Origin of the sequence: Entomomonas asaccharolytica (genome assembly GCF_016653615.1) — a bacterium.
GTDB lineage: Bacteria > Pseudomonadota > Gammaproteobacteria > Pseudomonadales > Pseudomonadaceae > Entomomonas > Entomomonas asaccharolytica.
On sequence record NZ_CP067393.1, the window covers coordinates 2,247,829 to 2,363,171 of the forward strand.

Annotated in this window: 112 protein-coding genes and 1 riboswitch (2 of these 113 only partly in view); of the genes, 40 read left to right on the forward strand and 72 right to left on the reverse strand. The window is 37.2% G+C overall.

The window, feature by feature from the left end:
• Positions 1-3,423, reverse strand: the 5' portion of a protein-coding gene (locus JHT90_RS10410; RefSeq protein WP_201090709.1) for a calcium-binding protein. It extends 729 nt beyond the left edge of the window; the window shows 3,423 of its 4,152 coding nt (coding positions 1-3,423); the start codon lies at positions 3,421-3,423; its stop codon lies beyond the left edge, outside the window.
• A 634-nt stretch (positions 3,424-4,057) separates the two neighbouring features.
• Here JHT90_RS10410 and JHT90_RS10415 point away from each other — a divergent pair.
• The 3 genes from JHT90_RS10415 to nhaA all read left to right on the forward strand — a co-directional run bounded on the left by JHT90_RS10415 (position 4,058) and on the right by nhaA (position 6,602).
• A complete protein-coding gene (locus JHT90_RS10415; RefSeq protein WP_201090710.1) occupies positions 4,058-4,339 on the forward strand; it encodes a hypothetical protein in 282 nt (93 codons plus the stop codon).
• A gap of 457 nt (positions 4,340-4,796) precedes the next feature.
• Positions 4,797-5,111, forward strand: coding sequence for a hypothetical protein (locus JHT90_RS10420; protein ID WP_201090711.1), 315 nt, complete (start codon positions 4,797-4,799; stop codon positions 5,109-5,111).
• Positions 5,112-5,264: 153 nt separating this feature from the next.
• Positions 5,265-6,602 (forward strand): Na+/H+ antiporter NhaA, encoded by a 1,338-nt coding sequence (gene nhaA / locus JHT90_RS10425; RefSeq protein WP_201090712.1) that lies wholly within the window; start codon positions 5,265-5,267, stop codon positions 6,600-6,602.
• A gap of 161 nt (positions 6,603-6,763) precedes the next feature.
• Here nhaA and JHT90_RS10430 read toward each other — a convergent pair whose 3' ends face one another.
• The 7 genes from JHT90_RS10430 to JHT90_RS10460 all read right to left on the reverse strand — a co-directional run bounded on the left by JHT90_RS10430 (position 6,764) and on the right by JHT90_RS10460 (position 18,051).
• Complete coding sequence (locus JHT90_RS10430; protein ID WP_201090713.1) at positions 6,764-7,039, reverse strand: hypothetical protein; 276 nt, start codon at positions 7,037-7,039, stop codon at positions 6,764-6,766.
• A 52-nt stretch (positions 7,040-7,091) separates the two neighbouring features.
• Positions 7,092-7,358 (reverse strand): hypothetical protein, encoded by a 267-nt coding sequence (locus JHT90_RS10435; RefSeq protein WP_201090714.1) that lies wholly within the window; start codon positions 7,356-7,358, stop codon positions 7,092-7,094.
• 38 nt (positions 7,359-7,396) lie between these two features.
• Positions 7,397-7,963 carry a hypothetical protein gene (locus tag JHT90_RS10440; protein ID WP_201090715.1) on the reverse strand — a complete coding sequence of 189 codons (567 nt, stop codon included), beginning with the start codon at positions 7,961-7,963 and terminating at the stop codon, positions 7,397-7,399.
• Between the two features lie 392 nt (positions 7,964-8,355).
• Positions 8,356-9,018 carry a monofunctional biosynthetic peptidoglycan transglycosylase gene (mtgA, locus tag JHT90_RS10445; protein WP_236253915.1) on the reverse strand — a complete coding sequence of 221 codons (663 nt, stop codon included), beginning with the start codon at positions 9,016-9,018 and terminating at the stop codon, positions 8,356-8,358.
• Between the two features lie 135 nt (positions 9,019-9,153).
• Positions 9,154-11,499 carry a peptidoglycan glycosyltransferase PbpC gene (pbpC, locus tag JHT90_RS10450; protein WP_379971675.1) on the reverse strand — a complete coding sequence of 782 codons (2,346 nt, stop codon included), beginning with the start codon at positions 11,497-11,499 and terminating at the stop codon, positions 9,154-9,156.
• Between the two features lie 56 nt (positions 11,500-11,555).
• Positions 11,556-16,478, reverse strand: coding sequence for an alpha-2-macroglobulin family protein (locus JHT90_RS10455; RefSeq protein ID WP_201090717.1), 4,923 nt, complete (start codon positions 16,476-16,478; stop codon positions 11,556-11,558).
• 253 nt (positions 16,479-16,731) lie between these two features.
• The gene (locus JHT90_RS10460) at positions 16,732-18,051 is read right to left on the reverse strand and encodes an MFS transporter (RefSeq protein WP_201090718.1); all 1,320 of its coding nucleotides are present in this window, start codon (positions 18,049-18,051) and stop codon (positions 16,732-16,734) included.
• 544 nt (positions 18,052-18,595) lie between these two features.
• Here JHT90_RS10460 and JHT90_RS10465 point away from each other — a divergent pair.
• On the forward strand, positions 18,596-19,210 hold the full coding sequence (locus JHT90_RS10465) for a LysE family transporter (protein WP_201090719.1): 615 nt from the start codon (positions 18,596-18,598) through the stop codon (positions 19,208-19,210).
• Between the two features lie 3 nt (positions 19,211-19,213).
• Complete coding sequence (locus tag JHT90_RS10470) at positions 19,214-19,537, forward strand: YnfA family protein (protein WP_201095839.1); 324 nt, start codon at positions 19,214-19,216, stop codon at positions 19,535-19,537.
• A 115-nt stretch (positions 19,538-19,652) separates the two neighbouring features.
• Here JHT90_RS10470 and JHT90_RS10475 read toward each other — a convergent pair whose 3' ends face one another.
• Positions 19,653-20,282, reverse strand: coding sequence for a hypothetical protein (locus tag JHT90_RS10475; protein WP_201090720.1), 630 nt, complete (start codon positions 20,280-20,282; stop codon positions 19,653-19,655).
• Positions 20,283-20,304: 22 nt separating this feature from the next.
• Positions 20,305-22,563, reverse strand: coding sequence for an ATP-dependent Clp protease ATP-binding subunit ClpA (gene clpA, locus JHT90_RS10480; RefSeq protein ID WP_201090721.1), 2,259 nt, complete (start codon positions 22,561-22,563; stop codon positions 20,305-20,307).
• Between the two features lie 297 nt (positions 22,564-22,860).
• Between clpA and JHT90_RS10485 the strand changes: the two genes are divergently transcribed.
• Entirely contained in the window at positions 22,861-24,081 is a 1,221-nt protein-coding gene (locus JHT90_RS10485; RefSeq protein ID WP_236253917.1) for an MFS transporter, read from the forward strand.
• A 34-nt stretch (positions 24,082-24,115) separates the two neighbouring features.
• Here the strand turns inward: JHT90_RS10485 and JHT90_RS10490 are convergent, their stop codons facing one another.
• The 8 genes from JHT90_RS10490 to JHT90_RS10525 all read right to left on the reverse strand — a co-directional run bounded on the left by JHT90_RS10490 (position 24,116) and on the right by JHT90_RS10525 (position 29,525).
• Entirely contained in the window at positions 24,116-24,550 is a 435-nt protein-coding gene (locus tag JHT90_RS10490) for a hypothetical protein (RefSeq protein ID WP_201090722.1), read from the reverse strand.
• Positions 24,551-24,750: 200 nt separating this feature from the next.
• Positions 24,751-26,082 carry a deoxyguanosinetriphosphate triphosphohydrolase gene (locus JHT90_RS10495; protein ID WP_201090723.1) on the reverse strand — a complete coding sequence of 444 codons (1,332 nt, stop codon included), beginning with the start codon at positions 26,080-26,082 and terminating at the stop codon, positions 24,751-24,753.
• Between the two features lie 104 nt (positions 26,083-26,186).
• On the reverse strand, positions 26,187-26,642 hold the full coding sequence (locus tag JHT90_RS10500; protein ID WP_201090724.1) for a hypothetical protein: 456 nt from the start codon (positions 26,640-26,642) through the stop codon (positions 26,187-26,189).
• A 301-nt stretch (positions 26,643-26,943) separates the two neighbouring features.
• Complete coding sequence (locus JHT90_RS10505; RefSeq protein WP_201090725.1) at positions 26,944-27,708, reverse strand: hypothetical protein; 765 nt, start codon at positions 27,706-27,708, stop codon at positions 26,944-26,946.
• A 377-nt stretch (positions 27,709-28,085) separates the two neighbouring features.
• Positions 28,086-28,427, reverse strand: a complete 342-nt coding sequence (locus JHT90_RS10510; protein ID WP_201090726.1) for a DUF883 family protein — start codon at positions 28,425-28,427, stop codon at positions 28,086-28,088.
• Positions 28,428-28,496: 69 nt separating this feature from the next.
• The gene (locus tag JHT90_RS10515; protein WP_201090727.1) at positions 28,497-28,799 is read right to left on the reverse strand and encodes a hypothetical protein; all 303 of its coding nucleotides are present in this window, start codon (positions 28,797-28,799) and stop codon (positions 28,497-28,499) included.
• Positions 28,796-29,173 carry a phage holin family protein gene (locus JHT90_RS10520; protein WP_201090728.1) on the reverse strand — a complete coding sequence of 126 codons (378 nt, stop codon included), beginning with the start codon at positions 29,171-29,173 and terminating at the stop codon, positions 28,796-28,798. Before JHT90_RS10520 ends, JHT90_RS10515 begins: the two co-directional genes overlap by 4 nt.
• Before the next feature lie 16 nt (positions 29,174-29,189).
• Positions 29,190-29,525 (reverse strand): DUF883 family protein, encoded by a 336-nt coding sequence (locus JHT90_RS10525; RefSeq protein WP_201090729.1) that lies wholly within the window; start codon positions 29,523-29,525, stop codon positions 29,190-29,192.
• 434 nt (positions 29,526-29,959) lie between these two features.
• Here JHT90_RS10525 and rpmB point away from each other — a divergent pair, with 434 nt between their 5' ends.
• On the forward strand, positions 29,960-30,196 hold the full coding sequence (rpmB, locus tag JHT90_RS10530; protein ID WP_201090730.1) for a 50S ribosomal protein L28: 237 nt from the start codon (positions 29,960-29,962) through the stop codon (positions 30,194-30,196).
• Positions 30,197-30,207: 11 nt separating this feature from the next.
• Entirely contained in the window at positions 30,208-30,363 is a 156-nt protein-coding gene (gene rpmG / locus JHT90_RS10535; RefSeq protein WP_003457707.1) for a 50S ribosomal protein L33, read from the forward strand.
• Between the two features lie 78 nt (positions 30,364-30,441).
• Here rpmG and JHT90_RS15325 read toward each other — a convergent pair whose 3' ends face one another.
• Positions 30,442-30,567 carry a hypothetical protein gene (locus JHT90_RS15325; RefSeq protein WP_269090262.1) on the reverse strand — a complete coding sequence of 42 codons (126 nt, stop codon included), beginning with the start codon at positions 30,565-30,567 and terminating at the stop codon, positions 30,442-30,444.
• A gap of 220 nt (positions 30,568-30,787) precedes the next feature.
• On the opposite strand from JHT90_RS15325, the gene JHT90_RS10540 reads away from it, so the two are divergent.
• Positions 30,788-31,543: an SDR family NAD(P)-dependent oxidoreductase gene (locus JHT90_RS10540; protein ID WP_201090731.1), complete on the forward strand. Its 756-nt coding sequence runs from the start codon at positions 30,788-30,790 to the stop codon at positions 31,541-31,543.
• A gap of 161 nt (positions 31,544-31,704) precedes the next feature.
• The gene (gene dacB / locus JHT90_RS10545) at positions 31,705-33,177 is read left to right on the forward strand and encodes a D-alanyl-D-alanine carboxypeptidase/D-alanyl-D-alanine endopeptidase (RefSeq protein ID WP_201090732.1); all 1,473 of its coding nucleotides are present in this window, start codon (positions 31,705-31,707) and stop codon (positions 33,175-33,177) included.
• 91 nt (positions 33,178-33,268) lie between these two features.
• On the opposite strand, the gene JHT90_RS10550 is transcribed toward dacB, so the two are convergent.
• A complete protein-coding gene (locus tag JHT90_RS10550; RefSeq protein ID WP_201090733.1) occupies positions 33,269-34,234 on the reverse strand; it encodes a magnesium transporter CorA family protein in 966 nt (321 codons plus the stop codon).
• 116 nt (positions 34,235-34,350) lie between these two features.
• Here JHT90_RS10550 and JHT90_RS10555 point away from each other — a divergent pair, with 116 nt between their 5' ends.
• Positions 34,351-36,534 (forward strand): heavy metal translocating P-type ATPase, encoded by a 2,184-nt coding sequence (locus tag JHT90_RS10555; RefSeq protein WP_201090734.1) that lies wholly within the window; start codon positions 34,351-34,353, stop codon positions 36,532-36,534.
• Between the two features lie 79 nt (positions 36,535-36,613).
• On the opposite strand, the gene JHT90_RS10560 is transcribed toward JHT90_RS10555, so the two are convergent.
• The 7 genes from JHT90_RS10560 to thiI form a co-directional block, all read right to left on the reverse strand.
• On the reverse strand, positions 36,614-37,531 hold the full coding sequence (locus JHT90_RS10560; protein WP_201090735.1) for a LysR family transcriptional regulator: 918 nt from the start codon (positions 37,529-37,531) through the stop codon (positions 36,614-36,616).
• Between the two features lie 459 nt (positions 37,532-37,990).
• Positions 37,991-38,098, reverse strand: a complete 108-nt coding sequence (locus JHT90_RS15330) for a hypothetical protein (protein WP_201090736.1) — start codon at positions 38,096-38,098, stop codon at positions 37,991-37,993.
• 193 nt (positions 38,099-38,291) lie between these two features.
• The gene (gene dsdA, locus JHT90_RS10575) at positions 38,292-39,641 is read right to left on the reverse strand and encodes a D-serine ammonia-lyase (RefSeq protein ID WP_201090737.1); all 1,350 of its coding nucleotides are present in this window, start codon (positions 39,639-39,641) and stop codon (positions 38,292-38,294) included.
• A gap of 13 nt (positions 39,642-39,654) precedes the next feature.
• Positions 39,655-40,995 carry a GntT/GntP/DsdX family permease gene (locus tag JHT90_RS10580; protein ID WP_201090738.1) on the reverse strand — a complete coding sequence of 447 codons (1,341 nt, stop codon included), beginning with the start codon at positions 40,993-40,995 and terminating at the stop codon, positions 39,655-39,657.
• Positions 40,996-41,264: 269 nt separating this feature from the next.
• Complete coding sequence (dsdC, locus tag JHT90_RS10585; RefSeq protein ID WP_201090739.1) at positions 41,265-42,269, reverse strand: DNA-binding transcriptional regulator DsdC; 1,005 nt, start codon at positions 42,267-42,269, stop codon at positions 41,265-41,267.
• A 159-nt stretch (positions 42,270-42,428) separates the two neighbouring features.
• The gene (gene typA, locus JHT90_RS10590) at positions 42,429-44,246 is read right to left on the reverse strand and encodes a translational GTPase TypA (protein WP_201090740.1); all 1,818 of its coding nucleotides are present in this window, start codon (positions 44,244-44,246) and stop codon (positions 42,429-42,431) included.
• 113 nt (positions 44,247-44,359) lie between these two features.
• The gene (gene thiI / locus JHT90_RS10595) at positions 44,360-45,811 is read right to left on the reverse strand and encodes a tRNA uracil 4-sulfurtransferase ThiI (protein ID WP_201090741.1); all 1,452 of its coding nucleotides are present in this window, start codon (positions 45,809-45,811) and stop codon (positions 44,360-44,362) included.
• Between the two features lie 135 nt (positions 45,812-45,946).
• On the opposite strand from thiI, the gene JHT90_RS10600 reads away from it, so the two are divergent.
• Positions 45,947-46,342 (forward strand): PA3611 family quorum-sensing-regulated virulence factor, encoded by a 396-nt coding sequence (locus JHT90_RS10600; RefSeq protein WP_201090742.1) that lies wholly within the window; start codon positions 45,947-45,949, stop codon positions 46,340-46,342.
• 3 nt (positions 46,343-46,345) lie between these two features.
• On the opposite strand, the gene JHT90_RS10605 is transcribed toward JHT90_RS10600, so the two are convergent.
• Positions 46,346-46,657: an NGG1p interacting factor NIF3 gene (locus JHT90_RS10605; protein WP_201090745.1), complete on the reverse strand. Its 312-nt coding sequence runs from the start codon at positions 46,655-46,657 to the stop codon at positions 46,346-46,348.
• Between the two features lie 163 nt (positions 46,658-46,820).
• Here JHT90_RS10605 and JHT90_RS10610 point away from each other — a divergent pair, with 163 nt between their 5' ends.
• Entirely contained in the window at positions 46,821-47,306 is a 486-nt protein-coding gene (locus tag JHT90_RS10610) for a GNAT family N-acetyltransferase (protein ID WP_201090746.1), read from the forward strand.
• Here JHT90_RS10610 and xseA read toward each other — a convergent pair.
• A complete protein-coding gene (gene xseA / locus JHT90_RS10615; RefSeq protein WP_201090747.1) occupies positions 47,303-48,685 on the reverse strand; it encodes an exodeoxyribonuclease VII large subunit in 1,383 nt (460 codons plus the stop codon). The genes JHT90_RS10610 and xseA overlap by 4 nt on opposite strands.
• 164 nt (positions 48,686-48,849) lie before the next feature.
• Positions 48,850-49,024, forward strand: a riboswitch (yybP-ykoY riboswitch).
• Between the two features lie 15 nt (positions 49,025-49,039).
• On the opposite strand from xseA, the gene JHT90_RS10620 reads away from it, so the two are divergent.
• Together JHT90_RS10620 and JHT90_RS10625 are read left to right on the forward strand one after the other, a co-directional pair.
• Positions 49,040-49,609, forward strand: a complete 570-nt coding sequence (locus JHT90_RS10620; protein ID WP_201090749.1) for a TMEM165/GDT1 family protein — start codon at positions 49,040-49,042, stop codon at positions 49,607-49,609.
• A 212-nt stretch (positions 49,610-49,821) separates the two neighbouring features.
• Positions 49,822-51,048 carry a serine hydrolase domain-containing protein gene (locus tag JHT90_RS10625; RefSeq protein ID WP_201090751.1) on the forward strand — a complete coding sequence of 409 codons (1,227 nt, stop codon included), beginning with the start codon at positions 49,822-49,824 and terminating at the stop codon, positions 51,046-51,048.
• A 57-nt stretch (positions 51,049-51,105) separates the two neighbouring features.
• Here JHT90_RS10625 and JHT90_RS10630 read toward each other — a convergent pair whose 3' ends face one another.
• From JHT90_RS10630 to JHT90_RS10640, 3 genes are all read right to left on the reverse strand, one after another.
• Entirely contained in the window at positions 51,106-51,924 is an 819-nt protein-coding gene (locus JHT90_RS10630) for a M48 family metallopeptidase (RefSeq protein ID WP_201090753.1), read from the reverse strand.
• 190 nt (positions 51,925-52,114) lie between these two features.
• A complete protein-coding gene (locus JHT90_RS10635; protein ID WP_201090755.1) occupies positions 52,115-52,324 on the reverse strand; it encodes a cold-shock protein in 210 nt (69 codons plus the stop codon).
• 325 nt (positions 52,325-52,649) lie between these two features.
• Positions 52,650-53,027, reverse strand: coding sequence for a hypothetical protein (locus JHT90_RS10640; protein ID WP_201090757.1), 378 nt, complete (start codon positions 53,025-53,027; stop codon positions 52,650-52,652).
• 267 nt (positions 53,028-53,294) lie between these two features.
• On the opposite strand from JHT90_RS10640, the gene JHT90_RS10645 reads away from it, so the two are divergent.
• Both JHT90_RS10645 and JHT90_RS10650 read left to right on the forward strand, forming a co-directional pair.
• On the forward strand, positions 53,295-54,329 hold the full coding sequence (locus JHT90_RS10645; RefSeq protein ID WP_201090759.1) for a quaternary amine ABC transporter ATP-binding protein: 1,035 nt from the start codon (positions 53,295-53,297) through the stop codon (positions 54,327-54,329).
• Entirely contained in the window at positions 54,319-55,350 is a 1,032-nt protein-coding gene (locus JHT90_RS10650) for an ABC transporter permease (RefSeq protein ID WP_201090761.1), read from the forward strand. The genes JHT90_RS10645 and JHT90_RS10650 overlap by 11 nt, the downstream gene beginning before the upstream one ends.
• Positions 55,351-55,420: 70 nt before the next feature.
• Here the strand turns inward: JHT90_RS10650 and JHT90_RS10655 are convergent, their stop codons facing one another.
• The 3 genes from JHT90_RS10655 to JHT90_RS10665 all read right to left on the reverse strand — a co-directional run bounded on the left by JHT90_RS10655 (position 55,421) and on the right by JHT90_RS10665 (position 57,334).
• Positions 55,421-56,494 carry an NAD(P)-dependent alcohol dehydrogenase gene (locus JHT90_RS10655; RefSeq protein ID WP_201090763.1) on the reverse strand — a complete coding sequence of 358 codons (1,074 nt, stop codon included), beginning with the start codon at positions 56,492-56,494 and terminating at the stop codon, positions 55,421-55,423.
• Between the two features lie 151 nt (positions 56,495-56,645).
• Entirely contained in the window at positions 56,646-56,975 is a 330-nt protein-coding gene (gene mdtI / locus JHT90_RS10660; protein ID WP_201090765.1) for a multidrug/spermidine efflux SMR transporter subunit MdtI, read from the reverse strand.
• A complete protein-coding gene (locus JHT90_RS10665) occupies positions 56,972-57,334 on the reverse strand; it encodes an SMR family transporter (RefSeq protein ID WP_201090767.1) in 363 nt (120 codons plus the stop codon). Before JHT90_RS10665 ends, mdtI begins: the two co-directional genes overlap by 4 nt.
• A gap of 378 nt (positions 57,335-57,712) precedes the next feature.
• On the opposite strand from JHT90_RS10665, the gene JHT90_RS10670 reads away from it, so the two are divergent.
• Positions 57,713-58,963: a mechanosensitive ion channel family protein gene (locus JHT90_RS10670; RefSeq protein WP_201090769.1), complete on the forward strand. Its 1,251-nt coding sequence runs from the start codon at positions 57,713-57,715 to the stop codon at positions 58,961-58,963.
• A 158-nt stretch (positions 58,964-59,121) separates the two neighbouring features.
• On the opposite strand, the gene ppnP is transcribed toward JHT90_RS10670, so the two are convergent.
• The 5 genes from ppnP to recQ form a co-directional block, all read right to left on the reverse strand.
• The gene (gene ppnP, locus JHT90_RS10675; protein ID WP_201090771.1) at positions 59,122-59,406 is read right to left on the reverse strand and encodes a pyrimidine/purine nucleoside phosphorylase; all 285 of its coding nucleotides are present in this window, start codon (positions 59,404-59,406) and stop codon (positions 59,122-59,124) included.
• 417 nt (positions 59,407-59,823) lie between these two features.
• Positions 59,824-60,696: a hypothetical protein gene (locus JHT90_RS10680; RefSeq protein WP_201090773.1), complete on the reverse strand. Its 873-nt coding sequence runs from the start codon at positions 60,694-60,696 to the stop codon at positions 59,824-59,826.
• 168 nt (positions 60,697-60,864) lie between these two features.
• Positions 60,865-61,350: a DUF2726 domain-containing protein gene (locus JHT90_RS10685; protein ID WP_201090774.1), complete on the reverse strand. Its 486-nt coding sequence runs from the start codon at positions 61,348-61,350 to the stop codon at positions 60,865-60,867.
• Positions 61,351-61,357: 7 nt separating this feature from the next.
• Complete coding sequence (locus tag JHT90_RS10690) at positions 61,358-62,068, reverse strand: tyrosine-protein phosphatase (protein WP_201090775.1); 711 nt, start codon at positions 62,066-62,068, stop codon at positions 61,358-61,360.
• An 8-nt stretch (positions 62,069-62,076) separates the two neighbouring features.
• The gene (recQ, locus tag JHT90_RS10695) at positions 62,077-64,194 is read right to left on the reverse strand and encodes a DNA helicase RecQ (RefSeq protein WP_201090776.1); all 2,118 of its coding nucleotides are present in this window, start codon (positions 64,192-64,194) and stop codon (positions 62,077-62,079) included.
• 141 nt (positions 64,195-64,335) lie between these two features.
• On the opposite strand from recQ, the gene JHT90_RS10700 reads away from it, so the two are divergent.
• The 9 genes from JHT90_RS10700 (at position 64,336) to JHT90_RS10740 (ending at position 74,648) form a co-directional block, all read left to right on the forward strand.
• Positions 64,336-64,920: a UPF0149 family protein gene (locus JHT90_RS10700; protein ID WP_201090777.1), complete on the forward strand. Its 585-nt coding sequence runs from the start codon at positions 64,336-64,338 to the stop codon at positions 64,918-64,920.
• Between the two features lie 146 nt (positions 64,921-65,066).
• A complete protein-coding gene (locus JHT90_RS10705; protein ID WP_201090778.1) occupies positions 65,067-66,026 on the forward strand; it encodes an AAA family ATPase in 960 nt (319 codons plus the stop codon).
• 3 nt (positions 66,027-66,029) lie between these two features.
• Entirely contained in the window at positions 66,030-66,989 is a 960-nt protein-coding gene (locus tag JHT90_RS10710; RefSeq protein ID WP_201090779.1) for a DUF58 domain-containing protein, read from the forward strand.
• Positions 66,990-67,002: 13 nt separating this feature from the next.
• Positions 67,003-67,500: a DUF4381 domain-containing protein gene (locus JHT90_RS10715; RefSeq protein WP_201090781.1), complete on the forward strand. Its 498-nt coding sequence runs from the start codon at positions 67,003-67,005 to the stop codon at positions 67,498-67,500.
• Positions 67,493-68,488: a VWA domain-containing protein gene (locus JHT90_RS10720; protein ID WP_201090783.1), complete on the forward strand. Its 996-nt coding sequence runs from the start codon at positions 67,493-67,495 to the stop codon at positions 68,486-68,488. Before JHT90_RS10715 ends, JHT90_RS10720 begins: the two co-directional genes overlap by 8 nt.
• Positions 68,485-70,335, forward strand: a complete 1,851-nt coding sequence (locus tag JHT90_RS10725) for a vWA domain-containing protein (RefSeq protein ID WP_201090785.1) — start codon at positions 68,485-68,487, stop codon at positions 70,333-70,335. Before JHT90_RS10720 ends, JHT90_RS10725 begins: the two co-directional genes overlap by 4 nt.
• 2 nt (positions 70,336-70,337) lie before the next feature.
• Complete coding sequence (locus tag JHT90_RS10730; RefSeq protein ID WP_201090787.1) at positions 70,338-71,951, forward strand: BatD family protein; 1,614 nt, start codon at positions 70,338-70,340, stop codon at positions 71,949-71,951.
• 255 nt (positions 71,952-72,206) lie between these two features.
• On the forward strand, positions 72,207-72,944 hold the full coding sequence (locus JHT90_RS10735; RefSeq protein WP_201095843.1) for a spermidine synthase: 738 nt from the start codon (positions 72,207-72,209) through the stop codon (positions 72,942-72,944).
• A gap of 90 nt (positions 72,945-73,034) precedes the next feature.
• Positions 73,035-74,648 (forward strand): hypothetical protein, encoded by a 1,614-nt coding sequence (locus JHT90_RS10740; RefSeq protein ID WP_201090789.1) that lies wholly within the window; start codon positions 73,035-73,037, stop codon positions 74,646-74,648.
• A 64-nt stretch (positions 74,649-74,712) separates the two neighbouring features.
• On the opposite strand, the gene JHT90_RS10745 is transcribed toward JHT90_RS10740, so the two are convergent.
• The 4 genes from JHT90_RS10745 to JHT90_RS10760 all read right to left on the reverse strand — a co-directional run bounded on the left by JHT90_RS10745 (position 74,713) and on the right by JHT90_RS10760 (position 78,583).
• Positions 74,713-75,129: a roadblock/LC7 domain-containing protein gene (locus tag JHT90_RS10745; protein ID WP_201090797.1), complete on the reverse strand. Its 417-nt coding sequence runs from the start codon at positions 75,127-75,129 to the stop codon at positions 74,713-74,715.
• 12 nt (positions 75,130-75,141) lie between these two features.
• Positions 75,142-75,669 carry a GTP-binding protein gene (locus tag JHT90_RS10750; RefSeq protein ID WP_201090799.1) on the reverse strand — a complete coding sequence of 176 codons (528 nt, stop codon included), beginning with the start codon at positions 75,667-75,669 and terminating at the stop codon, positions 75,142-75,144.
• A gap of 7 nt (positions 75,670-75,676) precedes the next feature.
• Entirely contained in the window at positions 75,677-77,269 is a 1,593-nt protein-coding gene (locus tag JHT90_RS10755; RefSeq protein WP_201090801.1) for a hypothetical protein, read from the reverse strand.
• Between the two features lie 183 nt (positions 77,270-77,452).
• Positions 77,453-78,583, reverse strand: a complete 1,131-nt coding sequence (locus JHT90_RS10760; protein WP_201090803.1) for a toxin-antitoxin system YwqK family antitoxin — start codon at positions 78,581-78,583, stop codon at positions 77,453-77,455.
• A 186-nt stretch (positions 78,584-78,769) separates the two neighbouring features.
• Between JHT90_RS10760 and JHT90_RS10765 the strand changes: the two genes are divergently transcribed.
• Entirely contained in the window at positions 78,770-79,243 is a 474-nt protein-coding gene (locus JHT90_RS10765; RefSeq protein WP_201090804.1) for a pilin, read from the forward strand.
• 36 nt (positions 79,244-79,279) lie between these two features.
• Positions 79,280-80,167 carry an esterase/lipase family protein gene (locus JHT90_RS10770; protein WP_201090805.1) on the forward strand — a complete coding sequence of 296 codons (888 nt, stop codon included), beginning with the start codon at positions 79,280-79,282 and terminating at the stop codon, positions 80,165-80,167.
• Between the two features lie 112 nt (positions 80,168-80,279).
• On the opposite strand, the gene clpS is transcribed toward JHT90_RS10770, so the two are convergent.
• The 17 genes from clpS to JHT90_RS10855 form a co-directional block, all read right to left on the reverse strand.
• Positions 80,280-80,645 carry an ATP-dependent Clp protease adapter ClpS gene (gene clpS, locus JHT90_RS10775; protein ID WP_201090806.1) on the reverse strand — a complete coding sequence of 122 codons (366 nt, stop codon included), beginning with the start codon at positions 80,643-80,645 and terminating at the stop codon, positions 80,280-80,282.
• A 75-nt stretch (positions 80,646-80,720) separates the two neighbouring features.
• A complete protein-coding gene (prmA, locus tag JHT90_RS10780; protein WP_201090808.1) occupies positions 80,721-81,596 on the reverse strand; it encodes a 50S ribosomal protein L11 methyltransferase in 876 nt (291 codons plus the stop codon).
• Between the two features lie 77 nt (positions 81,597-81,673).
• Complete coding sequence (gene accC / locus JHT90_RS10785) at positions 81,674-83,020, reverse strand: acetyl-CoA carboxylase biotin carboxylase subunit (RefSeq protein WP_201090810.1); 1,347 nt, start codon at positions 83,018-83,020, stop codon at positions 81,674-81,676.
• A gap of 16 nt (positions 83,021-83,036) precedes the next feature.
• A complete protein-coding gene (gene accB, locus JHT90_RS10790) occupies positions 83,037-83,498 on the reverse strand; it encodes an acetyl-CoA carboxylase biotin carboxyl carrier protein (protein WP_201090812.1) in 462 nt (153 codons plus the stop codon).
• A 17-nt stretch (positions 83,499-83,515) separates the two neighbouring features.
• Complete coding sequence (gene aroQ, locus JHT90_RS10795; RefSeq protein ID WP_201090814.1) at positions 83,516-83,962, reverse strand: type II 3-dehydroquinate dehydratase; 447 nt, start codon at positions 83,960-83,962, stop codon at positions 83,516-83,518.
• A gap of 238 nt (positions 83,963-84,200) precedes the next feature.
• Complete coding sequence (dsbD, locus tag JHT90_RS10800; RefSeq protein WP_201090817.1) at positions 84,201-86,009, reverse strand: protein-disulfide reductase DsbD; 1,809 nt, start codon at positions 86,007-86,009, stop codon at positions 84,201-84,203.
• 103 nt (positions 86,010-86,112) lie between these two features.
• Positions 86,113-87,009 (reverse strand): GTPase Era, encoded by an 897-nt coding sequence (era, locus tag JHT90_RS10805; protein WP_201090825.1) that lies wholly within the window; start codon positions 87,007-87,009, stop codon positions 86,113-86,115.
• On the reverse strand, positions 87,006-87,695 hold the full coding sequence (rnc, locus tag JHT90_RS10810) for a ribonuclease III (protein ID WP_201090828.1): 690 nt from the start codon (positions 87,693-87,695) through the stop codon (positions 87,006-87,008). The genes era and rnc overlap by 4 nt, the downstream gene beginning before the upstream one ends.
• A 3-nt stretch (positions 87,696-87,698) precedes the next feature.
• Positions 87,699-88,082: a DUF4845 domain-containing protein gene (locus JHT90_RS10815; RefSeq protein WP_201090829.1), complete on the reverse strand. Its 384-nt coding sequence runs from the start codon at positions 88,080-88,082 to the stop codon at positions 87,699-87,701.
• 17 nt (positions 88,083-88,099) lie between these two features.
• Positions 88,100-89,080 carry a signal peptidase I gene (gene lepB, locus JHT90_RS10820; RefSeq protein ID WP_201095845.1) on the reverse strand — a complete coding sequence of 327 codons (981 nt, stop codon included), beginning with the start codon at positions 89,078-89,080 and terminating at the stop codon, positions 88,100-88,102.
• 169 nt (positions 89,081-89,249) lie between these two features.
• Positions 89,250-91,049: a translation elongation factor 4 gene (gene lepA / locus JHT90_RS10825; protein ID WP_201090831.1), complete on the reverse strand. Its 1,800-nt coding sequence runs from the start codon at positions 91,047-91,049 to the stop codon at positions 89,250-89,252.
• Positions 91,050-91,225: 176 nt separating this feature from the next.
• Entirely contained in the window at positions 91,226-92,632 is a 1,407-nt protein-coding gene (locus JHT90_RS10830) for a DegQ family serine endoprotease (protein WP_201090833.1), read from the reverse strand.
• Positions 92,633-92,789: 157 nt separating this feature from the next.
• Positions 92,790-93,764 carry a MucB/RseB C-terminal domain-containing protein gene (locus JHT90_RS10835; protein ID WP_201090842.1) on the reverse strand — a complete coding sequence of 325 codons (975 nt, stop codon included), beginning with the start codon at positions 93,762-93,764 and terminating at the stop codon, positions 92,790-92,792.
• Between the two features lie 117 nt (positions 93,765-93,881).
• A complete protein-coding gene (locus JHT90_RS15335) occupies positions 93,882-94,421 on the reverse strand; it encodes a sigma-E factor negative regulatory protein (protein ID WP_201090844.1) in 540 nt (179 codons plus the stop codon).
• A gap of 46 nt (positions 94,422-94,467) precedes the next feature.
• Positions 94,468-95,046 carry an RNA polymerase sigma factor RpoE gene (rpoE, locus tag JHT90_RS10845; protein WP_201090846.1) on the reverse strand — a complete coding sequence of 193 codons (579 nt, stop codon included), beginning with the start codon at positions 95,044-95,046 and terminating at the stop codon, positions 94,468-94,470.
• Between the two features lie 138 nt (positions 95,047-95,184).
• On the reverse strand, positions 95,185-95,628 hold the full coding sequence (locus JHT90_RS10850; RefSeq protein WP_201090855.1) for a protein YgfX: 444 nt from the start codon (positions 95,626-95,628) through the stop codon (positions 95,185-95,187).
• A complete protein-coding gene (locus tag JHT90_RS10855; RefSeq protein WP_201090856.1) occupies positions 95,612-95,869 on the reverse strand; it encodes an FAD assembly factor SdhE in 258 nt (85 codons plus the stop codon). The genes JHT90_RS10850 and JHT90_RS10855 overlap by 17 nt, the downstream gene beginning before the upstream one ends.
• Positions 95,870-96,070: 201 nt before the next feature.
• On the opposite strand from JHT90_RS10855, the gene ygfZ reads away from it, so the two are divergent.
• Entirely contained in the window at positions 96,071-97,018 is a 948-nt protein-coding gene (gene ygfZ, locus JHT90_RS10860) for a CAF17-like 4Fe-4S cluster assembly/insertion protein YgfZ (RefSeq protein WP_201090858.1), read from the forward strand.
• A gap of 46 nt (positions 97,019-97,064) precedes the next feature.
• Here the strand turns inward: ygfZ and JHT90_RS10865 are convergent, their stop codons facing one another.
• From JHT90_RS10865 to JHT90_RS10895, 7 genes are all read right to left on the reverse strand, one after another.
• Positions 97,065-97,835 carry a penicillin-binding protein activator LpoB gene (locus tag JHT90_RS10865; protein WP_236253920.1) on the reverse strand — a complete coding sequence of 257 codons (771 nt, stop codon included), beginning with the start codon at positions 97,833-97,835 and terminating at the stop codon, positions 97,065-97,067.
• A 10-nt stretch (positions 97,836-97,845) separates the two neighbouring features.
• Positions 97,846-98,442, reverse strand: a complete 597-nt coding sequence (lpoB, locus tag JHT90_RS10870; protein ID WP_201090860.1) for a penicillin-binding protein activator LpoB — start codon at positions 98,440-98,442, stop codon at positions 97,846-97,848.
• 31 nt (positions 98,443-98,473) lie between these two features.
• Positions 98,474-98,833 (reverse strand): YcfL family protein, encoded by a 360-nt coding sequence (locus tag JHT90_RS10875; protein ID WP_201090861.1) that lies wholly within the window; start codon positions 98,831-98,833, stop codon positions 98,474-98,476.
• 54 nt (positions 98,834-98,887) lie between these two features.
• Positions 98,888-100,210, reverse strand: a complete 1,323-nt coding sequence (locus tag JHT90_RS10880) for a COG3014 family protein (protein ID WP_201090862.1) — start codon at positions 100,208-100,210, stop codon at positions 98,888-98,890.
• Between the two features lie 76 nt (positions 100,211-100,286).
• Entirely contained in the window at positions 100,287-100,775 is a 489-nt protein-coding gene (locus JHT90_RS10885; protein WP_201090864.1) for a C40 family peptidase, read from the reverse strand.
• Between the two features lie 133 nt (positions 100,776-100,908).
• Entirely contained in the window at positions 100,909-101,532 is a 624-nt protein-coding gene (locus JHT90_RS10890) for a C40 family peptidase (RefSeq protein ID WP_236253922.1), read from the reverse strand.
• A 235-nt stretch (positions 101,533-101,767) separates the two neighbouring features.
• On the reverse strand, positions 101,768-103,042 hold the full coding sequence (locus tag JHT90_RS10895) for a bifunctional O-acetylhomoserine aminocarboxypropyltransferase/cysteine synthase (RefSeq protein WP_201090866.1): 1,275 nt from the start codon (positions 103,040-103,042) through the stop codon (positions 101,768-101,770).
• Between the two features lie 192 nt (positions 103,043-103,234).
• Between JHT90_RS10895 and JHT90_RS10900 the strand changes: the two genes are divergently transcribed.
• Positions 103,235-104,245: an AI-2E family transporter gene (locus JHT90_RS10900; protein WP_201090874.1), complete on the forward strand. Its 1,011-nt coding sequence runs from the start codon at positions 103,235-103,237 to the stop codon at positions 104,243-104,245.
• Positions 104,246-104,286: 41 nt separating this feature from the next.
• Here JHT90_RS10900 and JHT90_RS10905 read toward each other — a convergent pair whose 3' ends face one another.
• The 4 genes from JHT90_RS10905 to JHT90_RS10920 are packed head-to-tail and all read right to left on the reverse strand — an operon-like array spanning position 104,287 to position 109,478.
• Entirely contained in the window at positions 104,287-105,627 is a 1,341-nt protein-coding gene (locus JHT90_RS10905; RefSeq protein WP_201090876.1) for a glutamine synthetase family protein, read from the reverse strand.
• A 20-nt stretch (positions 105,628-105,647) separates the two neighbouring features.
• A complete protein-coding gene (pepN, locus tag JHT90_RS10910; RefSeq protein WP_201090878.1) occupies positions 105,648-108,299 on the reverse strand; it encodes an aminopeptidase N in 2,652 nt (883 codons plus the stop codon).
• A gap of 58 nt (positions 108,300-108,357) precedes the next feature.
• A complete protein-coding gene (locus JHT90_RS10915; RefSeq protein WP_201095848.1) occupies positions 108,358-109,200 on the reverse strand; it encodes a DUF2797 domain-containing protein in 843 nt (280 codons plus the stop codon).
• A gap of 5 nt (positions 109,201-109,205) precedes the next feature.
• On the reverse strand, positions 109,206-109,478 hold the full coding sequence (locus JHT90_RS10920; RefSeq protein ID WP_201090880.1) for a YeaC family protein: 273 nt from the start codon (positions 109,476-109,478) through the stop codon (positions 109,206-109,208).
• A gap of 214 nt (positions 109,479-109,692) precedes the next feature.
• On the opposite strand from JHT90_RS10920, the gene JHT90_RS10925 reads away from it, so the two are divergent.
• The 9 genes from JHT90_RS10925 to efp form a co-directional block, all read left to right on the forward strand.
• Positions 109,693-110,979, forward strand: coding sequence for a citrate synthase (locus JHT90_RS10925; protein WP_201090885.1), 1,287 nt, complete (start codon positions 109,693-109,695; stop codon positions 110,977-110,979).
• A gap of 130 nt (positions 110,980-111,109) precedes the next feature.
• Entirely contained in the window at positions 111,110-111,493 is a 384-nt protein-coding gene (locus JHT90_RS10930; RefSeq protein WP_201090886.1) for a DUF423 domain-containing protein, read from the forward strand.
• A 15-nt stretch (positions 111,494-111,508) separates the two neighbouring features.
• Positions 111,509-111,709: a sulfur carrier protein ThiS gene (gene thiS, locus JHT90_RS10935; protein WP_201095849.1), complete on the forward strand. Its 201-nt coding sequence runs from the start codon at positions 111,509-111,511 to the stop codon at positions 111,707-111,709.
• An 18-nt stretch (positions 111,710-111,727) separates the two neighbouring features.
• Positions 111,728-112,522, forward strand: coding sequence for a thiazole synthase (locus JHT90_RS10940; RefSeq protein ID WP_201090888.1), 795 nt, complete (start codon positions 111,728-111,730; stop codon positions 112,520-112,522).
• Positions 112,523-112,826: 304 nt separating this feature from the next.
• A complete protein-coding gene (locus JHT90_RS10945) occupies positions 112,827-113,030 on the forward strand; it encodes a CsbD family protein (protein ID WP_201090890.1) in 204 nt (67 codons plus the stop codon).
• Between the two features lie 34 nt (positions 113,031-113,064).
• Entirely contained in the window at positions 113,065-113,229 is a 165-nt protein-coding gene (locus tag JHT90_RS10950; protein WP_201090892.1) for a DUF1328 domain-containing protein, read from the forward strand.
• A gap of 163 nt (positions 113,230-113,392) precedes the next feature.
• The gene (gene trmB / locus JHT90_RS10955) at positions 113,393-114,085 is read left to right on the forward strand and encodes a tRNA (guanosine(46)-N7)-methyltransferase TrmB (protein WP_201090894.1); all 693 of its coding nucleotides are present in this window, start codon (positions 113,393-113,395) and stop codon (positions 114,083-114,085) included.
• Positions 114,085-115,239, forward strand: coding sequence for an elongation factor P maturation arginine rhamnosyltransferase EarP (earP, locus tag JHT90_RS10960; protein WP_201090902.1), 1,155 nt, complete (start codon positions 114,085-114,087; stop codon positions 115,237-115,239). Before trmB ends, earP begins: the two co-directional genes overlap by 1 nt.
• 54 nt (positions 115,240-115,293) lie before the next feature.
• Positions 115,294-115,343 carry the 5' portion of an elongation factor P gene (gene efp / locus JHT90_RS10965; protein ID WP_201090904.1) on the forward strand. Its footprint extends 517 nt past the window's final position, so the window shows 50 of its 567 coding nt (coding positions 1-50); the start codon lies at positions 115,294-115,296; the stop codon falls past the right edge of the window.

Below are 115,343 nucleotides of genomic sequence, written 5' to 3' on the forward strand. Positions count from 1 at the left end.
TTTATCTTCGTCTGAACTACTACCACTATCATTAATAGTTACTAAACCATCACCTCGATGAATAATATAGGTATCATTACCATTACCTCCTTGTAAGAAGCTACTGCCAGGACCTGCTACTAAAATATCATCACCAGCTCCTCCATAAAGATAATCATCACCTTCACCTGCCTCTAAACGATCATTTCCATTTTCTCCATGTAAGGTATCATTGCCTGTTCCGCCAATAAGAATATCGTTTCCATCGCCACCATAGATAGTATTATTGCCACTTCGCGCCTCTACATAGTCATCACCACCATAGACACGAATAGTATCATTACCCTCACTGCCTATCACATGATCTGCTTTTTCACTAAAGGTATAAGTCCCTGCTTGCGGCAAGATAATGGGATTATTCGTTAATATATCTGCTGTAGTAAATACCACCCCATCAGCAAACTGATAACTTGCTATTTGATTATATAAAGATGTTCTATTTTGGAATGTTACTTTATCACCACTGGTGAAATTAATAACTAAGGTGTTATTATCTATTAATTCAACTAAGCCAATATCTGTTGAAGCTAAGTCCTCAAAGATCACTTTATCTTCATCTGAACTACTACCACTATCATTAATAGTTACTAAACCATCACCTCGATGAATAATATAGGTATCATTACCATTACCTCCTTGTAAGAAGCTACTGCCAGGACCTGCTACTAAAATATCATCACCAGCTCCTCCATAAAGATAATCATCACCTTCACCTGCCTCTAAACGATCATTTCCATTTTCTCCATGTAAGGTATCATTGCCTGTTCCGCCAATAAGAATATCGTTTCCATCGCCACCATAGATAGTATTATTGCCACTTCGCGCCTCTACATAGTCATCACCACCATAGACACGAATAGTATCATTACCCTCACTGCCTATCACATGATCTGCTTTTTCACTAAAGGTATAAGTCCCTGCTTGCGGCAAGATAATGGGATTATTCGTTAATATATCTGCTGTAGTAAATACCACCCCATCAGCAAACTGATAACTTGCTATTTGATTATATAAAGATGTTCTATTTTGGAATGTTACTTTATCACCACTGGTGAAATTAATAACTAAGGTGTTATTATCTATTAATTCAACTAAGCCAATATCTGTTGAAGCTAAGTCCTCAAAGATCACTTTATCTTCATCTGAACTACTACCACTATCATTAATAGTTACTAAACCATCACCTCGATGAATAATATAGGTATCATTACCAGCTCCTCCTTGTAAGAAGCTACTGCCAGGACCTGCTACTAAAATATCATCACCAGCTCCTCCATAAAGATAATCATCACCTTCACCTGCCTCTAAACGATCATTTCCATTTTCTCCATGTAAGGTATCATTGCCTGTTCCGCCAATAAGAATATCGTTTCCATCGCCACCATAGATAGTATTATTGCCACTTCGCGCCTCTACATAGTCATCACCACCATAGACACGAATAGTATCATTACCCTCACTGCCTATCACATGATCTGCTTTTTCACTAAAGGTATAAGTCCCTGCTTGCGGCAAGATAATGGGATTATTCGTTAATATATCTGCTGTAGTAAATACCACCCCATCAGCAAACTGATAACTTGCTATTTGATTATATAAAGATGTTCTATTTTGGAATGTTACTTTATCACCACTGGTGAAATTAATAACTAAGGTGTTATTATCTATTAATTCAACTAAGCCAATATCTGTTGAAGCTAAGTCCTCAAAGATCACTTTATCTTCATCTGAACTACTACCACTATCATTAATAGTTACTAAACCATCACCTCGATGAATAATATAGGTATCATTACCAGCTCCTCCTTGTAAGAAACTACTGCCAGGACCAGCCACTAAAATATCATCACCAGCTCCTCCATAAAGATAATCATCGCCTTCGCCTGCCTCTAAACGATCATCTCCAGCTTCACCATAGAGTTTATCGTCACCTGGCCCTCCAATAAGAATGTCATTACCTGCTCTTCCATAGATAGTATCATTACCCTCTTTTCCATCGATATAATCATTCTCATCTGTACCATAAAGCGTATCATTGCCACTAGTACCTATAATTTGATTCATCGGTTTTTCAAACAAGTTATAAATACCTGTTGAATTAGTATCAAATAAATTAATAGAATGTGACCACGATAAATCATCATTTCTGGTTTTAGATAACCAAACATTTTCTTGAGGAAGAATTTTTCCATCAGAACGTTTAACATTAACCAGTTCACGACTGCCTAAATAAGGATCAGCCATTTTGATATATACCAAGCCTTGAGTCGCAGGAAAAACTAATTTTATATCTTCCCCTTCCGCCTCTAAACTAGCACTTGCTGACTGGTCATTAACCTCAGAATCAATACCTTCAGACTCATATACACGTAATACATCACCATCTAACGCTAAGAAATCATTAATGCTATCTCTGCCAGCCAGATCAACCCTTACATCATGAACCAATGTATGAGTATTTACCTCTTTCAATAAAGAAGTAACTGCGCCACCTAACGTATCTGCATGAGTGAAAGTAGCACTGAATTCAGTAAATTTACCTGACAAAGTAGTAATCATACTCCAACGACCAACTTTCGATGTAAGAGGCTCAATATCCCCGAAATCTAATAATAAACTCTTACCAGCAGGCTGATTACCAACATAGCCACCAAGAATTAAAAAATCAATCAAAAGGTTTTGTTCGTTTTCAACAATCTTTGGTTGAGCAGATTCTATGGTTGTTTTATAAGAGCTTCCTGCGCCGCTATTTTTTACTCTTACGCCAAGAGTAAAAGGAATAGAAGGTTCTACTTCAGGCGTAAAGGGATCATCTGCATAAACATCAGATGGGAAAAAATAATCTAAAGACAACATAGGTTGTGGTTTAACTACTACATAATCAGGCGTAACATCTACTGTAGTAACCTGATCATTAAGCGTATAAGAAACCTGTGCCCCTATAAAATAAAGCGTATCTTCAAATTCTGCTGCGCCATAAGTAGGAATAATTAACCAATGAACTTCAGCATTGGATTTAGCCGCTACTTGACCATTACCATTAATATCACTTATACCTGATAATGAATTAACTCTATAAAAAAAAGTAGCCTCAGTTGCATTAGGATCTTCAGTAACAGAAACCAATTGATTATCTTTATCCATAAAAAATAATTCAATCTTCACATTCTCTAAAATATCACTACTAAGGCCATTACTAATTACCATTCGAGCATCAAATGCTTGTCTTTCAAATGATAATTTTTGTTCAATTACAATTTTAACTTCTGCACATTCGGCTTCCTGCGCCAATAGATACTTACTAGGAACTATGCAGAACAAAAAAAGCACTACAAGCATTATTTCTTGATAGTACCAATTGCTATATCTAGATAGTATTTTCATTTATTTTAACCTTTAAAGTTATAATTATTTGTATTGGGTTATCAAGAAGGATAACTAACTCCAATCATCCTCCCTCAGATAAACACGTTATAAATAAGTTGTTTGATAAATAAAGATAAACATTAACTAATCTCCTTTATTTGATTTGTAAAAATGGAGATTTCATAGTATGGGTAAACCTATTAATATTCTTTTTGCTTCACCCAGAAGAATTAAAAGTAATTTTAAAAATAAACAAAATACATTTTTTTAAACGTTAATATACCTAGTGATACCTTGGTAGCTATTTTATTTCTTATCTTATGTAACTTACCCCTGCCCTATTTTCATACTGGTTTACTTCCCTTATTTACTAATAAAAGTAAATAACAGATTGCTGTTAGAGCTAGGTAGTTTTACAATAAAAGGGCTATAGCAAAATCTATAGTATGGGATTAGCAGCCCATTAACTCGCGGCCACAACTGGTTTTCTAGTCTGTGGTAAGCATGGCTTTGCCTGTATTTTATGGCGGGCTGTGCATGGGACACCTTCGGGTGTGCCGATTCCGCGAGTTATCGGTCTGCTAACCTGTGCACAGTTCCGCCTCCCTAGCAAAATTTAAAAAGGGAGGCTAACAGAAAACAGGAGCAACCAATGACAATACAACCATTACCACCTCGTTTTATTCCTTTAAATAACGCCTCGCAAAGCACTAGTGATAATATTTTATATTACGATAACCATGCATCAATTTGTTCTATTTTTGAATGCTTAACAGGCCGTTTAGCTGCGGTACTAGGTTTACTTGAAGCATTACACGAATACAACAATCCCCCACCCTATGCCGTACAAAATATCACTATCGCTAGTACCTTACTGCTAAGTGATGCAAACAGCTTACTAAATGTAATGCAAACGCTTACCAAAGATAAATAAGCCTAGGTATTTATTACTAGTTTCTAAACAATGATTTTTTTAACAAAGAAAAGCGCCACACAAAGAAAACCTCTAGTTTATAAAGCGAGCTAATACTTTGTAAACTAGAGGCTAATGGCAAAAGATAGATATCTGTGCGATAAGCCCATATTTAGTATTAGGAATAGTCTTTCACTAGGGATAAACAAGATACTAAATACGGGTTGTATAAACTATAAACAAATACCTAGCATGAAGAAATTACCTAAAGGACTAATTTAATATAACTCTTAAGTATTAGTTATGAATAGTCCTATTTGTTAGCATTAAATATTTAACTTTCTGCCCCAAGCTTTATAGAAAATATATAAAAATAGTAATCTTTCTCTTGATCCGATAAAATTGGATAAATAATTTATTAATAAGAAATAAATCAACAAAATAAATTGACTCAATAGTATACAAGGATAAATTTATTATGAATTGCTATCAACATCACTCACAAAACGCTATAGGTATATGTAAATCCTGTGGTAAAGCTTTATGTTCGGAATGTGCTGTTGATCTTAACTTTGCTCTTACTTGTAAAGGTGCATGTGAAAAGAATGCAAAAGCTGCATTTACATTTCAAAAAAAAACAAAAAAACTTATTCCTCTACTATCTCTAATGTTGGGTATTACTTATATATTCTTTGGTTTTCATAGAAATAGTTTAATAAATATTGATACCATTGTAGGCTGCATATTCTTTATTGTTGGTATTTTTACGCTGTTAAATATTAAAAATAAGTAATTTATAAATTGAATCAATTACTCTTCCTATAAAAGTCTATAAAAATAGATTCATTCTTTTATTTGTTTTATAATTTCCAGTTGGGTGTTGCAACATTGGGTTGTATACAGGTTTTAAAACGATGGTCGGGCCGCCTCGCGAGGATTTATGCCTATGAAAAAACCTATCTTACCCAAAGCTCATGCTGCTACTATGCGCTCACTTTCTGCCATAGAAAAAGTATTACATATTGAGGCCGTTGGCGGCATTGTTTTATTTTTAGTTGCAATTATTGCTCTAATTTGGGCTAACTCCTCCATTGCTGATAGTTATCACGCACTTTGGCATACACCTCTAGGTTTTAGTTTTGGTTCGTTTACCTTTACACAATCACTGCACTTTTGGATAAATGATGCACTGATGACAGTTTTCTTCCTTGTGGTAGGAATGGAAATTAGAAAAGAAATACATGATGGCGCGCTTGCCAATTTCCGTCTTGCTACCCTCCCCATTGCCGCAGCAATTGGTGGCGTGGTAACCCCTGCAATTATTTACTTAGCATTAAATCATGCACCCATTCAACAGCAAGGTTGGGCAGTACCTACTGCTACAGATATTGCATTTGCTGTAGGCGCATTAGCATTATTGGGCAAATCTATTCCTGCTAATATCAGGGTATTCCTCCTCGCCCTTGCTATTATTGACGATATTGTAGCCGTCTTAATTATTGCCTTTTTCTATTCAGGTGGTTTAGATATTAATGGCTTATTTGTTGCCGCCCTTGGTATCTTCTCAGTACTATTATTCCAATGGCTTGGCTTACGCTCTGCCTATGCTTATATTATTCCAGGGGCAATTCTGTGGACTGGCCTATTAATGACTGGTGCCCACCCCACTCTCGCAGGGGTTGTATTAGGTTTAATGACGCCTGTAGTAAGCACGATTTCTAAAGAAAAGTATATAGAAACAGTGACCGATGCCATTAATACAATAAGAACCACCGATCAAGATGGCAAATTAACCATCTCCTATAATGAACTTCATAAAGTACAACGCGAACTATTACCACCTGTTACCCGTGTTAATATGGCATTACACCCTTGGGTAACCTATGCTGTGATGCCTTTATTTGCTTTAGCTAATGCAGGTATTACGGTAGATAGCCTTGATCTATCCGCTATCTCAGCACAACATGTAATGTTTGGCGTTATTGCTGCGCTCGTCGTAGGTAAACCAATTGGTGTACTACTATCCTGCTTTATTGTGGTTAAATTAGGGCTTTGCCACTTACCTAAAGGGGTTACTTGGAATGGTATATTATTAGCTGGTTTACTCGCTGGTATAGGTTTTACTATGTCAATCTTTATAGCAACCTTAGCCTTTACTGATGAAACCTTATTAGGCGCTGCCAAAGCAGGGGTATTACTGGCTTCTTTAATTTCTATTATTCTTGGTTTATCGTGGGGATATTTTTTAAAGAAACGCCTCGAACGCAAGCCATTGTCTAATTAATTATCAGTGAGTTATCCTCTAGGGTAGCCTAGAGGATATCTATAAAAAACTCTAAATAAACCAACTTTTTACACACACCTTTTTCTTTCAACTAAAAATTAGCAATTAGTTGAAACTGCCTTTTATGGTTTATATTTCTTTTAGCAAGGCTCCTGCCATGCTTACAACCAAAAAGCTTGCGAACGTACTAAAAACATAATAAATATAAACGCACCTATAAGCACACAATAAATCAAAATTTCATGGTCTAACAATGAAAATTTATGCTTTTTCATTTTACTCTGCTGAACTATTGTTGGTTGATCTATGTTTTGTTCTAATTGCTTGTTAAGGTGCAAATAAACACTATAGTCCACATTACAAGGAGGGCACGCTTTTAAAGGTGTTATATCGCTTATTTGACGAACATAGCCACATTTAGGGCAAGTCGTAATCATTATCTATTCCTTTTTTAATTTACTAGACAGTTATTTATTTTTTCAATTACCTTTATATCGCTTCTGCTGAAAAGCGAAGAAATAAAGTAAATAGATAAATAACTATCAATATCACATAGATTAAAAACTCATTGTCAGGTAATGAAAATTCATCAAATTTCCGTTTAAGTTTTCTAAAAAAACAAAATTGCTTTTGTTCCAATCGTTTTTGTAAATACCTATAGGATGCATAATCCGCTTGGCATTTAGGGCACTCAAATACTAATGCCGTATGTTCCGATTGAAGTGTATAACCACAGTGAGGACATGTTGTAATCATAATATTTTTCCCTCCATAGCTATTGGCCAAACAATTTGTTATCTAACAATACTTAATTCTCCTTGTGAGGTGATGCGAAAAATCTTTTGCATCGGTTTTGTTTCAGTTGTTCCTTGTTGTAAATTTGGTAAAGCATAGTTCGCTGTAAAATCAGCATCATATAAAGCAGGATGGGGATCGCTTATATAAGCTTTATACCTAACAGCTAGCTGAGAGTTATCTTCAATTACATGACAACTAACAACTTCATATTTAGTTATACTGCCAAAACAAAAATTTCCTAAACCACCAGATAACTTGGCTGAAGCAGGCATATACGCTGCACGCCCTAAATCTGTTAACACATACTGCTCAACACTAGGCGATACACCAATCTTTTCTACTTTAATCAAGCCCCCTTTTAATAGGTGCTGACAGTCCTCTCCACACTGCTGAACAGTTATTGGAAAAGTTGTTGTTACTCGACAAAGCGTATCTTTAGTTTGAGTTGGCTGTTGTTCTATAACATTCAAATTATTACTTACCATCGTATCTACTTCAGCAGACACATAACCACTTAAAGTACTTATCGTTAAAACAGGTATGGCAAAAGCTAAATAGCGCATTATTCTGTTCCTCTTGAACTTTATTATTTACACAACTGTTTGCCTTATCTTGTCTAATACTCCAACAAAACAAGTTATCGTTAGATTAATATTTAAACTATTACATGTCAAAATAATTTAGATTACATGTAATTTTATTAAGCTTTTGTTCATATTTTTTTAGCATTCTATAATCAAAAATAAAAATATTTATAAAACAATAACTTATAAATAATTATTGAAAAATTAATGGGTTATATAAGAAGAGTGTTCGCTAAAAGGACTATTTAAAAATTCAAGTCAGTGATGATGAAACGGATAAACTAACTAGAAAAACAGATAGTTATATCTGCTGATGGAATATAAATAAGATTGATGAAAGATAAAAACTACTATTTACAGTAAGTATGGTTTTATTGGGGGCAATCGTTACCACACCTTAATTTTTGTAAAAAAGCATTACCCCCTAAATTATCCATTTGTTTGCGGATAAATATGCCACGAGAATTTATATAGGTAGTGGGCTTAGCAGGGTTCCAATTTCTAGGATTAGGTAATACTGCCGCTAACAAACTAGCTTGTTCTTTAGTTAATTGTCTAGCTGTAGTATTGAAATAGTATTGCGCCGCAGCCTCTGCACCAAAAATACCATTTCCCCATTCTGCACTGTTTAAATAAACTTCAAGAATTCGTTGTTTTGACCAAAGCAGTTCAATCCAAGCGGTAAACCAAACCTCTACGCCTTTACGAAACCAACTACGACCAGACCATAAAAAGATATTTTTAGAAACTTGCTGACTAATGGTGCTTGCTCCTCTGAGATTTCCACCATCTGCATTATGCTTTAATGCTTGTTGGATTGCTTCCATATCAAAACCATGATGATATGGAAAATTTTGATCTTCTGAAGCAATAACCGCTAATTTTAAACTATCCGAAATCTCGTACCAACCTTTCCACTCTCTTTGGAATTTAAGACCATCACCTGCTTGCCAGCTTTCAATTTTACGCTCGACCATCAGCGAAGTACCAATTGGATTAATCCAACGCATACTTAATACAAGCAATACAGACATGACTAAGATTCCTATTACTGAAAAAACAGTAATCCAGAATAGTCTTTTAAAAAACTTGCGAATCCATTGTAGAATTTTTATTAATTTCGCCATATTTTCCAAAATAAGCTATTAAATAAGTAAAAGTATAACATTTTACTGAATAGAAAACTCAATGGTTGCTGTTTGGCCTAGTTCATCTAGTAGGGTTAATTGTTGCTTACCTGCTTTTATAAAGGCTCTATTAAAGGATTCATCAGGTGCAGTTTCCTCAATTAATTCGCCATTGAGAAACCACCAACGTTGCCCTGCGCCCCCTAATGAAGAAAGCTTTAATGTTAAAGGTTCTGTATTAATGGCAGGTAAGCGCAATCTATCCCCATCCCTTACGCCTACGATAAAAAGAGGCGCTGCTTTTACTGGCAGTAATGGTGGACAATCTTTATCAGCCTTAGGTAAGCGACGATTACGACGCTCGGTATAAATAAGCCAAGGTTCTAAAGGCGCAGGCCATAAATCAATACGCTTTTCAATCGCCCCATCACAATCAGCAGCCACCTGTAAGCCCTTACTATTAACCCAAATAGTTTGACTTATACCTGTGCCGAGTGGTTGGTCTGGGGCGAGTAAAGTAGGCGGTGTTAAACTGTCTAATGTCCAAGCAAAACGCTCTTTGCGACAATTGCTATCTTTAATAGACAATGGTTGTCCAGAAGGCCAACAAATAGCGGCTACTCCTACACTCGCTGGTTGATTACTTTCAGTAACCGCCAATGCTTTGCTTGCAGTTTGGTTAATAATCAGGTCATGTACTTGTAATAATAAAGGCGTTGCAGAAGCTACCCCAAACTGACCAGGCACAGGCGTTCCATCTGGTCTACCAATCCATACTCCCACTAAATAGCGAGGTCCTAAGCCAACCGCCCACGCATCTCGAAAGCCATAGCTAGTACCTGTTTTCCATGCTAAGACACTACGTTGCACTAACCTTGCTCGCTCATCTCGATCAGGCTCTGTTTGGCCTGCTAAAATACGCCTTACCACCCAAGCTGAACCTGCTGATAATAATGGTCTTTCTTCTAAAGCATCAGTCGGTTTAAAACGCAGTTGTGCAACCTTACCTTGACGTGCAAAAGCACTATAGCCCACCACTAAATCTTCTAACTTAGTACCTACACCCCCTAAAATAACCGATAAATTAGGTTCTGCCATAGGGGGTAAGGTTAAGCCAATTCCTGCGCCTTTTAATTCACCATAAAAACGTTTTGGCCCATAAGCTTCAAGTAACTGTACAGCAGGTAGGTTGAGTGACATGGACAAAGCTTCACTGGCGGATACAGGCCCTATAAAACCTGCCGAGAAATTACCTGGCTTATAATCTCCATAGCGTCTTGGCACATCCTGTAACAGTGACTCTGAATGAATCAATCCTGCATCCATCGCCATGGCATAGAGAAAAGGCTTTAAAGTAGAACCCGGTGAACGAATAGATGACACCATATCCACATGGCCAAAACGCTTATCATCGGTAATATCTATAGACCCCAGATAAGCCTTTACCTCCATAGTTTGATGATCGACCACCAAAATAGCCGCTGAGGTATATTCAGGTAAACGCACTTGCCAGTTTTTTAGCAGATCCTCTAAACGACGCTGCATACTGACATTGATGGTACTTTGGATAACAGATGTTTTACTGTCATTATATAAGCGTCTTGCTAATAGTGGCGCCATTTGCGGCTCTTGCCGATCTGTTAAAAAAATACTTTCTTGCTTTATTTCATCAATAACAGACTGCGGCCATTTTTTAAATTCGGCCAAACGGTTTAACACTTTATCTCTTGCTAGCTTAGCACGCTCAGGATAACGATCTGGTCTTAATCGACTAGGAGCTTGTGGCAATACCGCCAATAATGCAGCTTCTGCTCGGGTAAGCTGATCTGGCGGCTTGCCTAAGTAAGCCCAACTAGCAGCCGCCACCCCTTCAATTGTACCACCATAGGGAGCGCGATTAAGGTATAAAGTGAGTATTTGATCTTTGCTCAAGTGCCACTCTAACTGCATGGTACGGAAGATTTGTCTTACTTTTCCCCAGTAAGTCCGCGGATGTGGCTCGATTAGCCTAGCCACTTGCATTGATAAAGTGCTACCCCCTGAAATAATCTTACCACCCGTTAGGTTTTGCCAAAATGCACGCCCTAAGGCTACAGGATTGACACCGGGATGTTCATAAAACCAACGATCTTCATAGGTTAATAAGGCTTCAATATAGGCAGGTGATACTTGTTCTATAGTAATCGGATAACGCCACACACCATCTCTGTCAGCAAAACGCCATAAGGGTGTGCCATCGCTCGCTAATACAATACGGGCAATGCCATCTTCTGGCATAGGTAATGGAAATAGCTTATCAAGTACCCATAACAAACCAATGATAATAATCGGAATGGATACCCAAATTCGCCAATGCCTACCAATAAAACGCAAAATAGCCAACTTCACCTACTCTACAAAACAAAAGGCGTACTCAGTACGCCTTTTAATTAACTAGCTAATACCTAGTGAGGCTTCACAATCAATAATGCAGGTGCATCACTGGTAGCTTGCCAATTAGGACGATACATAGACTCTACAACAGCAGGAGGTACACGATACTCACCCGGTGTTACCGCACGTGCTAAATATAAGATATCGGTGGTTTGGTTAGAATAGTTATAACCTAAATCCAACTGTATTACATAGCGATCATCGCGGAACTCTTGATGGGCAATACGCGCTCTTTGCATAGATTTTAAAGATTCCTTAATAGTATCAGCAGCATCTTTTAAACTAGCCGATGCTTGTGCTAGATTTTGATTTTCCAACTCTAAACCTGCTGGTAATAAATCTACCAATAACGCATCAGTAATACGCTGTTTAGTGGCTAGTTTAATCCGTACAATTATCAAGTCACCACTTCTGACATTAATAAGATTTAGAGGTCTACCATTTAAATCTAAATACTCTTTAGAAATAAATAAACCATCATTAGTAGTAGCTTTTGGTGCTTGACTAGGATAACCCGTTACATTAACTGTTTGATATAACGGCACATCTGCTGTTTTATTGACTACTTTTAAGGTAGTAATCTTACGCATTTCCTCATCAGATAATTTTAAGCTCGGTTGCTTATCGGTAACTGTATACTTATTACCAGCTACCTCAACGTCTGCTTGCCAAGCCTTCTCTGGGGTTAATAGAATACGATAACCTGCTAAGAAAATTGCATTGCGCTCTTGAGTAGATAACCAACGTTTATTAGCAATATCTTGGCTTAAGGTAAACATACGGTTATATATAGCATCCGCACTACCCATTTGGTGTTCTTGCAGAATAGCAAGAATTAACGCATTATCACGCACCTCACTACCATAATCACCAATCCACCAATAGCTTCTTGAGTTATCGCGTGTTTTTACTAGCCCTTCTTTTAATGCTTGTTCCGCACGGGTATTGTCACCCATTAATTTCAACGCAGCCGATAACTGCACTAAAGAAAGACCAGAAGGTGCTTGACTACGACGATCATATAAAGCGCGTAATGCACCTAGTGGCGCTTGCTTAGAACGCGCTAATACATAACCTGCATAAGCTTGCGCAGCAAAACGAGTAGCCGTCACGTTATCAGTATAGTAAGGATCAATACTATTGTTATTTTGTACATAATTTAAAATACGTTTTACCGCATTTTGTAATGGTTCCTCAGGCACTGAGAAACCGCGCTCACGGGCACGCAATAAGAAATCAGTTACATAAATAGATAACCAATAGCCCTCTTCACTATCATTGCTCCATAATCCAAAACTACCGTTATGGCGCTGCATACCTAGCAAACGGCCAATCCCTATTTCAATAGCATTATGACGTTGCTCATCGGTTTGATCAGTCGTCACACTCAAACGTTTTAATAACTCAGTGGTTGAGTAAAGTGATGGATAAAGACCACTGGTAGTCTGCTCCGCACACCCATAAGGATAAGCATGTAATGATTGAATTTGTTTAGACAAATTCAATGGTGGTTGACTGGTTAATTGTAGCAAACCCTCTCTACCATCCATTTCCGTACCACTTAGTACTGCCGTTGGAATATTCCAAGGCGAGCTTTCTAAAACAGTTTGGAAGGTTTCTAAGGTTGCAGGATACGCAGGCCGTGTGCCTATACTCCACGTCCGCTTAATATCTGGCGCTGCTTTACCCTCAACAGTGATACCAGTTACGTTAACCGTTACCTTACCTACGCCCATACCAGATAAGGCTTTTACAGGTATAGTTAAGATTTTACGCTCGCCTTTTGCTACAGTAATTTGCTGAGGCTTACTATTAACTAAGGTAACAAATCCCTCTGAAGTTAAATTGACTGATAGCTTCTGTGGCTTTTCAGTTAAATTAGTAATATCTAACGCTAAGGTTGAACTATCACCACCTGCTAAGAAACGAGGCGTAGCAAGCTCTGCAATAACAGGCGCAGCCACTACTGTTTTAGCCTCTGCCATACCAAACGCATTATCAGTCCATGCTTGCCCCATTAACCTTAATTCGCCATTAAAGTCAGGAATGGCTAACGATACTTCAGCTTCACCATTGTCATTGACTGTGATTGGCTTGCTTTGTAATGCAACGATCATCACATTGGTATCTGGTTTCTTACCACCTTTAGCCAAGGCAGCATCACCACCAAATGACAAGGAAGCAATACGACCTTGCCCTGTTTCAATCAATTGACCATAAACATCTAGTTGATCTGCACCATACGCTTTACGACCAAAAATACCCGCAAATGGATCTGGTGTTTTATAGTTAGTGATATTTAAAACGCCCACATCCACCGCAGCCACTAACACAGTAGCATTCTTAATGGGATTACCTTGGCTATCTTTAGCTTTTACCTTAACCACTAAATTTTGCGAAGGCCCCATTTTTTCTGGCGCAACTAACTCAAGATTAACCTTACGTTGTTGGCGATCTAAAGGTAAATGTAACAGACCTACCGCACGTTTAGGGGTAGCACCAACTTTACGATCACCAGGGCGAACGATTAAAGTAGAAATATATAAATCGTGGCGTTGCCATTTGCTATCGATAGGAATCTCAAAGGTTTTACCAGTAGCAGGTACATCAATCGCTTGCCACCATAATAAACCATCTGAAGACTCAATCATTAAATAACCACTACCCGCCGCAGGTGGGGTAATCGTTATCTTCGCTTTATCACCCTCATTATAAGCGGGTTTATCAAGCGCAACTTTTACTTGATCTGGACGAACTGCTCCGCCCTCTTCGGTATTTTCCTGCCATGAATAACCCGCACGGAATTGATAATTAGAAATTAAGCCAGTGGCTGGATTTTCCACTTCTAAACGATAATAACCCCACTCCACAGGATAGGTTAATTTAGCAGTCGTACCTTTTGCGATACTAATTTGCTGCTCATCCATCATTAAATCTTTTTGATTATAATTGCTATTCCAGCCATCGCTGTCTGAATAGTACCAATAATAATCACGACGCTCACGAACAAAACGTACTTTTAAATCTTTAGCGGCTAACTTATCGCCTTGAGCATTGGCTAGCAATACCTCAAACTCAACCGTAGTATCATAATCCACCTCTTTATCTTTAAATAAAGGACGGATACCTACCAATTGCTTAGCAGGCCATACAGACTGAATTACACGACGTACAATAGGACGACCACCACTTTCTTGCAAACTGGCTTGGACAATTAACTGTAACGGTGATTTCACCTCTTTCCATTGGCTATCTAATCGAATAGTGCCTTTACCCTCTTTATCTAAAGGAAACTCACTAAAATCGATATTTTGTGATAAATACTTCTCATTTAAATCACCAAAATAGTAGCCTGGTAACTTAGCAACACCCTCTCTTAATGGGCGGACATACACCTGACCACTCAATAAGTTACCACTGGCAGGTGCGCCATAAAGATAGCGACCATTAACGCCCACATACATGCTATCTACTGGTGCTAAAGGTTGTTCACTTGCTTTTAATTCTAAGGCAAGGCGTTCTGGTAAAAAATCCTCAACATTAAAATTATAATCTTGAACTTTTTTATCACCAATTTTAACTAAGAAAGACCAACGGCCTGTTTTTGCATCACTTGATACTTTTAACTGATATTGATAAAAACCTTGTTGCGTGGCTTTCCATACAAAACTACGTACAACCGTACCATCGGGGCTACGCACCTCAACATTAACGGGCATATCCTTAACTTGATTGCCATCTTTATCACGTAATAACGCATTAAATAGTACAGTTTCACCAGGACGATATAAATCACGAGGACCAAACATAAAGAATTGGAAAGCAGCGTCTTCTGGACCTGTCACCGTGAATTCTGATAAATCTAGTGCCGATGTTTTTAAACGTAACATCGTAGTTTGGCCATTATGGGCGGCCAATACAATATCTGCATCACTGATATTGGCTAACTCAGCATACCCTTTTGTATTAGTAGCAGCGTCTTCAATAACATTACCTTTACTATCCAATACTTTGATATCAACACCAATAATAGCTTTACCCGTTTCCAATGACTGGGTAAAAACTGTTAAATTATCGCTGGATTTATAACGGTGTGCAGAAACACCGATATCAGAGATGGTAAATACCGTCGCAGGAAAACTGTATTTATATTCACCTGATTGACGTAATACCGCAAAATAAACACCTGGTTTTTGTAATTGCTTAATGCCTGCAATGGGTAACATCACTGTTTCACGACGGTTTTTATCAGCATTTAGCTTAAAACCACCTGTATAGGCTAAATCAGCCATTGCTAACAGCTCTTCGGCATTCCAATATTGTAAGCTACCACCTCTACCCCATTGGCTAAAGAATTGCGGTAACTTATCATCATGAATTTTAAAAAACTCTACCGTGGCCTGCTGAACATTCAAAGTAACCACAGGTAGGCCTTCAGCTAACCGAACAGGCAATAAAGAGCCTCGACTAGCAAAACCTAACATAGGTTTTAAATCTTTAGTGGTTAAGCGAGCAACATATTCTACAGGAATGCTTTTACCGTTAACGCCTCTTAAACCTGCATCAACTGTCAATACCAGTTTACGATTCGGCTCTAGGTTATTAAAGGTCAACTCTTGTTGATTTTTAGATAAAACCCAAGCACCATCAACCTTACCTGACTTCGTATCAATCAAATGTAATTTATCATTAAATTTTTGATTTGCTTTTAAAGGTACAGAAAAAGTAACAGAAAGCGTACTAGCACCATTGACTTGAATTTCTGAAACATCAATAACCTTTAACTCTTTACCTGCATAGCGTTTAGCCAATGTCGATTCATCAACTGCAGTTGAAGGCGGGCTCGTTGTTTGAGCCTGAGCAAAGTTATGAGATACTGTCCCAAACATCAAGGATATTAATAAAGGGACTGCTAGCCAATATTTTTTATTCATAAAAGCATCCTGCATTTCTGCAATTAAATAAAAAGTCAGTATTCAACCACTATATATTACTCAGTTATATCATAATTGATAAAAGTTAATTATTCCTTAACATTTTACTATTTAGCTATTAACAAAACGTTGCTTAACATAACAACACTACTTGAACTTCACTAACAATAGACAGCATAAACTCATACAGCTTTGTAATAGTCAATTTCTAATACAAAAAAATAGCCCCATTTTTGGGGCTATTTTTATAGCATTAGTTTTTATTATCTGTAAATTTACTACCCTGATCGCACAACCCTGAAACGATCACAAAAATAGCAGAGATAAATAAAATAATAATCACCCCAATGGTTGAATTATCTGGTGATACTTTTACCAACCAAAGCGCTAATAAAGGAGCTAAACCACCTAATGCACCACCTATCTCTCTGCCTGTACCAATGCCTGTAGAACGCACTTGGACAGGGAATTGTCTGCTTAAAAATGAGCCTTGTGCCGCAAACATCATGGGGGTTAAAAAGCCAGTGGTGATAATTAATGCAAAATAAATGTAATGCTCGTTAGCAGTATCTATTAACCACATAAAGGGTAAGATATATAACAAAGTAATAACCGCACCTGTAATCATCACTTTCTTACTGCTCCACTTGTCACACATCCAACCAAAACAAGGAATAGTAAATAAAGCCACTAAACTGGCAAGGGTAATGGATAATGAAGTTACATCCGCAGTAACGCCCTTATACTGATCTAAATAAGCTAATGAGAAAGTTTTAAAGGTATAACTTAACGCGTTATAACCCAATGCCAAGAAGAAAGCGACCAATAACCCCTTGATATGGAATTTAAAGATATCATGGAAAGGTGCTTTATCACGCTTATGCTCATGCACAATCTTATCGAAGTCTGGCGTCTCAGGTAAGCTACGTCTTACCCATAACCCTACGAAAACCAATACGAAACTTAGAATAAAAGGAATTCGCCAACCACCATTTAATAAGAACTCTTGACCGAACAAACTTAAGATAAAAACAGTCAATGACGAAAGCAATAAACCTAAATTTAAACCAATGGCAGGCCAAGCGCCTTGGCTACCTCTTTTCTTGGTGGAGGCATGTTCATACGAAGTAATAGCTGCGCCTGCTAACTCAGCACCAGCACCTAAACCTTGAATAAAACGAATAAAAACTAACGCAATAGGCGCCCAAACACCAATAGTATCATAGGTAGGAATAAGACCAATGATTGTGGTACAAACACCCATTAGAATAAAGGTAACCACCAACATTTTTTTACGACCAAAACGGTCACCATAACGACCAAATAACATTCCACCTACAGGTCTTGCAATAAAACCAATAGCAAAGGTAGCAAATGCTTTTAAGCTAGCACTTTTGGGATCAGCTGTATCAAAAAATACCTGCCCAAATACTAGCGCTGCCATGGTTGCATATAGGTAAAAGTCATACCACTCAAGCATAGAACCGACAATAGTAGCTGTCGCTACTTTGCGCAATCGTTTCTTCTCCTGTTCTGGAGTTTCAACACTTATATTATTGTTATTGTTTACCATCTTTGATTACCTCAAGTTGTTATTTTTTTAAAAATTGACTAATGAGTGAAAGTTATTGGTTGCAAAGCCTCCCCTATAGATTTTTAGTTAAAATAACACTGCTACATAAGAAAAAATTTATCTTACATAGTGTTTAAAAACTGTTTTTATTTAGCTAATACAGCAATAGACTTTAGCAAACAATCAACATGGCGCTTTTGGCCATAAAGATAAGCACTAATTACCTTATATATTCTTGTAGTGACATAATTAATTATTAATTGAATTAAATAAAACATAAATTACCTTTTTGCATTACTCACAATATTATTTTTTATATTTATCTTAAGTTAGCTATACTTCCATGCTAATAACTTATTGTAAACACCAACTTTAGTTTAGTTAGCAAGTATTTAGAAACCATCTGTACTGCTTTATAATTTTTATAGTTAACTAAATTTACTAGCTAATATTTATACTTTACCTGAAAATGCCTGATCTTCCAAAATTATTTTATTATTTAATAACCTAAGTATATATTAGCCCTTTTTTAAGCAGTCTTATTATGTCACTTACCTCCATCTTCTTCATCCATCTGTTAGCCCTCGCTAGTCCAGGCCCAGATTTTGTTTTTATTTCACAAATAGCCGCTAACTACAATAAAAAAAGTACTATCTTGGCTATCTTAGGTGTTTGCAGTGCAATTGCTATTTGGGCGCTATTAGCAATCAGTGGCTTGAATATTATCATTCAACACACGCCTATTATTTATAAAGTATTGTTGTTATTAGGTGGCAGTTATTTAATTTGGTTAGGTGTCTCTGCTATTAAAAGCAGCTTTAATAAAACGCAATTAATGGCTACTGAACATAGTAGGCAACATCGTTTTTTTATCAAAGGTTTTATGACTAACCTAGCTAATCCAAAAGCCCTAGCCTATTTTGGTAGTATTTTTTCAGTTGCCGTTGCTAATGCAACGCCTCATACGTTGTTATTAATGTTTATATTAATAGTAATGGAAAGCTTACTATGGTTTTATTTGGTGGCAACATTATTTTCTACCCGTTGGGTGGCGGACTGGTATCAAAAGCGGCTTAACAAAATTAATCTTATCTGTGGCCTAGCCTTTGTCCTTTTCGGGTTAGGATTAATTTATCGTCTGTTTTTTAATATTCTTTAAGGCATTTCCTTGAAAACACTGATCCTTTATTTGTTAACCGCGTTTGCAGAAATTATCGGCTGTTACTTGCCTTATGTATGGTTAAAACAAAATGGTTCAGCATGGTTATTAATTCCTGCGGCTATAAGTTTAGCTATTTTTGCATGGCTGCTAACATTACATGATGCTGCATCAGGCAGAGTGTATGCTGCCTATGGTGGTGTTTATATTAGTGTAGCTATTTTCTGGCTATGGGGAGTAGATGGCATAAAACCTTCACTATGGGATATTGTAGGTGTGTTAGTAGCTTTGGCTGGAATGGCTATTATTGCTTTTCAACCACGTTAATAGGCTGGGCATGTACATTTATTGTTTATAGAAATTATCTATTATTTACACAGCCACTGATAACACTCGTTCTTAAATCGCTATGCTTTAATTCACAAAGAGTTTTTTACAACCATTAATTGACCTGATAAGCCAAACCCTCTTGGGTAATTTTAATTAGTTGTACACCTTTACTGCCAGCTTGTGTTTGTATCTTGAGCTTTTGTAATCTTGGTAACTGCACCAAATAAACAGAAGTTGCACCTTGTTTTTGTAAAGGTTTACCAAATAATGATTCAACTAGATCAGGTTTTAGTTGTAAACGCATTTTATTAGAAAACGTAGGATAAGAAGCAGCAGTAATTAACGGACAATATTCAGTAGGTAAGGTATTGCCTAATTTCATGACTACTTCGGTGACAGGTTGAGTTAGGTCTGTTCCCTTAGTAACAAACCATAACTGATGAGAATACCTCGGTAAACTATAACATTGGTAGTAACCTTTACCATTATATAAAGGAATACCCGTTTTAAAAACATCAGTAATTTCTGTTAACGTAGTAGATCCTAAAACGATAACTGCACTATTTATCCTTAAATGACTAGGAATATAATCCGAATCAATCACAATAGCTTGCTCTGTTAACCTTTGATCAAAAGCCATTGTTGGTACATTAACTGCTGCTGGTAACTTATTTGCCTGCGCCATGACTTTACTAGCCCCAACCAACACTACTAAAGCCATTAGCAACAACTGATACTTCATACTACTTCCTTAATAAACGCTACTACGCAGGTTCAACAATTTGCTCGATATTAAAGGTTAATTGATCGTTACTCATATCAACGTGAACAATACCACCTTGCTCCGCTAACTTGCCAAATAAAATTTCTTCAGCAAGCGGACGTTTTAATTTTTCTTGAATTAAACGAGCCATTGGTCTCGCACCCATTTGCGGATCGTAACCATTTTTCGCTAACCAACTTCTAGCTTGCTCAGAAATCTCAAGTTGTACTTGTTTTTCCTCTAGTTGTACCTGTAATTCCACCAAGAATTTATCCACAATACTCTTCAATACATCATCACTTAAACGACCAAACTGAATAATCGCATCTAAGCGGTTACGGAACTCAGGCGAAAATGCTTTCTTAACCACTTCCATGGTATCGGTTGAATGATCTTGCTGAGCAAAACCAATCGATGCCCTAGCAGCAGATTGAGCGCCTGCATTAGAAGTCATAATCAAGACAACATTTCTAAAATCAGCCTTACGTCCATTATTATCGGTTAAGGTGCCATGATCCATGACTTGCAACAATAAATTAAAGATTGCAGGGTGTGCTTTTTCAATTTCATCTAACAACAATACACAATGAGGCGTTTTGGTGATGGCTTCTACTAACAATCCCCCCTCATCAAAACCTACATAGCCTGGAGGCGCACCAATTAGACGAGAAACAGAATGCTGCTCCATATATTCAGACATATCAAAGCGAATTAGCTCAATACCTAATGCGCGACTTAACTGTTTGGCAACCTCTGTTTTACCTACCCCTGTAGGCCCAACAAATAAAAATGATCCTACAGGCTTATCAGGTGCTTTTAAGCCAGCGCGAGAAAGTTTAATAGCCGAAGCTAATGAACTGATTGCAGCATCTTGCCCAAATACAGTTAACTTAAGATCACGTTCTAAGTTGCGGAGTAATTCTTTATCTGAGGCATTAACACTTTTTGATGGTACCCGCGCCATTTTTGCAATAATAGCTTCCACTTGTGGAACATCGATACACTTCACCCTCTCATCAGCTACTTGTAACTGCTGATAGGCACCAGCCTCATCGATTACATCAATCGCCTTATCTGGCATATGGCGGTCTGAAATATGCCGTGCTGCTAATTCCGCAGCCGCTTTAAGGGCTTCATCGGTATAGGCAATATGATGGTGTTCCTCGAAACGCGATTTCAGACCTTGCAAAATACGAATAGTATCAGCCACTGAAGGTTCAACAACATCTACTTTCTGGAAACGACGTGATAAAGCATGATCCTTCTCAAAAATACCACGATATTCTTTAAAGGTGGTTGAACCCACACAACGAATTTGACCACTACTCAGTGCAGGTTTCAGCAAGTTAGACGCATCCATTGCACCACCTGTAGTAGCACCAGCACCAATTATGGTATGAATTTCATCGATAAATAAAATCGCATCGGTGCGTTTTTTCAAATCTTTGAGTACCGCTTTAAAACGTTTTTCAAAATCACCACGATACTTAGTACCTGCTAATAAAGCCCCTAAATCTAAGGAATAAATAACACTGCCTTTTAATAGTTCGGGTACTTGTCCATCGACAATACGTTTTGCTAACCCCTCAACAATGGCTGTTTTACCAACCCCTGCCTCACCCACCAATAGAGGATTATTCTTACGACGACGTGCCAATATCTGAGCCACCCGTTCAACTTCTTGTTCTCTACCCACCAAAGGATCAATTAATCCTTGTTCTGCCAATTCATTTAAGTTTGTCGCATAGGCTTCAAGAGGCTTCTTCTCTACCACATTGTCTGGTGATTCTTCTTTAATTTCTTCGCCAGTGACATCTTCAATATCGGTTTTACCAATACCATGTGAAACATAGCTCACCACATCTAAACGGGTGATACCTTGTTTTTTCAATAAATAAACAGCTTGGCTTTCCGTTTCGCTAAAAATAGCGACTAACACATTGATACCACTGACTTCATTTTTACCAGAACTTTGCATATGAAAGACTGCGCGCTGTAATACACGGTGAAATCCCAACGTTGCATCGGTTTGGGTGTCTTTATCGGTATCAGCAATACGTGGCGTGGTTTGCTCTATAAATTCTGCTAGCTCTTTCGCCAGTTTTTTAAGATCAATCTTACAAGCTTGCAACACTCTGGCAGCATCTTCGTTATCTAACAAAGCTAATAACAGATGTTCTACTGTAATAAACTCATGACGTTTCAAGCTAGCTTCACGAAAAGCCGCATTAATGGTTTCTTCAAGCGCTTTATTTAACATAGACACACCCGCTATATTGAATTCAAACTATTTACGACTTAATACATTAGCATATTGTATATTTTTTAAAATAGTTATTTTATTTATCCAAATAATTCTTTAATCACTTAGAAACAGCCAATGATACTACGGTGACATTTTATCATAACTGGATTTTATTGAATATCAGCCAGCTTATCTCTTACAAAGATAAAAGAATATCTCTTGAGTAAAGTTATAAACTTATCCATAATTCTATATTATAAGAGTTAATAATCATTCCCTCGTTCTGCTATAAAAATAAGTTTATCCATTATCATGAATCAACAACAAGCTGCTGTTAATAGCCATAACAAACTGTTTTTATCCATTATTCTAATGGTTAGCTGTGCCCATTTAATGAATGACCTCATTCAATCAATGCTCACTGCTACTTATCCACTGCTAGAAGAAAAGTTTCGTTTAAGTTTTGCACAAATAGGCTGTATTAGCCTTGTTTATCAAATTACTGCCTCTATCCTACAGCCAGCCATTGGCCTTTACACTGACAAACACCCCAGACCTTATCTATTACCGCTGGGTATGGCTTCTACTACTTGTGGTTTAATTATGTTAGCCTTAGCCAGTAATTTTTCTTTATTACTGGTGTCAGCTGCCTTTTTAGGGGTTGGTTCCTCTACTTTTCACCCCGAAGCCTCTCGTGTAGCACGTAATGCTTCTGGTGGCAAATTCGGCTTTGCGCAATCGGCTTTCCAAGTGGGTGGAAACTTTGGCTCATCACTTGGACCCTTGTTAGTCAGCTTTATTGTGTTAAGACACAACCAACAAAGCTATATTTTATGGTTTGTTGTATTTGGTATTGCAGGTATCCTATTACTTATGCGCATTAGTGCTTGGAGTGCCAAGCATCTAAAAGCAAGCAAAGGGCGCGCACCAATGGATTTAACCTTGCCCTTTAGTAAGCAAAAAACCATACTCGCGCTATCTATTTTAGGTATTTTAATTTTCTCGAAATATTTCTATATGGCTAGTATGAGTAACTATTATTCATTTTATTTAATAGAAAAATTTAATCTTTCCAAAGATCACGCGGTACTTTTTTTATTCTTATTTTTAGCCTCTGTGGCAGTTGGTACTTTTGCTGGTGGCCCAATTGGCGATCGGATTGGTCGTAAATATGTAATTTGGTTTTCTATCCTTGGGGCTGCTCCCTTTACCATAGCACTGCCCTTCGCCAATCTATTTTGGACAGGCGTATTAAGTGTACTGATTGGTCTTATTATTTCTTCTGCCTTTGCAGCTATTGTAGTTTATGCTCAAGAATTAATACCTGGTCGAGTAGGTATGATTGCAGGCTTATTCTTTGGCTTTATGTTTGGCATGAGCGGTATTGCTGCGGCGGTATTAGGCTATATTGCTGACCAAACAAGCTTACAACATATTTTTCAATTCTGTGCTTTTTTGCCCTTATTAGGCGTTTTAACCCTGTTTTTACCTGATGTAGAAAGTTATCTTAAAAAACAACTCTACGTTAAATAAGCATAAAAAAAGCCATCAATAGATGGCTTTTTTATTAGTCCCAATAAAGGGTATAAACATTATAACCTGGGGGTACAGAAGGTGCAGCTAAAGGCATACCATAAATCCAGCCCTCATAAATGCGGCAATGTAAGGTTTCTACCCACTTTTCTGCATCAGATAAGGGAGCCATTGCATAAATATGAATCATATCTGCTGCTGGCCATACCTCTCTATTATTAAGCGACATTTCCCAATCTTCATGAATACTGACTAATACAGAATAAACATTGGGTCGCCCCTCAATCCATTTCAATTGTGTATACATCTCAGCCAAGGTAGGTCTACCATCATCTACCTGTTCAGGAGCAATACTTGCTTCATCATTATTACCAACAAAGAAATCATCTAGAGAAACAAAAGGCAAATCGCCTTCATTCTCATCAATCAATTCTTGGATTTTCTCCAATAGTTGTTCACGCTCTTGCATAAGTTATTTTTACCCTTAACATCAAAAATGATTGTATTAAATCATCGATTTAAAATTTTCTTATAATAATCAATAAATTGCTCAAAATAGGCAATTTTCTTAAACTATCAGTATAACAAATCTGGCTGTTATACTGATTATTTTTAATGAGTTAATTACTCAAAGTAATTAGTTTTTTTCTATATATAAAATCAAACCAACTAGATTGGGCTAGACCGCCCAGTCATTTCTTTTGCCATTTCTGTGGCATAGTTATCAGTCATGCCTGCAATAAAATCGATCATGCGCATAACGGATTGATAGAGCGTCCAATTTGTTGTGGGCACATCATGACCTAATAAATCAAAAATACGCTTATTCTTAAATGACAACGTACCTTTATTATGTAATTCAACAGCAGCACCACAAAAACTATTAAGTAAAATTTCCAACGTAGTATAAGCCCCTATCTCATGCAAGGTTTTTTGCTTATCTTGAAATATTTTTTCTCGTGCAATTTTTTTTGCTTTTAAGATACATTCTTTACTGGCAGTATCCATATACTCTGCCAAATCACCCACTAACTCGCCGCGCAATAAAACAGCTTGTTGTTTAATAAAAGCCTCTGCGGCAGCATTGGTTAAATGGTCAATTGCTTTACCACGCAAAATAGCCAATTTACGTCTGCGACTACTGGTAGTATCTAATTGCTTATTAAGGTTAGGATTACGTTCACTGACTAAATCCAACAATAAAGCTTCAACCTCCTCATAAGCTAACAGATCCATTTCTATACCATCTTCAAGATCAATCAACCCATAACAGATATCATCCGCCACCTCCAATAAATACACCAGCGGATGACGTTGCCAACGTTGTGGAGAAATCTGTGGTAAGCCTAATTTATCTGCTATTTGTTGTAATAAAGGTAGCTCACTTTGATAACAACCAAACTTACACTTCTTATATCCTTCTGCTTCTGCATAGCGCGATGTCCAAGGGTATTTTAGATAACTTCCTAAAGTGGCATACGTCAAACGCATACCGCCTTCATTTTGATGATACTCTAGCTGGGTTAGAATACGAAAACCTTGAGCATTGCCTTCAAAATTGAGAAAGTCTGCAAGTTCTACCTCATTCATACAGTCAAACCAACCTTTACTGGCTGCCTGTGAAAACCAATAGCGAAAGGCATCTTCACCTGAATGCCCAAAAGGCGGGTTACCAATATCATGGGCTAAACAGGCAGACTGCACAATAACCCCCAAATCAATAGGTAAACACCATTCGGGTAACTCATCTTTTAATAACTCACCCACTAGCATACCCAGTGAACGACCAACCGATGCCACCTCTAAACTATGGGTTAAACGGGTATGAATAAGATCATTGCTAGACACAGGATGTACCTGCGTTTTACGCCCTAGACGACGAAATGCGCCAGAGAAAACCACGCGATCATAATCCTTATGAAACGGACTACGCCCTAATTCATCTGGGCTTAATACTGTTTTACCTAATCTCTCAGGAGATAATAATAATTGCCAATTCAAAACAAACCTACAACGATAAAATCGTAAAATATAATAAGGGATAATAAAACTTATCTATTATCCCCTAATTCCACTACGCTTGTAATAATTAATTAATAATAATTTTATGCCACTATTTCAAAGTTATTATTTTCACTTTCTCTTTGGTAACAAGCTATTGTAGCAACAGCATTGATATATTGTTTAATATCCAACAATAAACTTACTATTTCACTCACAGCATTTAACTTAGCAGTACTCTCCCCATAACTCATAATAATATGGCTGGCCTTTTGCCGAGCCGCTTGAATTAACCCCGAACATAATTGCTGTTCACTGGTTATATAGCGCTTAATAAACAATGTTAAGCAATCCATATTAGCTTGTAATTGCCAAGCAATATTACACAAAGATTGACTCTTTATCAGACAATTTCTAATACTTCCCACTAATAAATCACATATAGATTCCGTTCTCTCATTAATTGCAGTTATAGCATCAATCATTGCACAAGTTTCAACATAGGTATTAACTAAAAAGGCCTCTTCAGGGCTAGCTAATACGGTTATTACTTCTTGCATGATTCCTCCTTGTTATTATGTTTTTGTGTTATACCTCTTACTTCAAAGTACATTTGTATACAAACGAATTATCATTAACAACAAAAAAACATCTACAACACAGTGTCGCTGACTCTACCCTCCCTAATCATAATTTTTTATTATACTTAATAAGCGTAATAGCTATATATAACAGTAGTTATAACTTACCTAACAAAGTGTTATACTCACCATATAGCTATCCTTATTAAGGGCTAACAGCATATAGTAAAAAACAACAATAAAAATTGAATTCAAATTTTATTTTTTGAATTCAAGTTAACTAATGGATAGGTAAATAATGGTTAGCTTCTTTTAAACATTTAGCAATGGTATGACTACTAGGGCAATCAAAACCTATACTGTCCCCATAAGTTTTAATGATATTGGCCACTTTAAACTCTCTAGCGGGAGGTAATTGATTCATGCCTGCTAAAAGTGCTATTAACTTATACAGATTAGTACGTTCCTTACTATGTAATGGCTTATCTAGGTTATTTGTGATACACGTATTATTAATAAAGTCACGTAGATACTCGGTCTTTACCACCAACAATACATCTTTTGGTAATACATCAGCTATTGTCACTGCTGAGAGTTGCCCACCGCATTCCAAATAATTGACTAAGCGATAATAACAAGGCTGCGCCTCATCCTGTGCACTATCTTTTATAATAATTCCTTTATTATTTTCTGAATTAATTTTTAATGCATGCGAGGCACTACCATAATACCCTTGCTTAATAACTAATTGGCCATTGTATAAATTAACTAAATCATAACAATAGCCTGCCTGTATTTGTATATACTGTCTATCAAACAAAATGTGGGTATTATTAACCTGTGTAGACATATTAATTATTGTTTCTAAATTTACCCCTTTCTCCACATAGCTAGAATTAATAAAATGCAAAGATAAAATTAACTTATTGTCTAAAGCTAATCTATAAACATCCTTCATTTTTACTTTTTCATTAAAAACATTAGAAAGGCATTTAGCGGCTTCCTTAATAGTTAACCACTCTTTAAAACATAATAACTTATTCATCTTTTATCCTTCATCATTATTATTGTAGTTAACTCGCACTCTCACTCAATATCAATACAAATCAATTTTAGAGATTAATGGTTGATAATTTAATCATCCTAATGTTGTATTTAATTAAACGTCCATTTAACATTCAAATGAAAAATTGTTATTTTGAAATTTATAGATAACTTGTAAGTAGTTATATGCAATATATTACATTAACTAATGATAACTTTTTCTCTACTAAGTCAAATATTTAACTATAGACAAATAAAAAACTCGCCTTAAGCGAGTTGGTTTTTTATAAAGATTTTCTACACATTGAGAGCATGATTTATGCCATATCATTTACTCAACGATAAGAGAATAAGGATGGTCATAAATTTATGAAATACTTATTTTTTATGTCCTGCTAATAATGCTAATAACACTCCAGCCCCGGCAGCAATACCCAAGGTAGTTAATGGACGTTTTTGCACAAAATCGTTGGCCTTATTTAATATCTCTTTACCTTTGTCAGGTATTTTAATATCTGGGTTATTTAATAAAGGTTTGATTTCATCTAAATAACCAGCCATCTTATGGTGCAATACTGCGCCTTTTTCGGTACTGGTTAATAATTTTTCAATATTATCGAGAATCATTAGTACATTTAATGAAGGCTCTTGTTTATTAGCTTTTTCTGTCTCATCAATCACGGTAAGCTGTTGAGTCTCTGTTGCTAATTTATTTTCCATCGTTAACCTACCTACCTTAAAAAATAACCCTTACCTTTATTATAAGCAATAAATAAAGGGGCTTGTAAGCTATTTAAGCATTTTATGTAATAAACCAGGATAATTAATAATAATATAACGCGCAGCTTTACCCAACCAACCAGCGCGACGCTTGCCTAAGATAGCAACTACTATCGCAATGCCAGTGAAAATGGCGCCTTTACCACTACTGTGTTGTTGGTTATCACTGGGAGTAAATAACCCCATTATGCGCTGCCCTGTTTTTAGAAAAGGCTGTGCTTGTTGCCTTAATGCTTGTCGTTGCTCTTGCAATTGTTGCTTAATAAGCACTTTACGTATTTCATAAGGAGTTAGCGGTTTTTGATCGGTCATGGTAGCAATTCCTCTTTATCCTTTAACAACTCCTCTTTACTACTTGTAAAAAGTTTCGTTTTCTTTTTAATACGCACTAAATTAATTAAAGCAATCATAATTATCAAAAGATAACTGCCTAATAATCCTAAAATTGCTGTCAGTCGGTAACTATCCCAAAAATAGGCAATAATCCCAACAGAAAACATAATAAAGAATAAGACACTACACACTACTATAATGGCAACGTGTACAAAATAACTCCAAGTAAAATCCTTTGCCTCTTGTAATTCAATAACAAATAAAGAGACATGACTACTTAATAAGTTAAATATCGCTCTAATAAGCCCCTCTTGCGAGGGTTTATTAGGCTCGGACGCTTTGTGTGCATCCATAATCTACTCCTCGCTATTAATGGCGACGACAAAAATGAGCAACAACAAACGCTGTGGCAGCGGCAACACCTACTGATACCCATGGATGTGCTTTGACATACTCATCGGTTACTTCAAAAGCTTCTTTACCTTTCTTACAAAATGGCATTACATGCTCACCCATAGAGTCACGCATATCTTTAATTTTGCTAGTTAATTGCTCACGTAATTCAGTGGTTTTACCATCAGTTACTTCTGCTGTTTCTTTTAAAAGACGCTCTGCATCATTAATAATTTCATTAAACTGGGTCATGAAATCACCTTTGATATCTTTTGCAGTATCTTTTACATCTTTTTCTGTTAAATTTTTCATAATTACTTCTCCGGTTAACGGTTATACAACATTAATAACTGACAACCTTCCATGCTCAGTTGGTTTACTAAAAACTTAATCCTTTGATTCTTGGGTTCATTTTAAGCACAGCTAATAAAAGGCTACTATCAGTCATTAGTAGCAAGCTACGATGTACCCCCTGCAAGCCTATAACACTAGAGATGTAACTATTTATTTATGCAGTTCACTATTAAACAACACATAAAACATGCTATAATTGCTGTTTTATATTAATAAATAACTTTACTAGTTAACTAAAATAGTTGCGAAATTGGCTTATTTTTGATATAAAGCGCACCTAATTTTTTTAAAGGTTCTTGCTTAAGAGCTTTAATAGTTAAGTTTAGCATCCACATTATTTTTGAGTTAGCCAACCCATGCCGGGTTTGGCATGAGGTTTAGAGGGCTGAAATATGTCAAGAGTTTGTCAAGTTACTGGTAAAGGACCAGCAGTAGGAAACAATGTTTCCCACGCACAAAATAAAACACGTCGTCGTTTTTTACCTAATCTTCAATACCATCGTTTCTGGGTTGAGTCAGAAAACCGTTTTATCCGTTTACGCGTTTCTGCAAAAGGTATGCGTATTATTGATAAGCGTGGCATTGATGCAGTATTAGCAGAAATCCGTGGTCGTGGTATTAAGGTTTAAGGAGTCTTAAAATGCGTGAATTAATTCGTTTAGTTTCAAGTGCTGGTACAGGTCATTTCTATACAACTGACAAAAACAAGCGTACTACGCCAGATAAAATTGAAATCAAAAAATTTGATCCTGTGGTTCGTAAACACGTGATCTATAAAGAAGCTAAAATTAAATAATTAGCTTTTATGATTGTAAAAACCCACTAAATAGTGGGTTTTTTTATTACTTAGCGGAAGTGTAGAGTAGGAATACAACTACTTAGCAACTTGTTCTGTTGTCGTATCAGTTAAATTTGTGGCTGTTTTTCCATCACCTTTTATTATAAAAACCCAAATAAGCGCAGCAATAAACGCAACTAATACAATGGTTATTTTTGGCATAACTCGCAATACCTTAAAGCTTTATTTGGTGAAAGCATAAAACAATCTATAACAAAAATAAAGTTACCCTACTCAAAAGCACATTATTAAAATATAGACTAATATTTTATCCAGCAATTGCACTATTAAGTTGTTTTTATTGTCTATAAAGTATCATTTGTACTAGCCGCTATTGTCATTTTGTATTTTAATAGCTGTATAAACATTTAAGGAATTGATCATGACAAATATTGTTTTTATTACAGGAGCTACCTCAGGCTTCGGTCGTGCTACAGCTCGTCGCTTTGCCAAAGCAGGTTGGACATTAATTCTCACTGGTCGTAGAGCAGAACGTTTAGAAGCACTTAAACAAGAGTTGAGCCAAGTACCAGTACATATCATTCAACTTGATGTACGTGATGCTGATGCAGTGAAAAAAGCCGTAGCAGAACTACCCACTGAATTTAAGCAAATTAAAGCCCTAATTAACAATGCTGGTTTAGCCTTAGCCCCTGAGCCCGCCCAAAAGGTGGCATTAGAAGATTGGCATACGATGATTGATACCAATGTAACAGGTTTAGTAAACGTTACTCACAGCTTACTACCGACCCTTATTGCAACAGGGGCAGGTGCTTCCATTATCAACCTAGGTTCAATTGCAGGCCAATGGCCTTACCCAGGCAGCCATGTGTATGGTGCGAGTAAAGCGTTTGTTAAACAATTTAGCTATAACCTACGTTGTGATTTAATAGGTACAGGCGTCCGAGTAACCGATATTGCACCAGGACTTGCTGAAACTGAATTTACTTTAGTGCGTACCAAAGGCGATCAACAGGCCTCTGATAATTTATACCGTGGTACTGCACCACTACAAGCAGAAGATATTGCTGAGCAAATTTATCATATTGCTACCTTACCCAACCATATTAACTACAATCGGGTGGAAATTATGCCTGTGCGTCAAGCATGGTCAGCCTTCACTATTGATCGTGACTAATCCTTGTAGACTGTTCTAGCAGGAGCAGTCTATCCTCCTTTGTTAATAAAATTTTAGTTATCCATTAAACCTTTTGCTAGCTTTACAGGTCTAATGCCATTCTTTAACATGATTAATTAATTTCTATAAATAAAATATTCTAACTATACATTGAGTTGCTCATGACTAGCTTATTCCGTGTTACTTCTTTTGTCCTATTATTTTCATTGGCTACATTTTCAGCCACAGCGCAAACAACCAATACCCGTTTCTCAGAGAATATTAATAAATCATTGGCTTCCAATAAAATTCCCCCCGAAGCCTTATCATTAGTAGCTATACCCTTAACAGGTAAAGGCAAAGCCACCTATGTAAACGCAGATGTTTCCATGAATCCTGCTTCTACCATGAAGCTATTTACTACCTATGCGGCTTTAGAGTTATTAGGACCTAATTTTCGTTGGCGTACTGCTTTTTTCACAGATGGTGAAGTTAAAGACGGTGTAGTGCATGGTAACCTTTATTTAAAAGGTGGTGGTGATCCTAAACTAAATATGGAAAGACTTTGGCTATTATTAAGAGAACTCCGTAACAATGGAGTAAAATCAGTAACAGGTCATTTAATTCTCGATCGTAGTTATTTTAATCTGCCAGAAGAAAAGGTTTTCTTAGATGATAGCAATGAAAGCTACCGACCTTATCTTGTATCACCTGATTCTTTATTAATTAACTTTAAAGTTATTCGTATTATCAGCCATACTGATAATCAAAAGGTTCAAATTGTGGTTGAACCGCCACTTAAAGATGTTCGTCTTGTAAACAACTTACAAATTATTAAACCCAAAGCAAAAGGACGCTGCCCTACTATTCCAGATATTGAATATGATCCTGTGACACAAGCTAATGGCACAGTAACATTGACGGTATCAGGCAATATTGTTGAAGACTGTCCTGTACAAAAATATATTTCATTGTTTGACCATGACCGCTACGCCATTAATATTGTGCGTTCATTCTGGCAAGAGCTAGGCGGTAAAATAAATGGTAAAAACTCCATTGGTATTATGCCTAAAGATGCTAAGCCATTGGCGGTAGTTTGGTCACCTGATTTAGTAGAAGTGATTAGAGATATTAATAAGTTTAGTAATAACACCATGGCTAAACAATTATTCTTAACCATTGGTGCTAGAAATCGTAAAGCCACCGATGAAGACGATGCCGCTGCGGCTTATCGTACAATTTATGATTGGCTTATTAGTAAAGGGGTAAACTCTAGTCAATTAAAAATGGAAAATGGTTCTGGCCTATCAAGGGAAGAACGTATTACTGCACGGGAAATGTCAGAACTACTCAAAATGGCTTGGAAAAGTCCCTATTCAGCAGAATTTATATCCTCCATGCCGATTATTGGTGTTGATGGCACCATGCATAAACGCCTGAAAAAAACCGATCTTAAAGGTAAAGGCCATATCAAAACAGGTACATTAAATAATGTAAGGGCAATTGCAGGTTATATTCGCGATAAGCATAACGATACATGGGCGATAGTCGCTATTCTTAATGATCCTAAACCTTGGGGAGCTACCGAAGTGCTTGATGATATTTTACTGGATTTCTATGATCCTACAGTAACTTCATTACCCACTACAAAATAATAAGCATATTATTAAGGCTGTTTTATTTTATAAACTCAACATAAAACAGCCTTTGCTAATCCTACAATGACTATTGAATAACTGAGTCATATCACAGCCATCGTTTAATCTTAAACCAAATATAACAAGCCAACGATGACAGGATCATTAATACAATACTAATAGGATACCCAAACTTAAAGTCTAACTCTGGCATATCATGAAAGTTCATGCCATAAATAGTACCCACCAAAGTGGGTGGTAAAAACAACACTGCGGCAATGGAAAATACTTTAATAATACTATTCTGCTCAATATTAATTAACCCTAAGGTAGCATCCAGTAAAAAAGTAATTTCACTGGACATTCTGGCATGATATTCGGCTAATGAATCAATATCTTGCTCAATTGATTTGATTTGTGTTTTACTGCCAGCCGTTAACCAATCACCCGATTGTTTACAAAAAATCAACATACGACGAATACTTAACAAACTATCACTTAATTTGGCTAATAAAGAATTATATTTACCTAACTGCTTAACCGTACTCTGTAAATCTTCTGTATGTTGTCCTTCTGACTCATCAAAAATATCCCTTGAAAGACAATTCAGATTATCCTGTAACTTCTGCAGAATATCAGCAATTCGATCAACCACTGTATCGACTAATACCATCATCAACACATCGGTTGTTTTAAAAATCTGTGGCTGTCGTGCGTATTGTGTTTCAAAGGAACGAAAAGACGTTAACTCGCCATAATGAGCACACACAAGTTCCTTTTTAGTGAGTATAAATGATAGCTCCGTTAAAGAAGGATTCATGCTTTGACTACCACTCACCACTGAAACAATCATACAAAGGCTGTCTTTATTCTCAAAGAAACGTGACGAGTCTTCAATGGCAGCCATTTCTTCAGGCGATGGAATCTCAATATCCAAATTCTTCTCAATGAAATGCTCTTCCTCAGGTGTAGGACGCAATAAATCAATCCATATAGTATCCTTAGGAATTGCATCTAACTCTTGAGCTACCTGTGTTCTTAATAAACCATCTTCAAGGTAATGATATGTAATCATAAAAATATCGTACTTATTTGTTAATAAAAATTATAAATAACTTGACCCTATAGCTACTATAAGGTTTTTAATAGACTATAAGTTGTAATACCGTCTGTTAAAAATGGGACTAACCTATGACAAACCATACCCATCAACATGCTTGCGAGCATAAACATAACCCTGTAGAAAATAAAGCAAAATCTACTGATAACCTAGATTTTACTACTTCCCAAGCACGCTGGGATAGTCTACTTATTAAGGATATGGACTGTCCAACAGAGGAACGTCTTATTCGTGATAAGTTTAAGGACATTACTGCCATAGAACAATTAGAGTTTAATCTTATAAAGCGGGTATTAAAAGTTCGTCACAGTTATACCAGTATCGAACCGCTACAACATCTAATTGCTGAATTAGGTATGCAAGCCGTACCTTATGACAATTCGCAAATCATGCATGTAAATACCTCTTTTAAATCCACTGTTATGCTTATTATCGCAGGCTTTTTAGCCTTTACTGCTGAAATAATGCATTATTTAGCCATGCCTACACTACTAGTAGCTATCATCTCTCTTTGCACCATCGCATTAGTAGGTCTACCCACCTATTACAAAGGCTTTATTGCCCTTAAAAACAAAGCCCTTAATATTAATGCACTGATGAGTATTGCAGTGACAGGGGCTATCTTTATTGGGCAATGGCCAGAAGCCGCCATGGTGATTGTGCTTTTTACTTTGGCTGAATATATAGAAACACTGTCTTTACAACGGGCGCGCAATGCCATTGGGGAATTATTACAACTTGCGCCAACCACAGCAGAAGTTCAACAAGCAGATGGCTCATGGCAAACAATAGCAGCTGAGCAAATTTCATTAGACAGTATTATTCGTGTTAAACCAGGTCAGCGCGTCGCCCTTGATGGAGAAATCATCAGCGGCCAAACCACTATTGATCAAGCAGCAATCACAGGCGAAAGCATGCCTGTGGAAAAAACCGTAGGCGATCCTGTGTTTGCTGGTACGGTTAATGGTAACCAAGCCTTTACATTTAAAGTAACACGTGTTGCTAATGATACTACCCTTGCCCGTATTATCCAACGGGTGGAAGAAGCACAAAGTAGTCGTGCGCCCACCCAACGTTTTGTGGATCAATTCTCTAAATATTACACCCCAATTGTTGTTGCTATCGCTTTAGTAATAGCGTTAATAACCATACCTGCATGGCTTTATACAAACCAATTTACGATTGATTGGATTTATAAAGCATTAGTATTATTGGTTATTGCTTGCCCTTGTGCGCTGGTGATTTCCACCCCTGTTACCATTGTTAGCGGTCTTACTCGCGCAGCCAAACTAGGTATACTTATTAAAGGTGGCACCTACCTTGAACAAGGAAGTAAATTACAGTGGTTAGCTGTTGATAAAACAGGCACCTTAACAGCTGGCAAGCCATCACAAACTGATTATCAAGCATTAGTTGAGATAAATGCGCAACAAATTGCAGGTAGCCTAGCCAGCCATTCAGATCACCCTGTGTCTATAGCTATTGCTCAGGCCACTCTATCTCCCTTACTTACCGTAGAAAATTTTGAGGCCATACTTGGGCAAGGTACACAGGGTATCATTAATGGGCAACAGTATTACTTGGGTAATTATCGATTAATTCGAGAACTAGGGTTAGCTACAGAACCATTAAGCCAACAGTTACAACTACTAGAAAAAGCAGGTAAAACCACCACCTTATTAGCTACATCAACTCAAGTAATTGCTATCTTTGCAGTGGCAGATACACTAAAAGAAACCAGTAAACAAGCGATCAATGAACTGCATCGTTTGGGCATCAAAGTCATGATGTTAACAGGTGATAATCAATATACTGCCAATGCTATTGCGCAGCAGGTCGGTATTGACGAAGCTAAAGCAAACTTACTACCTGATGACAAATTAACCGCCATCGAATTAAAAATTAAGCAAGGTCAAAGCATTGGCATGGTAGGTGATGGCATTAATGATACACCTGCATTAGCCCGTGCTAATATTGGTTTTGCTATGGGTGCAGCAGGTACAGATACAGCCATTGAAACCGCCGATGTGGCATTAATGGATGATGACTTAAGAAAACTGCCCTTATTTATTCGCTTATCTAAAGCAACACGCCATATTCTTATCCAAAATATCAGTTTTGCTATTGCTATAAAATTGCTTTTCCTAATTATTACTCTATTAGGCTTTGGCACACTTTGGATGGCGATATTTGCAGATATAGGTGTTAGTTTATTAGTCGTATTTAATGGCCTTAGGCTGCTGATGTTTAAATAACCTCTTAGCTCCCCTAAAATACTCAGCACTTGCATAATCTCTTCCATACAATAGCTTGCAAGTGCTATTTACTTTGTTGCTAATAACGGGAAGCCACTACCTGTGGTGTTAAATAAGTCCGTCTAAAATACTCTTGAAAACAACGTCTACTAGGTGTCATTTCCATATCCTCAGACCATGCTAAACCGATACTTAATGATGGCGCAGGCGTTACTAGATTTTTGGTAACTATACGCTTACCCTCTAGCGACCACGGTCTATACACCATATCAGATAATATGGTGATACCACACTCATTAGCCACCATATTTCTTACTGCTTCAATAGAAATAGTGGTTAAACAAACATTTAATGGGTGATTGTGTTGTTTCCAATATAACTCGCCTACCTTCTCTGCCTCATCAATACTTAATAAAATATAAGGTTCATCAGCAATATCTGCAAAGCTAATACTATCTTTTTCTGCAAGGGGGTGTTTAGCAGGCAACCATAAATGCCGAGGCGAATTTAATAAATTCTCGACCACAATCTTATCTGAAGCAATATTAGAAACAGACACCAATGACATATCAAACTTGCCACTTAGCAACCCTTCCTCTATTTGATGATGCGAACACTCATGTAATTTAATTTTTAAATTAGGATAGGCTAAAGATAAACGTTTTATATGATAAGGTAAAACATAACCCATAATGGTAAAACTAGCTGCAATATTTAAACTGCCTGTGAGGCTATTAGCGGGTGCGGGGTCATTTAATGCATCCTCTACAGCCCCTAAAATAGCATAAGCATGATTTAAAAAATGTCGCCCACTATCTGTTAACACCATGCCCTGTGGTGTACGTACAAACAATTGCGCGTTTAAAAGTCTTTCTAACTCTTGAATAGCAGTAGTCACTGAGGATTGAGATATATTTAAATACATCGCCGCCTGTGAAACCTGGCCTATTTCTGCTGCTGCTACAAAATATCGAACTTGTCGTAATGAAAGAGGCATTATAATCACCATTATCTGATTTTCAGAATGACTTGTATCTGATAATCATTCTTTTCAGCACTGATTAGATAGTGTATTGTATTTACCACTGAGATCATACTAGTTTTTACTAATCAAAAGTCGTATTTTTTTGATTACTTAAACTAGTTAAAATGATTCTAAGATTGATGGTGTTTTATCTAAAATAGTTATTTTTTCATGTTGGATAACTATTTTCTTAAAGCCTATCAATAGAGTTATTTAATTATGCGTATAAGTTTATTATATACGTAATAAACCAACCTAATTAAAATGGCTCTTTGGCAAAAAATTAACACTTTTGTGTAGCCTTGCCGCCCTGTTTAAGCAAAATAATCTCTCATGCTAAAAACAAAAGAAATCCCCAGCTTGCTGGGGATTTTTTTATCTATTTTTTAATTACCCGTTCCTAAATAATACAACTCAGATACTGCTAACTATTCACTTTTGTCCATTGAGTTCCAAGTGCTCTTTAGCATTTAAACTCCCTGCATCAGCAGCTTTCTGTAATAGTTCTCTTGCCTTTTCAGAGTCTTGAGCAACACCCAACCCCTTAGCATATCCATAACTTAAACGAATTAATGCATCAGTATCGCCTAATTCAGCCGCTTTTTGATAGTAGTGGATGGCCTTAGATTATTCTCAACTAACCAAAATAGATATATTCATAGTTTATAACTAACCAGTAAAAATCCCCAGCCTAGGCTAGGGATTTTTAATAGCTAAAAACTACTTAAATATCTTACTTAAGTAAGCTTTCACCTTTAGCAATATATTGCTTCATTTCAGCTTCTGGCACCATACTGCCCCCAGTAACCCAAGCAATATGGGTAGCTTGTTGCAATTGTTTAGGTGTAAATTGCATTCGTTCAATATATTGCTTATCGCACAACACATCATAGATTCCTGTAATACCTGCTGCGGCGGAAGGTTCTATATAAATCTTTTCTTGTTGAGCAAGTAGGGCTAATAAACGGTACATCTCATCATCATCGATGGTGAAATATCCATCTAATAAGTGTTGCATTGCTTTGCCGACAAATCCTGAAGGACGACCCACCGCCAAACCATCAGCAGCCGTCAAATTATCAATTCCGAAATCCTGTACGGAAGTTTGATCATGTAAGCCTGTATAAACACCTAAGAACATGCAAGGTGCATGAGTGGGCTCACTGAAAATACAATGCACTGCATCACCAAACTGTGCTTTGAGACCAAAGGCAACCCCACCTGGCCCACCACCCACACCACAAGGGAGGTAGACAAACAACGGATGATCTTGGTCTACTTTTACAGATAATGCTTGTAATTGCCCAGCTAAACGATAGGCGGCAACCGCATAGCCTAAGAATAAATTTTTAGAGTTTTCATCATCCACAAAATAGCACATGGGGTCATTCTCAGCTTCCTTACGGCCTTTAGCAACGGCTTCAGAATAATCAGAATCATATTCAACCACGTTAACACCGTGGGCTCTTAACTTATCCTTTTTCCATTGCCGTGCATCTGCTGACATATGCACACTAGCTTTAAAACCTAACTTAGCACTCATAATGCCAATCGATAAACCTAGATTACCTGTTGAGCCAACAGCTACTGCATATTGTGAGAAGAAAGCTTTAAATTCTGGATCAGCTAACTTACTGTAATCATCAGTAAGTGCCAACTTACCTGCTTGAATAGCTAACTCTTCAGCATGTTTTAATACCTCATAGATACCACCACGGGCTTTAATAGAACCGCTAATGGGTAAATGGCTATCCAGCTTTAACCATAAATTTCCTACAGAGGTCGCCTGATAATGTTTATCTAGCGCTTGTTGATAATCAGGCACTGCTACTAAGGGAGATTCTAAAATACCTAATTGATTTCTAGTTTCAGGAAAAACTTTAGCTAAATAAGGGCTAAAGCGTTTTAATCTAGCCGCAGCATCCTTAATATCTTCAACCGTCAGGCCAACCTCTGGTAATGCCTCCGATGTTTTTTTAACAGCAGGATTAAACCAAGTCGCTTCACGTAATTTCACTAAATCTTCGATCAATGGGTAATCTTTGTACCATTGTTCTAATGTCTTGCCATGAATTTCTTTCATTTTATCCCCCAACCTAAAGCACCATATTCAATAACAGTGCACCGCCTAATCCCACAATAGAGGCTAATGTAGTGGATACCGTTAGTCTTTTAATGGTTTCTGTCATTGATAAACCGAGATATTCTTTAACCAACCAGAAGAAACTATCGGTTACTTGCGTTAAGGCTATAGCACCTGCACCAATAGCAATCGCCATTACCTCTGGCTTTAATTCAGGGTGACCTGCGAGCATAGGAAATACTATACCTGCCGCGCTAATCATAGCAACCGTAGCCGAACCCACCGCAAAATGTAATAAAGCGGCAATTAACCACGCCAATACCACAGGGCTAACAGGCAAGGTTGAAAGTGCTTCTTTTAGGCCATTACCAACGCCGCTAACAGCCAACACTTCACTAAATGCACCACCTGCACCAATAATCAGTAAAATACCTGCAATGGGTGTAAAACCTTTTTCTGAAATACTCAATAATTCGGTTAAATTAAGGCCTCTGGCTAGACCTAAACTCCAATAAGCAAAAAATACGGAAATCAATAATGCAGTGATGGGATTACCTAAAAAAGCAATCATTGGCATTAATGCTGAGCCTTCGGCTACCCAAATTACTAATAGTGTTTTACCTACCATAATAAGTAGCGGTAATAAAATAGTAAAAAGAGTAATGCCAAAACTAGGTAATTGTTTATTTAAAGAGGCAGTTGTAGTTGTTGCTGTTTGACTAGCTGCTTCATTATCTAACACATTGCCACAGAAAAACTTAACAAAAAGAGGGCCACCCACAATGGCACAGGGCAAACCCACTAATAAACCAAATACAATGACTTTACCAACATCTGCACCTAAGGTAGCAGCAATAGACATGGCAGCAGGATGCGGTGGAACAATACAATGCACTGTCATTAATGATACAGCTAGTGGCAAACCTACTTTTAACCGCGAAATACCTGCATCTTTTGCCACCACCAGTACTAAGGGTACTAATAACACAAAACCCACTTCCACAAACACGGGAATACCTGCAATAAAACCTACTAGCATCATTACCCATGTCGCACGGGATTTACCCAACTTATCCAGTAATGTACTTGCAATACGCTCAGCCCCACCAGAGACTTCTAACATCTTGCCTAAAATAGCGCCAAAACCAATGATTAAGGTTAAAAATCCTAATGTACCCCCTACCCCTTTCTCGACCACATTAGGTATACTATCAATAGGCATCCCTGTTGAAATACCCACAAAAAATGCAGCCAACACTAACGCAATAGAAGCATGTAATTTACATTTCACTATTAGTATGACAATCATTGCAATTGCAACAATTAGAATACCAACTAACATAGCAGTTGACATAACCCCTTTCCCCCAAGTATTCAATTTTAAGTAATGAGCTAACTAAAAATCTTCCACAAAAACATCATACTTACTTAAAAGTTGGGCAACAAAAGATAAATTTGCTGCGCATAATTGAATATTTTTCATCTGTAGACTTATATCATTTTTTATTAGTATTAAATTAAAGATCGATTAGATGGCTACTTATCTTGCTAGCAAGACAGGTAGGTTGAACCTTGCTACTTTTTAAAACGCAAAAGATTAATCTATAGCAGACATTATTGTAGTTAAAAACAATTGCTATGCTCTTTATCGCTTTGCACACCTTGTTGTTTGATCCAATCTAAAAACACCCTTAATTTGGGGGGAATATGGTGTAGTCTTGGCCAAACAAGATAATAATGAAAATAAGTTTTTAAGGGTGGAATGGCAAAAGGGGTAATGAGCCTTCCTGTTGCTAACCAGTTATGCACCAAATGTAAGCGCCCTATAGCAACCCCTGCATGATAAATAGCTGCATAGGCGGCTGATCTTGAACTATCAAAGGTAATGACTGAGCGACTTGTGGGTAATTCTATTTGCATTTGTTTACACCAAATATGCCATTCAGCGTCCTGTGCCGCAAAATGCCATGCTTTGGCATCGTGTAATAAAGTACAGTTTGCAAGATTTTCGGGTTGGTTAATTAAATTATACTGCGCCGCATAAGCCTGACTGCACACAGGGAAAATCTCCTCCTCCATAAAGCATTCACTATTAAAACCAGGGAAATGTCCATTACTATAATAGAGCGCAACATCAATAGCTTGTGATTGAAAATTAGCCTGTTCATTGCCTGTGCGGATATTTAATTGAATAGCTGGATAGCGTTGGCTAAAATCGACTAAGCGAGGAATAAGCCAATCTTCCGCAACACTAGGATGGGAAAATATATTTAATGAACCTGACAACTCATTACTGCGAATATCTTGAATTTCTAGGTTAATTTTGGCAAAACTGTCTTTTAATACGCTATATAAGCGTTCACCTTCATTAGTTAATTTTATTTTACGAGCGAAACGATGAAATAATAAAAAGCCTAATTGTTTTTCCAGTTTACTAATACGATGGCTAATTGCGCTGGGTGATAAAAACAAGTATTCAGCAGCTACTTGGAAACTCAGGGAACGGGCTGCATAAATAAAAGTTTGTAAATTAATGAGGTATTGATCGTTTAATATAACCTTTTGATTTAACAAGTCCTGATTAAATACATCAAGCTTTGTTTTATCAACTGAAAAAGGCTCTTTCATATTTCTGCCAACCTACTTCTTAAAGGAGACTTGTTAAACTAACCATGACTCAATATACAACTTAATTAAATACTTATTATTGTTTTATAACATTAAATTTATCAAACCCATAAAAAAATCCCCAGACAATGCTGGGGATTTTTATTTACTAAACGAGCTTTAGTCTTTGCTACGCTCTGCACGTTTACGATCATTCTCATCAAGAATTTTCTTACGTAAACGAATAGATTTAGGCGTTACTTCCACTAATTCATCATCATCAATAAACTCTAGCGCTTGCTCTAAAGTAAACTTGATAGGCGGTACTAATTGAATGGTCTCATCATTACCTGAAGCACGCATATTATCTAGTTTTTTACCTTTAGTAGGGTTAACAACAAGGTCATTACCACGGGAGTGAATACCCACGATCATACCTTCATAGCACTCCATACCTGGTTCAACAAATAAGCGACCACGGTCTTGTAAAGTAGTTAATGAATAGGCCAAGATTTTACCTGCTGCCATCGCCACTAATACACCACTTTGACGGTGTTCAACATCACCCTCTTTCATTTTGCCATAATGGCTGAAAGTACTGGTTAAAATACCTGTACCAGAGGTCATGGTTAAGAATTGGTTACGGAAGCCAATTAAACCACGAGAAGGCACAGTATATTCTAAACGAACACGACCTTTGCCATCTGGAATCATATTAGTGAGATCACCTTTACGTAATCCCATTTGTTCCATGATAGCCCCTTGATGTTGTTCTTCAAGGTCAATGGTTACATTCTCGTAAGGTTCTTGTTTTTCACCATCCACTTCTTTAATAATCACTTCTGGACGAGATACGCCCAACTCAAAACCTTCACGACGCATGCTTTCAATTAATACAGAAAGATGTAACTCACCACGACCTGACACTTTAAATTTCTCAGCAGAGTCACCTTCTTCCACACGTAAAGCAACGTTATGTAATAACTCTTTTTCTAAACGTTCTTTGATATTACGGCTGGTAACAAACTTACCTTCTTTACCTGCAAAAGGTGAATCGTTAACTTGGAAAGTCATGCTTACCGTAGGCTCATCCACTGTTAACGCTGGCATTGCTTCAACATTTTGTGGATCACATAAAGTATCAGAAATAAACAGTTGATCAAAACCATTGATACAAACAATATCACCTGCTTGCGCTTCTTCCACATCCACACGGTGTAAACCATGATAACCCATGATTTTTAAGATACGACCATTACGTTTCTTACCATTCATATCAATAGCAACAACAGGCGAGTTAGCCTTGATCTTACCACGGGCAATACGTCCAATACCGATTACGCCTAAATAGCTGCTGTAATCCAAAGCAGAAATTTGCATTTGGAATGAACCATTCACATCCACGTCAGGGGTAGGTACGCGATCAACAATAGTTTGGAATAATGGCGTTAAATCTTCGGCCATTTCACTAGGATCAAAGCCAGCAATACCATTTAAAGCACTGGCATATACGATAGGGAAATCTAACTGTTCTTCAGTAGCCCCTAAGTTATCAAATAAATCAAATACTTGGTCAATTACCCAATCAGGACGTGCACCTGGACGGTCTACTTTATTCACTACAACAATAGGTCTTAAACCAGCTTGGAAAGCTTTTTGCGTTACAAAGCGAGTTTGTGGCATTGGGCCATCTACCGCATCTACTAATAGTAGCACAGAGTCTACCATCGACATTACACGCTCTACTTCACCACCAAAATCAGCATGGCCGGGGGTATCTACGATATTAATGTTATAGCCGTTCCAACTAATCGCTGTGTTTTTCGCAAGAATAGTAATACCACGTTCTTTTTCTTGATCATTACTATCCATTACACGTTCAGAATCTAATTCTTTACGCTCTAATGTGCCCGACTGTCTTAATAATTTATCAACAATGGTAGTTTTTCCATGGTCAACGTGGGCAATAATAGCAATGTTGCGTAAGTTCTCAATCACAATAAAATCTCAAATAAAAATAAATAAAATAAGTTGTTAGGTAATGCTGTAAGGGTTAACAATTTGCATCGGGTGGGTGGTGACGATCACTACTGGCAAAATGCATAGAGTATTTAAGGACGATATACACGCACATTAACATGCCCCTCACTTAGTAAATGGTGGGCATGTAATCGGCTCATAACACCTTTATCACAATAGAGTAAATACTGGCGATTTTCGTCTAATTTGCTAAATTGTTGGTTAATAGCATAGAAAGGTATCTGTTTAACTTCAATCCCTTCTACCACTAATGGCTGATCTTCTGCCTGATCTGGATGGCGGATATCTATTACTATTTGGCCTGCAAGCACTTCTGCTACTTGCTCGACATTAATATCCTTATCCAACTCCTGCATAATTTGATCAACCGTCACCCATTTAGCTTGGGCAACGGCTTCATCTAATAGGGCAAAATCAAAACGCTGTTCTTCTCTTTCAATACGTTCTGGTTTAGCACGGGTAGTAGGATTAACTGAAATAACACCACAGTACTCTGGCATATGGCGCGCATATTCAGCCGTACCAATTTGTTCTGCTGTGGCAATAATATCTTCTTTATGGCTAGCCACTAGAGGGCGAATAACTAACATATCCGTTGCCTGATTAATCACGGTTAAATTAGTTAAGGTTTGACTTGATACTTGAGAAATAGCTTCGCCAGTTACCAAGGCAGTTAACTCATAACGCTTAGCAAGTTGTGTGGCGGCACGTAACATCATCCGTTTCAAAATAACACCCATTTGGCTGTTATCTACTTTGGTAAGAATTTCACCCACTACTTGTTCAAAGGGCACACTGATAAACATCACCCGCTGTGAACTGGCATATTTATCCCATAAGAAATGAGCCACTTCCATAACGCCTAATTCATGAGCACGACCACCTAAATTAAAAAAGCAAAAATGCGGCATTAATCCACGACGGATCATTTGATAAGCGGCTACTGTAGAGTCATAACCACCTGACATCAGCACCAATACTTGATCTAAAGAGGCCAATGGATAACCGCCTAAACCTTTATAAGCATGCTCAACTAAATAAACATGTTGATCACGAATTTCTAGACGTACTTCAACCTCTGGCTGAGTCAGTGAAACACCTTTAGGGGCGCAATCCTTTATTAAGCCAGCACCCACTTCTCGCTCTATTTGAACGGAGGTAAAACTATGTTTACCTGCTCTTTTACAACGAACACAGAATGTTTTACCCTTTATTTGCTCAGCAAAATGATATTTACATTTTTCTAATACATCAGCAATATCCACTAAGGGATATTCAACCACTTGTAAAAAAGAACCAATACCAGGAATACAGCTTAATTTTTCAATTAATTGTGCCTTGCTAGCTGGATCAGTCAAGGTTGTATTAACTTCGATATTATCCCATTTACTAGCAACACGAATATGCGGATCCAGTTTCTTTAAAACTGAACGTATATTTTTGGTCAATTGATTAACAAATTGCTTACGTACTGGAGTACTTTTTATCGTAATCTCAGCAAAGTACTTAATAATAAATTTCATGGAAATATGATCGAAGCAGGGTACACTGAAAAATAAAGTAGCAAATTATAGCAAAACTTCCCCAGCTATACACGATCTTAATTTAAGGAATAAGGTACAATATTGATAATTTGAATATAACTAGAGGAATTTTCAATGATTCGCAAAAGTATTTTAATTGCTAGCTTGGCTATACCCTTTATGGTGAATGCTGCTTCTTTAAAAGACTACAATTTACATCAAACCCTTCAAACAGTAGCTAAAAAAAGTAGTGAAGGTATACCCCGTAAAATTAATGATGACCTAATAGATAGAGGTTATAGCGTACAGGATAATACCCTTATTAATCGTATTGAAGTGTCTGATAAACAAGCAGAAGAAATGCGTAAATTCCCTGGTACTGTAAGAAACCAATTAGCAGAAAGTGTTTGTAAAAATCAAGGCTACCGTGATTTATTACAACGTGGCGCTATTTTAAGCTATCAATTTACTGAAAAAGGCAATAAACCTATTGCTGAAGAATTATTTTTCGCTTCTGATTGTGGCTTATAATTGTTAAAAATCAGCTAATTGCCAAACGTCATAAGCTGGTGTTTCATAAGGATGCGCTGCTTTTAAAGCAGCCACTGCCTTAGCAATTAACTCATCAGCCACGACTAACTCCACCCGCCACTCTGCTACATATTCTAAACTATTGGCTTTACCAATAAAGGGATTACTAGCCTGCAATGGCTTAAACTGCCCCTCCCCTAGTACTTGCCAACAGCATTCTGCATAATCTCCTATCTGCCCTGCTCCCGTAGCAAACACTGCTTGCTTAACTGGCTGTAAATGACTATCAGGCACATAAAAACATAATTTATACATCACCCCTCCCAACTCACATGATAACTATAAAATGAATAGTATATTATGCAAAATAACCTGCTGTGTTAAAAAGGATTAACTACATAGCAAAAAACTTTTATGATGATGATTGAACGATAAAAAGCGTATAATCAAGCCATATATTGAATAAGGGAGAGTGACCATGCTTACCCAACGACCTGTGCAAGCTGATGACTTAGCAATTATTTGCCAGTTTCCACAAACAGCAGAAGAATTATTTTTCTTTTATCCTAGTGCTGAATACCCATTAACGGTTGAACAATTAACCTTAGCTATTGAGCAACGTACTCATCCAACTGTAATAGTAAAAGATCGAGAAATAGCAGGCTTTGCCAATTTTTACCAATGGCAAGCTGGCGGTTGCTGCAAAATTGGCAATGTAATTATAAATCCAAAATTACGTGGTCAAGGCATTGCTAAATTTCTTATTAAAGCGATGATACGTAAGGCGCGCGAACATTACCAAGCAAACCAAGTTGAGGTTGCTTGTTTCAATGACAATACGGCGGCGCTGTTACTTTATAAGCAATTAGGTTTTACACCTGTTGATATTGAGCAACGCGAAAATAAACAAGGCAAGAAAGTAGCACTTATTCACCTTAGCTATGAACTTATTTATGTGCTTTAATCATCTAACAGCGATAAATTAACGGGATGTTGTTGATTATCGATTACCGTTACTTGTAACTCCCCTTTACTGAACTTAACCTTTAGTTTTTGGCCAATGGTAGTTGTCGCTGCATCCTGTACAACTTGTCCTTTTTCGGTAAGCACAATACTATAACCGCGCTGCAACGTAGCTAACGGACTGATGATTTGCAAAGCTTGTACTTGACTGGCTAGTTGCAACTGCAACTGCTTTAATTTATCTTGCATGGAACGCTTTAATTGTTGTTGTAGAATAATTATTTGCTGCTGACTACTCTCCAACTGTTTGTTTGGATGTTGTGCTAATAAACGGGTTTCTAGCTGGGTAAGCTGCTGCCAATAACTCACTAATTGTTGTTTAATATTTCTGACTAAGCGCATTTCCAAATCATCAATACGCTGTGCTTGTTGCTGTAACTGGTCACGGGGATGGCGCAACCTTTTAGTAAGTCCCTCAACAGTTATTTGATAACGAGTTAAACGTTCTCTTATGGTACGCTCTAAACGCTGCTGTAATTGGTTAAGGGTAGCTAACCAATCCTGATGATGAGGTGCTAATAACTCTGCGGCGGCGGAAGGAGTTGGCGCACGCGTATCAGCCACAAAATCGGCTATGGTTACATCCGTCTCATGACCTACACCACTCACAATAGGGGTTATACAAGCTGCAATAGCGCGCGCTACCGCTTCTTCATTAAAGCTCCATAAGTCCTCTAAAGAGCCGCCGCCTCTGGCTAGAATAATTGCATCAAAGCCTTGTTTATCTGCCAACTGTAAGGCTTTTATTAGCTGTGGGATGGCTTCTTTACCCTGCACCGCTGTCGGCACTAATACCAGCTCAACTTGCGGCGCACGACGTTTAAATACACTAACAATATCACGAATCACTGCGCCAGTTGGTGAAGTAACAACCCCTATTCGTTTAGGATGTTTTGGTAAAGACTTTTTAATCTCCGCAGCAAATAATCCTTCTTGCTGTAATTTTTTCTGTAATAACTCAAAAGCTAATTTTAATGAACCATCACCTGCTGGCTCTAAGCGCTCAACAATCAGTTGATAATCACCACGCCCCTCAAAAATAGAGACTTTACCATAGACTTTTATAGCTACTCCATCACGTAACGCTTCCCGTACCCGTAATGCATGTTGGCGAAACAATGCACAACGAATTTGTGCATCTTGATCTTTAAGGGTGAAATAAATATGACCTGAGGCTGGCTTTGCTAAATTAGAAATTTCACCCACTACCCATACCCCTGCAAACACTTCCTCTAGCATAGAGCGAGCGCAGCGATTTAATTGGGTTACCGTCAATACTTCTTGATTAACGGATAAGCGATTAAAAGGATCAATAGCCATTGATAAATAATAATTAATAAAACAGATACTTGCTAGTCTACTCTAATTGAATAATTAATGGTGTACTTTCTGTTAACCAGTAACTATTGTTTACATTATCTAATGATTACTTTTTTATTTAAAAATTAATGCTTGCCAAACAGACTTTTTTTAAGGCACAATGCACCCCGTCCTTAGGGGAGTAGTCTCCAGTTTAATTTTTGAACTGGGTTTACATCAACATACTTGATCCTCCTGATCATGGTGTAAACGACCTAGCGGTTTGACAAGACCTATGGCATAGATAACCAGACTTGTTGGGTGGGCTGGTTATATGTGTCATAGTGTAATTGTCCCACCCTTATGGAAAGTCTAATGGAAGCATTCTTAGTCTCTACGGGTATTGTCGCTTTAGCCGAAATGGGCGATAAAACACAACTTCTTGCCTTAGTACTCGCTGCTCGTTTTCGTGCCCCTATTCCCATTATTTTAGGTATTCTATTCTCTACCTTAGCTAACCATTTTATTGCAGGTGCTGTAGGTCATTGGTTAACAGCTTTGTTTTCGCCTGCCACCTTAAGCTGGATTCTAGCGGTGTGCTTTCTCGCCATGGCAATTTGGATACTCATCCCTGATAAACTAGATGACGATGAAACTTCTACTATTAAAAAGTATGGCCCATTTGTCGCTACTTTTATTGCATTCTTCCTTGCGGAAATGGGCGATAAAACGCAGATTGCCACCGTTATGTTAGCCGCTCAATATAACTCCTTATTTTGGGTGGTGGCAGGTACTACCATAGGTATGATGATTGCTAATGTGCCTGCGGTTTTATTAGGTAACTTTAGCGCGGATAAACTCCCCTTAAGAACTATCCATATTGTGGCTGCTTTAATATTTGTGGTAATGGCTGGTTTTGCTATTTACCAAGCAATCATCCTCTAACAACCTTATGCTGGGTAGAAATGGTGAGAAACTGTTTCTACCCATTATCAATAAGTCTTACTATGGTTTTCTTATAGTTAATCAGAACACTTTAATAGCAACTAATACAGCCCATTTCAAATAAATAGAGGCTGTTTAGTGATTGTTGAACTAACCATTGCCTTGCCTTATATTGCTCTACATAACGTACGATAAACAAAAGGATTAATGTTATGAAGCAATATTTTACAACCCCTGTACTCTTCTGGTTATTATTACTTTTATTGCCGACAACTACTTTTGCCAATCAATTAGAGCTAACTGAACAGTTAAATACCATCATTGAGCAAGCAATTGATGATGAAGATATAGTAGGCGCGGTGGTATTAGTCAGTAAAAATGGTAAGCTGGTTTATCAACAAGCTGCTGGCTATGCGGATCGTGAAACAGAACGCCCTATGACAGTAGACACTATCTTTCGTTTATCTTCTGTGAGTAAGCCTTTAGTAACAGCAGCAGCACTTAGGCTTATCGAACAACATATAATCAGTATTGATGATCCTGTTACTAAATACTTACCTGATTTTAAGCCTAAGCTAGTGGATGGCACAACGCCCACTATTACTATTCAGCAATTACTGACCCATACAGCAGGCTTAAATTATACGTTTTTCGAGGGAGAGACAGGTCCTTATCATCAAGCGAAGGTTTCTGATGGCTTAGATCAACCCGGCTTATCAATGGCGGAAAATTTACAGCGGATTGCTAGTGCGCCACTTATTTATAAACCTGGCACCAATTGGAAATACTCACTTGCTATTGATGTATTAGGCGCAGTATTAAGTAAAGCCACCAATCAACCCTTACCAGAAGTTGTAGCAACCTATGTCACTAAGCCATTAGCCCTGCAAGACACAGGTTTTACTACCACGGCTATTAATCGTTTAGCAACCCCTTACACCAATGATAAACCAGAGCCGCAGGCCATGAAAGAATACACTGAACTACCTATTTTAGGAGGTAGTAAGATTTCTTTTGTGCCTAACCGTTTTGCCAATGCAAACTCATACCCATCTGGTGGTGCTGGTATGTTGGGTACTGCTCCAGATTTTATGCGTTTTCTGTTAGCAATTGAAAATAATGGCCAGCCCATTTTAAGCCAATCTACTGTACAACAGATGTTAAAAGATCAAACCAACGGCTTAGCTCAATCTTATGATTTGGGTTGGAGCTTTGGTTATGGTGGCGCTATTTTAGAAAATCCCACCTTAGCTAAAACACCTCAATCAAAAGGCACCTTACAATGGGGTGGTGTGTATGGTCATAACTGGTTTTATGACCCTGTTAAAAAAATAGCTGTGGTTATTTTTACCAACACTGCCTTGGAAGGAATGTATGGACAATTTCCTAATGATATTAGGGATGCTGTTTATAATAGCTACTCTGCGAAAGAAAAATAAAACTGCAATAAAAAAGGACTAACCTCAGTTAGTCCTTTTTCTTAACACTGCTAGCAACTATTTAGTTTTCTTAGCCGCTTCGTACAATGGCATTACTTTTGGCATTGCAGCTTGTAATGAAGCAATACGATTATCATTAGAGGGGTGAGTACTCATAAACTCAGGACCAGAACCACCTAACTTATTCATTTTTTGCCATAGTGTTACAGCCGCTTCTGGATTATAACCTGCACGGGCTGATAGCTCTAAGCCAATTAAATCTGCTTCATTTTCATTAGTACGGCTATTAGGTAGTGTCATTAAATAGGTAACACCTGTTTGTGCTAAATTGATGCTGTCTGTTTTAACACCAAATATACCAGCAATTTCACTTGCTGCGCCTACACCATAGGCTTTCGACATTGATTCACGACCGTGCTCACGTAGTGCATGGGCAATTTCGTGTCCCATAATAGCTGCTATTTCATCATCTGTTAGCTGAAGTGTATCAATGATACCTGTGTAGAAAATAATCTTACCACCTGGGCCACAGTTAGCATTAATTTCATCACTTCTAATTAAATTAACTTCCCACTTCCAATTTTTTGCCTCAGGGCGGAAAATACCGACTTGAGCCACCAAACGATCTGCAACCGCTTGTAAGCGTTTCATTTGCTTATCACTTTTGCTTACTAAAGCACCTTGCGCTTGCGCCTCTTTTAAAGTTTCAGCATAGGCTTCTGCATACATATCATTAACTTCTTGCTCTGATAACATGCTAAACATATATTGTTTACGCTCTACACCTACTGCACCACCACTGGTTGTATTAGTAGAAGTACAACCAGTTATACCTATAGCAACAGCTAATACAGAACAACTTAATATTTTTTTCATCAACATCATCCCCTAGGGCTATTCAAACATACAGTCAATAGATAATAGAGTATTATCAAAACATTCAGTTACATTTATCGGCTTATTATAAGTAACTTTCTTTAATCTAACAATTACACCAAAAAATAGTGTACAAAAAAAATCCTAACTTAGCGAACTAAGTTAGGATTTTGTAACACTATATGCTTAACTATACCTTAACTACATCTTCAGCTTGCAGTCCCTTTTGTCCTTGCACTACTGAAAACTCCACTTTTTGACCATCTGTTAAAGAGCGATGCCCTTCTCCTCTAATAGCTTGGTAGTGCACAAATACATCTACGCCATTATCGCGCACTATAAATCCAAACCCTTTAGCATCATTAAACCATTTAACAGTGCCAATTTCACGTTCTGCCATAACCAACTCCAGATTACTTCTTTATAATATATTATCAAACATACCTTTATCAAAAGGCCTAAAACGGTAATTCCTAAAAAACTTGATTGTGCCAATCTTACTGTCAATAAATTGCAGAGTGAATTGCTCAAATCCCGCTCTCAAAATGACCGAGTATGTAGTATAGGTAATTGTAACAAGATAAAACACCTACCAAGATCAAAAAAAATGAAGTTACTTGGTGATATTTATAACTATTTATTATTTTCTTATATCCATATAGTTATAAAAAATCTTGGTGCTATTTGGCCATTTATTATAAAAAATACTAATTTTTAGTAATAATCTATTGTGCTACGCAACCACTTCCCTGATGACTCCAATTGGTTATTGTGCCCGCTTCAATAGTAAAGGTTGTTTTACATATTTCAGAAATAACCTGATAAGAACTATCATTAATAGGATCATAATAAGGCCAACCGCCTACATAAAAAGGCTGATAACGATAAGTAGTTTTAGGAATATATCGATTGTGTTGGGAATAATAAGCGATAAACTTTTTATCAGCGAGTTGGTATACATTATCAGGCGCCCCCCAACTATTAACTAGTTCTAGCTCAGGTTTGCCTAACCACTTATTTAATACTGCATCATATTTTTGTGTAGTTGCGGTTGTACAAGCAGTTAACACTAGCCCTATCACTATGATAAAAATGCTTCGCATGGCGCACCCCACAAATACTTATCGTTGTATATCAGTCTTTTTATAGCAAATACTTCACTATGTAAAATATATTTTAGTACAGTTAGCTACAAACTAGCTAATGTGACATGCTATAAATTATTTCCGATTAACATAACCCACTATTATTAGAAATATTAGTCAGTCATTTTTTACAATAGCCTTTACCCCCTATTTCCTATAAATAAAGTATAATGCCATGCTTAACTATAACTGGATATTTATGCTTAACGGTATCAAGGAACTTTAATGCATTCCCCAAAAATATTGGTTCGAAACCTTTACAAGATTTTTGGTAACCGTCCTAAAGAAGCTATTACGCTCTTACAACAAGGATGGACAAAAGAACAAATTCTTGAAGAGAAAGAACTACTTGTTGGTATTAACAATGTTTCCCTCGAAATCAACGAAGGAGAAATCTTTGTTATTATGGGATTATCTGGTTCTGGTAAATCTACCCTTGCGCGTCTTATCAATCGATTATACGAACCAACAGCAGGGGAAGTATTGATTGATAATCGTAATATTTTTAAATTAAATACCAGAGAGATTATTGCATTACGTTGTCAAGAAATGAGCATGGTGTTTCAATCCTTTGCTTTGTTACCAAACCGAACAGCACTAGGTAATGTAGCATTTGGGTTGGAAGTGGCTAAAGTGCCACGTAAAGAACGCGAAAAACGAGCGATGGAAGTGCTTGAACAAATGGGCCTAGCTAATTTTGCTAAAAAATATCCTCATGAATTATCAGGCGGTATGCAACAACGAGTAGGTTTAGCTAGGGCGTTAGCCCTAAACCCTTCTATACTTATCATGGATGAAGCCTTCTCTGCATTAGATCCGTTAAAACGTCGAGAAATGCAAGATATGCTTTTGCAACTGCAAAAAGAACATCGTCGCACGATTATTTTTGTATCCCATGATATTGAAGAAGCACTGCGAATTGGCTCACGAATCGCCATTATGCAGGATGGTTGCCTTGTACAAACAGGTACTCCACAGCAATTGATTACCAACCCTGCTAATGAATATGTGCGCAGTTTCTTTGATACCATTGATACTACTCGCTTTATTAAAGCAATCGATATTGCTGTTCCATTACCTGCCGAACAGCCTACACCTCTTGAATCAATTGCTGCTAATACCCTATTATCAGATGTTATCGAAAACTTAGTGATGAATAAAAAAGCTTTATTAGTGGTTGATGAACAAAATAATCATTGTGGTTTTATTTCAGAAGCACAAGTCTTAAGTGCATTATATGGAGCCAATAATGACCATTGAGTTTGATTTAGGCGATGCTATTGAGGATGGTGTCAATTTTTTACAAAACAACTGTGGTGCTTTTTTTAATACAGTTGGCGATAGTTTAGAGTACCTTGGTAAAACCATTGAAGCCTTCTTGCTAATTATTCCTCCTTGGTTAGTGATTGCGGTTTTTGTGGGTTTAGCCTTTTGGCGCATTAGCTATCGTTTTGCTATCTTTACTGCACTTGCTTTACTGCTTATTCTCTATGGCTTTGCCAATGGTTTTTGGGAGTTATCCTTACTCGCCATCTGGCTAGCTGTGCTGAGCATTTGGCGTAATAGAGTAACTTACGTTATTTCTGCCATCTCTTACTTATATTTACCTTATCTTTTATATGAGTTAGGTAAACCTGTAGGGTATTGGGATGCCACTATGATTACTTTAGGTCTGGTATTAAGCTCTACCCTTATCAGTCTTATTATTGGTATCCCGTTGGGTATCTGTATGGCTAAAAGCCGTTATGTAGAATATGTAGTACGCCCTATTCTCGATCTTATGCAAACGATGCCTGCCTTTGTGTATTTAATACCCGTTACAATGCTATTCAGTATTGGTTACAGCGTAGGGATTATTGCCACCATTATTTTTGCAATGCCGCCTGCGGTGCGACTAACCCATCTAGGGATTAGACAGGTTAATAGAGAGTTATTAGAAGCTGGTCGATCTTTTGGTTGTACCTACTGGCAGCTTTTATTTAAAGTACAGTTACCAAACGCTATGCCTTCGATTATGACAGGCGTGAACCAATGTTTAATGATGTCGCTGTCAATGGTGATTATTGCTTCAATGGTTGGTGTCGAGGGTTTAGGCCAATTAGTAAATGGTAGCTTAAATACGCTTAATATCAGTTTAGGATTTAAAAGTGGTTTAGCTGTTGTACTTTTAGCAGTAGTACTTGATCGCATTACGGAAAGCTTTGGTCGTTCGCAGTTAGATAAACGTAAAAGCCGTATTGAGTGGATTAAAGAACGGTTACATAATCTCCAAGAAAATTAATTTAACCTGTACCCATAAAAAAACCTTTAGCAAAACTGCTAAAGGTTTTTTGTTAAACAATGATGTTAGATCATGGCGTAATGGCAATCTTCATAACACCGTCACGTTGGTTGGCAAATAGATCATACGCTTCTTCAATTTGATCTAATTTATAGTGATGAGTGACTAATGGTTTAAGATCTACACGACCTGATGCAACTACCTCCATCAAACGACGCATACGCTCTTTACCGCCTGGACAGAGACCACTCACAATATCAATATCACCTAGCCCTGCTGCATACGCATCTAAAGGTATTTTAAGGTCATTGGAATAAACACCTAAACTCGATAATCTACCGCCTGGACGCAGTGATCTAAGACAGGATTCAAAAGTACCTTGGGTACCCAATGCCTCAATAGCCACATCCGCACCACGACCATCGGTTAAAGCCATGATTTGCTGCACAGGATCACCTTGCTTAAAGTCAATGACATGACTTGCACCCAACTTTTTCGCTACGTCCATACGTGCCGCTACAGTATCAACACCAATAATAGTAGTGGCTCCTAATAATTTAGCACCCGCCACAGCACATAATCCAATAGGACCTAATGCAAACACTACAACGATATCACCAATTTTAACAGCACCACGCTCAGCGCCTGAAAACCCTGTGGACATAATATCAGGGCACATTAATACTTCTGTATCTGATAAACCATCTGGGATAACACAAAGGTTGGCTTGCGCATCATTTACTAAAATATATTCTGCTTGTGAGCCATCGATGGTATTACCAAACTTCCAGCCACCTATGTGTTTAAAGCCATGTTTAGTATCAGGGCCATCCTGCGAACTACAACCACACATACAAGCATTACTGTGACCACTTGGGGTAATAGCACCCGCGATAACACGTTGCCCTTCTTTAAACCCTGTCACTTGACTGCCTAACTTTTCAATAATACCTACAGGCTCATGACCAACTGTCAGACCTTTTGCAACAGGGTATTCACCTTTCAGAATATGAACATCAGTACCACAAATCGTTGTTGTTGTTATTCGTACCAATGCATCTAAAGGGCCTACCTCAGGAATGGGTTTGTCTTCTAAAACGATACGATTTTTTTCTACAAAAACAGCAGCTTTCATTTTTGGCATTGTTTGACTCCTGTATTAGTTGTTGTTGCTCAATACATGGCAACTAAATACTCCCTACAAGAACTATTTATATCCTATAAAGAGGTTAAACTCAGCATAGGACATTGTGTCACAACAATCAACCTTATTAAGTCAATATAAAACTATTTAATTAAGCTAGTTTTAGTAATGACATACCAGCAATTAATAGTAGTATACCCAGCCACCCATGTAATTTAAGCCGTTGTTTAAAAAGTATCCAACCTAATGTCACAGTGGCTAAAATACCAAAACTTCCCCAAATTGCATAAGCCACAGATAAATCAATACCTTTAACAGCCTGTGCTAGAGAAGAAAAGGCAGCCAAAATACAGAGAATGCCAGCGATGCCCCATATTTTTTTAGCAAAGCCATCAGAGTATTTAATTAACACATTAGCAATTACTTCTAACACAATCGCTAACATTAAAAAAGCGACATGCCACCATGCTAAATCACTCATATCGCCTCCGTGCTACTATATGGCTTTATTTCTTTTGGGGTATGCACACCCAGTTTGATAAGTAGAATGCCTGACACCAATAAGCCTAACCCTAAAATTTTATAAGCATTTAAATACTCATTAAATAAAGCCACACTGATGGTTGTAATTAACACAATACCTATCCCCTCCCAGAGAGCATACGCCACACCTAAAGGAATTTTTCTTACCGCTAACGATAGTAAATAAAATGAACCGCCAATCATTATGTACATTACAAAATGACCTAACATGGGGTAGTTTGTACTGGCTAGCTTCATAGCTACTAAGCCAATAATCTCGCAGCCTATGGCCGCTAATAAATAAATCCAAGAACGCATTATTATTATCCTTATATACCTAACTAATAAGCATATAAAATCAATAGAGAAAGACCACTACTGAGGTATCTTTTAAGCAAAAAATAGTGATCAATAACGTAAGGTAGCAAGGTACCTTAAAAGAAAGGCGAACTCAGATATCTCCAGTCCAATGGTACTTCATGGAGAATAATGAAAAGGCGAAAGAAATCTCATAAAAAAACATAATGATTACTTTTTACCTTATTACCACTACAAAGTCAACAACAGCCCTCTAAATTAACAAGCTTTAAATACACTAATAATCTAATTATATTTTTTGGTTTGTCACAGAATAGTGATATGTTAGGCTATAAAGCTTTAATTATTAAATTACCAATATATAAAGAGAAGGAAGACATGCAGTATTACAATGACATGATCAATTGGTTACGAGAATACCCTCTATTTTTTACCATTATTTGCCTTAGTGTACTTATTATTTTCGCTTGGATTGCCAACTTTATTGTAAAGCGAATTTTAGTTCGCGGCATCACCAAGCTATTGCGAGCTACGGTTCTAAAACATGATGATGTATTAAGTAGACATAATGTCGTTTCACGTTTATCAAATGTAGTTCCTGCAATGGTTTTAGCACTGGGAATTAACTTAGTTCCTGGTCTTCCAGAAGTTTTTATACAAGTAATTGATAATGTCTGTGCAGCCTTTATAATCTTAACCTTGGTGCTTGCTATCGGTAATATATTAGATATCATCAATGTGCTTTGGCAAAAACGTCCAGATGCCATTAATAAGCCTATTAAAGGCTATGTGCAGATTGTTAAGATCTTTATCTATGCCGTAGCCACTATATTAATCATTGCTGCTTTAATTGATAAGTCACCTGTTATCTTATTATCAGGTTTAGGTGCAATGGCAGCAGTATTAATGTTAGTTTTCCAAGATACCCTACTTTCATTAGTGGCCAGTGTACAAATATCCTCTAATGGCATGATCCGTGTCGGCGATTGGATTGAAATGCCACAAGTAAATGCAGATGGCGATGTAATTGATATTGCTCTGCATACAGTTACAGTACAAAACTGGGATAAAACCATTACCACTATTCCTACTAAAAAGTTTTTATCAGAATCTTTTAAAAACTGGAAAGGAATGACTGAAGCGGGTGGACGTCGTATCAAAAGAAGTATATTTATTGATCAAAACAGCATACATTTCTTGACTAAGGAAGAAGAAGCACATTTAAGAAAATTTAATTTATTAAAAGACTATTTAGCAGATAAAGATCAAGAAATAAAAAACTGGAATAAAGAGCATGGTGATGACTATGAAGTCAATTGTCGCCGTATTACAAATCTTGGCACTTTTAGAGCTTATGTGGAAAAATACTTAAGAAGTCATCCAAAAATACATAAAAATATGACATTACTGGTGCGTCAACTGGCTTTAACTGCTGAAGGTATTCCTTTAGAACTTTACTGTTTCACCAATGATATTAGTTGGAGCGCTTATGAGAGCATTCAGTCTGACATATTCGATCATTTACTCGCTATTTTACCCGAATTTGGATTAAGAGTATTCCAAGATCCTACGGGAGGCGATTTAGCCAATATACGTTTAATTCGTGCTAGTAAAACAGACAGTAACTAATTACGCAACAAAGGTGGATAATAATTATTATCCACCTACTACTAGCCTATTAATGAATGCTGCATAGAAAAACACATTATCTAACTAAGCGCCTTAATGCTGTTTCTATGGCTACTTGTTGATTTCCATTCATACAACTACAATCACTCTATCATTTATTACTCATGATACTCGCAAAGATAGGCTGTGGTCATTCTAGCTTTTACCTGAAACTTACTGTTAGCGGGCACATGAAAAAAAGTTCCCGTTGCATAAGATTGCCACTCTTGTTGACCTGCTAACTTAATAGTCAACAACCCACAAATAACTCGCATAACTTCTGCTTTACCCGTAGCAAACTCATATTCACCTTTTTCCATTACGCCTACACTAACAGGAAAAGCTTCTGTATTAAATCCCATTGATTTAACCGCACCATCAAAATATTGATTTATCTCTATCATTTATTCACCTTTTAGTATAATATAAGACATCCCATAATATCATATAATGTTTAAAAACAGTCAGTTACATTTATTGATAGCAAATAAGAAATATCTTGTTACAAATAAATGCTGGTTTTCTTTAACTTATATAAAAAAGCACTTTACCAACACGTAAATGGTTGATAATATGGAGACAAGTAAAGGTTACACCATATCTCAGAGATGAGATGTACAGAATTGTCGTTACTCTGAAAGAGTACTTCTAAACAGGGATTATTTGCTTAGGATAGCACAGCGAGGCCTGCACGGAAACAGGAGTTAAGGCGTGGTACGGATGTCAAGGTCGGTTTACATGGATTGTAGACAAACAGTCTGAGACTGTTTTTAGCATGAGAGATTATTATTAGGAGTATTTTCAAGGGTAACGACATTTTTTTACCCTTTATTTTTTACCTTTCTTTTACTGTATGTTCCTTTTTGTTTTACTTCCAACACTTCTCTAATTAGAGATGATTTTATTGTCATTTGTTCTAATGGCATTTCTGTTCCACTATAAAAGTTTTGTATCCCTTGTTGTAAACTCATAGGTAATTGATCTATAGAGACAGCTAACGGCTGATTTAATATTGCTTCATCCATCAAATTATCGTCTAGTTTTAAAAAATATTGATAATCTTCTGCTAATAATGCCTTTTCCCTACTAGGCCATAATTGCATAAACTGCTTTGTTTTATTATTACACTCAATAGCCATTTTAGGTGTTTGATTATCATAGATTGCTTCAGGTATAACTTCATAGGAAATAAATACAAAACTCAAAAAATAACGACTATAAGTAGTAGGACAAACAACACCATGAGCTGATAGTTGGTCATGCTCATTTGGTATTTGTAGCCAACTAAAACTAACCATTTTGGCTACAGGTAGCTGCTTTACTTTATCCCATGAACGCGTTGCAAATTCGCTATGATGATTAAATAAATAAATTTTCACCCTTAAGCTAGGATTAAACGCAAAAATTAATAAGATAAATAATAAGGCGGCACTAAGTAACTGAGTAAAAAAATTAACCCAATACTTTTCTATAAGAATAAATAACAAAGAAATGTAACATGCAGCCATTCCAATAAAAAAAATAAAATCTAAACGGTCTGATTGAATTTGTATAAAATAAGTATCCAGTGATTCAATATTTAATAAATGAACAACTATTCCTAATCCTATACAAATACACATAATCGTTAATAAAAACAGATTACGTGTTAACACATCAATAAAAGACAATGATTGCTGCATATTAGACTGCAAAACTTTATTTCCTTTATAACTCTATATACCTAAACATTTTATCAACTTACTTATTGAAAGAGTCAATAATTGCACGCTTAAGCACATTTTTAAAAGCCCAGATTATAATTGATTACTGACGATGAGAATAATGGCTCAATTATTACGTTATGTTTATACCTACAAATTTTATTCATCTCCTTCTAATAAATTAGCTAACTGCAAATCATTGGGTAAATGACTGGTTTGGATACGTATCAGCCGTACACCTGCTGCTTTGAGTGCTTTACTTTTACGCTGATCTGCTTCGCGGCGTCTTTTAAGCAAATGGCTACGATCATCCAACTCTATAGCAGCTACCATTTCTAGCCTATCATCTAAAATCACAAAATCCAAACTCATATACCATATTTTATTTAGCCACTTTAATTCATTTTTTCCTCGAGGAGGCCGAATAACCTGACTTAGATGTACTTGAGCAAGAATATGATAATGAGGGAATGTACGTTTAAGCTGCCAGTAAAACTTTTTCTCAATAGGTGACATCACAGGTACTGCTTGATAGGGCCATGCTTGAGCCTTTTTCAAGATAACAACCACTATCGTCACTGCCACTAAAACCAATAAAGCTAGTGCTGGATATAGTAGAAGTTGCAGTACCTGCGCTGTATGCATAAAATCACTAACTCTCTAAATAATGATTACGAATAGCTTTTATATCTATACCGAGCGTATCAGTTAAATAGCTATTAATACCGCCAAACTCCTTATTAATCATTTGTAATGAGTGATCTAAATATTCTGGTGAAACACCCAATATAGCGTCTAATGCTTCATCATCAATTGCGCTATCGATAAAATCAGCAATTTGCTTTTTCAATCCCATGATGGCGTTATTGGAATTTAAGTAATCCTCTAAAATCGTATCAAAATCAACATCTAGCGCAGATAATAGAAGTAATGATGCAAACCCTGTACGATCCTTGCCTGCTGTGCAGTGATAAAGCATTGTTTTGCCAAGTTCCGCCTGTTTTAATAAATAACGAAACTGACTTTGAAACGCTATGGGAAACCGTTGATAAACACCGTTCATCATTTGTATTGCTTTCTGCTTAGTAAGCCCATCAGCAAAAAAGCCGCTTAAATCACCTGTAAAAATGGGCTGTGCAACCCAATTAAAGTATTCAGCAAATACTTGTTCAGAATGACGCTTTTCGTTGTCACTACGAAAATCTATAATCTCATCAAGTGCTAATTGCTGTAAGTACTCACGATCTCGCTCACTAGCAACACTAGGATTACCTGCCCTAAATAACTTATTGGTCTTAATTTGCATACCTTGTTGGGTAACAATACCACCCAACTCTCGCATATTAACAATATTTTCCACCACACTATTACCTATTGAAATATATCTGCTAAAGCAGAATGCACACAGTACAATACACCCTCATCAACCTGCCCACCTAACTGCTTGTACACTTTAGGAACAGAAGCTAATTTCCCCTCCTCCTCCAAAAAGCTTGTTTGGATTTTTTCTAACAAATCCTCCGGTAAATCTATTGCCTGCTCTAAAGAAAGTTGCTGTTGGCTAATTGCTTCGGCAAGGGTACGATAAACGGCTTTACTAGAACAACTGAGCTGTTGCGCAATTTGCTGTACCGTCATACCAGCCCTTGCTAACGCAATTATTTCATATTGAATATCTTGTGCTCTAGAATCAGTAACTGCTTGACCATTAATTACCTCTAAAAACACTGCCCCATAATTTTCAAGTTTATGAGTACCAATACCATTAATCATAGCCATATCACCTAAAGTACGCGGTTTCAGACGTAACATCTCAAGTAAGGTAGCATCATGGAAGATAACATAAGGGGGGACATTATGCTCTTCTGCCAGCTTTCTACGTAAAGTTCGTAGTGCTTCCCATAGCTCTTTTTCACCCTCTTGAATGTGGTGAATAACGGTTCTAGGTTTATCAGATTTAGTTTGTGTTTGATCTACTCTAAGTTGTAATTTTTCTTCACGACGTAATACGGTTCGACACTGTTCAGTCAAACGTAATCCTGAGAAACCATCTAAATCAATTTCCACTAAGCCACGAACAATTAATTGTCGAAATAATGTACGCCAAGTTTTTTCTGAATATTGCTTGCCTATCGCAAACACCGTTAAATGCTGATGTCCTAATGCAGTCACCTTTTCCGTGTTATGCCCTAGTAACACATCCACTAAATGACCGACACCATAACGTTGCCCTGTACGGTATACGGTAGACAACGCTTTCCTTGCTGCCTCAGTTGCATCCCATGTTTCAACATTATCGCGACAATTATCACAATAACCACATGGCTCAGGTAATTGCTCATCAAAATAGGCTAACAGTGATTGCCGACGACAACGAATTTCCTCACATAATGCCAACATGGTTTGCAATTTATGTAATTCAACCCGCTTGTGTTGTTCACTGGCATCTGACTGGGCGAGCAATTGCTGATTAAATAATACATCCTGTAAGCCATAAACCATCCAAGCCTCAGCAGGCAGTCCATCACGCCCTGCTCGACCCGTTTCTTGGTAATAAGCCTCTAAACTTTTTGGCAAATCTAAATGAGCCACAAAACGCACATTGGGTTTATCAATACCCATACCAAAGGCAATGGTTGCCACCATAATGATGCCTTCTTCCTTGATAAAGCGACTTTGGTTAGTACTCCTTAACTCCGAAGAAAGTCCTGCATGATAAGGTAAAGCATTATAGCCTTGGCTTTGTAAAAACTCTGCCGTATCTTCCACACGCTTACGGGACATACAATAGATAATCCCTGCTTCATCCCGCTTATCCGCTAAAAAATTAAGTAACTGCTTACGCGGTTGCTCTTTAGGTTGAATACGATAAAAAATATTAGGGCGATTAAAACTAGCAATAAATATCTTGGCATTTTTTAAATGGAGACGCTCTACAATTTCTTGCTGAGTTCGTGTATCAGCAGTGGCTGTTAGAGCTATTCTAGGTACATTAGGAAATAACTCAGCTAACTGACCTAACTGTAAATACTCAGGTCTAAAATCATGCCCCCATTGGGAGACACAATGAGCCTCGTCAATAGCAAACAATGCTAAAGGCAACTGCTGCAAGAAATTAATCATTCTTTCTTGCACTAACCGTTCAGGAGCTACATATAAAAACTTAATTTCGCCTGCTAGTAATTGTCTAGCAATAGTGCGTTGCTCTTCGGCTGATAAAGAAGAGTTTAATGCGGCAGCTTTCACCCCCAACTCATTCAGTGTGTCTACCTGATCTTGCATTAATGCAATTAAAGGTGATACCACAACAGCTACCCCTTCACGTAGCAGTGCTGGTATTTGAAAACAAATTGATTTGCCACCGCCTGTAGGCATTAATACGAGCGCATCCTTACCTTCAGCTATATGTTTAATAATAGCCGCTTGCTCGCCTCGAAATGAGTCGTAACCAAAGGTATTTTTAAGTATGGATAATGCCCGTTTATACATAAATGCTCCACTATAACAACGGGATTATACAAATACCTCACAAAATAGGCTATAAATAACGCTTATTTGAATAAAACACATGAAATTATTATGATTTTGCTCTACTATGTGTGTATAAGTTCATTAACAAGGTAAATCTATATGTCATTTACAATGAATCCTCATAATTCATTACAAGCTTTTCTCGATCAGGATATTCATGAAGAAATGATGACTTATATCCAAGCACATGGATATATTACTGCTCTATGCATTTGCCCAGAAGCAATTGCACAACAAGAGTGGTTAGATATATTATTTGGTGAAAATCCGCAGTTTGAATCGGCTGAACAACGCCAAGAAATTGAGCAAACATTAGTTAGCTTAAAAACTCAAATTCTACGTATTCTTTCCTCGGAAGAAGATCTTGTTTTACCTTGTGAGCTAGATCCTGGTGAAGATTTAGAAGACTCTGAAATTCATGGTTGGTGCATGGGCTTTATGGAAGGCGTATTCCTGCGCGAAGAAGTATGGTTTGCGAATAATGAAGAAGAAGTTAGTGAACTATTACTGCCTATTATGGTGGGTTCTAAACTATTTGAAGAACAACCTGAATTTGCTGAAGTAATGAAAGATACTGATTTAGTAGCGGATATGTTGGAACGTATTCCTGAGCTACTCACTACCCTTTATCTACTCTGTAATGCACCCGAAGAAAAACCTGCATTATTAAAGAATAATCATTAATTTAGCAATAGATGGTTACCTCCTTGTAACCATCTCATTAATAATTTGTTGCAACCAAATAAAGGAAGTACTGTCACTTAATCCATTATTATTGATAAACTTATCAATTAATCATTGTGTTCAAGCATTAATTAAGGAAGCCATTCATGCAACATCGTGCTGAAATACTGGCACTTCGTCAGTTTTTATCAAGCCAAATCCTCGGACAAGAAAAACTAATTGACCGTTTATTGATTGCCTTATTAGCCGATGGTCATATTCTAGTAGAAGGTGCGCCTGGCTTAGCGAAAACTAAAGCCATTAAAGAACTTTCTGAAGGTATGGAAGCTAGTTTCCAGCGTATTCAATTTACACCTGATTTACTGCCTGCGGATATTACTGGCAGTGAAATCTATCGTGCTGAAACAGCTAATTTTGAATTTCAACGTGGCCCTATTTTTCATAACCTTATACTTGCTGATGAAATTAACCGTGCGCCAGCAAAGGTACAATCTGCTTTATTGGAAGCCATGGCAGAAAGACAAGTTTCGGTAGGAAATAATACCTATCCCTTATCTCCATTATTTTTAGTGATGGCAACGCAAAATCCTATTGAGCAAGAAGGAACCTATCCTTTACCAGAGGCACAGTTAGATCGTTTCTTAATGCATGTAAAAATTGGTTATCCTGAATCCAGTGTTGAACGACAAATTTTACATTTAACTCGTAATGAAGCATTGCATGGCGAAGCCAAAGCAGAACATAAAGTAAGCCAACAGGCCATTTTTAGCGCCCGTGATGAAATTATGCAACTGTATATGGCAGACGCTGTAGAAGAATATTTAGTACAACTGATTATGGCTACTCGCCAGCCTGAAAACTATGATGCACAATTAGCAGATTGGATTAGCTATGGTGCTAGCCCAAGGGCAACTATTGCTTTAGACCGCTGTGCGCGTGCCCATGCATGGTTAAATGAACGTGACTTTGTTAGCCCAGAAGATATTCAAGCGGTACTTTTTGATATTTTACGTCATCGTCTCATTCTTTCATTTGAAGCAGAAGCGGAAGGCATTACGCCTGATCAAGTTATTCAACGTGTTCTTGAAGATGTTGCTGTTGCATAATTTATGGCCATACTCGACTCACTGACTAATACACCTAACGTAGAGCAAGGTGTTCACACGAGTTTAGAAGAACTGCTAAACATGCGTTACCATTTAAAAGGATTAAGTCTATTTTCAGCCAATAATAGACGTAGCCCTTTGGTAGGGTCACATCACTCCAAGCTGCGGGGTCGTGGAATCGACTTTGATCAAGTCCGTATTTATCTACCAGGTGATGATATTAGAAGTATTGATTGGCGCGTTACCGCACGTAGCCAACAAGCACACACCAAAATCTTTCATGAAGAAAAAGAGCGCCCTGTTTTTCTACTCGTAGAACAAACCAAACACCTTTTTCTAGGTACAGGTCATAGCCTAAAATCTGTTATTACCGCACAACTAGCTAGTTTACTAGGTTGGGCTGCGCTAGATAACAACGATCGTATTGGTGGTCTTGTGTTTAACGAATCTGAACAACGACTTGTGCGCCCACGCCTTAGCAAACACAGCTTATTACAGTTTATTGGCTATTTACAAAAAATGAATGCCCAGCTGCAACTGACTACTAACGCTAATAACGACAATCAAAACAATACATTACTGCACGCATTAAAACAGTCAAAAGAAGCACTTAGACCGGGTAGTTTACTGTTTATCATTGTAGACGAGCGTAGCCTTACTGAGGATTGCCTACGTATATTACAATCCCTCGCCATTCATCTGGATATTGTATTACTTCCTGTGTATGACCCCTTAGATCATGAACTACCAAGAGCAGGCCTATTACGCTTTGCCCAAAATGACCGAGAGTTAGTATTGGATACAAATAATAATAAACTCAGAGCAGCCTATGCACAGCAAGCTATACAACGGCAACAACGTTGGCAAGAACTCGCCAAAAAAATAATGGCCAAGCTACTGCCCATCAATACAGAACTAGATGTGGTAGAGCAAATCAAACCATTACTGATGATACAACGCTAAGGGTGGCATAACGATGGATCCACAAAAACTACCTTTAGAACCACTTATTGCACCATCTCCAGTAAGTTGGTGGCCTTTAGCCCCTATTTGGTGGATAGCTTTAGCTTTACTGATTATAGTGATTGTTGCTGTACTGATTTATCGCTTTAGAAAAATCCTCCACACCGCACAACCTCAACTACCTGTTATCGACTTCGATATACGTCGCCAAGCAGCCCTGAATGAATTATCTAAGCTGCCCAAACCGTACCAACAAGCAACAGGTATGTGGCTACAACAAATTAATGACTTACTTAAGCGTCTTTGCATAGTACGTTACCCTACTGAAAATGCAAAGGTACTGATTGGACAAGCATGGTTAAATTTTCTAGACAATAAATGTCCTGAAGCACAAATCAAACAGTTCCCCATGCTTGTGGAAGGTGAATATCATCCCAACTATTATATGGATGACAAAACCATTGATAATCTTTATTCAGCTGTAGAAAAGTGGATTACTCATCATGTTTGAGTTTGCTTGGCCATGGATATTTGTTATTTTGCTTCTGCCTTTATTAATAAGGTGGTTATTACCTGCGGCTAAACAAGATACAACTGCCCTCAATATTACGTTTATTGAAGAGTTAGAGCATATCTCAGGGCAAAAGGCCTATTCAACCAACCAATCATGGTACAAAATTATTCCATTAGCCATTATTTGGTGTTTACTTGTGTTTGCCGCAGCACGTCCACAATGGCTAGGAGATTTACTCCCTGTCCAGCCCACAGGCCGTGATCTTTTATTAGCTGTCGATACATCAGGTTCAATGGAACAAGACGATATGCCTTGGCAAGGCAAAGATGTAGATCGACTCACCCTTATTAAGAAACTGTTTGGCCCATTTATTGAAAAAAGAGTGGGTGATCGCGTTAGTTTAATTCTATTTGGCACTAATGCCTACCTACAATCACCCCTTACCTTTGATCGTAAAACTGTACGTACTTGGTTAGATGAATCAGTGATTGGCATTGCAGGCACTCAAACAGCCATTGGCGATGCTATCGCACTAGGCGTTAAACGGCTTTATAACCAAGAAGAAAAAGCGCGTATCTTAGTACTTATCACGGATGGCTCCAATAATGCAGGTAGTATGAACCCCGAACAAGCTACCAAGCTAGCGGTACAAGCTAAAGTAAAAATTTATACGGTAGGTATTGGTTCTGACAAAATGATTCGCTATGGATTCACACGTTATCATGCCTCCGCTGACTTAGACGAAGGGGTATTAAAAAATATAGCAGAACAAACAGGTGGTCTCTATTTTCGAGCGCGTTCAGAGGCTGATTTACAAGCTATTTCTCGAACGCTCAATAAATTAGAACCTGTTAATCAGCAATTAGATGAATCTCGTTATATACAAGAATATTATTATTGGCCACTCAGCCTAGCCATGTTACTTAGCCTACTATTAGTGATTAATAGACTATTTCCGAACCTAAAAAATTGGAGGCCAGTATGATTTCATTATGGCCACATTGGCAACGCCCACTGTTTATAATTTTATTGCCTGTATTAATTTATCTGTTATGGAAGTTATGGAATTTCCATGAAATTAAAGGATCATGGCAAAAACTAATACCCAGTTTATTCCAGCCTTGGTTACTCCGTGGTATTTCTGTTCAAGAATCTATCTTACCTAAGCTGCTTATTACTGTAGCCAGTTTATTTGCTTTAATAGCGCTAATGGGTCCTAGCTGGAAACATATTGAACAACCACCCTTAAAAATTGATGCGCCATTAATTATTGTAATGGACCTAACACAACGCATGTTATCCAGTGATATTCCACCCAATCGTTTACAAACAACTAAGCAAAAACTACTGGATATCATCAAAGCACGTAAAGACGCACAAACTGCCCTTGTTGTTTACGCAGGCACTGCTCATATTGTAGTTCCTTTATCAGATGATCAAGCGACTATGACCAATCTGATTAACTCTATTTCCCCTAATATTATGCCGCAACTAGGCGAAAGGGCCGATTTAGGTATTAGTAAAGCAATTCAGTTATTAAGTAATACTCAGCAGAATAACCAACTTAATCATGCAGAAATTTTACTTATTACCACAAGTTTGTCTGAGCAAGAACAGACAGCGATTAAACAATTACTCGCTAATAAGCCATTTACCCTTAATATTTTAGGGGTAGGTACTGCACAAGGTGCCCCTATTTTGGATAACAAAGGTAACTTTGTAAGAAACGCCTCAGGCAACATTATGTTATCTAAACTAGACAGTAACTCATTACAACGTTTTGCCTACAGCGAAGGTGGTTATTACAGTACCATTACTTTAAACGATACTGATATCAACACCTTAAACCTAGCAAACCTTAAAGGACAACAACGCAATACAGAGGGTACAGAGAACAAAACAACAGACCTTTGGCAAGACCAAGGTTACTGGTTTATATTACCTCTGTTATTACTAGCTGCTTTGGCAAGTCGCAAAGGATGGTTATTTTGTGTTCCTCTACTATTTGTACTACAGCCACAACCTACACAAGCATTTGAATGGCATAAGCTATGGCTTAATAAAGATCAGCAGGGCGCAAAATTATTAAAAGAAAATAAACCCAACGAAGCTGCCAAAAGATTTGAAAATAAGCAATGGCAAGGTTATTCAGCTTATCAAGCAAAAGACTACAAACTTGCTGAGCAAAAATACTCACAAGAAACAACCCCAGAAGGCCTATATAACTATGGCAATACCTTAGCTCGCCAAGGAAAATATCACGAAGCCATTGATGAATGGAACAAAGCTATTAAAGCTAAACCTAATTTTGAACAAGCTATTGTTAATAAAAAAATTGTTGAAGAATTGCTAAAAAAACAGCAGCAAGAACAACAAAGTGGTGATGACCAGCAACAAAATCAAGAGAACCAACAACAAGATGGTCAGCAACAAGATGGCAATAGCCAACAGCAAAATGACCAACAGCAGAGTCAGAACAATCAACAAAATAATGATCAATCAAAAAAGGGTAATAACAGCCAGAACAATCAACAACAAAGCCAAGATCAACAAGATAGTGATCAGCAAAATGCTGAGCAAAAAGATCAACAACAGCAACAAGACGCTCAACAGTCTGATCAAGAACAACAAGCGCAACAAAATAAGCAGCAGCAAAATAATGATCAGCAGGATGCGCAAGGGCAAACAATGTCTAATGCTGATAAAAATGCTAATCAGCAAGAACAAGACGAAGCCTTATTACAACAGATACGTACTATTCCAGATGATCCCTCTGAACTACTACGCAGAAAATTCTATTACGAACAACGCTATAATAAAGGTGGTTATTAATCATGATTAAGCGCCTAATTACAATATGGTTATTATTGTTATTTGTCAGTCCTTTTACATTAGCCGCTAATGTAAAAGCCTCAATTGATAAAACTGAAATTGTACTCAATGAAACGGTTAATTTAACGATAACCTCTGATGGATCAGATGCGCCTGATTTAGAGCCTCTTAAAAATTTATTTGATATCCTAGGTATTCAAGAAAATCGTGAAGTTATTTATGTAAATGGTAAAACCACATCGTTTCGACGCTGGACAATCACTTTAAAACCTATTACCCAAGCCAAGGGCATTGTTATTCCACCGATTAGCCTTGGCCAAGATAAAACTGATCCGATCACTATTAAGTTTATTGACCAACCTACCAATGTCGTTTCCGATGGTCATGATATTCTTAAAATCGAAACAACTCTCAATAAGGACGCTGCTTACGTTCAACAACAACTGATACTAACCTTGCGTATTTATGCCGCTGATGGTCAAGTGTATAGGCTAAACAACTTAATTCCACCTGCTTTAGATGTAAATATTAAACAACTAAATAATGCACAGCACGAACAGAAAATTAATGGCATCCTCTATTCTATTATCGAAAGAACCTATGCCATTTCCCCACAAAAAAGTGGCCCGCTAAAAATTCCTTCTTTTGCTTTAACCGCTTTAGTTAAAGAAGAGGGTCGTACGCAAAATAAAACCGTTACTTCCAATGAATTAACTATCAATATAAAGCCAAAGCCAGCGTCTTACCCTAAAAATGCCCCTTGGCTGCCAGCTAAAAATATTACTTTAACTGAACACTGGGATAAAATGCCTAACAATGTGCTACAAGGTGATACCTTAATACGCACATTAAGCCTCACTGCTGAGGGGCTAACAAGTGATCAACTGGGTGCATTACCTACCCCTTCTGTCGCAGGCTTAAGAAACTATCCTGAACAGCCAAAACTAGCAGATGATTGGCAACAAGATTTACCAATGGGTACTCGTGAAGAAAAAGACTTAATTATCCCTATTCAAACAGGCGAAGTTACGCTACCAGAAATCAAAGTTGCTTGGTGGAATACAGAAACCGATAAACTAGAATATGCCACCATTGCTGAACGCAAAATACAAGTAGCTACTAACCCTGCTTTTAATAGCTCAGGTACTATGGCTAATGATGATACTCAACCAGCCACGGTGGTAAAAAAAATAGCACCCCCTACACTATGGATATGGCAACTATTCACTGGCATTTTTGCTATAACAACCATCATCGGTTTTGCATTATGGCTTTATGCGCGTAAACAACCTGCTATCATTAAACTAGAACCACCAGTTATTAATCCTAAAACACTGCTAGATGATATAAAAAGAGCTTGCCAAGATCATGACCCACAAGCCACTCGTATTGCTTTAGATAACTGGGTTAAACAACAGCCTGAAAATTTAACTGAACTAGTGGCACGCGACGTACCTTTAGCAGAAGCTGTAGAAGACCTAAATAAAGCCCTTTATAGTGAAACTAGCTACACATGGCAAGGTGATAATCTGTGGCAAGCATTGCAAAATCTTCCTCCTAAAGAGGAAACAGCAACCGCAAACAATACTATTATCCCACCTTTATACCCTAAATAATCTTTCAGTTAAAATCCCAGCAATCGCTGGGATTATTAGTCTTAAATAGGTAATAAACAGTTAACATGCTACAATCTGGCAACAATACAAAAGCTATTGTTACCTATATATATTCACAACCAAAGCTAACTCTTTCAGCCTGCCCCTATGAAACCAGATAAACAGCTATTAGATAATCAACCAAAAACTTTTAGTTGGTATTTACTAACTCTTTATAGCAAAATAGCTAGTTTATTTTCTATTAAGAGTAAATCTATGCTAATTGCAGATCAACAAGATGAACACGGGGTCATCCGTATTTTTGAAATGGGTGATTATCGTTTTCTTGAGTTTGGTTTACAATTTGAGCAAAGTTGTGTATTTATGCCAGACGCTAGCTGGCTAGAATACGACTATACACGTGCTATGTTAATGGGTGCTTTAATCCATCCCCATCCCAAATCAGCATTATTTTTAGGTTTAGGTGCTGGCAGTCTTACCACCGCTTGTTTAAAACATCTACCTTTACAGCAAGCAACAGCCATTGAATTACGAGCTACCGTAGTTGAGCTTGCTAAACAATACCTCGCTCTCCCAGAAGATAATAGATTGACGATTGAAATTGGTGATGCTTTAAAGTTACTACCAGAACAAGCACCTGTAGATTTAATTTTTCTTGATCTTTATACCGACGATGGCCCATCTACAGGGCATTCAGCTTGGGATTTTCTTGGGCTTTGTCAACAAAAGCTTAACCCTGATGGCTGGTTGATTATCAACCAATGGGCGCTTAACAGTGGTTCACCAAAAGATGAAACTATTTTAAAAGCCCGTTTCAAAAAACATTACTGGGAGTGCTTAGTAGAATCTGGCAATGTGGTATTATTTGTTCCTCAAAATAAATTACAACTCATTGATTTAGCAACTCTTCAACAAAAAATTGACACCTTACAAGCAAACCTTGGTTATTCCCTACAACCACTGTTTGACAACATTAAGTTGACCAACCAGTAACTTTCTTTACTCATTACTTGGTGATTTTCTTTTCAAAAAGTTGGATAATAGAACAGCCCATTTTCATTCAGCTTGAGAGAAATAATTAATATGGATATAGTTCGCTTAACAATAGCTTCTTTTATAGCTGCCACCCTATTAGTAGGCTGTGGTGATAAATCATCAACAAAACAAACAACCTCTAAAACGGCTACTGAAAAAACTACTCCTATCGCAACCCTTCTTCCCTCTCCCAAACAAGGTGAGCAAAAAGAATATTGGGTGCAGAGTTATAGTATTGTGACTAAAGGTAAAACTGATTGGTCCAATAAAAACCGAGTAGGTACACAAATACTGGTTAATTATCAAGTTAAACAAGTTGATCAAGATACCATCAATCTTGATGTAATCAGCAACCATACAGAATTACAAGTAAGAGGACTTGCTGCTTATCCTCACCCCTTATTACAAAATATATTAGCAAATGGCATGCAATATCAGTTAAACACTAAAGCAGATAAACCAGTTACTATCTCTCAAAATGATACTGATACCGAACAACAAATTCAAAATTCTGTTGATTTAAAGAGTGAATACCATTACTTACAATTTGTAATGGCAGCCCCCTTTATACCAACCGCCATTCCATTAGAAAAAGCACAACAAGTTACAATTAATAACTTTATGGAGATGGATAAGGTAAATATAACAGTTGACGAGATTACAAAAGATGAAATAAGCCTTATCTTACAAGGCGATGATCAACTCAATCATCTTTATGGTAAAGCAGTTATAGATAAAGCTACTGGCTGGATAAAGAAAATGGCACTGGTTAAAGAAGCGCCTGTTACAGCTAGAACTGAGTATAAAATGCGTACCATATTACTGATGGGCCCAAAAGAATGGTCAAGTAATAACAAACGCCAACTTATTACAGAAATGCATATTGAAGAAAGCAAACAATATTTAAAGCCTTTCCCAATTTTTGGATTTGATAAAGAAAACTGGCAAAAAACACAACAGCAAGAACTAGCGGTAACATCTACAGAAGGTAAGCTATTTAACTTCAATGCGCCTGATGGTTCTACACAACTTATGTTAGTGTATAAAAATAACATCGGCAGCAGTGCTAACTCCATAGGTACTTACCAAGTTACAGACCTCACACTTGCCGATGAACAATCAAAAGACATACTTGCTACCGTTAATTTAGAGTTTAATATTCCACCTAAAACAAAAGAAATAAATGTTGCTACTTACAAACCTGTATTCCATAAACCAGACGTTGCTCCTATTAAATTAGATGCCATAAAAACAGCTTCAGCAAAGGTTAGCTTTACGCCCTATCAGTTAGAAACACTAGTATTACCTATTGATAAAGACATCCGTAATGTACGCAGTCAAGATAATGATTTTTCAGTAGATATTACACCAACTGGACAAGCTAATAGCTATATTTTACATTGGCAGGCTAAAGATAATATTATCTTTGGAGCAGGTCTAATTAATGGTGCTGAGAACTCACTAGTACAATATATTTTACCTGATACAGAAGCATGGCTTACACCCATTGAATCTCGTATTATCAATAGCTTAAGCAATGGCTATGAAAACAGAATTAAAATTGTTTTTACCAATGATATACCTGTTGGTTTAGAAATATATCTTTTAAAACAAGCAGATCAAGCAGCCTACACAAATGCTGTTACATTCAAAAGAAATTAATTAACAATAAAAAATCCCCTAACTGTAGGGGATTTTTTTATAACCTAATAAAATAAAAGAAATCTTATTCCAATTTAGGTAATTTATTAGCAATAACATCTATAATAATTTTAGCTTGATGAAGTACATGATTAAGCATTGCTTCACGAGAAGCAACAACACAAAAAATCATCGGATAGGTTTTATATTGAATATCCATAATCACTAAAAAGCCATTATCATTCTCAATAGTAACACTGCGATATTGGGTGCCCATATCAGTTTCTAACATCGCCATATTACCAATAGCCGATAACGTACTAGATACGGCTGATAATTTGGCTATATCAGAAGCATCAGTACATTCTGCTGCAATTTCAAAACCATCCACTGTTGATATTAATGCAGCCTTTATACCTGAAATATTCGTCACTAATCGATTTAATAATCTCCCAGAAACATTGTGTACTAATGACGAAATATTTCCGTCTATCTTCCTCATATAACTGATCTCTTATTCCCGATTTTCTAATTGGGTTAATAGGATATCCAATATCTTTAATACTTCTTCTTTTTGGCGCACATCAGCCGCAATAATAGGACAAATAATCTTGTATTCAGCAATTACATCATCAAAATCATCTAATGAAGGAGCCTTGTTTTCATCAAATTTACAAATGCAAACAACACTACCTGTTTTATCAATTAACTCAGCGAAGTTATCTAAATAAATCTTTAAATCAGCAATAGGATCTGGTCTGGTATGATCTACCAGAATAATAACCCCCATAGCACCCTGCCCCAAAACTTTCCACATAAATGAAAAGCGCTCTTGACCAGGCGTACCGTATAAACGTAAACGTTCATTTTCACTGATTGTAATCTGACCATAATCAAATGCTACCGTTGTTGATTCCTTGCCCACAGTACTATCATTATTTTTCACATCTGTTGAAATTGTAGGAATTTCACTAATAGCTGAAATTAATGTAGTTTTGCCTGCACCAACTGTCCCAGTAACAATAAATTTATACTCAATCATAAAGAAATTATTTCCTTAGTAACCCAAGGGCTGCACGTATCCTATATAATATTCCCTTTCTTTGCTTAACTTCTTCCTTCACTGGCTCCTCTTTAACAGCAGATTCATCAGCTTTTTCTTCGACAAGATCAACATATTCAGCTACTTTTGATTCAATAACCGCATTCATAAAACGCTGACAGACTGCTAACGGTAAATCTGACTGCTTTGCCATATCCTCTACAGACATAGGAACATTGATGACCATAGAAGCCAGGATTGCATTACCTGGATGGCGTTGAATAACTTCTGACTTAGGCCAACGTATTAACTTAATGCGCTTAGAAAACTCATTAGTCTCCTCTACATTTGCCACTACAGGTTTAGCAGGCTCTTCTATTACAATGGGTTGCGCTACTGCTGGTGTGGCTGGCTCTACTGCTGTTACAGTAGCGGCTTGCACTGTAATTTTTTCTTGTAACGTCGGTATAACTGGTGGTGCGACAGCAGGCATTTCTAATGCAGAAGATGCCACCTCAGTTAACGTAGGGGCTAGTACTGTATTTTTTTCCTGTAATGTTGGTATAACTGGTGCCACGACAGCAGGCGTTTCTAATGTAGAAGATGCCACATCAGTTAACGTAGGGGCTGGTACTGTATTTTTTTCTTGTAATGTCGGTATAACTGGTGAGGCAACAGCAGGAGTTTCTAACTCAGTAGAAACCACCTCATTTAACGTAGGAGCTAGTATTGTATTTTTTTCTTGTAACGACGGTATAACTGGTGTTGCCACTGTTGGAGAGGCTAACTCAGGAGAAACTACATCGGTTAAAGTAGGCGTTAAATTGTCTATTGTCTCTAATTTTGCATTAAAAAGAGAAGATTTTACATAAGAAATGGGTTTATCTAGCGAGTCCTCTGTGGTTTGCAGACTCAGTTGCACCATTTTCGGAGGAATATAATCAACCGTTTCTTTTATCGTTGGCTGACTCTCAACAATCGCTTCATTGGTATTATTAACTTTAAGAACATTATAATTATTTAAAATACTAAGAGCATCTATTGTGCTAGTTTCAGTAGCTTGCTTATTAGCCGTAGACTCTGTAACTGATGGTTCAATCGCTGTATTTGTAACCTCAGTTACTGCTACATCTACTTCAGCAGTATCAGTGTTTGGCGTAAAATCAATAATACCTTTTGCAGGGAGCGCTGTATCCTTACTCTCTTGCTCGTCAACTACTTGTTTAGTGGCTATATATCCCACCGAAAAAGGCTTACTAAGAATGTTCTTTTCAATATGAGAGAGCTTATCAACCAAATGTAATGCTTTAATGGGCAATGCTATAGGCACAACAGCCCGCGCATTTTTTGGATAAAAAATATCTCCCAAAATGCAGACAATATGCTGCTCCTTAATGGCAGAAAAAGGATCTTGTCCTGCACTAAGTAAGGCTTTTGCATCACTACCCACTATGACTACAATCGTGTCACTACTGTCCTTATGCGCCCATTTATAATCATCTTTAGAATTATATAGTGATATAATGGACTGAACTAAAATCTCTTCACGACGATTCAAATGAATAGTAGAATAATAGATGAAACGGTTATCACTACCCATATTAACTACGTTATCCCGTTGTTGTTTAATCCATTCATACTAAGTTATACATAAATAACTAAATTATATTGTGCTAGCATTATATAAGAAATATGGCAATAAGTAGCGATAAAGATCAACAATTTTACATAATATTTAAATACTAACTTTTCATTTATTATTTATTAAGTTATAGAGATTACTTTAGCCTTTTTTAGCCTGTTCAAAGTCTATTTTTCTAATAACTTGCCCATCGCTACTCTTTTCTATCCAAAGACCTTGTCGTTGATCATTTAAATAACTACCTGATTGCACTTCTTTACCTGTTATAGACCATTCTGTCCAACTTCCCTGTTTGACACCATTAATCATATTACCCTCTGCTTTTTTTATGCCAGTCTTATACCAAAACTGCCATATGCCCGTGGCTTTACCAGCCACTAATTTACCTTCTGCTTGTTTTTGGTCATTATCATACCAATAACTCCATTGCCCTTGTCTTTGGTTGTTAGACATTAATCCTAAGGTTTTTCTATTTCCATTGTCATACCAAGATGACCATTGACCCTCAGCAATACCCTTTTTAAAAATAGCTTGTGATTTTAATTGGCCATTTTCATACCAACGCTTAACTACCCCATCAACCTTGTTATTAACTAAGGTTTGCATCAGTTTTTGTTGACCATTGCTATACCAAGTGCGCGAAAGCCCATCTAATAAGCCATTTTTATAATTTTTCTCTGCTAATTGGTTGCCCTGCTCATCCCACTGAGTAGTAATACCGTCTAAAACACCCTCCTTAAATGACTCCTCCAATATTTTCTTGCCTGTTGTGGAATACGTTGTAATAGTACCTTTACCTGCTTTTAAATCAGCCTGCTGCTTTAATTGGCCATTGATATACCACGATTTAAGTGCAGTTAATTTACCTTGTGAATACTCAGCTTCAATTTGGGGCTTACCATTACTGTACCAACCTAACCATTGTCCATCAGGCTTACCATCAGTAAAAGTAATATCATATTCTTTTTGTCCATTCTCATACCATGATAGCAAATGGCCATCAATAGAATTCGCCATCAGATTATACAAACCACTTGGTTTATTCAGTTGTGTTGTATTTTTTATTGTAAAAGGATCTGTTTTTTTGTTACCGCTCTCATAAAAGTCTTGTACTACTACTGATCCATTTGCTTTTCTTTCAAGCACTTTGCGTTCAAATCGGACAGACTGGCTATCTGCTTGTTGCATATTATTTGCCATTGCCACAGGTATTGTTAACCCTAAACCAATATTCAGTAAAGCAAGTATTGAAAAGTAGATGACTTTTGTCATTTATAACTCCAGATTAAGCAAAGACTATTAAATAACCTATTACTATAGCTATAGCCAATATATATAACTATTAATTATTTCAGTAGCATTATATGTTTTTAACACTTAACATTATAAAATATACTTTTTACAATCAACCCCCCAATAGTTTATTACATCTTCACTCCACATAGGCAGCCGTCACGCATGGAACCAAAAGAAAACACCCAAACTATCGATATCAAAAAACAACGTATAGTAGTTGTTAAAGTTATTGTTGCGATGACATTGTTTTTATTGGGTATTCCCTTCTTACTTTTTTTAGGTACTACTTATTACACCAATAAAGGGTTAATGATGGATGTCTATTTAATGGGGCAAGAATACACACAGCAAGTGACAGACTTTTATAACCAACAGAATAAATGTCCAACTAATCAAGATATTATAACCACTGTCACAGAAAAAGATATGGCACAAACAATAGATTTCACATCAGCAGCAACCGAAAATACTTGTATTATTACCCTAACCGTAAAAACTTTAGGTATTTCTTTAGATGACAAACAATTGGTATTAAGCAAAACGTTTAATCAAACTAATAATACTGATTGGCAGTGTGCATCTAATGCTAGTAGTTTATATTTACCAGCAATGTGCAATCCTATACCATCTGAATAATGCTAGTCAGTTAATACTTCTATTTAATATTTAAAGATGGATAGTAAATCTAACAATTCAGCCATTATCAACTCAACCAAATACCCTATTTTACTGGTTCATGGCTTATTTGGTTTTGAGAAAATTGCAGGCTACCCTTATTTTTATAAGATAGATGAACTATTACGCCAACAAGGTGCTAATGTATTCACCCCTGTAGTTTCAGCTGCTAATACAACAAAGAATCGTGGTGAACAATTACTACTGCAGATTAAACAAATTTTAGACTTAACTAAGGCAGATAAAGTTAATTTAATAGGTCATAGTCATGGTGCTCTAACAGCCCGTTATGTGGCTGCCTGTTATCCTGAATTAGTGGCCTCTGTTACTTCGGTTAATGGTGTTAATCATGGTTCTGAAATTGCAGATGTCATGTTAAAAGTCTTAAAAAATAAACTATCTAGCAGCATAGCTAATAAATTAATCAGTCACTTTGTTAATTCCGTTACCTTATTAAGTACGAAACGCCATCTGCCACAAGATTTTATTGGTGCATTGAACTGCCTTTCTACAGAGGGCGTTAAGCATTTTAACAACCAATATCCACAAGGCATTCCTACAACATGGGGAGGTGAAGGCTTAGAACTAGAAAACAATAATGTCTATTATTATTCATGGTCAGGTATTCTTAATACAATCCCTATCACTCTCAGCAATAAATTTTCCCTGCTCTCTCTTAGCAGCAGATACTTTGTAAAAGAACTACAGCAAAATGATGGCTTAGTAGGACGTTTTAGCAGTCACTTAGGAAAAGTTATTCGCTCTGATTATCCTATGGATCATGCCGCAGCAGTCAACCAAATTAGAGGCAAATGCAATGCCAGCATTGACCCAACAGCATTATATATTGAACATTTACAAAGACTTGCTTTAAAAGGTCTATAATTTAATGGTGTTATTTAGTATAAACTAACAGCGTTTGTTAGTTATCTAACATAGCAAATCGTAACGCCTCTTTATTCCACTGCACAAAGCCCAATAGCACATACATCAGCAATTATTCTTGACATTCCACTTCACAGAGCAAGGGATGATCATTCTGCCTTGAATATTCATTCACTTGCATCGCTTTTGTTTCAGCCACATCCTTTGTATAAACACCACAAACGCCTTTACCCTCTGTGTGAACCTGCAACATAACACGGGTTGCTTTTTCATTATTCATAGCAAAAAAACGCTCTAATATTTCTACCACAAAATCCATAGGGGTATAATCATCGTTTAATATAACTACTTTATACATGGGAGGAGGTTTTAGTTCTGGATCACTCGTCTGAGTAGTAACATCATGGCTTGCCTCACGCTCCCATTCGTCACCCTCTTGACATAAAATTCTTTGTATTGCTTGATAGCTAACTGTCATTTTTCTAAATCATTTATAAACTGATAATTAACAAGGCATTATACTATGCCTATCCCCTACTATCGTCAATATAAGTTACTTACGTTGCCCTGTAATACGCACCCAACCCTCTTTAGTGGCAGTAGGGCACAAATTAAAGTAAGGCTCATAGGCAGCACGGACTTCATTTGCCTGTTCTGCTAAAATACCTGACAAACATATCCACCCATTAGGTCGTGTTAGTTTGGCTAACTGTGGTGCTAAATTGACTAATGGACCCGCTAAGATATTCGCTAATACCACATCGGCTGTTATTTCAGGCATTTGCTCAGGCAAATAAACAGTGAAATCTTCTGCTGGGATCTGATTACGTTTGGCATTATCAAGCGAAGCTTCTAATGCTTGCTTGTCAATATCTGTTCCCACTACCTGTTTAGCGCCTAATAATAAAGCAGCAATGGCTAAAATTCCAGAACCACAACCAAAATCGATAACCTCTAAACCCTTTTCCATATACTGATCGAGCCACTCAAGACATAGGGCTGTTGTGGGATGTGTACCCGTACCAAAAGCTAACCCTGGGTCTAATAATAAATTAGTAGCACTAGGATCAGGCGCTTCGCACCAGCTAGGTACAATCCACAAACGGCTACCAAAACATAATGGTTGGAAGTTATCCATCCAACTACGTTCCCAGTCTTGATCTTCTAATACTTCAAGCTCATATTGTGGCATTGTTCCTAATGCTTGAGCCAATGATAAAAGCAACTGATCAGCTACAGTATCACCCTCAAACAAAGCCAATAAATGTGTATGCTTCCATAAAGGGGTAGTGCCTAATTCAGGCTCAAAAATAGGTTGATCTTCTGCATCCATAAAGGTTACAGAAACAGCCCCACAGTCTAATAAAATATCTTCATATTCTGCTGCTTGCTCTGGGGTAATTGCTAGTTTTAGTTGTAACCAAGCCATTTTCAACCTTTTTTAATTAATTAGTTATAAATAAAAAGGAGCAGTAAAACTGCCCCTTTCATTAAGTTAATTAATTATTAACTTTTCATATTAAGCTTATGCTCTAGGTAATGAATATTAACAGCACCCTTACAGAATCCAGCATCACGTACTAAATTCTTATGTAATGGAGCATTGGTTTTAATACCATCAACCACTAGCTCATCTAATGCGTTACGCATACGTGCTAATGCTTCATCACGATTACCACCATAAGTAATTAATTTACCTATTAAAGAATCGTAATTAGCAGGTACACGGTAACCGTCATAAAGATGAGAATCCACACGTACACCATTGCCACCTGGCGCATGGAAATAATTTACTAAACCTGGACAAGGCATAAAATTATCTGGATCTTCAGCATTAATACGGCATTCAATAGCATGACCACGAATAACCACATCTTTTTGCTTAATCGATAATTTTTCACCGCCAGCAATACGTAGCATCTCTTTTACAATATCAATGCCTGTCACCATTTCAGTTACAGGATGTTCAACTTGGACACGGGTGTTCATTTCAATAAAATAGAAACGACCATCTTCATACAAGAATTCAAAGGTACCTGCACCACGATAACCAATATCAATACAGGCTTTCACACAACGATCTTGTACTTCTTTCCGTGCTTTTTCATCAATAAAAGGCGCTGGCGCTTCTTCAATCACTTTTTGGTGACGACGTTGTAATGAACAATCACGATCACCTAAATGAATAGCATTCCCCTGACCATCTGAAAGTACTTGTACCTCCACATGACGTGGATTAACAAGGAACTTCTCAAGGTAAACCATAGGGTTACCAAAAGCCGCCTCAGCTTCGGTACGGGTTAAACGAGCAGCTTTAATAAGCTCGTCTTCGTGGTGTACTACACGCATACCACGACCACCACCACCACCAGCTGCTTTAATAATAACTGGATAACCTACTTCACGAGCAATCTTTATTGCTTGCTCTTCATCTTCTGGCAATGGACCATCAGAACCAGGCACTGTAGGAACACCTGCTTTTTTCATCGCATCTTTAGCAGATACTTTATCACCCATTAAACGGATAACATCAGCGGTAGGGCCTACAAAGGTAAAACCTGAATTTTCCACTTGCTCAGCAAAATCAGCATTTTCTGCTAAGAAGCCATAACCAGGATGAACCGCAGTAGCTCCTGTGACTTCAGCAGCTGCAATAATAGATGGAATATGTAAATATGACTTAGCAGCAGGGCCAGGGCCAATACAAACAGATTCATCAGCAAGACTTAAATGCATAAGCTCACTATCAGCTGTAGAGTAAACTGCTACTGTTTTAATACCTAACTCTTTACAAGCGCGTAAAATACGTAAGGCAATTTCACCACGATTGGCGATTAATACTTTCTCTAGCATGGCTAGCCCTCACCTATTAAACAATTGTAAATAGTGGTTGGTCGTATTCTACTGGCTCACCATTCTCAACAAGAATTGAATCAATAACACCACTTACTTCTGCTTCGATGTGATTCATCATTTTCATTGCTTCAACAATACAAAGCACATCACCTTTCTTCACTGTTTGACCAACTTCAACAAATGAAGCGGCAGTAGGTGCTGGCGAACGATAGAAAGTACCTACCATTGGCGAGCGGATAACATTACCTTTTAACACTTGTGCAGCAGGCGCAGCTTCAGCAGGCGCAATAGAAGAAGCTGCAGGAGCTTGTGCTGGTGCAGCAACTGGAGCAGGCGCAGCATAAGTAGGTGCTGCTAAAACTTTATTACTATGACGACTAATACGAACAGACTCTTCACCTTCATGAATCTCTAACTCATCAATGCCAGACTCTTCTAACAACTCGATTAGTTTTTTAACTTTACGTATATCCATTATTTTAACTCTCTGGTTTATTTACTATGTTCAATTTGCTCAATCGCTGTTTGCAAAGCAAAATAATAACCTTTGGCACCTAAGCCACAAATTACTCCAACAGCTATATCGGAAAGATAAGAATGATGACGAAAAGGTTCACGCCTATGGACATTACTTAAGTGAACCTCGATAAAAGGAATATTTACCCCTAACAATGCATCACGAATGGCTACACTGGTATGAGTAAAAGCACCTGGATTAATTACTATAAAATCAATTTTTTCACTGCGCGCAGCATGAATACGATCAATTAATTCATGCTCAGCATTACTCTGCAAATAGGCTAATTGATGCCCTTGCTGTTTAGCATACTCCTGTAACCCAGCATTAATTTGCGCTAGTGTTGTAGTACCATACACTTCTGGCTCACGTGTTCCTAATAAATTAAGATTTGGGCCATGTAAAACTAAAAAAGCTGCCAAAAAGCCATCCTTTTATTTGTAACTTTATTAACATCATTATGTGGTTTTGCTGTTTATCAGTGCTCAGACTAACTAAACTAACTATTCTTTTCTAAATTTATGTAGGATAGAAACAGAATAACCGAAATTCGTTGCATTTTACCGTAAACTTTTACTATTAGCACTACTTTTATTTATTAATTATTTATGTTAGGTAGATATAAGTCATTATATTTATTTTTCTAATTATTACCGCTTTTTAAGGGTTAATTCTATCTAAATGGGCTAAGAATTCTGCTTGCCCCATTTCACCAACAATTCGTGCATTTATTAGTTCATTACCTACCCTATCAAAAAATAAAATTGTCGGTGGGCCAAATACTTTATAATTATTTTGTAACTGACGATGTTGATCCGTCATTTTTGACATATCAATTTTAATTAACTGATAATCAGCTAATTTAGTAGCCACTGCATCGTCTTCAAATACTTCTTTTTCCATTTTTAAACAAGCAATACACCAATCTGCCGACCAATCAACCATGACTATCTTATCTGCTGCTTTAGCTATTGCCAGTTGCTTATCCAATTCCTCTTGGTTATAAACCACTTGCCAATTAAGCCGAGTGTTTTTGCTGATTGATTGTTCAGAAGTAGCAATACGTTTTAACGACTGTAAAGGATCATCATTACCTTGCCATGCTCCCACCCAAGCACAAATGGCATAAACAATTAAAAATAATCCCACTACTTGAGCTAACTTTTGTATGGTAGTTTTAGGACTAGAAAAATCAAATGTCCCGATAAAGATTGCTACCCCAGCGGCTAATAATCCCCATAATGCCAAGGTAATATAACCTGCTATTATTCTAGATAATAAATAGATAGCAACCGCTAATAACATAACACCAATAGCATTACGTACCACCACCATCCACATACCTGTTTTAGGTAATAACGCTTTACCACCCGCAGCAATAATAAACAGTGGTAACCCCATCCCTAACCCTAAGGCAAATAAGCCGATTCCACCACCAACTGCGTCTCCTGTTGTGCTAATATGCAGTAAAATACCTGCAAATGGCGCACTAACACAAGGTGAAACCACTAAACTTGAACATACACCTAAAATCGCTGCCCCTAATAATGAACCACCATGTGTTTTATCAGCAGCCTTATTCAATGGATTAGTAATAAAGGCTGGCAACCTTAGCTCAAACAAACCAAACATAGCTAAGGCAAACAAAACAAAGAAGATGGCAAAAGGAATAAGCACCCAAGGTGACTGTAGTCTTGCAGCAATATTTAATTCTGCACCAAATAAACCTAATAACACCCCAAAAATGGCATAAGTAATTGCCATCGATAATATATAAGTTAATGCTAATAGCTGCGCTCTTAATGTTCCTACCTGCCCTCTTAATACTACGCCAGCAAGAATAGGTAACATAGGAAATACACAAGGCGTTAAACTTAATAACAAACCAAAACCAAAATAGGATAATAAGGTTAGCCAAGATAACGCAGCCCAAGAATCACTGAATGAAAGACTAGAAGAATTTTCTATTGGCTGTGAAGCAACAGGTATCACACCTGCTACAGGAATAGTTGCGGTTTCCATGGGATAACACAACCCTTTTTCAGCACAACCTTGATACTTGATCTCAAAATTAAATGCAAACTTATCAGGGTTTGTAACAGGGATAACTAGATCTAAAACCGCGTGATATACCTCAACTTGCCCAAAAAATTCGTCCTCTATTATTTGTCCTTTAGGTAAAGTAAACGAGGCAATAGTCACCTTAGGGTTATCACTTGCAAAGGAGAAACGCTCTTTATAGAGATAATAACCATCTGCAATAATAAATTGTAGATGAATACTTTGTGCATCAATTTGTTTTTTTTCTATACGAAAGGCTTGTTCGACAGCTAAAAAACTATCTTGACTATCCGTAGCTACCCCACTTCCACCAAATACACTATCAGGCCGAGCTTGTAAAATATCATTATTAGCCAGTGCAGGAACAATAACTATTAAAGATAATAGTAAAATGACTAGTCGCTTCATCGTTCTCATTAATTTGTTAACTTATTAATAGGCTATGATAATCAGAATAACCTAAGCTAGGCTGCCATAAGTGTTTGGAAATGTGACAAAGCTCTCAACAAACCTAGTCTAAATAGCCTAAAGAACGCATAGCACGTTCATCATCTGACCAACCACGTTTTACTTTTACCCATAAATTGAGCATTACTTTGGAATCAAACAATACTTCCATATCTTGTCTAGCTTCCTGACCAATTCGTTTAATTCGCTCGCCTTTATCACCAATCAGAATTTTTTTCTGACCATCACGTTCCACCAAAATTAAGGCGTGAATATGTAAAATAGCACCTTCTTGTTTAAATTCTTCTACTTCAACATTCACTTGATAAGGGAGCTCAGCGCCTAATTGTCGGGTAATTTTTTCCCTTACAATTTCAGCTGCTAAAAATCGACTTGAACGATCTGTTATCTGATCTTCAGGATAAAAATGCTCAGCCTCAGGTAAATAGCTGCCTATCAACTCCTCTAAAGCGGTTAAGTTTTGTGAATGCAATGAAGAAATAGGTACAATTTGCGCGTTAGGCAATTGATTACTTAACCATTCTAAATGGGGTAATAGCTCTTTTTTATCCTCTAACCGATCAATTTTATTAACCGCTACAATCACAGGCATCTTAAGGTATTGCACCTTATCAAGCACTAACTGATCTTCTTCAGTCCAACGATTTCTATCTACCACAAACACCACTACATCTACATCGCGCAAAGCATTAGCAGCGGTCTTATTCATATAACGGTTAAGGGCTTTTTCATTTTCCTTATGTAACCCTGGAGTATCCACATAAATCGCTTGTACTGCACCTTCGGTTTTAATACCCAACATCGTATGACGGGTAGTTTGTGGTTTACGAGAAGTAATAGCTAACTTCTGCCCTAAAATATGATTTAGCAGAGTAGACTTGCCAACATTAGGTCGCCCCACAATAGCTACATAACCACAACGCTCAACAACCTCTGTCATACTTTTTTACTCTCTAATAAATCCAATGCTCTTGCTGCTGCTTGTTGTTCAGCAATACGACGACTACTACCCTTACCGCGAGTTTTCTTATCTAACATAGCAAGATAGCACTCCACGTAAAAAGTACGCTCATGAGGCTCACCTTCTATATTAGCCACCTCATATCTTGGTAACTCCGCATTACGGGACTGTAAAAATTCCTGTAAGCGAGTTTTAGGGTCTTTGTTAGTATCCACAAGGGTTAATGTATTAAATTCTTCTGTTAACCAAACCAATACACGCTCACGGGCTTTATCCATACCCGCATCAAGATAAATAGCACCAATTAATGCTTCCACTGCATCCGCTAAAATAGAGTCTCGACGAAAACCACCACTTTTTAACTCACCAGAACCTAAATGCAAATAATCGCCTAGCTGAAAATGGCGCGCTAATACTGCTAATGTTTCACCTTTAACCAATTTAGAACGCAAACGTGATAGCTGACCTTCCTTTGCCTGTGGAAAACGCTCAAACAGTGCTTCTCCTACTACAAAATTAAGAATAGCATCACCTAAAAACTCTAAACGCTCATTATTTTTACCCGAAAAGCTACGGTGGGTTAATGCCAATGTCATTAACTCTAAATCTGTGAACGAATGCCCTAGCTTATCTGCTAAAGTTTTTAATGCTCTATCATTTATCATGTATTACTTTAATTTAGCTTGGTAGGTTTTATTAAATACATTAGAAAGATAAGTATCACCAAATATCATGTTATCTTTTCTATAATCTACAGTTAATCTGACTTGACTCCCTAGATTTTCTGCTTTAATAATCTCTCTTGCCTGTAATTTTACATTATTTTGATCTAAACCTTTTTGCACATAGTCATAAATTTGATCAACACCATACAGACTATCTTGCTCACCCTCTTTTACTACATTTTCCAATAAATCATTGACTACTCTATTATCAATAATATCCATTGTTACTTTAAAAATAGGCAATGCCAATACAGCGATCAACGCTATAAATAACACGATAATAATATTTTTAATGGTATTAGCCGCAGAAAACTTAGCCTCAGCCATAATAATCTCCCGAGATATTACTTAATTAACCTATCATTAGAAAATGAAGGAATATTCTCCAGTTTTCTATCAGGCCAGTGCATCCATACTAAAAACGCTTTACCTACAATATTCTCAGCTGGAACCATATACATTTTATCATCATTGACAATTCTATTAATCTCTTGTTGAGGTGTATTTTGATCTACAAAATCCTCAATCCAAAAACGACTATCTTTTGAATTATCACGATTATCACCCATCATAAAATAATAACCCTCAGGCACAACCCACTCCTGCATAGGCTTAGGTGAAACATTATGCCTACTTGGCATTTTGTAAATACTGTGTTCAACATCGCCTAATTGTTCTTTATATAGCTGATAATCAACAGACTCTTTACGGGTTTCCACTCTTTGTAGCAATTGATTATAAACTTGCATTTGCTCCACTACGGTATCCTTACCAACAGAAGTTTCACCCACCAGCTGCCCATTGACATACAGTCGTTTATCTTCTGTGTACCTAATATGGTCGCCAGGTATACCAATAACCCGTTTTATATAATCAATTTCTGGATTAGGTGGATAATGGAAAACAGCTACATCGCCACGTTGTGGTTTATTAATGGGAATAATTACCTTATTAATCACTGGTAAACGAATACCATAGGCAAATTTATTAACCAAAATAAAATCACCAACCAGTAAGGTTGGCTTCATTGAACCAGAAGGAATTTGAAAAGGCTCGACCAAAAAAGAACGAAGCACAAACACGATTAACAGTACAGGAAACAAGGAACGAATAAATTCAAAAACTGCTGGGCCTTGACTTAACTCTTTCACTAACTGCTCATCTGGCTCAGTAACACTTTCTTTATAAGCCTTAACAGCCGCCTGACGCTTTGCCGCAAAAAATAAGCGATTGATAACTACCACTAACAAAGAAATAACAGTTGCTAATGTTAAAATCAGGGTAAAGTTAAAATATTTAACCAGCACTAACACCACAAACACCATAATGGCCAGTGGTCCCCATGAGTAAGCTAGCGCCACATACGCAGGCGGCTTACTACCATCCGCTTGGCCTGCTTGCACTGTTCCCAATACAAACTTATCTAATGCCATAATAAGAATGGCAACAACAGAAAGCACTCCAAATATAATAAATAAATTCATTATCTAGTCCTTAGCTATCTACCTTGAGTACAGCTAAAAATGCCTCTTGGGGAATTTCAACATTACCTACTTGTTTCATGCGTTTTTTACCTGCTTTTTGCTTCTCAAGTAGTTTTTTCTTACGTGTTGCATCACCACCATAACATTTTGCTAATACATTTTTTCTTAATGCTTTTACGGTTGTTCTAGCGACAATCTGACCACCCAATGCTGCCTGAATAGCAACATCAAACATTTGCCGTGGAATTAACTCTTTCATTTTTTCAGTGAGCGAGCGTCCCTTATTAGCCGCCCTATCCCGATGCACAATTAATGCTAAAGCATCTACTTTTTCACCATTAATTAGTACATCCAATTTTACTAAGTTTGCTGCTTGGAAACGGTCAAAACTATAATCCAATGAAGCATAACCGCGGCTGACTGATTTCAAACGGTCAAAGAAATCCAATACCACCTCATTCATTGGGATGTCATAGCTCACTTGCACCTGACTGCCCATAAACTGCATATCCCTTTGTACACCACGTTTTTCAATACAAAGTGTAATTACATTACCTAAATGCTCTTGGGGTACTAAAATATTCGCCTGAACAATGGGTTCACGCATTTCATCAATCATGGTTGGATCAGGTAATTTAGATGGATTATCCACATAAATAACCTCACCACTTTTCAACAATACTTCAAATACTACAGTTGGCGCAGTAGTGATTAAATCTAAATTATACTCACGCTCTAAACGCTCTTGAATAATCTCCATATGGAGCATACCCAAGAAGCCAATACGGAAGCCAAAACCTAGGGCATCAGAGCTTTCTGGCTCGTATTGTAGGGCAGCATCATTTAAGGTTAATTTTTGCAGTGCCTCACGAAAATCTTCAAAATCATCAGAGCTTACAGGAAATAAACCCGCATAAACTTGTGGTTTTACCCGTTTAAACCCTGGTAATACAGAAACCTCAGGGGTATTAGCATGAGTTAGTGTATCTCCAACAGGCGCACCATGAATATCCTTGATACTAGCAATCACAAAACCCACTTCACCTGCTTTAAGTGATTCGGTGGTGGTATGTTTAGGTGTAAACACCCCTACACTGTCCACTAAATGAGTTTTACCTGTTGATTTAACGAGGATTTTATCGCCTTTCTTGATAGAACCATTACGCACCCGAACAAGCGACACTACACCTAAATAGTTATCAAACCAAGAGTCGATAATCAATGCCTGCAATGAATCATCAATTTCACCTTGTGGCGGAGGAATTACTTTTATTAGACGCTCTAAAACATCCTCTACCCCTATACCACTTTTAGCACTACACACCACTGCATCGGTGGCATCAATTCCAATAATATGTTCTATTTCTTCTTTAACACGTTCAGGTTCTGCTTGTGGTAAATCGATTTTATTCAATACAGGCATTACTTCTAAACCCTGCTCAATGGCTGTATAGCAGTTAGCAACTGACTGCGCTTCAACACCCTGTGCGGCATCTACCACTAACAGAGCGCCTTCACAGGCAGCTAAGGAGCGGCTTACCTCATAGGTAAAATCCACATGGCCTGGTGTATCAATAAAATTTAATTGATAGGTTTCGCCACTCTTTGCTTTGTAGTAAAGGGTTACACTGTGAGCCTTAATGGTAATACCACGTTCACGTTCTAAATCCATAGAATCGAGAACTTGTTCCTCCATTTCGCGATCGGCTAAACCGCCACAAACTTGGATAAAACGGTCAGCCAAGGTAGATTTACCATGGTCTATATGGGCAATAATTGAAAAATTACGAATATGTGTTAAATCACTCACAGGTTTTACTCAAGAAATAAATTAGCGTCAGTATTATAACTTAGTTTTATCATTAATAAGCTGTTTATGGTTTTACAAATACCCTTGTAACCATTTTAACAACCCATAAAAAAATAGCGGGTAAGTGTAACCTATATCTTGATTACACACTACCTGCTATTTATTATTTAACGGTCTTATTCTGCTAATTTAAATGTGATATAGGTTGAAAAACCATTCCTTAAGATTCGCATGGCAGATGTTTTATCTTTAGGTAATTTATCAATCAACTGTTTAAACTCATTGGCTGATTTCACAGGCTGATTATTTAGATGGGTAATCACATCATTAGTACGTAATCCCATTTGTTGTGCTAGACCGCCTCGTTGTACTGTTCTGATAATAACACCTTGTTCTACCGCTAAACGTTGCTTTTGTTCAGCCGTTAAATCATCAACCACTAAGCCCATTAAATTGGCTTTACCATTATTAGATTCTACTCGACCAGTAGACACTACATTTTTATCATCTGGTAATGTCTCTGTGACAATAGAAATATTTTTATGACTTCCCTCTCTTACAACCTGTAAATTGGCTTTTTGACCAGCATTTAACATACCTACGATATGGGGCAAATCAGCAGAACGATTTATCGCTTGATCATTAACTGATAACACCACATCCCCTACCTGTAACCCACTTTTAGCAGCAGGTCCATCAGGTAAAACATCAACCACTAATGCACCAGCAGGTTTAGCAAGACCAAATGATTCAGCTAAATCTCTACTAACCTCTTGGATAATTACACCCAACCAAGCGCGCTGTACTTTACCAGAAGTTTTTAATTGATCAGCCACATTGATGGCGACATCAACAGGAATAGCAAATGACAACCCCATAAAACCACCTGAACGCGTGAAGATCTGTGAATTTATACCCACTACTTCACCATTCAGATTAAATAATGGCCCTCCAGAATTTCCTGGATTAATAGCTACATCTGTTTGAATAAAAGGTACATAGTTACTTTCAGTACCTAAACTTCTGCCCTTAGCACTTACCACACCTACTGTAACGGAATGGTCAAAACCAAAAGGAGAACCAATGGCCATTACCCATTCCCCTACTTTTAACGCCTCAGACTTGCCCATTTTTACTACAGGTAAATTGTTTGCTTCCACCTTTAACAAAGCCACATCAGTACGAGAATCAGCACCTACTAAGGTAGCTTTTAACTCACGACGATCTGATAACCTCACAATAATTTCATCAGCGCCATTTACCACATGATTATTCGTTAAAATATAACCATCATTGGAAATAATAAACCCAGAACCGAGTGAGCGGGTTTGTTGATATTGAGGATAATTTGGTGTTTGTTCACGGAAGAACTCGCGAAACATAGGCGGAATATCCTCCATATCTGGTGCTAACCTATTATAGTTATTAGCAACCTTTTTAGAGGTACTGATATTAACCACAGCTGGCGAGACTTGTTCCACTAACTTAGAAAAATCTGGTAAGTCAGCCGCTTGTAACAAACTAATCTGACCAATACAAACTATAAATAATAATTGAAATAAGTGCTTTATTAGCTTTTGCATAGTTACTCCCACAAACATGTAAATTTCCTACATGGCTTGCAATTTTAATATAAAGATAATTTTTTTAAATAACTAATCTATAGCCTATTTTTTACAAGATATGAATAAATAAGCCCACACTCTGGTGGGCTTATTTATAACCTTAAAGTTTAAATTATTACTGATGGACGGATAACGCTATCCGTTCTGCAGTGGAGAGAGGGATTTCGCCAACCACTGTAATTAAATATTGTTTGTTATCACGTTTAACCGTGACTTTACGAGAAACCACGATCATTGCACCAAAATGTCTTTCAATCTCAGCCATACGAGGATCCGTCACAGGCTCAATAAATACTGAAAAAGTCACTAAGCCATCACTATAGACAAAATGATCATCTTTACTATTGGCTTTACTAATAGCCCTTTCTAAACCAAAACCTTTTGGTTTCCAACCAATTATCCAAGGTGACTTATTGTCTTTTAGTTCTTTATAAGTAACATTAACACAGTCATCTAATGGGGTAGCTGTAATATCTTCACGGGGAAATGGAGTAAATTGGGAGAACTGGCCGCTTTCTAAAATATTATTATTGGTATCTAAAAAAACAAACTGTAAAGGAAATGAGGTTTGCTTATCGAATGCTAATTTATAAATATACCGATCACCCTCTTTTGCTCTAAAAATTAATTCATGAGCAACTCTACCGCCTATCATTAAATCAGCTGGCGATACTGTTACTGTATAATCTTCTAATAAATTATCTATCTCTGATTTGGTTATTGACTGTAAAATATTGACACGAAAGCGACTCTTATAGCCTTTAGTTACACATTTAACTTGACCATTAAGTCTTAAAAAACCCTCATTGCTGTCAACTTTCTTTACCCACTGCGTTACCTGTCCATCTTCGCTTACTTGCTGATGTATGTAAATTTCAACATTATAGCTAGGACGGTTATAACTAAATACACCTTTAAAACTTTGACTGGTTTCAGCATCAATAATGTGCTCTAGATAGGTTTTAGCATCCACTGCATCTTGTTGTATTGCTAATGCTGACAAAGAAAATAGTAAAAAGTAAACTATTGCGCCTAACCTTAGTAATATTACTGTTGAAAAACACCGCAGAGACTTATTCAACAATTTCATTAATTACTATCCTTCTACAGTTTATTCTATTAGGAATAATACCAGAACTGTTGCAACTACATTGATCAAACTAAATATGAGAAAAAGCCTAATAAGTGATATTAGGCTTTTAAAAAATTAATTAGATATTACATCAGCTGAATAGGGTGTTTGATCGTATTCATCGATCACAAACACACCTTGCTTTTCATGACGATCAATAAAATCAGATAATCTGTTTTCAATCCATTGCTCATTAGAAGCAATATTTAAACCTTCAACGATAACCTCTTCATTTTGTGCATAAGAAGTTACTGAAGCAGACAAATCTTCATCGTTATTAATGAAAAAAACCACTGATAAAGTTATTGCCATAATAGAGGCAGCAACTGCAAACTTACCTAAATGATTCCAAAACTGCGTTTTATAATGCACAGCAGCAGAAACTGGTTGCTTACTAGCAATTTCCTCACTTGCAATAGCTTCAGACACAGCCGAAGCAATATCAAGCTTTGGGAAAATTACTTGCTCCTGCATGACTGAACGGGCAATTTGATAACGCGACCAAGTTGCCATTATTTCATCATCTGCATGAGCTAATAAACGACGGATTTCTAAATCATCTGCTGCATTATCCATCAATGCTGATAATGAATCCTTCAAATTTTCATTACTCATAATGGCACCTTCAATAAAATTTACCTAATAAACACTTAATAGATAACTAGTTTTCCAACAATGGTTGCAAAGCGTTATCTACTGCTTCCCTAGCCCTAAAAATTCTAGATCTTACTGTTCCTACAGGACAATGCATAACTTCTGCAATCTCCTCATAACTTAGACCATCAGATTCACGTAAAGTTAGCGCAACACGTAAATCTTCAGGTAATAAACGAACCGTCTTATGCACGACCTGCTCAATTTCATCTCGTAACAGAGTATGCTCAGGTGTGTCGATATCCTTTAGACCACTATCACCAAAAAACAACTCAGCCTCACCTGCATCCACATCAACATCAGGGGGCCTACGGCCTTTAGCTACTAAATAATTTTTCGCAGTATTAATAGCTATACGATACAACCACGTATAAAAAGCACTTTCACCACGAAAACTACCTATTGCTCGATAAGCTTTAATAAAGGCTTCCTGAGCAACATCTTGAGCTTCCTGCATATCGTGTACAAAACGTAAAATAAGACCATAAATTTTATGCTGATACTTTAATACCAACATATCAAATGCTCTTTTGTCACCTTGCTGTACCCGCTCAACTAACTGTTGATCCTGTTCTTGGGTTAACATGCAGACACCCCATACGTCTGAGACTTAATCTGCATCATCAAATCCATTGCTCTTTTAATTTGACGACACAATAAAAAAAAAGTTCTGTTTAATTATAAAATTTTGTTACAACTGTGATAATAATCTCAACTCTATTTCTCAATCAGTTAAATAACGTAAATATAACTTAAGCTTGCGATAATCACTATCCGACATCACATCAGACGGCAAACATAATGATAAACGCTTTCTATCCCCTTCAACGCTAAATTGCAAAATTATAACCGCTGACAATACAACACTGTCAGAAGAATATAATTTTATTACCTGCCAACCTATCTGTTGGTTGTACACCAGCCAATTCTTTGAAGTTCTACGTATCGCCGTAAAAGAAGTAGGTAATATAAATAAAATATACTCCCTAACTACCTTAACCACATAAATAGAAAATATTACTGCGATTAATATTCGCCAACCAAAGACCATGGGTAATTGGTAAACAATTAATAACGCAATTCCATAAAATAGTAGAAATAAATAATATAATCGTTTTGACGCATGCCAATGGCATTCAAACAAGTTATTATCAAGCTGGTTGTACACGTGCCAAAATCATTTGAACCATTCTTCTTAAATCAGCATCTTCTGGCTCATCACGTTGCATAAACCAACCAAATAAATCTTGATCTTCACAACTTAATAATTTTTTAAAACGTTCTTGATCTTGTTGATCTAGACTTGGATATACTTCTTGCACAAACGGCATTAAAAGTACATCAAGCTCTAACATCCCCCGACGGCAATGCCAATATAACTTTTTTAATTCCAATTCATTATCAGACATAATAAAAACCCTTTTATGACTCTCCATTATATCATATATTTTAGCAAAACAACTGTTCCAAAAAGCCTCTAGCCTAATCGGCTTATACTTATATTAAGTCTAACAACAGACTGTTAATTCTAAAAACAATGCTATAATTTAACACAAGTACGCAACCGAACCTTTTAATATCCCTCAGCTTTTCTAAATGGATAAGTTTTTATGACAACGCCTTTTTTCTGTCTCTTAAACCATGAAAGTATTATCGCTATACAAGGCATAGATAGCAAAAAATTTCTACAAGGACAAATTACTTGCAATCTAAACTACCTTAGCACTGAACAATCAAGTTTAGGTGCCAGTTGTACCCCCAAAGGGCGAATGGTCTCTAGTTTTAGGCTTATTGAACAATCAACTAATAACTACTTGCTCAGCTTAGATAAAAACTTATTTGAAAAGCAATTAGCTGATTTTAAAAAGTATGCTGTATTTTCAAAAGTTACCTTAGAAAAAGCAGATCAACAATGGCTTCGTTTTGGCTTACAGGCTACTCCAGAACAATTATCTTTTTTAGAATTAGCCATACCCCAACAAGCTAATCAAGTTGTACAACACCCAAGCCAACAATATTTCCTCATAAATATTAGCGAACAACGTTATGAATTATGGGTTACCCCTGCACAGCGAGCCACCATTAAACCTTTACTAACTCAACAGCTAACAGAAAAACCACTGAATGATTGGTTATTAGGGCAAATTAGAGCAGGAATCGGACAAGTATTTATAGAAAATAGCGAAGAATTTGTACCACAAATGATCAACCTACAATCAGTAGGAGGCGTCAGTTTTAAGAAAGGCTGTTATCTAGGCCAAGAAATTGTTGCGCGTATGCAATACCTTGGTAAATTAAAACGTCATCTGTATCGTTTTGCATTAGATCAACAAGATTTACCAAGCATTGGTACTGATTTATTCTCCACAGTTCACCAAACCAGCGTTGGTCGTGTGGTATTAGCTGCCCATACAGAAGATCAAAAAATAGAGCTATTAGCTGTCACACAAGATGAAGCCATAACCAATGAACTATGGCTACAAGATAATCAAACCAATTTATTAAAACTGCTAAGTATTCCTTATCAAGTTAACCCTGAAGAAGAAATAAAGCACTAACATAAAAAAGGGGTAATCAATACCCCTTTTTATTAACTGCCAGCAATTACTTACGTCTAATCACCGTAGGTGGTTCATCCGCAGGTACATTATGACGAACTGGTGGATTATAGCCATCATCAGGTAATTTACCTGTTAATTGTTCAACCACCTGATTAGTGACATCCTTACCTAAAGCTTTAGATACTTTACTCACTAACTTAGCACGATCCAAGGTTACCTTTTTGTCTAAACTATTGACTAGTTTTAATTCTTTAGCCTCACCCATAGCAGTAAAGGCTGCCTTAATCTCATGGGTTTGCGTATTAATTAAATTAAACTCAGCCACTACCGTAAGATTAAGTGACTTAGAATAAGTATTGGTATGCTGGATATTCATCACATTATCAGAAAACTGAATATCTGACACGCGACCGAATAACACATAATCTGCACCATTAAAATCACCCTGATCGATACGTGCAATGATGTCATTAATGTTATCAAAATCAGGATCACCAGAATAAGGACGACCTTGAATTAAATCAACTAAACCTGATTTCTTAAGATCACCCTTAATATCACCTACAAACTTACGTAACTCTGTCTGATTAACATAGGTATATGTACCTTCAACATTACGATAATCAGATGTTGTGTTATTAGAGTAACTACCCGCTGAATGAGTATTAGCATTGTGAGTAGAGTCAACTACGCGAATATAGTCCTTGACCTGCTCTTCATAGGCTAAATCTGTGACAGCTACCTTAGGTTTAACTTCTTGAGCAAAAGCACCAAGAGATAAAGTAGCTACTAGTAATCCAGTTAATATACGCATAATCACCTACTTATCGATTTTGGGTTTTGCGGATTTCTTTTTCATCCATCCACTCAGACAAACCACTTTCTACATCAAATAGCTCTAAAGTAAATTTGTAATAAACATCTTTTATATTTTTAGTTTTCTTATTAATTGAAGTTAAAGTACCTTCTAAGCGGTATTTAGCAGCAATCATATTACCTGTTTTAGCTACGGTAGATTCTTTATATAAACCACTGTCATTTTGCAGTTTAAGCTGATCTACTTGGCTTTGCATTCTCGTATTATCACTTGCAAAACGCGCTACACCTGATTTCATTAACTGATTTTTAATAGAATCAGTCACACTACGAGTATCGATATATTCTGCTGTTTTATTTTGTACATCATACACTTGAATAACAGGACGGCCACGTAACACACCTGATTGTGCTAAAGAACGTGACATCTCTTCTGCAATCATTTGTAAATCTGTAGAACCAAAATCAATAGTAGCAACTTCTACCGCTTTTGGATCACCATAACTAACATCTTTTTCACTTCTCACCATCGGAGAATTATCAGCACAACCTGCAAGCACTATGGCAGCTGCTGCTAATAAAGAAAGTCCACGCGTTTTTAACATACTAACATCCTCTTAAATAAGCTACTAATCATTAAGGCTCTTGAAGTTCGATACGGAAATCTACTGCCTGCATAACAGGTGCAATACTATTGATATAAGTACTTTGCTTACCGTAGATTAACTTACTTTTCCACGTTTCTTCATTACCTACAGGGTAACCTTGATCATCTAACCATTGGAAACGGTAATTAATATTTTGATTATAACGAGACGTATTTTCCACAGCCACTTTAATCACCAAAAACCCATTCTGTCTAGATTTTTGCGCTTCAATGACCTCAATATGCTTAACCTTACCCATTTCAACCACATTAGGATGCTTATTCGAACAGCCTGCTAACATAAGCATTGCCATCACTAATGCACCGATTAATTTTAAATGTAGACGCATATCTATCTTCCCTCAAATTAAATAACCACTTATTATCAGTATAGCTCAAGATGATTAAGGTATATAAATTTTATTTCCTATTTGTACCAACTGAACCACCTGATAATTATTACTAATCATTACATCAAACTGTGTACCATTAGGTAAGTTTATGGTTTGCTTTCCTTTTGGTAGTGTTAAACGCGCTATTTGCATACTCTCTGGCAACGTACGCCATGTTCTTAAATCCGCTTGCTCTAAAAGCGCACCTGCTAGCCCAAAAGCCAAGCCTGCCCAAGGGCTAACTTCTTTATTTAACTGTTGTTGGGCAACAGCACGGGTTGCAGCACGGGTAACCGTTCTTATTAAAATCATAGGTAAATCATCGCGCAATGCACGACGAGACATCGCATCCACACTGGTTACTTCTGTTAACGGATAGTTTCGACCATTCACTGTAATTGCATTAAATTTCGAGCCATAGCCCACATCATTAATCACAGGTAATGAAACAGATATTTGAATAATTCCACTATTGGTTGGAATAGGGATGGATATACTCAATGAATCCCGCTTGGGTGCCAGACCAGACTGCATAATAATCAACACATCACTTTGATTAGCAGGCCGATTAATATTACTTGTAAGATTTTTTAACGCCTCTTTTAACACAGGCGCATCTGGCCTTAACTCAATCGCATTACGATAGCCCGGTGCAGCTAAATCTCTATCCCCTAGCGCCTCATAAATATAACCTGCTAAATAATGACTAAATGCGCTCTGATAGCTATTTTTTAAATTGACAACACTGGGCGTATTTAAAGTAGCCACAGGATAACCATTTAAATCTTGAAACTGGGTATTAATGCCTTTTTCTTGCGCTATTTGTTCTTGTTTATAGTAGAGTAGATCATGCACCTTAGCAATAACCGCTTCCCGTTCATGGGTTTGTCTAATAGCCACACGAGCAGAAGACCAATCACCCATAGCTAAATAATTAAGAGCCATCTGGGTGGTTAACATCACCTTTTCATAATCATAACCATCATAACGTCTGATTTTGTCATTTAACAAAAAGGCCATAAAATTATTAACATATCTTGCTGGATCTACTTTTACAGAGTCTTCCCATGCTTGCACTTGCTGATTAGCAGACATCCATGCTGCTTGGCTAGCTTGCAAATCACCTTTCAGCCTAAGCAATTCACCTTTTTCAAAATAATAGAGTAAATCTTTCTGCTCTTTCTTATTATTACTCTCTAAGATAGTTAAGGCAGCGTCAACATCGCCCACATTAATTTGCTGGCTAATAATCGTTAATTCTCTATCATAATTGCGGACAGTAGAACAACCTACTAAAAAGAGCATCAACAACAGGGCATAGCCGATACGCAACATCTATTAGACTCCTCTTAACCTGTGCCCATTGCTAACACTATGATGCTCAGTATTATTAAATGACTATTCTATTATGTCACTTTTGAATAATTCTTTTACCTAATACAAAGGTTTTATTCCAATAACTTTCATTTAAATTATTAAGACGTACCACTCCACCAGAACTAGGAGCATGTACAAAACGACCATCACCCACATAAATTCCTGCATGGCTTACACTATAGCCACCATTGGTAGCAAAAAACACCAAATCACCTGTTTTTAATGAATTACGTTTTACGGTAGGTGTCGCCATACTGCTCATTGCTTTAGTAGTACGTGGTAATTTTATGCCAGAGTTATTGTAAACATAGACGATTAGACCACTGCAATCAAAACCTGACTCAGGTGTATTGCCGCCCCAAATATAAGGTGTACCTATAAGACTCATTGCGCTAATAGAAACCTCGTCAGCGCTGGCTGGAAATTTAGCCGTAACAATAGGAGCAGTTCGTGTAGTCTGTTCATTCGTAGAACAAGCTGAAATTCCCAGTAGAATCCCTAGAATAAGAAGCATCCTCAACATATAACCTCCACCTAGATAACTCATGCTTTAATGACACTTGCAATACAAACTAATACTACTTAATTCAAAACCCTTAAAAAATTGTTATTATTATAAACATGTGTTTCAACATTTTCACAGTAAAAAATCACTATTAGTTTAGAATTCGTTTAGCTTCAACAAAACTAACGTTCCAATAATTGTTATTTAAACTGTCAATACGAACACCTTTGCGCTCGTTAGCAGAGTGAATAAAGTTATCGTTACCAATATAAATACCTGTGTGGCTAACTTGGCGACCACGTCCTGTAGCAAAAAACAGAACATCGCCTGGTTTTAATTTGGTTTTTGCCACTCTTGGCGCATCTACTTTAATCAATTGGCTTGTAGATCTTGGTAAATCAACACCCGCTTCTTTTTGATACAAGTAACCTACAAGGCCACTGCAATCAAAACCTGTTTTTACTGATTGACCACCATAACGGTAAGGAGTACCCAATAAAGAAACACCGCGAGAAATAATGCCATTAATGGCAGGAGAATTACTTGGCTTTTGAGTACGATTGAAATCCCCTTCTTGTGCTACAAATGCTTGTTTAAGCCCAAATAAGGAAGTGTCAATGGTATCTTTTTGTTGATAATGCAGTTCTCTATTAAGAGACAAATCGAAAGGTGAGGAAGGCGGAGGAGAAGCGACAAGTGATTGATTCTCACTCTGTCGATTAACACATCCCGTCATCCAAAAAACACAAATTAACAAAATTATTAATTTCTTCATCTACCCAAACCCTAAAAACAAACCGTGGAATTAAATGAATATCCAATAAGATTAAGTTAAATACATAACAAAAAGTCGTATTATACGGAAAGAATTTATGTTGGGAAATTTTAAATTAAGGTATTTGTTACTAAATTCTTTACACAACCAACCTAAATAACTCTACAACTAAAGGCTAACAAGCTATTTAATACTACGAAAGGTAAATAAAAATTATTTACCTTTCTTATAAAAATCATTGAGTTGCTGCTAATGCTTGTTCAAGATCGGCTAAAATATCATCAATATGCTCAATACCTATTGATAAACGGATCATATCTTGACTAACGCCTGCTTTCTCCAATTCCTCTGCATTTAATTGACGATGAGTAGTAGAGGCAGGATGACAAGCTAATGACTTAGCGTCCCCAATATTCACTAAACGCACCACCAGTTTTAACGCATCAATAAATTTAGCCCCTGCCTCAACGCCACCTTTAATACCAAACGACATGATTGCAGCAGGCGTGCCTTTCATATACTTTTGCGCTAAATTATGCTCTGGATGATTTGGCAAACCTGCGTATTTAACCCAGCTCACTTGCGGATGTTGCGCTAGGTAATGCGCTACCTTCACTGCATTCTCACAATGACGTTCCATGCGTAATGCAAGGGTTTCCGCCCCTTGTAAAATTTGAAAAGCATTAAATGGAGATAATACCGCCCCCATATTGCGTAATGGAATAACACGGCAACGAGCAATATAAGCAGCCTCAGCAAAGGTTTCGGTATAACTTACTCCATGATAAGAAGGATCAGGATTAACCAACATAGGGAAACAGTCTGCATACTTAAGCCAAGGGAATTTACCCGAATCAACCACCATGCCACCCAATGAAGTACCATGCCCTGCGATATATTTTGTTAAAGAATGGACAACAATATCCGCACCGTATTCAAATGGACGGCAAAGTGCAGGGCTTGCAACCGTATTATCAACCACTAAGGGGATACCATGACGGTGAGCAATCTCCGCTAATGCCTCAATATCAACAATATTACCTGCTGGATTACCAATACTTTCGCAAAAAATTAACTTAGTACGATCATCAATTAATTTTTCCAATCCCACTAAATCATCATGTTGAGCAAAGCGTGTTGTTATACCAAAGCGTGGTAAAGTATGGGCTAACAAATTATAAGTACCGCCATACAGCTTAGCCACAGAAACAATATTGTCACCTGCCTCGGTAATTGTCTGAATAGCATAGGTAATAGCAGCCATGCCAGAGGCTAATGCCAACCCTCCAATTCCCCCTTCCAAAGCGGCAATACGTTGTTCTAAAACAGCATTGGTAGGGTTAGTAATACGCGTATAAATATTGCCAGGCACTGCTAAATTAAATAAATCTGCACCATGTTGAGTATCATCAAAAGCATACGAACTGGTTTGATAGATAGGTACTGCCACTGAATGAGTAGTAGGTTCAGGGCTATAACCTGCATGAATAGCCAATGTTTCTAATTTCATAGGGATACTCTCAATAAATTATGATTTTTATAAGTGTAGTTTTTCATTTTAACAATATTACCTAAAAACAAGGTATAAAATCTTAAGAAACAAAATAACTAACCATATAATGATTAGTTATTTTGATTTTACCCTTTAAATAATGGCAATATATTGCACATTCTCAATTAACTGAAAGGCAAATAACGTTTCATGAATAATGCCCGCTCATGGCCTATTAATTTAGCCAGTGTTCTGATTGTCGCTATCAGCCTTATTCTTTTGTTACCTTTAAAACTGCTACCCTGCTTAATTGCAGGCTTGCTAATTTATGAGATTATTGACTCTATCACTAAAGTACTGCAACAACGTATCGCAGGTAGAGTAGCGCGCCTTCTTGCTGTGGGTATATTAACGATTATTGTTATTACAGCCCTTACCATCGCCTTTACCAGTGCCTTCTCCTTTTTAATGCATGAAGCTAATCACCCAGAACAGCTACTGAAAAAGCTATTAATGATTATTGAAAAGGCACGGAATCAATTACCTGAAAGCATTGATCGATACCTGCCTGCTACCGCTGAAGACATTAAAAACCACCTCAGCCAATTTATTATGGGCCATCTAGCCGAACTAAGAAACTTTGGCAAAGGTGCTGCACACTTATTTGTAACGGTACTTATTGGTATGGTGCTAGGTGCTATTATTGCTTTACAACCCACACCATCACCTAATACGTTAAGACCACTGGCAGAAGCCTTATTTACCCGTGTCAGTCGTTTTGCACAAGCATTTCATGATATTGTGTTTGCTCAAATTAAAATATCAATGCTAAATACCTTCTTTACCGCTATTTTCTTACTAACCGTTCCGCATATTTTCGGTGAACATCTACCACTGGTAAAAACCCTTATTCTACTTACCTTTATTGTAGGATTATTGCCTGTTATTGGTAACCTTATTTCCAACACCGTCATCTTTATTGTCGCTATGTCGGTTTCTTTCTGGGTAGCTAGTTGTGTACTGCTCTACCTTATACTTATCCATAAGCTTGAATATTTTTTAAATGCCCGTATTGTTGGTGGGCAAATTCGCGCAAGAGCTTGGGAATTACTAATTGCAATGTTAGTCTTTGAAGCTGCTTTTGGCCTTGCAGGTGTGATTGCCGCCCCCATTTACTATGCTTACCTAAAAAGTGAATTAAGAGCTGAAGAACTTGTATAACCAGTAACCCTATTAAACTAATAGGGCTAATCGCTTATCCTTTAAAGCTGGCCACCTAAATACAACCTTTCCCAAGGGCTAATTTCTTCAAAGAAACTTTGTAACTCTTGGCGTTTAGTAGCAACGAAACCATCTATAAACTCTTGATTAAACAAACCGCTGGCTAATTTGCTTTTTTCTAAACGTTGTAATGCGCCAAACAGTGAATTAGGAACAGTTAACTCATCAGGCACAACAATCTCACCGCTACTTGGCTCAGTAGGCTGACAGTTATTCTCTAACCCATATAAACCCGCTGCTAAAGTAGCAGCAATGGCAAGATAAGGATTAACATCAACTCCCGCTAGACGATTCTCTATTCGTCTAGCCTCTGGACTGCTTACAGGAATACGTAAACCTGCGGCACGATTATCATAAGACCAGCAGACATTATTAGGTGAATAATAAGGGTTATTAAGGCGTTGGAAAGAATTAATATTTGGCGCATAAAATGGGGTTAAATCGCCTAATACGGTTTGTAAACCACCAATATAATTAAAAAACGCTGGTGTGGCTTCACCTTTTTCATCATTAAAAATATTATTACCCGTTTCTTTATTAACAATACTTTGATGAATATGCATAGAGCTACCTGCTACCCCTTCCACAGGTTTAGCCATAAACACAGCTACCATGCCATGTTTTAGCGCCAACTCTTTTACCATAAACTTAAACAATAAAGTCTGGTCAGCAATCAGTAGTGCATTATCATGCACTAAATTTAGCTCAAACTGACTGGTTCCCATTTCATGTTCAAAAGTATCCCGAGGAATACCAAACAACTCCATAGCCTGATAAAGCTCTTGAAAAAAGGGTTGTAAGTTATTATTGGCTGAAACAGTAAAACCAGCCGCCCCTGTTTCACGTCTACCATCCAAGCCAGCAGGCGGTATAAAAGGCTCTTTTGGATCAGCGTTTTTATCAAATAAAAAGAATTCTATTTCGGTAGCCACCACAGGCTCAAGCTTTAACTGGCTGTAACGTTGCAGAATCCGCTTTAACAATACCCGAGAACATAAATTTGATGGCTCACCATTTAACTCATGGGCATCACTTAAAACCAATGCCTTAGGAATAGCTGACCAAGGCAACAAATAAATATGTTGCTCATCAGGATAAACAGCCACATCCCCATCATCCGCGCCATAAAAATGAGTAGGTGGATAGCCGCCCATAATACATTGCAATAATATGCCGCGCGCCATTTGTAAGCGACGACCTGATAGAAATCCCTCGCGACTCATCATCTTACCACGAGGTATACCATTAATATCCGCTATAACACAGGCAACCTCTTTTACATTAGCCAGTTTTTGCTGCAATATCTCTGCTTCAATAGCCATACGATTATTCCATTAGAGTTCTATGCTAAACTTTTACTAACCACTTCATAAACATCACTGGATAGTTTATCCGTCGCCATAATACGTTCTAACTCAGCCTTCATTAACTGCTGACGCTCAGCATCATACTTTCTCCAACGAGTTAGCGGCGTTAATAAACGCGAAGCAATTTGTGGGTTCATCTTATTCAACAGCAATACTTGATCCGCTAAGAACTTATAGCCTGCTCCTGTCTTTTGATGGAAACCAGTAAGGTTATTATTAGCAAAAGCGCCAATTAACGAACGAACCTTATTAGGGTTTTTAATGGTAAAGGCTTTATGCGCCATCAACTCATTTACTCTTGCTAAACTATCACCCACTTGACTATTTGCCTGTACAGCAAACCATTGATCCACTACCAAAGGATCGTCAGCAAATTGCTCATAAAAAGCGCTTAAAGCGTGTTGCTTTTCTTGCTCAAAACAAGAGTTCACTAAATTTGTTAACGCTGCCAACTGTTCCGTCATATTATCGCTGTTATTAAACTGGTCTATACAGGCCGCTAGTACCTCTTTATCCTCTGTAAGCATTAAATAAGAGAGTGCCATATTTTGCAAACTACGACGAGCGCTATGCTCTGCCGCAGGAGAATATGCGGTTTGTTTAGAAATATCCCTATTAGCTTGGTAGCGGCTTAAAAATAAGCCTTTTAAATTAACCGCTAATTGCTTACGAATAAACTGACGTGCAATATGAATAGCCTCTGGATCTGCCACATCACTAATTTCTACTAAATAGTTCTCAGCAGGTAGTGATAGCATTTCAGCTACCATCGCCTGATCTAAAGAATCATCTGCCAACAAGCTAGCATAAGCCTTCTCCAAGCCTTCATCTAAAGTTAAAGGATTACCTGCTTGGTAATTTGCTATTTGTTGTTGGATAGCTTCTATAGCTAAACGTTGACAAGCATCCCAACGATTAAAACCATCGCTATCATGTGCCATTAAAAATAATAAATCTTGTTTACTATAAGGGAAGGTTAATTGTACAGGAGCAGAAAAACCTCTTAATAAAGAAGGTATTGGTTTTTCATTGATATTTTCAAAGGTAAAAGTTTGTTCTGCTTCCGTAATCACCAATACTTTTTCTAACGCAGTAGTTGCGTCATCAACCAACTGTAATGGTAAAGGTTGACCTTGCTTATCTAATAAACCCATTGCTACAGGGATAACAAAGGGCAATTTTTCTTCCTGATTAGGGGTTGGCGGACAGCATTGTTTAAAGATTAAACTATATTGTTTAGTGGTCGCATCATAATGTTCAGTAACCTCTAACTTAGGTGTACCTGCTTGGCTGTACCAACGTTTAAATTGGTTTAAATTTATATCATTAGCATCAGCCAATGCCTTTACAAAATCATCACAAGTCACCGCTTGCCCATCATGGCGCTCAAAATATAAATCTGTTCCCTTTCTAAAACCCTCTTTACCTAACAAAGTATGCAGCATACGTACTACTTCTGCCCCTTTTTCATAGATAGTGACCGTATAGAAATTAGAAATTTCCATATAAGCATCAGGTCGTATTGGGTGTGCCATTGGCCCTGCATCTTCAGCAAACTGATGGGTACGTAAAAAAGCTACATCTTCTATACGTTTTACTGTTTGTGAATTCATATCCGCTGTAAATTCACTGTCTCTAAATACTGTAAAACCTTCTTTTAAAGACAATTGGAACCAATCTCTACAGGTTACTCGATTACCCGACCAGTTATGAAAATACTCATGTGCCACCACAGCTTCGACCCGTTGATGAGCCATATCGGTAGCGGTTTCTGGGCGCGCTAATACACAACTGGTATTAAAAATATTAAGCCCTTTATTCTCCATCGCGCCCATATTAAAATCGCTGACTGCTACGATCATAAAGATATCAAGGTCATATTCACGACCATATACTTCTTCATCCCAACGCATCGAATTTTTTAGACTGGTCATAGCATGGCTTACTTTGCCAATATTTTCAGGCTCTACATAAATGCGTAGATCCACTTCGCGATCATTCATGGTGATAAATTTATCTTCTACACACCACAAATCACCTGCTACTAAAGCAAACAAATAAGCAGGCTTTTTAAAAGGATCTTGCCATGTAGCCCAATGGCGATCATCTTCATCACCCTGCGCGGTTAAATTACCATTAGAAAGTAAAATAGGATAACGTTGCTGCTCTGCCTCAATAGTAGTAGTAAATTTACTCATTACATCAGGCCGATCTAAATAATAAGTAATTTTTCTAAAACCTTCAGCCTCACACTGGGTACAGAACATAGTATTGGATTTATACAAACCTTCTAAAGCGGTATTGGTTTCAGGATGAATACGCACCGTTGTTTTTAACACAAACTTATCTTTGGTTGGTTGTAAGGTGAGGCTTTTCTCATCTACCGTATAACTATTACTATTTAACACCACATTATCCATAGCCACTGTAAGCAATTCTAAATCTTGCCCATCAAGTACTAATTCTGGTAATTGCTCAGTATTTTTACTAGGGTTAAGGCGCATATGTAACTCGGCATGAACCATTGTAAAGCTCTCAAACAACTCAAACTTAAGATGGGTTTCATCTATTAAGTAATCAGGTGCTTGATAATCTTTTAAATAAACAGTTTTTACTGAGTTACTCATTAAAAAACTCCTTCACAGTAAAGCGAATAATAATAGTTGTGATTTTTAAATTAACTTACTATTGTACAGAAACAGTAACTTGATAAGCAGTGTATTTACGAATATTTATAACACCTGTATCCAGCATTAAATATTGGCCTTTAATTCCCAACAATTTGCCCTGTACAACCGATTGTTTATCCAAATTATGGCTGAGTATTTTAGTCGGATATTGTTGAACAGGATAGTTTAATTCTGTAACCTGTTGATTTTCTATTGGTTGTATTGCCTGTATACCAAAAGTAGCCTGTAATTTAGCAATCATTTTATGGCTATTGGTTAAAATACGATCACGTTCAGCTAGCAAATCCAAAGTTGCTGCCTCACCTTTTAATAATTGCCGCCAATTGGTTTTATCGGCTACGTGCTCTCTTAAAATATCTTCCATAAAGCCCGATTGTTGCCGAGTAGCCACACGAAAAATAGGTACTGCCTGTTTGGCGCCTTGATCAATCCAACGGGTAGGTATTTGACTGGCTCGCGTAATGCCAACTTTTAAGCCTGATGAGTTAGCTAGATAGACAATATGATCTGTCATACAAAACTGCTCACCCCACTCAGGGTTTCGACAAGTCCCTGCTGCATAATGGCATTTTTCAGGGCTCATAATGCAAATATCGCATTGTGCTGATTTAATAAAACAAGGATAGCAATAACCTTGCCCATAGCTTTTTGGTGTTTTTTTATGGCAAGCTTGACAAAAAATATTACCCGTAAAATTAATGGCTATATGTTTACCTAAGTAATTATTCAGTAACAATTTATGTTCGCCCAAACATAAAGTATATTGCACAACTGAATCTTGAGCATTAGGCAACGACACCTGCATTTTTTGCAACTGCCCTTCTAGCACCTGATGCAAAATCATTAATGGGTAGTCTTGGTTTTAATAATTATCTTTTCAGCATGCTGATGATCTGCTTCTTGTTGAGATTTGCAGCCAGGTCCGCCAATAAAGCCTGTACGCTCATCTTCTGGTAGATTTTTCAACTCCCACGCTATGATAGCCTGCAAACACGTCTCTCTTTGTTCTGCTGTTAATGTTTTCCCATTAGGCCATTTACCTAATTCGACAGACTGCTTCAAATTCTGGTATATTTCTGGAGTGATTTTCTCTATCATTTCAACATAAGAAGTCATAAAAACTGTTCCCTAATTATTTTTTGAACGGTTATATTATTTATTAGTCTATTATGAGCATGAAAATTTAACAAATATAATATAATATTTTGGAAATTAAATAATTAATGAAAATGTGATACTAACTAAATTATTCTAACTTAAACCGACCAAAAATCTTTAATAATCAAAAAATTAACTGTTTAATAAATAGATTAAACGAGAAGGAGATAACATGGCAGATCATAAAGCTACGCTAACCTTTGATGACGGTACAAACCTAGAACTACCAGTACTTCAAGGGACCTTAGGCGCTAATGTGGTGGATGTAAGAAATCTTGCCTCTACTCATCACTTTACTTATGACCCAGGCTTTATGTCCACTGCCTCTTGTGAGTCAAAAATCACCTATATCGACGGTGATAAAGGTATTTTACTCTATCGAGGCTACCCCATTGAGCAATTAGCAGAATACTCTGACTATTTAGAGGTTTGTTACTTATTATTAAATGGCGAGTTACCAAACGCCCAACAGAAAAAACAATATGAAGATATTGTTCATAACCACACCATGGTTCATGAACAAATGAAAAGCTTCCTAAATGGTTTCCGTCGCGATGCTCACCCAATGGCGGTTATGTGTGGTTTTGTAGGGGCCTTCTCTGCCTTCTACCACGACTCTTTAGACATTAACAACCCTATTCATCGTGAAATAGCCTCTAACCGTTTAGTATCTAAAATGCCTACTATTGCAGCAATGGCATACAAATACTCAATGGGACAACCCATTATGTATCCAGATAATAGCTTAGATTACGCGGCTAATTTCTTACATATGATGTTTAGTAATCCTTGTGAGAAAAAAGAAGTTAACCCTATCTTAGCCAAAGCGATGGATAAAATTTTTATCCTCCACGCTGACCACGAACAAAATGCATCAACCTCTACCGTTCGTTTAGCGGGTTCAACAGGGGCTAATCCGTTTGCTTGTATCGCAGCGGGTATTGCTGCACTATGGGGGCCTGCCCATGGTGGTGCAAACGAAGCAGTACTTACTATGTTAGAAGAAATTGGCAGTGTTAATAATATTGAAAAATATTTAGCCAAAGCTAAAGATAAAGACGATCCATTTAAATTAATGGGCTTTGGTCATCGTGTTTATAAAAACTTCGATCCACGTGCTAAAGTGTTGAAAAAAGCTTGCGATGAAGTTTTAAAAGAACTTGGAATCAATGATCCTCATCTAGAATTAGCGATGAGATTAGAAGAAATCGCACGTAATGATTCTTACTTTGTAGAGCGTAATCTGTATCCAAACGTTGACTTCTATTCTGGCATTATCCTAAAAGCAATTGGTATCCCAACCAGTATGTTTACCGTGATCTTTGCTATCTCTAGAACAGTAGGTTGGATTGCACACTGGAAAGAAATGTTATCAGAGCCTTATAAAATTAGCCGTCCACGCCAACTTTATACAGGCTACCCAGAGCGCGATTTTGTGCCAGTAGATAAACGTAAATAATTTGTTAATCTACTCAAAAGCCTGCTTAATCGCAGGCTTTTTTATGAGCCAAATATACTATATTAAATTACCATATAGTAATTATTCTCAGGTAGAATAGGCGCAGTAATTTTTATTAAAAGGGGTTAGTATGTTTCGTGTATTTCTTACCTTAGCTGGTTTTTTTGGTTTTACAGGGGTCATCCTCGGTTCTTACGCCTCCCATGGGCTAAAATCAGTACTGTCTGAAGCACAAATCCTAACATTCAAACTAGGCGTTCAATACCAACTTTACCACGCTATTGCATTACTTGGCATAGCGGCTCTATGCTATCTATTTTCTAGCCGTCTTATACAAGCATCAGGCTGGTTATTTACCATTGGTATTTTATTCTTTTCAGGTACACTCTACTCCATCACCTATTTTGGCTTACCTAATGTAGGCACTGCACCTATTGGTGGTGTTGCTTTTATTATTGGTTGGTTTTTACTGTGTATTGCAGCATGGAAAATTCCTGCAAAACAAACTATTTAAAGCGAGCTAAGTATGATGAAAATTTATATTAATGGGCAACCCCATGAGCTTACTGAACCAACCACAATCACTGGCTTAATAGAACAGCTTGAATTGACAGGTAAACGTATTGCTATTGAGCTTAATCAAGAAATAGTACCACGAAGCCAGCATTCAGAAACTTTTTTAAAAGAAAATGATCAATTAGAAATCGTCCACGCTATTGGTGGTGGTTAGGCCTAAGGAATCAACAAAATGAATACTACAGTAACAGATAAACCGCTCGTATTAGCAGGTAAAACCTATCAATCACGCTTATTGGTGGGTACTGGTAAATACAAAGATTTTAACGAAACACAACAAGCTATTGAAGCCTCTGGTGCAGAAATTGTGACCTTGGCGGTACGTCGTACTAATATTGGGCAAAATCCTAATGAAGCTAATTTATTAGATGTTATTTCACCTGATAAATATACTATTTTACCTAATACAGCAGGTTGCTTTGATGCTACCGAAGCGGTGAGAACATGCCGTCTAGCCCGCGAGTTGCTAGATGGACATAACCTCGTGAAACTAGAAGTATTAGCCGACCAAAAAACCCTATTTCCTAATGTAGTAGAGACATTAAAAGCAGCCGAAACATTAGTAAAAGAAAACTTTGAAGTAATGGTTTACACCAGTGATGACCCTATTATTGCCCGTCAACTAGCAGAAATAGGTTGTATTGCTGTTATGCCCTTAGCAGGCTTAATTGGTAGCGGTATGGGTATTTGTAACCCTTATAACTTACAAATCATCCTAGAAGAGGCGAAAATCCCTGTATTAGTGGATGCAGGTGTAGGGACTGCCTCAGATGCTACCATTGCTATGGAGTTAGGTTGTGATGCAGTATTAATGAACAGCGCGATTGCCCACGCACAGCAGCCCGTACTGATGGCCGAAGCAATGAAACACGCTATTATTGCAGGCCGTAAAGCTTATTTAGCGGGACGTATGCCGCGCAAGCTTTATGCAACAGCCTCATCACCCTTAGATGGCTTAATAAAATAATTTACTCTCCCTATCAATAAGTCTATTTTTTAATAGATTTATTGATAGAACATTGCTGCGCTTTAGGCTTACTTTTCAGCTCAATAACACCCACATTACCCCTTCTTATTCTTGTCATCATGTTTCAAGAAAGGCCTCATAAATTCCCTAACCTACTGAAAATACTTAAAAAATAATATAACTACCAAGCACATTTATTTGTCTTTTAATTACCATCGTCTAATGGAAGTTGTTGATAAATAAACTTATCTTGAATATGTGCACACAAGACTTAATTTACTTAACCGATTTATGAGGTGCGATTATGAACTGGGATACAGTTAAAGGTAATTGGAAACAAGCTAAAGGCAAGATCAAAGAACAGTGGGGAAAACTCACCGATGACGAAATTGATCAAATTGAAGGCAGACGCGAACAATTGTCTGGAGCAATCCAAAAACAATACGGTCTTACTAAAGATAAAGCCGAAGAACAAATTAAAGATTGGGAAACTCGTCAAAAATATTGATCGAGATTCTAAATGGTTACTATGAGGTATAGCCATGCTTAGATATGCTGTTATTTTCTTTGTTATTGCTCTAATTGCCGCACTATTTGGGTTTGGTGGTATCGCCGCAGGTGCAGCAGGCATAGCAAAAATACTATTCTATGTATTCTTAGTAATTTTTGTTGTTACACTAGTGATGGGACTTGTTGCTCGAAAGTAACCGTTTAACAGCTAGTGACAACTCAATTAAAAGGCTAGTTAACTAGCCTTTTAATTATTCTAACAAAGTGTTTTCTTTTATAATCATTTAAAAAAGTAGCGTTTCCGTTTTTATACTATAAAATACCCACCTAATATTATAGCTCCCTACTTTAGTAATTTTTATGACAGAAACTAACACTCCCCTTCGTACTATTAAAAGCTTTGTAATACGTGCAGGTCGCATGACCCATGGGCAAAAACAGGCCATCGCAACAGGTTGGGATGATTTTGGGCTAGCGCTAGAGCAAGGCTTATTAGACTATCAACAAATCTTTAACAGAACAGCACCTGTTACCCTTGAAATTGGTTTTGGTATGGGGCAATCACTTTGTACAATGGCAGAACAAGCGCCTGAGCAAGATTTTATTGGTATCGAAGTGCATAAACCTGGGGTAGGGGCTTTAATCACGTTACTACAGGAAAAACACCTTAATAATGTTCGCGTGTTTAATTGCGATGCCATTGAAGTGCTTAATAATTGTATTGCTGACAACAGCCTAGATCGCTTACTGCTCTTTTTCCCTGATCCTTGGCATAAGAAACGTCACCATAAACGCCGTATAGTACAAGCTGAATTTGCCCAACTGGTAAGAAATAAACTTAAAATAGGCGGTATCTTTCATATGGCTACCGATTGGCAGCCCTACGCAGAACATATGTTAGAAGTTATGCAAGCGGCACAAGGCTATAAAAATCTAGCCACCGATAATAGCTATATTCCACGACCAGAAGAAAGACCAAAAACTAAATTTGAAACACGGGGCGAACGCTTAGGCCACGGTGTTTGGGATTTAAAATTTCAACGTATTGCTTAATGGGTAAGTTTCCTCCCCACACTAAATGGGATATATTTTGTAGTGTCATTGATAACTATGGTGATATAGGGGTTTGCTGGCGCTTAGCAAGGCAACTTGCCCATGAACAAAATCAGTGTGTTAGATTATGGGTGGATGATCTTTATAGCTTTCAAAAACTCTGCCCTGTTATAAACCCACAACTTACAGAACAAACCATTGCTGCTATTGAAATCAGGCAGTGGCATAAGCAATGGCAATCTATTGAACCTGCTGATATTGTAATAGAAGCTTTCGCCTGTAATATTCCCACTGCTTACCAACAGGCAATGCAAACAGCTAATAAAGCTATTTTATGGCTAAATTTAGAATACCTAACCTATGAAAAATGGTCTATTGATTTTCATGCGCTACCCTCGCCACAAACCAATCAGCTAAATAAATACTTCTTTTTTACGGGTTTAGAAGAAACTGGCAGTGTTATTAGAGAAAGCCATTTACTTGAGCAAGCTGAACACTTTCAAAATAACCCCCATCTACAACAACAATTTTTAAGCCAGTTAGGGGTTACAAAACAACCAGATCATTATTTAATGCTATTATTTAGCTATGCCAATCACGGGCTCGCTGAATGGCTAGATACCTTACAAAAAAGTGATAAACCCTATCAGCTACTTATCCCCCAAACACCTTTACTCAATAATCTGGCTGATTATTTAAATATCGATAGATCACTATTAATCGCAGGTTACCAATACCAACAAGACGCTCTTAGTATTCAAATTATTCCTTTTGTAACTCAACAGGATTTTGATAAATTGCTGTGGTGTACTGACTATAACCTTATTAGAGGTGAAGACTCATTTGTTAGGGCGCAATATGCAGGAAAACCTATGTTGTGGCATATCTACCCACAACAAGAAAATGCGCATTTAACAAAACTACAGGCTTTTCTAGATTATTATTTAACAGACTTATCAGCAGAGGCACAACAAGCCACTATTGATTGGTGGTTTGCTTGGAATAACCAGCAGAACTTAACAGATAGTTGGCTAAATTATCAACAACACCTCCCTCAATTAGAAAAACAGGCAATAAATTGGGCAAAAAAGCAAAAAACTGTTACAGATTTGATCACAAAACTAGCCAAACTTTATAAAAATTGGCTATCATAAGCAGTTCTAAAATTTTATATAAAGTACCAATCAGATAAATTAACGGATATCCTAATGAAAACCGCTCAAGAATTTCGTGCTGGCCAAGTAATGAATATTAATGA

Coding starts and splice junctions, on each gene's coding strand:
- JHT90_RS10415 (WP_201090710.1), top strand. CDS start 4,058: ATGACAATACAACCATTACCACCTCGTTTTATTCCTTTAAATAACGCC.
- JHT90_RS10420 (WP_201090711.1), top strand. CDS start 4,797: ATGAATTGCTATCAACATCACTCACAAAACGCTATAGGTATATGTAAA.
- nhaA (WP_201090712.1), top strand. CDS start 5,265: ATGAAAAAACCTATCTTACCCAAAGCTCATGCTGCTACTATGCGCTCA.
- JHT90_RS10430 (WP_201090713.1), bottom strand. CDS start 7,039: ATGATTACGACTTGCCCTAAATGTGGCTATGTTCGTCAAATAAGCGAT.
- JHT90_RS10435 (WP_201090714.1), bottom strand. CDS start 7,358: ATGATTACAACATGTCCTCACTGTGGTTATACACTTCAATCGGAACAT.
- JHT90_RS10440 (WP_201090715.1), bottom strand. CDS start 7,963: ATGCGCTATTTAGCTTTTGCCATACCTGTTTTAACGATAAGTACTTTA.
- mtgA (WP_236253915.1), bottom strand. CDS start 9,018: ATGTCTGTATTGCTTGTATTAAGTATGCGTTGGATTAATCCAATTGGT.
- JHT90_RS10455 (WP_201090717.1), bottom strand. CDS start 16,478: ATGAATAAAAAATATTGGCTAGCAGTCCCTTTATTAATATCCTTGATG.
- JHT90_RS10460 (WP_201090718.1), bottom strand. CDS start 18,051: ATGGTAAACAATAACAATAATATAAGTGTTGAAACTCCAGAACAGGAG.
- JHT90_RS10465 (WP_201090719.1), top strand. CDS start 18,596: ATGTCACTTACCTCCATCTTCTTCATCCATCTGTTAGCCCTCGCTAGT.
- JHT90_RS10475 (WP_201090720.1), bottom strand. CDS start 20,282: ATGAAGTATCAGTTGTTGCTAATGGCTTTAGTAGTGTTGGTTGGGGCT.
- clpA (WP_201090721.1), bottom strand. CDS start 22,563: ATGTTAAATAAAGCGCTTGAAGAAACCATTAATGCGGCTTTTCGTGAA.
- JHT90_RS10485 (WP_236253917.1), top strand. CDS start 22,861: ATGAATCAACAACAAGCTGCTGTTAATAGCCATAACAAACTGTTTTTA.
- JHT90_RS10490 (WP_201090722.1), bottom strand. CDS start 24,550: ATGCAAGAGCGTGAACAACTATTGGAGAAAATCCAAGAATTGATTGAT.
- JHT90_RS10500 (WP_201090724.1), bottom strand. CDS start 26,642: ATGCAAGAAGTAATAACCGTATTAGCTAGCCCTGAAGAGGCCTTTTTA.
- JHT90_RS10505 (WP_201090725.1), bottom strand. CDS start 27,708: ATGAATAAGTTATTATGTTTTAAAGAGTGGTTAACTATTAAGGAAGCC.
- JHT90_RS10510 (WP_201090726.1), bottom strand. CDS start 28,427: ATGGAAAATAAATTAGCAACAGAGACTCAACAGCTTACCGTGATTGAT.
- JHT90_RS10515 (WP_201090727.1), bottom strand. CDS start 28,799: ATGACCGATCAAAAACCGCTAACTCCTTATGAAATACGTAAAGTGCTT.
- JHT90_RS10520 (WP_201090728.1), bottom strand. CDS start 29,173: ATGGATGCACACAAAGCGTCCGAGCCTAATAAACCCTCGCAAGAGGGG.
- JHT90_RS10525 (WP_201090729.1), bottom strand. CDS start 29,525: ATGAAAAATTTAACAGAAAAAGATGTAAAAGATACTGCAAAAGATATC.
- rpmB (WP_201090730.1), top strand. CDS start 29,960: ATGTCAAGAGTTTGTCAAGTTACTGGTAAAGGACCAGCAGTAGGAAAC.
- rpmG (WP_003457707.1), top strand. CDS start 30,208: ATGCGTGAATTAATTCGTTTAGTTTCAAGTGCTGGTACAGGTCATTTC.
- JHT90_RS15325 (WP_269090262.1), bottom strand. CDS start 30,567: ATGCCAAAAATAACCATTGTATTAGTTGCGTTTATTGCTGCGCTTATT.
- JHT90_RS10540 (WP_201090731.1), top strand. CDS start 30,788: ATGACAAATATTGTTTTTATTACAGGAGCTACCTCAGGCTTCGGTCGT.
- dacB (WP_201090732.1), top strand. CDS start 31,705: ATGACTAGCTTATTCCGTGTTACTTCTTTTGTCCTATTATTTTCATTG.
- JHT90_RS10550 (WP_201090733.1), bottom strand. CDS start 34,234: ATGATTACATATCATTACCTTGAAGATGGTTTATTAAGAACACAGGTA.
- JHT90_RS10555 (WP_201090734.1), top strand. CDS start 34,351: ATGACAAACCATACCCATCAACATGCTTGCGAGCATAAACATAACCCT.
- JHT90_RS10560 (WP_201090735.1), bottom strand. CDS start 37,531: ATGCCTCTTTCATTACGACAAGTTCGATATTTTGTAGCAGCAGCAGAA.
- dsdA (WP_201090737.1), bottom strand. CDS start 39,641: ATGAAAGAAATTCATGGCAAGACATTAGAACAATGGTACAAAGATTAC.
- JHT90_RS10580 (WP_201090738.1), bottom strand. CDS start 40,995: ATGTCAACTGCTATGTTAGTTGGTATTCTAATTGTTGCAATTGCAATG.
- dsdC (WP_201090739.1), bottom strand. CDS start 42,269: ATGAAAGAGCCTTTTTCAGTTGATAAAACAAAGCTTGATGTATTTAAT.
- thiI (WP_201090741.1), bottom strand. CDS start 45,811: ATGAAATTTATTATTAAGTACTTTGCTGAGATTACGATAAAAAGTACT.
- JHT90_RS10600 (WP_201090742.1), top strand. CDS start 45,947: ATGATTCGCAAAAGTATTTTAATTGCTAGCTTGGCTATACCCTTTATG.
- JHT90_RS10605 (WP_201090745.1), bottom strand. CDS start 46,657: ATGTATAAATTATGTTTTTATGTGCCTGATAGTCATTTACAGCCAGTT.
- JHT90_RS10610 (WP_201090746.1), top strand. CDS start 46,821: ATGCTTACCCAACGACCTGTGCAAGCTGATGACTTAGCAATTATTTGC.
- xseA (WP_201090747.1), bottom strand. CDS start 48,685: ATGGCTATTGATCCTTTTAATCGCTTATCCGTTAATCAAGAAGTATTG.
- JHT90_RS10620 (WP_201090749.1), top strand. CDS start 49,040: ATGGAAGCATTCTTAGTCTCTACGGGTATTGTCGCTTTAGCCGAAATG.
- JHT90_RS10625 (WP_201090751.1), top strand. CDS start 49,822: ATGAAGCAATATTTTACAACCCCTGTACTCTTCTGGTTATTATTACTT.
- JHT90_RS10630 (WP_201090753.1), bottom strand. CDS start 51,924: ATGAAAAAAATATTAAGTTGTTCTGTATTAGCTGTTGCTATAGGTATA.
- JHT90_RS10635 (WP_201090755.1), bottom strand. CDS start 52,324: ATGGCAGAACGTGAAATTGGCACTGTTAAATGGTTTAATGATGCTAAA.
- JHT90_RS10640 (WP_201090757.1), bottom strand. CDS start 53,027: ATGCGAAGCATTTTTATCATAGTGATAGGGCTAGTGTTAACTGCTTGT.
- JHT90_RS10645 (WP_201090759.1), top strand. CDS start 53,295: ATGCATTCCCCAAAAATATTGGTTCGAAACCTTTACAAGATTTTTGGT.
- JHT90_RS10650 (WP_201090761.1), top strand. CDS start 54,319: ATGACCATTGAGTTTGATTTAGGCGATGCTATTGAGGATGGTGTCAAT.
- JHT90_RS10655 (WP_201090763.1), bottom strand. CDS start 56,494: ATGCCAAAAATGAAAGCTGCTGTTTTTGTAGAAAAAAATCGTATCGTT.
- mdtI (WP_201090765.1), bottom strand. CDS start 56,975: ATGAGTGATTTAGCATGGTGGCATGTCGCTTTTTTAATGTTAGCGATT.
- JHT90_RS10665 (WP_201090767.1), bottom strand. CDS start 57,334: ATGCGTTCTTGGATTTATTTATTAGCGGCCATAGGCTGCGAGATTATT.
- JHT90_RS10670 (WP_201090769.1), top strand. CDS start 57,713: ATGCAGTATTACAATGACATGATCAATTGGTTACGAGAATACCCTCTA.
- ppnP (WP_201090771.1), bottom strand. CDS start 59,406: ATGATAGAGATAAATCAATATTTTGATGGTGCGGTTAAATCAATGGGA.
- JHT90_RS10685 (WP_201090774.1), bottom strand. CDS start 61,350: ATGCATACAGCGCAGGTACTGCAACTTCTACTATATCCAGCACTAGCT.
- recQ (WP_201090776.1), bottom strand. CDS start 64,194: ATGTATAAACGGGCATTATCCATACTTAAAAATACCTTTGGTTACGAC.
- JHT90_RS10700 (WP_201090777.1), top strand. CDS start 64,336: ATGTCATTTACAATGAATCCTCATAATTCATTACAAGCTTTTCTCGAT.
- JHT90_RS10705 (WP_201090778.1), top strand. CDS start 65,067: ATGCAACATCGTGCTGAAATACTGGCACTTCGTCAGTTTTTATCAAGC.
- JHT90_RS10710 (WP_201090779.1), top strand. CDS start 66,030: ATGGCCATACTCGACTCACTGACTAATACACCTAACGTAGAGCAAGGT.
- JHT90_RS10715 (WP_201090781.1), top strand. CDS start 67,003: ATGGATCCACAAAAACTACCTTTAGAACCACTTATTGCACCATCTCCA.
- JHT90_RS10720 (WP_201090783.1), top strand. CDS start 67,493: ATGTTTGAGTTTGCTTGGCCATGGATATTTGTTATTTTGCTTCTGCCT.
- JHT90_RS10725 (WP_201090785.1), top strand. CDS start 68,485: ATGATTTCATTATGGCCACATTGGCAACGCCCACTGTTTATAATTTTA.
- JHT90_RS10730 (WP_201090787.1), top strand. CDS start 70,338: ATGATTAAGCGCCTAATTACAATATGGTTATTATTGTTATTTGTCAGT.
- JHT90_RS10735 (WP_201095843.1), top strand. CDS start 72,207: ATGCTAATTGCAGATCAACAAGATGAACACGGGGTCATCCGTATTTTT.
- JHT90_RS10740 (WP_201090789.1), top strand. CDS start 73,035: ATGGATATAGTTCGCTTAACAATAGCTTCTTTTATAGCTGCCACCCTA.
- JHT90_RS10745 (WP_201090797.1), bottom strand. CDS start 75,129: ATGAGGAAGATAGACGGAAATATTTCGTCATTAGTACACAATGTTTCT.
- JHT90_RS10750 (WP_201090799.1), bottom strand. CDS start 75,669: ATGATTGAGTATAAATTTATTGTTACTGGGACAGTTGGTGCAGGCAAA.
- JHT90_RS10755 (WP_201090801.1), bottom strand. CDS start 77,269: ATGGGTAGTGATAACCGTTTCATCTATTATTCTACTATTCATTTGAAT.
- JHT90_RS10760 (WP_201090803.1), bottom strand. CDS start 78,583: ATGACAAAAGTCATCTACTTTTCAATACTTGCTTTACTGAATATTGGT.
- JHT90_RS10765 (WP_201090804.1), top strand. CDS start 78,770: ATGGAACCAAAAGAAAACACCCAAACTATCGATATCAAAAAACAACGT.
- JHT90_RS10770 (WP_201090805.1), top strand. CDS start 79,280: ATGGATAGTAAATCTAACAATTCAGCCATTATCAACTCAACCAAATAC.
- clpS (WP_201090806.1), bottom strand. CDS start 80,645: ATGACAGTTAGCTATCAAGCAATACAAAGAATTTTATGTCAAGAGGGT.
- prmA (WP_201090808.1), bottom strand. CDS start 81,596: ATGGCTTGGTTACAACTAAAACTAGCAATTACCCCAGAGCAAGCAGCA.
- accC (WP_201090810.1), bottom strand. CDS start 83,020: ATGCTAGAGAAAGTATTAATCGCCAATCGTGGTGAAATTGCCTTACGT.
- accB (WP_201090812.1), bottom strand. CDS start 83,498: ATGGATATACGTAAAGTTAAAAAACTAATCGAGTTGTTAGAAGAGTCT.
- dsbD (WP_201090817.1), bottom strand. CDS start 86,009: ATGAAGCGACTAGTCATTTTACTATTATCTTTAATAGTTATTGTTCCT.
- era (WP_201090825.1), bottom strand. CDS start 87,009: ATGACAGAGGTTGTTGAGCGTTGTGGTTATGTAGCTATTGTGGGGCGA.
- rnc (WP_201090828.1), bottom strand. CDS start 87,695: ATGATAAATGATAGAGCATTAAAAACTTTAGCAGATAAGCTAGGGCAT.
- JHT90_RS10815 (WP_201090829.1), bottom strand. CDS start 88,082: ATGGCTGAGGCTAAGTTTTCTGCGGCTAATACCATTAAAAATATTATT.
- lepB (WP_201095845.1), bottom strand. CDS start 89,080: ATGGTGTTTGTGGTGTTAGTGCTGGTTAAATATTTTAACTTTACCCTG.
- JHT90_RS10830 (WP_201090833.1), bottom strand. CDS start 92,632: ATGCAAAAGCTAATAAAGCACTTATTTCAATTATTATTTATAGTTTGT.
- JHT90_RS10835 (WP_201090842.1), bottom strand. CDS start 93,764: ATGAAATTGTTGAATAAGTCTCTGCGGTGTTTTTCAACAGTAATATTA.
- JHT90_RS15335 (WP_201090844.1), bottom strand. CDS start 94,421: ATGAGTAATGAAAATTTGAAGGATTCATTATCAGCATTGATGGATAAT.
- rpoE (WP_201090846.1), bottom strand. CDS start 95,046: ATGTTAACCCAAGAACAGGATCAACAGTTAGTTGAGCGGGTACAGCAA.
- JHT90_RS10855 (WP_201090856.1), bottom strand. CDS start 95,869: ATGTCTGATAATGAATTGGAATTAAAAAAGTTATATTGGCATTGCCGT.
- ygfZ (WP_201090858.1), top strand. CDS start 96,071: ATGACAACGCCTTTTTTCTGTCTCTTAAACCATGAAAGTATTATCGCT.
- JHT90_RS10865 (WP_236253920.1), bottom strand. CDS start 97,835: ATGCGTATATTAACTGGATTACTAGTAGCTACTTTATCTCTTGGTGCT.
- lpoB (WP_201090860.1), bottom strand. CDS start 98,442: ATGTTAAAAACGCGTGGACTTTCTTTATTAGCAGCAGCTGCCATAGTG.
- JHT90_RS10875 (WP_201090861.1), bottom strand. CDS start 98,833: ATGCGTCTACATTTAAAATTAATCGGTGCATTAGTGATGGCAATGCTT.
- JHT90_RS10880 (WP_201090862.1), bottom strand. CDS start 100,210: ATGTTGCGTATCGGCTATGCCCTGTTGTTGATGCTCTTTTTAGTAGGT.
- JHT90_RS10885 (WP_201090864.1), bottom strand. CDS start 100,775: ATGTTGAGGATGCTTCTTATTCTAGGGATTCTACTGGGAATTTCAGCT.
- JHT90_RS10890 (WP_236253922.1), bottom strand. CDS start 101,532: ATGAAGAAATTAATAATTTTGTTAATTTGTGTTTTTTGGATGACGGGA.
- JHT90_RS10895 (WP_201090866.1), bottom strand. CDS start 103,042: ATGAAATTAGAAACATTGGCTATTCATGCAGGTTATAGCCCTGAACCT.
- JHT90_RS10900 (WP_201090874.1), top strand. CDS start 103,235: ATGAATAATGCCCGCTCATGGCCTATTAATTTAGCCAGTGTTCTGATT.
- JHT90_RS10905 (WP_201090876.1), bottom strand. CDS start 105,627: ATGGCTATTGAAGCAGAGATATTGCAGCAAAAACTGGCTAATGTAAAA.
- pepN (WP_201090878.1), bottom strand. CDS start 108,299: ATGAGTAACTCAGTAAAAACTGTTTATTTAAAAGATTATCAAGCACCT.
- JHT90_RS10920 (WP_201090880.1), bottom strand. CDS start 109,478: ATGACTTCTTATGTTGAAATGATAGAGAAAATCACTCCAGAAATATAC.
- JHT90_RS10925 (WP_201090885.1), top strand. CDS start 109,693: ATGGCAGATCATAAAGCTACGCTAACCTTTGATGACGGTACAAACCTA.
- JHT90_RS10930 (WP_201090886.1), top strand. CDS start 111,110: ATGTTTCGTGTATTTCTTACCTTAGCTGGTTTTTTTGGTTTTACAGGG.
- thiS (WP_201095849.1), top strand. CDS start 111,509: ATGAAAATTTATATTAATGGGCAACCCCATGAGCTTACTGAACCAACC.
- JHT90_RS10940 (WP_201090888.1), top strand. CDS start 111,728: ATGAATACTACAGTAACAGATAAACCGCTCGTATTAGCAGGTAAAACC.
- JHT90_RS10945 (WP_201090890.1), top strand. CDS start 112,827: ATGAACTGGGATACAGTTAAAGGTAATTGGAAACAAGCTAAAGGCAAG.
- JHT90_RS10950 (WP_201090892.1), top strand. CDS start 113,065: ATGCTTAGATATGCTGTTATTTTCTTTGTTATTGCTCTAATTGCCGCA.
- trmB (WP_201090894.1), top strand. CDS start 113,393: ATGACAGAAACTAACACTCCCCTTCGTACTATTAAAAGCTTTGTAATA.
- earP (WP_201090902.1), top strand. CDS start 114,085: ATGGGTAAGTTTCCTCCCCACACTAAATGGGATATATTTTGTAGTGTC.